Genomic DNA, 115,343 nt, shown 5'->3' with positions numbered 1-115,343 from the left:
GAGCTAAAGATTCCGAGACTCGTCTAGTAGATCCTACTGAAGAAAAAATGAGTGGGTTTGTTTTTAAAATCCACGCTAATATGGATCCTAAACACCGTGACCGTTTAGCATTTATAAAAATTGTATCGGGAACTTTTGAAAGAAATAAACCATATTACCACGTTCGTCAAAAGAAAAATTTAAAATTCTCCAGTCCGAATGCCTTTTTTGCTGAGAAAAAAGAAATCGTTGACATTTCTTATCCTGGTGATATTGTTGGTTTACATGATACCGGAAATTTCAAAATTGGTGATACTCTAACTGAAGGAGAAATAATGAGTTTCAAAGGAATTCCGAGTTTCTCTCCGGAACACTTTAGATATATTAACAATGCTGATCCTATGAAAGCCAAACAATTGGACAAAGGTATCGATCAGTTAATGGATGAAGGTGTAGCACAATTGTTTACTTTAGAAATGAATAACCGTAAAATTATCGGAACTGTTGGAGCACTTCAATATGAGGTTATTCAATATCGTTTAGAACATGAATACGGTGCAAAATGTACATATGAAAACTTTCCTGTTCATAAAGCTTGCTGGGTAAAACCTGATGACGCAAAAAATGAGCAATTCAAAGAATTTAGACGAATTAAACAAAAATTCCTAGCTCATGATAAATACGGTCAACTGGTTTTCTTAGCTGATTCTGACTTTACTATTCAAATGACACAAAGTAAATATCCAACTGTGAAGTTATTTTTTACTTCAGAATTTGATTAAATATTTTAATAAAAATGCCAGCTTAAAAGCTGGCATTTTTGTTTACAACATATCCGGTTATAAAAACAAACTGCAAAGAAATTGACTTTTAAATCATTCTCTTTGCAGTTTTTAAATTTTTATTATTGACTAAAACTAAAAATAATAAATTTTAATTTTTAACTAATTTGACAGTTTTTGACTGATTGTTTTCATTCGTTATCTTTAATAGATAAATTCCGTTTGGAATACCACCCAAATTTAATGTAGTCGTTCCTGAATTTACTTTTTGTGTCTGGATCATTTTTCCTAATATATCAAATAGTACAGCTGTTCCATTAGTATCACTATTGATAAAAAATGCACTGCTGGATGGATTAGGATAAACTTTTAAACTTGAAGCGAACTCTTGATTATGGTCACCAACACTAAGAGTTGTACAAGTACTTCCTGTTTGGATAATTGAACCGGTTATCCAGTTAGAAGTTCCTGCAGACAAATCAAAATCTGTTAATGCACCATCATTTCCATTTCCACTTGAATCTGTCAAGGTTGAAACTGCTGAATTATCTGCTCCTTCAACTCCTTGATTGAATTTATAATAATTTATTAATCCAGGTTGAGCTCCTGATAATTCGCAATTCATATTGTTTTGGATTTCAGCTTGCGTTAAAACTTTATTCCAAATACGAACTTCATCTATTGCACCATTAAATAGATTCCCGGCCGGGTCAAATGCTCCAATTCTTACAACACTTCCTGTAAAAGCAGGCACATTATTATTTTCACTTATAGCTACACCATTTTTATACAATATCATTGTGGTCGTGGCTAAATCATAAGTTACCGCAATATGATACCAAGTGTCTATATCTAATGGCTGAATGTCTTCTACTGCATCCCAATCTCCATTATGCCCTGAGGATAATACACCATTAGGAATATAAATCGCATGCTCACCATCTACGCTACCACCTGAAATAATATTATTTACATTTGAAAAATTATTTACCTTTATCCAGGCTTCTTTAGTATAAGTCGCAGGCATGTTATTAGGAAGTTCTACATACCCCCCCTGAAACTCTAAGGAAGTACCATTAAGATCAACAATATTTACCTCTACTTTAGTACGTAAGCTTTCACAAGATAAAGTTTGAGAAACATAATACGATCCAGTTGATAAAGGAGTTGTAACATCTAATGGACTGCCACCAACAGCGTCAGCGTACCATTTTATGTCATTTCCTGTTGCGACCAAATCAGAAACTTTTGTATTGATATTTAATTTTTGAGGCGACGTTACTGAGGCTTCAGGAGTTGCACATGCAATACCCACAGTACTTATAAGTTTAGGAATATTTAATGCGACAAGGACACCATCAATTCTAAAAGTATAGGTTACACCTGCTTTAATAAATGCAGTAGGCTTTAAGCTAAATTCTTGTTCAGTAAATTTATCCTGACTAGCAGGTAAACCTACAAAACTATTAGAATCTGCACTGAAAAATAGTCCAGGAACAAATGAGCCAGGATCTCCTGTTGCTAATTGCTGGGTAGTAGCGGTTTCATGAGCTACATCTGGACTAACTTCGAAAATAAATGGAGAATTTTGAATTGTAATGCCCTGCCAACTACTTCCGTTATTATCTGAAAATTGAATTTTCGAACTAAGGCCTACAGTCGCTCCACTATTTCCAGTAGAAGTCTCTTCTACAGCTATTCTAATTCTTAAAGCATCAAAGTTAGTAATTTCTACTGGTGTGTTAAGTGGCGCTTTCCAGGTAGCTGTAGTTTCGGTACCATTATTATTTCGCCAACGGTAAGCTGTAATTCTAGTACTTGCATTAGCAAAAAAGAAGTTAGCAAGCAGTAATGTAAAGAGTAAAGTTTTATTCATATTATAAATTTATAAATTGTTAAATTAATTATTTGTTTTTAAAATTTTTCATTTGTGTCCGTTCTTATAGTTTTAGGTTTTAAATAGGTTAGATAAAATAATATAAACAGGATAAGAAGCCAATTAAAAAATAAAGGATACTTCGTAAATAATGATAAAGTATTATTAGGCTGAACAGATCCAAAAATCAAAGTACTACTTGTATCTTTTTTTTCAGAAATAATCGAACCGCTACTATTTATGATGGCATTAATACCGCAATTATTAGCAACGGCTATATCTTTACGATTTTCTACAGCTTGTAATCGTGCATAATAAAAATGAAGATCTGAAATGTAATTATCTTTAAACCACCCATCATTACTGAAATTGAACAAAAAATTAGCACCATTTTTTACTTGTTCTAATCCGCAATTCTCAGAAACAACTTCATTGCAAATTAAATTCCCGGCTTTTCCAAATTTTGTTTGAACTGGCTTTTGATTTTTACCTTTTGATAAAACAAAACCTTCCTGACTTAAAAAAGGAACTAAATACTTTCCTAAAGGCTCTTCTATTCCTTTTAATAGAATCTGTTTGCTATAAATTCCATTTACTTTATTGTGTTTATCAATATAAAAAACCGAATTGTATAATGCCTTATCTGCATTATTTTCATTATTAATACCAATGACATGAGTAACATTGTGAGTATTGCTTATCCTTATAATTTCTTTTAATAAATCATCTTCAGCAGTATAAGTCCAAGGCAGTGCTGTCTCGGGCCAAATAATAAAATCAGGTTGAAGATCCGTTGCATCTTTACACAACTGAAAGTATTTATTAGCAAAAGTATTTCCGTTCTCACTATTCCATTTTGTTTCAGGATTCGTATTGTCTGAAACTATAGCAACTTTAAAAGATTTTCCAATAAATTTAGGTGAATATGTATAATAGCAAATACTTCCTATTACAAGCATTATGGCTAAAGTGGATAAACTGTATATGAGATAAATTTTCTTTTTTTGTATGTAAAATTCAGCTAAGCACAGGTTTATTAAGACAGTCAAAAAGCTTAATAATGCTAATCCTCCAATACTTGATAGTTGAACAAAATAAATATTAGTAACAAAAGGAAAACCAATTCTAAAATAATGTAGCGGAAAAGATTCCAATGCAAATGCTAAGCCAGATTCTAAAACTGTCCATACTGCAGCTATGCACAATTTATTTAAAAATAATGACCTACTTGATTTTATGTTTATTATATAAATGCTCTTAGTAATAAAGGAAACTAAGGCAAAATAAAGTCCTAAAAAAATACTACTAATAAGATAAATAAAAATTCCATACAGAAACCCGTTTCCTGTATAATGGTTAATTCCTTTAATCATCCAAAAGAACATACCTAATCCAATTCCAACTCCATATAAAAATCCCATAAAAACGGATTTGCTTTTAGAACTTTCATTAAGTAAAACAAATAAAGGAACAACACTAAAACATACCAGTAAAATAGAAAGATGAGTATTGGCAAAATTAAGAGCAAGCCCGGAAAGCAACAATACAATTGAAATTTTTAAGTTTTTTCCCATTTTTAATGATTTAAACGCAAAACGAACATTAACTTTAACACATATAAAGAAGTAAATATAATATTTTAACATTCGAAAACATTAGCACTGTTTTTTTAATCTATGAATCAGCAAATAGTTTTTGTAGTACTAAAAAGACAACATGAGATGGGTTGCCTTACTTAATTAAAACGCATTAAATTAATTATCAACAACTTAAAAAACAAACAAATAACAAATCTTAAATTTATTATTAAAAAATAATTAAATTAAAATTTGCAAAAAAGAACAGATATTTTTAAGTTGTAAAGTAAATTCTACAAAGATTTTTTCCTTCTGTAATCAGTCCTGACATTTTAGTAAAATAATCCTCTAAAATTAAATCATAAGTGCAACGCAATAATCTACATAGAAAAAATCTAATTTTTATGAAGCATAAAAAAAGCGCTAATGTATAATTAGCGCTTTTTTTGAATTTGAATTAAACCAACCTTAACAAGTTATTATATTCCAAAAATTAATACTTTTTTAGAAGGAGAGACTAATTTAGAGTAACAGATTTATAATGCGAAATTTAATCGATTAAAGTAAATTAAATCAGATGAATTGCATAATACTTAGTTACTTGTTATATATAAAAAAAGCCCCACTATAAAATGGGGCTTTCTTATCTTATGCTTGTCCTGCCGGACCAAAATTAAGCGGTATTGGTGCTTGTTCAGTCTCTTTGATTTCGCCATGAGCGGCTTCAAAACGATGAATATTTTCTCCAATTGCTTTTAATAATCTTTTAGCATGTTGTGGTGTCAGGACAATTCTTGACTTTACCTTGGCTTTAGGAATACCTGGCATAATACTCACAAAATCTAAAACAAACTCTGATGATGAGTGGTTGATAATCGCAAGATTAGAATAAATTCCCTCTGCAATAGTTTCGTCTAGCTCAATATTAATTTGCTCCTGTTGTTGTTTCGGATTACTCATAGTTTCCTAATTAATAGATATATTCTTCTTTATTAGCCATCATTTCATTGTAATCATCTTTCGATCCTACGATTGTATTATCGTATTCTCTCATACCAGTTCCCGCAGGAATTCTGTGTCCAACAATTACATTTTCTTTCAATCCTTCCAGATTATCTACTTTACCAGCTACTGCAGCTTCGTTAAGTACTTTTGTTGTTTCCTGGAATGAAGCAGCAGAGATGAATGATTTAGTTTGTAACGAAGCTCTTGTAATACCTTGTAGAACTGGCGTTGCAGTTGCAGTAATTACGTCTCTTGCTACTACTAAATTTTTATCATTACGTTTAAGTAATGAATTTTCATCACGTAAATCACGAGGCGAAATAATCTGACCTGGTTTCAATACCGCAGAATCTCCAGCGTCTTCAACTACTTTCATACCGTATAATTTATCATTTTGAACGATAAAATCTTTAGTGTGAATTAATTGATCTTCTAAGAACAATGTATCTCCCGGATCCTGAACTCTTACCTTACGCATCATTTGACGAATTACTACCTCAAAGTGCTTGTCATTAATTTTTACCCCTTGTAAACGGTATACCTCTTGAATTTCATTTACCAAGTACTGTTGAACAGCAGCCGGACCTTGAATTCTTAAAATATCATCTGGTGTAATTGCACCGTCAGACAATGGTACTCCTGCTCTTACGAAGTCATTTTCTTGTACTAAGATTTGGCTTGAAAGTTTAACTAAATACTTTTTAATCTCACCAAATTTAGATTCGATAACAATTTCACGGTTACCTCTTTTGATTTTTCCAAAAGAAACAACACCGTCAATTTCAGAAACAACCGCTGGGTTTGAAGGGTTACGAGCCTCAAGCAACTCAGTAATTCTTGGTAAACCTCCTGTAATATCTCCTGCTTTAGAAGAACGACGTGGAATTTTAACCAATACTTTACCTGCTTTAATTTTCTCTCCATTCTCAACCATAAGGTGGGCTCCTACTGGTAAGTTATACGAACGAATCAATTCACCTTCTTTACCGTAAACCAATAAAGTTGGAATTAATTTTTTATTTCTGGCTTCAGAAATTACTTTTTCCTGGAATCCTGTTTGCTCATCGATTTCAACCATGAACGATTGACCTTGCTCTAAATCCTCGTAAGCAATCTTACCAGTAAACTCAGAAACAATTACACCATTATATGGATCCCATTTACAAATAGTAGAACCTTTAGTAACTACTTCACCATCCTTAACAAAAATACTAGATCCGTAAGGAATGTTATGTGTATTTAAGACGATTCCAGTTTTCTCATCAACTAATTTTAATTCAGTTGAACGTGATACTACAATATCTACCGCATTACCTTCACTATCTTCACCTTTTACAGTTTTTAAATCTTCAATCTCAAGTCTACCGTTGAATCTTGTAACAATACTAGATTCTTCAGAAATACCTCCCGCAACCCCTCCAACGTGGAAAGTACGAAGTGTTAACTGTGTTCCTGGCTCTCCAATAGATTGAGCTGCAATAACTCCTACAGCTTCACCTCTTTGTGTCATTTTACCAGTAGCTAAGTTTCTACCGTAACATTTAGCACAAATACCTTTTAAAGCCTCACAAGTTAACGGAGATCTAACCTCTACTCTTTCAATCGGAGAAGCTTCGATAACTCTCATGATTGCTTCAGTAATTTGGTGACCTGACTGAACTAATACTTCATTAGTAAGAGGATTAATAACATCTTGCAAAGCAACACGTCCTAAAATTCTTTCTCCTAAAGATTCAACAATTTCCTCATTTTTCTTCAAAGCAGAAACTTCAACACCTCTAAGAGTACCACAATCTTCAATGTTTACAATAACATCTTGTGATACGTCATGAAGCCTTCTTGTTAAGTATCCGGCATCGGCAGTTTTCAGAGCCGTATCCGCAAGTCCTTTACGAGCACCGTGAGTAGAAATGAAGTACTCAAGAATCGAAAGACCTTCCTTAAAGTTAGAAAGAATCGGGTTTTCAATAATCTCTCCACCACCGGCAGTAGATTTTTTAGGCTTAGCCATCAAACCACGCATACCAGTTAACTGACGAATCTGTTCCTTAGAACCCCTCGCTCCAGAGTCAAGCATCATATATACAGAGTTGAAACCTTGCTGGTCTTCTCTAATATTTTTCATTGCTAATTCTGTTAACTGAGCATTTGCTGAAGTCCATACGTCAATAACTTGGTTGTAACGCTCGTTATTAGTAATAAGACCCATGTTATAATTCACAGAAATACCTTCAACTTGCTCTCTGGCATCTGCAATTAATTGTGTTTTTTGTTCTGGAATTCTAATATCACCTAAAGAGAACGATAAACCTCCTCTAAATGCAAATTTATAACCCATATCTTTCATATTATCCAAGAAAGCTGCCGTAGTAGGTACATTAGTCACACTTAAAATGTGTCCAATAATATCTCTAAGGTTTTTCTTAGTCAATACATCATTGATATATCCGGCTGCTTCAGGTACCACTTCGTTAAATAATACACGTCCAGCAGTTGTTTGAATAATTTTGTACACTAATTCTCCAGCCTCATTAAAATCTTTTGCTCTAATTTTCACACGAGCATTCAATTCTAATCTTCCTTCGTTTAATGCAATATTTACTTCTTCAGCAGAATAGAAAATTAAGTCTTGACCTAAAATTACATGTTCTGGTGTTGAGATACGTTCTTTGGTCATATAATACAGACCCAAGACCATATCCTGAGAAGGTACAGTAATTGGCGCACCATTTGCAGGGTTAAGAATATTGTGAGAAGCCAACATTAATAATTGTGCTTCTAAAATAGCCTCTGGTCCTAATGGTAAGTGAACCGCCATTTGATCCCCATCAAAATCGGCATTAAAAGCCGTACATACCAATGGGTGTAACTGGATCGCTTTTCCTTCAATTAATTTTGGTTGGAAAGCCTGAATACCAAGTCTGTGTAACGTAGGAGCACGGTTAAGTAATACTGGATGTCCTTTAATTACATTTTCAAGGATATCCCAAACTACAGGCTCTTTTTTGTCTATGATTTTCTTAGCAGATTTTACTGTTTTTACAATACCTCTTTCAATCAATTTACGGATAACGAAAGGTTTGTATAATTCAGATGCCATATCTTTTGGCAATCCACATTCGAATAATTTTAATTCTGGCCCAACAACAATTACCGAACGAGCAGAATAATCCACACGTTTTCCAAGCAAGTTTTGACGGAAACGTCCTTGCTTACCTTTTAAGGAATCAGATAATGATTTTAATGGTCTGTTAGATTCTGTTTTAACAGCAGAAGCTTTACGAGTGTTATCAAATAATGAATCTACAGATTCCTGTAACATACGTTTTTCGTTTCTTAAGATAACTTCTGGAGCTTTAATCTCCATTAATCTTTTCAAACGGTTGTTACGGATAATTACACGACGGTATAAATCATTTAAATCTGAAGTTGCAAAACGACCTCCATCAAGTGGCACAAGTGGACGTAATTCTGGTGGAATAACAGGAACCACCTTCATAATCATCCACTCAGGACGATTTTCGCGGTTTAAGTTAGACTCACGGAAAGACTCAACAACTTGTAATCTCTTTAAAGCTTCAGTTTTACGTTGTTTAGATGTTTCGTTATTAGCACTGTGTCTCAATTGGTAAGACAATTCATCTAAGTCGATACGTGCTAATAAATCCATAATACATTCTGCTCCCATTTTGGCAACAAATTTATTAGGATCCATGTCATCCAAATATTGATTTTCCTGTGGAAGAGTATCTAAAATATTCAAATATTCTTCTTCAGTTAAGAAATCTAATCTTTGTAAAGATTCTCCATCTGCATTTTTCGCAATACCAGCCTGAATTACTACATATCTTTCGTAGTAAATGATCATATCTAATTTCTTAGATGGAAGACCAAGGATATAACCAATTTTGTTTGGAAGAGAACGGAAGTACCAGATGTGAGCAATTGGCACAACAAGGTTGATGTGTCCTACTCTGTCACGACGTACTTTTTTCTCCGTAACTTCAACACCACAACGGTCGCAAATGATACCTTTGTAACGAATTCTTTTATATTTACCACAAGCACATTCAAAATCCTTAACAGGCCCGAAGATTCTTTCACAGAAAAGTCCGTCACGCTCTGGTTTGTGCGTTCTGTAGTTAATCGTTTCTGGTTTCAAAACCTCTCCTCTTGATTCTTTTAAAATAGACTCAGGTGAAGCTAATCCTATCGAGATTTTGTTAAATCTTTTTATAGGATTCTTATCTTTATTATTATTATTTCTATTATTCATCATAGTTTTTACTATTGATTTATCTGCAATTAAAAATTGATTTTAACTTATAACTTCCTCTTTAAAAAGAGTACAACCATCAAGTCACTACCACGGATTACTTCTCTAAACTTCAATGTTGAAGTGCTAATTACAAAACCTTATAGGTTTAAATAAAAAATCGGAACGGGTTACGGGTATAAATCCTAAAAACTTTTATTTTAATAAACAGCTTCAGTCTCAGCTTTCAGTGTTGAACTGAATACTGAGACTGTAACTGAAAACTTTATTTATTCTTCTAAACGAATGTCAAGTCCAAGACCTTTCAATTCATGCATTAATACATTGAATGATTCCGGTAATCCTGGTTCTGGCATAGATTCACCCTTTACGATAGCTTCGTAAGTTTTAGCTCTACCAATAACGTCATCCGACTTAACTGTTAAGATTTCACGTAGTGTACTTGATGCTCCATAAGCTTCAAGTGCCCAAACCTCCATCTCTCCAAAACGCTGACCTCCAAATTGAGCTTTACCTCCAAGTGGTTGTTGAGTAATCAACGAGTATGGTCCGATAGAACGTGCGTGCATCTTATCATCAACCATGTGTCCTAATTTAAGCATGTAAATTACACCCACAGTTGCAGCTTGATGGAAACGCTCTCCAGTACCACCATCATAAAGGTAAGTATGTCCAAAACGTGGCACTCCAGCTTCATCAGTTAATTCATTAATTTGATCTAAAGAAGCACCATCAAAAATTGGAGTAGCAAATTTTCTACCTAAATTTTGTCCAGCCCATCCAAGAACAGTTTCATAAATCTGACCAATGTTCATACGTGAAGGTACCCCAAGTGGATTCAATACGATATCAACCGGTGTTCCGTCTTCAAGGAAAGGCATATCTTCATGACGAACGATTCTTGCAACAATACCTTTGTTACCGTGACGTCCTGCCATTTTATCCCCTACTTTCAATTTACGTTTTTTAGCGATATAAATTTTCGCTAATTTCAAGATTCCAGATGGTAATTCATCTCCAACTGTAATAGTGAATTTTTCTCTTCTTAAAGATCCTTGTAAGTCATTCAGCTTAATTTTATAGTTATGAATTAAATCATTAACCATTTTATTAGTAGCATCATCAGCAACCCATTGACCTTTGCTTAAGTGAGCAAAATCTTCTACTGCGTAAAGCATTTTTTGAGTATATTTTTTACCTTTTGGTAAAACTTCTTCACCCAAATCATTCATTACACCCTGAGATGTTTTTCCGTTAACGATCAGGAATAATTTTTCAACCAATCTGTCTTTTAATTCAACAAATTTAGTTTCAAACTCCATTTCTAAAGCGCCTAAAGCATCTTTATCCTGAGTACGTTTACGTTTATCTTTTACGGCTCTTGCAAATAATTTTTTATCAAGAACTACCCCATGTAAAGATGGAGACGCTTTTAATGACGCATCTTTCACATCTCCTGCTTTATCCCCGAAGATTGCACGAAGCAATTTCTCTTCAGGAGTAGGATCTGATTCTCCTTTTGGTGTAATTTTTCCGATTAGAATGTCGCCAGGTTTAACCTCTGCTCCAATTCTGATCATACCGTTTTCATCTAAATCTTTAGTAGCTTCTTCAGAAACGTTAGGAATATCGTTTGTTAACTCTTCATTTCCTAACTTAGTATCTCTAACCTCTAATGAATAATCATCAACGTGGATAGAAGTAAAAATATCATCACGAACTACTTTTTCAGAAATTACAATCGCATCCTCAAAGTTGTATCCTTTCCATGGCATGAACGCAACTTTTAGGTTTCTACCTAAAGCTAATTCTCCATTTTGAGTCGCATATCCTTCTGATAATACTTGCCCAAGAATCACTCTGTCACCTTTTCTTACGATTGGTTTTAAGTTGATACTTGTTCCTTGATTGGTTTTTCTAAATTTAATTAAGTTGTATGTTTTTTCATCAGCATCAAAACTAACCATTCTTTCTTCTTCAGTACGGTCGTATTTGATAGTAATGATATTAGCATCAACATATTCTACAGTTCCATCTCCTTCAGCATTAATCAATACTCTGGAATCTGAAGCCACCTGACGCTCTAAACCTGTACCAACAATTGGTGCTTCCGGACGGATCAAAGGAACCGCCTGACGCATCATGTTAGATCCCATCAAGGCTCTATTCGCATCATCATGTTCCAGGAAAGGAATTAATGAAGCCGAAATCGAAGCAATCTGGTTAGGAGCAACGTCAGTATAATGTACTGCAGAAGGTTCAACAACCGGGAAGTCACCTTCCTCACGGGCAATTACATTACTAGCTGTAATTTTACCTGTTGCATCCATTTCAATGTTTGCCTGAGCAATCATTTTTCCTTCTTCTTCTTCAGCACTTAAATAGATAGGTGTACTTACCAAATCAACTACACCATCTGTAACTTTACGATAAGGAGTTTCGATGAAACCCATTCCGTTAACTTTTGCATAAACACCAAGAGATGAAATCAAACCAATGTTTGGTCCCTCTGGAGTTTCAATCGGACATAAACGACCATAGTGTGTATAGTGAACGTCACGAACCTCAAAACCAGCTCTCTCTCTCGAAAGTCCACCAGGTCCAAGTGCAGATAATCTTCTTTTGTGTGTAATCTCAGCTAATGGATTCGTTTGATCCATAAATTGAGACAACTGGTTAGTACCAAAGAAAGAGTTGATAACTGATGATAATGTTTTAGCATTAATCAAGTCAATTGGTGTAAACACCTCGTTATCTCTAACGTTCATTCTCTCACGGATAGTTCTAGCCATACGTGCTAAACCAACACCGAATTGTTGAGACAATTGTTCTCCAACTGTTCTAACACGACGGTTTGATAAGTGATCAATATCATCAATCTCTGCTTTAGAGTTGATTAATTCGATCAAATATTTTACAATGGTAATGATATCTTCTTTGGTAAGCACTTGCTTTTCCATTGGGATATCTAAACCAAGTTTTTTGTTCATTCTGTAACGACCAACTTCACCTAAGTTATAACGTTGATCAGAGAAGAACAATTTATCTATAATACCACGAGCAGTTTCCTCATCAGGCGGTTCAGCGTTACGCAGCTGACGGTAAATGTGCTCTACAGCTTCTTTTTCAGAGTTTGTTGGATCTTTTTGTAATGTATTGTGGATAATACCATAATCTGCCTGGTTATTATCTTCTTTATGTAACAAAATAGATTTAACGTTTGAATCAATGATTTCTTCAACATTATCTTTATCGATAATTGTATCTCTATCAAGGATGATTTCGTTACGTTCGATAGAAACTACTTCACCAGTATCTTCATCAACGAAATCCTCGTGCCAAGTGTTCAATACACGAGCAGCAAGTCTTCTTCCAATATATTTTTTGATACCAGTTTTAGAAACTTTAATTTCTTCAGCAAGGTCAAAAATTTCAAGGATATCCTTGTCTCTTTCAAATCCAATTGCACGGAATAAAGTGGTAACCGGTAATTTTTTCTTTCTATCGATATAAGCATACATTACGCTGTTAATATCTGTAGAAAATTCTATCCAGGAACCTTTAAAAGGAATTACTCTGGCAGAATAAAGTTTTGTTCCATTTGCGTGGAATGATTGTCCAAAGAAAACCCCAGGAGAACGGTGTAGTTGAGATACTACCACACGTTCAGCACCATTAATAACAAAAGTACCGCTTGGAGTCATATAAGGTATTGTTCCAAGATATACATCTTGTACAATAGTTTCAAAATCTTCGTGTTCTGGATCTGTACAGTATAGTTTTAACCTGGCTTTTAAAGGCACACTATAAGTAAGACCTCTCTCTATACATTCTTGAATTGTATAACGTGGAGGATCAACAAAATAATCTAGGAACTCCAATACAAAGTTATTTCTTGTATCTGTAATTGGAAAGTTTTCCATGAAGGTGTTGTACAACCCTTCGTTGCCTCTTTCGTCAGATTTAGTTTCTAATTGAAAAAAATCTTTAAAAGACTTAACCTGAACATCTAGAAAATCCGGATAGTCAGGAATATTTTTTGTAGAGGCAAAATTCAATCTTTCAGTCTGATTTGTTATCATCAATGGACAAAATTTTGATTAAAAAAAAGTAGTTTTTTGTGTAAAAACACATTGTCTAATTTATACCTTCTTTTTAAAATCAATACATCTTTAAAAATAACCGAGTAAAATTGGTCAATTTTTTTTCTTCGTATTGATCAAAAACTTTTTCGTATTTTAAACTATTTGATAATAAAACTTGTTATATTTTATTATACGAAAAATGGTTTAGGTCATGAGTTTAACTCAAGACCTAAACCTAGTTCTTAAAACTGAGTAAACTTATTTAAGTTCAACTACAGCTCCAGCTTCTTCTAATGATTTTTTAAGACCTTCAGCCTCTTCTTTAGAAACACCTTCTTTAACGTTACTTGGAGCACCGTCAACTACATCTTTAGCTTCTTTAAGACCTAAACCTGTAAGTTCTTTAACTAATTTTACAACTGCTAATTTAGAAGCACCAGCTTCTTTTAATACAACTGTAAATTCAGTTTGTGCTTCTTCAGCAGCACCTTCTCCACCACCAGCAGCAACTACAACAGCTGCAGCAGCAGGCTCGATACCATACTCGTCTTTTAATATTGTTGCTAATTCGTTAACTTCTTTAACTGTTAAGTTAACTAATTGTTCTGCGAATTGTTTCAAATCTGCCATTTTTTCTATCGTTTAAAATGATTTGTAAAATATAATTTATTTATTGTGCGCTATTTAAGCAGCAAGGAAATAAAATTCCCCGCATGTGTTATTATGCTTCAGTTTCAGCCTCTTCGCTTTTTGCGAATTGGTTTTGTAAAGCAGAAATAACTCTTTGTGCTGGTGATTGCAATAATCCAATAAGTTCTCCAAGAAGTTCTTCTTTAGATTTAATAGTTGCTAATGCATCTAATTGATCATCTCCAATATAAATTTCAGAATTAATGTAAGCTCCTTTTAATACAGGTTTAGCCGATTTTTTTCTGAAATCTTTAATTATTTTTCCAGGTGCATTTGCAACATCTGAAATAAATATAGCACTATTACCAGTCAATACTGAAGGTAAATCACCATAGTCATTAGCAGAAGCTTCCATTGCTTTTGCAAGCAAAGTGTTTTTTACAACCTCTAATTTAATACCTGCTTTATAACAAGCTCTTCTCAAGTTTGAAGTCGTTTCTGCGTTTAATCCAGAAATATCAGATACATAAATAATATTTGTACCAGCTAACTGTGCAGTTAAATCTTCAATCGCGATTGATTTTTCTTCTCTAGTCATACTAAAAATTATTAACTACCAATTATACTGCTTTAGGGTCCAATGCAATTGCAGGACTCATAGTGCTTGTAAGGTGAATACCTTTAATATAGGTACCTTTAGCAGCAGTTGGTTTAAGTTTGATTAATGTTTGAATAATTTCGTGTGCATTGTCATAAATTTGCTCAGCTCCAAAAGAAACTTTACCAATTCCTGCATGTACGATACCAGTTTTATCAACTTTAAAGTCAATTTTACCAGCTTTAACCTCTGCAACAGCTTTTGCAACATCCATAGTTACAGTACCCGTTTTAGGGTTTGGCATTAAACCTCTAGGTCCTAAAATACGACCTAATGGACCTAATTTACCCATAACAGCTGGCATAGTGATAATAACATCAACATCTGTCCAACCATCTTTAATTTTTTGTAAGTAATCGTCAAGACCTACATAATCAGCTCCAGCAGCTAAAGCTTCTGCTTCTTTATCTGGAGTAACTAATGCTAATACTTTAACGTCTTTACCTGTTCCGTGAGGTAATGTAACCACACCTCTAACCATTTGATTCGCTTTTCTTGGATCTACACCCAAACGAACTGCGATATCAACAGACTCATCAAATTTTGCAGAAGCTATAACTTTAATCAATGCAGCTGCATCTTTTAAAGAGTATAGTTTGTTCTTTTCAATTTTTGAAGCAGCCTCTTTTTGCTTTTTTGTTAATTTTGCCATTTCTTTCTCTTAATTAAAAAGGAGCATCTCCTGATACAGTTATACCCATAGATCTAGCAGTTCCAGCGATCATGCTCATTGCAGATTCGATTGTGAATGCATTTAAATCTACCATTTTATCTTCAGCAATAGCTTTGATAACGTCCCAAGTAACACTAGCTACTTTTTTACGATTTGGTTCACCTGATCCAGACTTTAGCTTTGCAGCTTCCAATAATTGGACAGCAGCTGGAGGAGTCTTAACAACAAAATCAAATGATTTGTCTTTATACACAGTAATTTGTACTGGGCATATTTTGCCAGGTTTATCTTGTGTTCTAGCATTGAATTGCTTACAGAACTCCATGATATTAACCCCAGCAGCTCCTAAAGCAGGTCCAACCGGTGGCGACGGATTCGCAGCACCTCCCTTAACTTGTAGTTTAACTACCTTACTAATTTCTTTAGCCATTTTTTAAAAAATTTAACACCCTAATCATTGGAAGCGATTACGGTGGTTATTATAGATGTAACAAAAATTATACTTTTTCAACTTGCATAAAACTTAACTCTAATGGTGTTTTTCTTCCGAAAATCTTAACCATTACTTCAAGTTTACGCTTTTCATCATTGATTTTCTCAACCGTACCGTTAAAACCATTAAAAGGACCATCGATCACTTTTATAGTCTCACCTAAACTGAAAGGAATAGCACGAGTATCTGTATTTACAGCTAACTCATCTACTTTACCTAACATACGATTTACCTCAGAAAGTCTCAAAGGAACAGGTTCTCCACCTTTGATCTCACCTAAAAATCCAATTACGCTAGTAATAGACTTAATAATATGAGGTATCTCCCCAATTAAATTGGCTTCGATCATAACATATCCAGGGAAGTAAACTTTATCCTTAGACATTTTCTTTCCTTCTTTTACAGTAACTACTTTTTCTGTAGGCACTAAAACTTGGGAAACATAATCACCCATACCTAATCTGGCAATCTCAGTTTCGATATAAGCTTTGACTTTATTTTCTTGTCCGCTTACAGCTCTAACTACGTACCATTTTTTCACATTATTATCTGCCATCACAAAAATATTATCCTTTTAACCAGTTAAAAAATCCAGCCAAAGCTTTTGCAAAAAATTCGTCTACTCCCCATGTTGCCAAGGCGAATAAAACCGAAAATACAGCCACAACAATTGTCAATTTTTGAACCTCAGCCCAAGCAGGCCAAGTAACATTTGACTTTAACTCCTCGAAAGCCTCTGATAAATAATTCGTAACTTTTGTCATTTGATATATTTTTTATTGCACGGGCGGAGGGATTCGAACCCCCATCAACGGTTTTGGAGACCGCTATTCTACCCTTGAACTACGCCCGTAATTAAAAGCCAGTGATTTCAGTTAAGAAAATCAACTGGCTTTTTATAATTTTATAGGATTATCCTACGATTTCAGTCACCTGACCTGCACCTACAGTTCTACCACCTTCACGGATAGCAAAACGTAAACCTACGCTCATTGCGATTGGGCTTAACAAAGCAACATTGATAGTCAAGTTATCTCCTGGCATTACCATCTCTACTCCTTCTGGTAAAGTAATAACTCCTGTTACGTCAGTTGTACGTACGTAGAACTGTGGACGGTAGTTATTATGGAATGGAGTATGACGTCCACCTTCTTCTTTTTTCAAGATATAAACCTCAGCTTTGAAAGTAGCGTGAGGTTTTACTGATCCTGGCTTAATGATAACCATTCCTCTTTTGATAGATTCTTTATCAACACCTCTTAACAATAAACCTACGTTATCTCCAGCTTCTCCTCTGTCAAGGATTTTACGGAACATCTCAACTCCTGTAATAGTAGAAGTTAATTTATCAGCTCCCATACCAATGATTTCAACAGCATCTCCTGTATTAGCAATACCAGTTTCGATACGACCTGTAGCAACAGTTCCACGACCAGTAATTGTAAACACATCCTCAACTGGCATCAAGAATGGTTTTGCAGTATCACGAACTGGCTCTTCGATCCAAGAATCTACAGCTTCCATCAATTCAATAATTTTAGGAACCCAAGCAGGATCATTATTCAATCCTCCTAAAGCAGAACCTTGAACAACAGGACCATTATCTCCATCATATTCGTAGAAAGATAATAAATCTCTAATTTCCATTTCAACAAGCTCTAATAACTCAGCGTCATCAACCATGTCAACTTTGTTCATGAAAACTACCATTCTAGGAATACCAACCTGGCGACCTAAAAGGATGTGCTCACGAGTTTGTGGCATTGGACCATCTGTAGCAGCAACTACCAAGATAGCTCCGTCCATTTGAGCAGCACCAGTAACCATGTTTTTTACGTAATCCGCGTGACCTGGACAGTCAACGTGAGCGTAATGACGATTAGCTGTTTCATACTCTACGTGTGATGTATTAATAGTAATACCTCTTTCTTTCTCCTCTGGAGCGTTATCGATTTGATCAAAAGATTTTGCTTGACAGTAACCAGCATCAGACAATACTTTTGTAATTGCTGCAGTTAATGTAGTTTTTCCGTGATCCACGTGTCCAATTGTACCTATGTTTAAGTGCGGTTTGGAACGATTAAAATTCTCCTTTGCCATTTTACTTAATTTTTAATCTTAGTTATATATTAATTTTCAATTTCCTACTTACTTGAGCCAACTACGGGAATTGAACCCGTGACCTCTTCCTTACCAAGGAAGCACTCTACCTCTGAGCTAAGTCGGCAGAGAGTTCTGATTTAGACTGCATTTATAGATTTAGATTTAAAACCTGAAATCTACGCCCTAAAACCTTAACTTCTTTTTTTTGTGGGGAGAGCAGGATTCGAACCTGCGAAGTTCACACAGCAGATTTACAGTCTGCCCTCGTTGGCCGCTTGAGTATCTCCCCTTTTTTTATCAATAATCGCATGAACAATTTCAAATCGTATTTGAAATATTTAGAGCCGGCGGAGGGACTCGAACCCACGACCTGCTGATTACAAATCAGCTGCTCTAGCCAACTGAGCTACGCTGGCAATATCAATAAAAAAGTCCGCTATTTCTAACGGACTGCAAATGTAGCTATTTTATCTTTGAATCAAAACATTTTTTAAAAAAAATTTTCAATTATATGTGTGCTCTTATTTTTTCTTTCCTTTTCACTAATACACGCTCTAAAGATTCTGCCGAAAGTTCGATAGCCTCTTCAAATGTTTTACATTGTTTTTTAACCAAAAAATCATCTCCAGGAACATTAATCTTTACCTCTACCGCCTTGTTTTCCTTATCACTTGTTCTTTCGACTTTTAAAAAAATGTCGGCCGAAACAACCCGGTCGTAATATTTTTCCAATTTATCCATTCTTTCCTGAATAAAATCTACCAATTTTCGGTCAACAGTAAAGTTAACTGCATGAACATCTACCTTCATAATACAAATTTTAGGGTTAAACATTTCAGAACTATTATTTATTTCTAGGATGCGCATTTGTATATACCTTTTTAAGCTCTGCTAAACTATTATGGGTATAAACTTGCGTAGAAGCCAAACTTGAATGTCCTAATAATTCTTTAACTGAATTTAAATCTGCTCCGTTATTTAATAAGTGAGTCGCAAAAGTATGCCTGAGCACATGCGGACTTTTTTTTACCTTTTCAGAGACGTTACTAAAGTAAGAATTTATTAATCGATACACAAAAGATTCGCTTAATTTTAACCCTTTTGCAGAAATAAAAAAATAATCTTCATCAACTATCTTTTCAACAGAAGCTCTTTCTTTCAGATATAAATTAAACTGATCGACAATAATTGGCAACACAGGAATAATGCGCTCTTTATTTCGCTTCCCTAACACTTTAACAACATTTGAAGACAAATCTACATTATACTTCATTAAATGTATTAGTTCCGCCCTACGCATTCCTGTTGTGTAAAATAAATCCACAATTAATTTATTTCTTACTTCTTCAAACCCTGAAGGATTCTCAAAATGATGCATTAAATCCGTCAACTCTTTTTCTGAAAATGGAATTTGCACAATTTTAGGTGTTTTGAGCGCCTTATGCTTCAACATTGGGCTCACATCAATTCGCTTTGTTTTTAGCAGAAATTTATAAAATGCTTTTAAAGAGGACATTTTTCTATTTACAGAAACATTGGAAACATCCTGATCAACAAGTGAAACAATCCAACTTCTGACCTGACTATAATTTGCCTGCTCAATATTTTCCTGTTCAAAATTATCCTTATTGAATATTTCAAAGAATAAAATGTCGTTCAAATAAGCATTAATTGTATGTGCTGAATATTTTTTTTCGAGCTGAAGATAATCACGAAATGCTTCTTTATTTGATTTCATAAGAATAAGTAATTTCTACTCTACACTATAGAGAATATTATTTATCTCAAAATTAAGCATAAAAAAACCGTTAGTATCAAAATTTGACAGCTAACGGTAATTATTTTTAACAAGCTATATACTAACTTTCTAAACCATCTTTCATGTTTTGAATGTAAGCTGCTTTTTGAATTTTGATTCTATTTTTAACAGAAGGCTTAATAAAAGCAGTACGCGCTCTTAGTTGACGAACAGTTCCTGTTTTATCAAATTTTCTTTTATAGCGCTTTAATGCTCTATCGATATTTTCTCCGTCTTTAATTGGTATAATTAACATAATATAGACACCCCCTTTCGTTAAGGGTGCAAAAGTATATATTTATTATGAATTATGAGTTATGAATAATGAATTATTTTTGAGGAAATAAAAAAAGAATATAGAAAAAAGAGCTAAGACCTTATCTTACAACTAGCTTTGATTGCAAACTTACTCTTATCACTGCCTGTTTATTTTTAAAAAAACCTTATTCATCCTATAAACCTATATCATAACCGAGAGTGCGTGAGGGATTGAAACGGAAATCCTTTTTATTTTTCTTTAAAATAAAAAGATTGGAGAGAAAAGCCCGACCATAAAAATAAAAGCCACTTAACGTTTGCTAAATGGCTTTTATTTTTATGGGCACGCCCAACTTATTATTTACTCTTTTAGTAAATTTCTTGAAATAACTAACTTTTGAATTTCGGTAGTTCCTTCACCTATTGTACACAACTTAGAATCTCTGTAAAATTTCTCTACAGGATAATCTTTTGTGTAGCCATAACCACCGTGAATTTGCACGGCTTCATTTGCTACTTTGACACATACTTCTGAAGCATACATTTTTGCCATTGCTCCTAAGGTTGTAACAGGTTTATGTTGTTGTTTTAAAAATGCAGCTTTGTGAAGCAATAGTTCTGAAGCCTCGATCTCAGTTGCCATATCTGCCAATTTGAACGAAATTCCCTGAAAACTACTGATTGGCTGCCCAAACTGATGTCTTTCTTTTGAATACTTAAGCGCAGCTTCATAAGCCCCTTTTGCTATTCCTAATGATAAAGCGCCAATTGAAATTCGACCTCCGTCTAATATTTTCATAGCCTGAACAAATCCCTGCCCTACTTCTCCTAATCTGTTTGCATCTGGAACACGGCAATTATCAAAAACTAATTCTGCTGTTTCACTGGCACGCATTCCTAGTTTATTTTCTTTTTTACCTGAACTAAATCCTTTCATTCCTTTTTCAAAAACAAAAGCTGTCATTCCTTTAGAATCTCCTTTTTCTCCGGTACGCACGATTACAACTGCAACGTCACCTGAAATAGCATGTGTAATAAAGTTTTTAGCCCCGTTTACAATCCAATCGTTACCATCTTTAACCGCTGTAGTATTCATTCCGCCGGCATCAGAACCTGTATTGTGCTCTGTTAAACCCCAAGCTCCAATATGTTCTGCTGTGGCTAATTTTGGCAACCATTTTTTCTTTTGTTCTTCATTCCCAAAAGTTAAAATATGATTGGTGCATAATGAATTATGAGCAGCAACTGATAAACCAATTGACGGATCTACTTTTGAAATTTCCTCGACAACGGTAATATATTCATGATACCCTAATCCTGAACCTCCATATTCTTCAGGAACCAAAACTCCCATAAATCCCATTTCTCCTAATTTCTTAAATAGGTCAATTGGAAAAATTTGAGCCTCATCCCATTCCATTATATTAGGTCTGATATTTTTTTCGGCAAAATCTTTTATTGATTGTGCAATCATTGATTGCGTTTCGTTATAATCAAAATTCATTGTTAGCTGCTTTTGTTTAGAACTCCAAATATAAACTAATTATTTTTGCTTTATCAACAGGAAAACCTTTAATTTTTGACAAATCCTCAATATTATTAATATTTCCGTTCATGCTTCTATAAGTTACAATTTGTTTTGCCAGTGTATATCTGAAATATGAAAACTGTGATAGCTCTTTTAAAGACGCATCATTTATAGCTATTTTTTTAAATGTTGAAGGTATTACAACTTTAAAATGGGCATTTAATTCATAAACAACTTCTGGTGAAAGTCCCCAAATATCATTCATTTGTTCCATTGAAACAAAACATCCTAAAATTTCTTTCTGCTTCAGAATCCTTATAGACAAAGCTTCTCCAATACCATAAATTTTAACTAAATCTTCCTGAGTTGCCTGATTGATATCTAAAATTACGATTTTTTCCTTTTTGGCAAATTCTTTTCTGACAAACTCTTTTCTTTCTGCCTTTACGTACGATTTATTATTAGTCCAATCCGGAAATTTGAAAAGTGGCGAAATTGCATTTAGCAAAGAATCTGAAATTTTTGTTATCTCCTGAAATTCTTTTGCAGAGCTCACATATTTATTTTTTTTACGAAAAGCAAATAAACGATCTATCTCCTGAAGAGACATTCCTAATTTATATCCTTTATAGTCAGTAATAAAATTTGGATTGAAAGTATACACTTTTGGCTTTTCATTGGATTTTGTAAATTTCATGGCATCTATTTCTGACTGCAACGACATCCATTGTTCTTTTTCCGGAAAAGTTTTTTCAGGTATGGTAAAATCGACAAAAAAATAGACGCCTTGTAATATTACTATTATTCCAAAAAGTAAAAAAATCCCTGTACGCTGTTGATGTGTAAACTTCAAATATTTTGTAAATCCTTTAAAATTCATTCTATATGTAATTTCAACTTTTAATAAAAGGCCAAAATTACAGCAAAAACATTAATTTATAAGATTAATATTATAAATATATCAATTTTAAAAATTGCATATTTCATTAATAAAGCACTATTAATTTAATGAATGTAAGGCACTGAGGAGTGATTACCCTTTGTTTTATCATAAATTTTAATATTTTGTAACTTAAAAAGAGATAATTGTTTTTATTTTTTACAAAAAACGATACATTTGGAGCTTAATAACAATAAACCAATATAATAATATGTCAATTTGGAAAAGAAAACCATTAGCACAGCTTTTAGCCGAAGCTGCTGATTCTGAAAAAGGGTTAAAAAGAACATTAACCGCCTGGTCATTAATCGCCTTAGGTATTGGCGCCATCATTGGTGCAGGATTATTTGTTAGAACTGCAACTGCTGCGGCACAAAATGCAGGTCCATCTGTCACCATTGCCTTTATTATAGCGGCTATAGGTTGTGCATTAGCCGGATTATGTTATGCAGAACTTTCATCTTCAATTCCAATTTCAGGTAGCGCTTATACATATACTTATGCTACAATGGGAGAATTTTTAGCTTGGATCATTGGTTGGGATTTAATACTTGAATATGCAGTAGGTGCAGCAACAGTAGGGATTGCATGGAGTGAATATCTCAACAATCTACTGGTCAATGTCCTGCATATGAGTCCAATTCCATTTGAATTTTCTCACTCTCCATTTCAAAAAATAGTTGATCCGGTAACACAACAAGTGACACATGGAATTATAAATCTTCCTGCACTTTTTATTGTTAGTGTTATTAGTTTATTATTGATTAAAGGTATACAGGAATCTGCTTTTGTAAATGGAATCATTGTAATTGTTAAGGTCGCTATTGTTATCTTAATAATTGTAATTGGCTGGAATTTTATAAATCCTGCAAACCATTCGCCTTATATTCCACCAGCATCTATTTTTACTGATGAACACGGAGTTGGACACAGTTATGGTGGTATTATGGGAATATTAGGAGCTGCAGGAACTGTTTTCTTTGCTTTTATTGGTTTTGACGCTGTAAGTACAGCTGCTCAGGAAACAAAAAACCCTAAAAAAGCAATGCCAATTGGTATCTTAGGATCATTAGCTGTGTGTACGCTTTTATACATTCTTTTTGCACACGTATTAACTGGTGTTGCAACTGTTGAAGATTTTAGAACAGGTGGTAAAGAAGCTTCTGTTGCTTTTGCTATCAATAAATATATGATTGGATACGAATGGTTAGGACAATTAGTAACCGTTGCCATTCTTGCAGGTTTCTCTTCTGTAATTTTAGTGATGCTATTAGGACAATCAAGAGTATTTTATGCAATGGGTAAAGATGGTTTATTACCTAAAGCTTTCAGTGATGTTCACCCTAAATACAAAACTCCATATAAAGCGAACCTTGCAATTTTAGTAATTGTTGGTGCATTTGCAGCTTTTATCCCTGGAGATATTGTAGGAGATATGACTAGTATTGGTACTTTGTTTGCCTTTGTACTTGTATGTATTTCGGTTATAATTCTACGAAAAAAAGAACCAAATATGGTTCGAGAATTCAAAACTCCATTCGTTCCATTTGTTCCAATTTTAGGAGTTGTTGTATGTTGTGCAATGATGTACGGTTTAGGATGGACAAACTGGTTGAGACTTTTTGTATGGATGGCTTTGGGTGTTATATTTTACTTTACTTACGGTAAGAAAAATAGTAAACTGAATAATCCGGAAAAATAGTTTTCTATAAAATTAAAAAAGGATCATAGAGTATAATTACTTTATGATCCTTTTTTTTTGTTTTAAAATTTGATTATAAATCAAAAACGGAGGTTCTCTTTGCACGGATTAAATCCTTTAAACGAATCCAAAATGCTAATGTTAAATAGACTCCAAATCCTAAACCTGCTGTTACAAATGAAATGTAAATAAAAAACAACCTTACACTCGTGACACGCATTCCTAACTTATCTGCAAGTCGTGATGAAACATGAAATCCATATTTCTCAAAGAAAAACTTAAGTTTTAAAATTGCTGACATATTTTAGATTTTAGATTTATCCTTTCATATTGGCTAAGGATTACAAAAGTACAAAATTATCTCATTGGCATATTTTTTAATTACTTTTAAGCAATTCCATTCCAAATGCGCACTTTAAACAAGACTTATGGTTGCAATATTCATTTTTAAGTTCTAGCAATGTTTGTGTATCAAATGCATTTTTAGAAGTAATTCCAAAAGACTTAAATTTATCAATAATTGCATTTTTTTCAGGCGTAACTTCATTCATAAATGCAATTAAATCTTCTGCAATAGATTCTCCCATAATATTAGAGTAAGCAAATTGCATAGGAATTATGGTATTTATAATAATTAAATCTAAAAAAGAATTTGATAGAGCTTTCTTTTTTTTTACACTCTCTTTGTCAAAAAGATAATGATTCTGCCAATATAAACTAGCAGAAACACCCAACAAATTATAGACATCATTAACTGATTTAATAACAATTATTCTTGAAAATAAATTTTGATGTTTCTGATATAAATTTGCCAATTGAGAAAGACGAATAGTTGGAAAATTATCTGGTCGGTGTTTAAAAAACTGCACGGAATCTACATGACATTTTTCTAATTGATGCTTATTAAAAAGGTAATAATACCTGATTTTCAAGTCTGTAAAATAGACATCTTCTTTCTCATCATCCAGTAAACCTGACGTACCCAAAAGTAATGCTTCAAGGTTTTCCACTTCAAAGCTTTCTTTTCGAATTACTGAAAAAGGAATAGATTTTGCAATTTGAAAAAAAGCATTATTATTAGTATTTAGCCCAAAATTTTTCGCTAATAATAAAAATAAAACCGCTTCCCAATCTTGATTTGTTTCTTCTAACAGATCATAAATAAATTTTGATTTGCGCTCTAAACGATCAAAAAATAATCTTTCCTGCCAATTTTTAAATATAAAACCATCAATTTTGCCAATGCTTTTCTCACAAAATATCCATGTTTTAGGTGTAACCAAAGAATTATAATTTGAGAGAATTTCTGAAGAAACATAATCTGCGAGAATCAATACGGGAATTTCTACATTATTTTTACCAAATATTTCAGTGTCATGTTCCCATACTACATGTAAAATAACGTTGTTGTATGCAACATCATTTTCATGACCATGAACATACCAATCCGAAGATTTTAAATGAATTTCAATATTTCCTGCCCATTTTTGATCTTCTATTATAATTTGTGCATTAAAAAAATCAGGTCCTGCAAGTTCAAGATAATCACCTGCTTTAATAATAGTGATCTGCTGGTTTCGGGCTGTTTGCAAATTTAAGGTGTCAAACTTTTTGAATCTCCAGAGATAGTGCAGAAAATCTTCTTTCATTTTGGCTTTTACATTAATTTATAAAAGCTAAAATTAAACAAAAATAATACTAATCTTACAAATAATTTAGTTTTTATCTCAGCATATATAATTTCGCACATGCCCTTGCATCAGATAATGCTTCATGATGGCTTAATTGAATTTTCATTTCCCGACAACAATCACTTAATTTTGTGGGTTTAAAGCCTTTTGCCTTATATATTTTAACGGTACATTCCCAACGATCTGCTATATTCAAATCTTCATATTTCAATCCATAAAGTTCCATGGATTTACTTAAAACATTGCGATCAAAACTTTCGTTATGGGCAACTATAATCCTATTTTTTAATCTTTTTTCTATTTCCGGATAAACCTGTAAAAAGGATTTTGCGTTCACAGTATCCCTTGGGTAAATGCCGTGAACACGAATCGTAAAGGGATTGTATTCATTTTTGGGCGGCTTAATTAAAGTAACAAACTCATCTACGATTATTCCGTTTTCGACAGTAACAATCCCAACAGAGCACGGATGATAACTTGTTGCAGTTTCAAAATCTATTGAAGTAAAATTCATTTTTTAAATATATTATACTATAAAAAAATCCATAAATCCAGTTGTTAAGCTAGATTTATGGATTATATAATTATTAATTGCTTTATTTTATTGATCCAATTATATCGTATTTCGTAATAATATGATGATTTCCATTTCCAAGATCTACTAAAACAGCATCATTTTCTTTTGTAAATAATTTAGATACTTCTTCAATTGGAGTTCCTAATTTTACGATTGGAAAAGGTTTGCCCATTACTTCCTTAATTGGTTTTTCGGCTACATTTTTATCTGCAACATAGCTTCTAAACAAATCTGTTTCATCAACAGAACCTACAAACCCGTTAATATCTACAACAGGAATTTGAGATATTTTATATTTACGCATACGTTCAATTGCGTGCGAAACTAGTTCTTCTGTACGAACAACAATCAATTCCTTATCAATATGATCTTTGATAACATCTTCGGCTTTTGTTACATTTTCTTCAAGGAAACCACGCTCACGCATCCAGTCATCATTGAACATTTTACCAACATAACGACTTCCAGAATCGTGAAAAAGTACTACCACAACATCTTCCGGTTTAAAATGTTCCTTAAGTTGCAGAAGTCCTTTGATACAAGCTCCTGCAGAGTTTCCAACAAAAATAGCTTCTTCAAGAGCAATTTTTCTGGTATAAACAGCGGCATCCTTATCTGTTACTTTTGTAAATCCGTCAATTAAAGAAAAGTCAACATTTTTAGGTAGAATATCTTCTCCAATTCCTTCTGTAATATAAGAGTAGATTTCATTTTCATCAAAAATACCAGTCTCATGATATTTTTTAAAAACAGAACCATAAGTATCAATTCCCCAAATTTTAATATTTGGATTTTGTTCTTTTAAGTATTTTCCAACTCCTGAAATAGTTCCTCCTGTTCCTACTCCAACTACAAAATGAGTAATTTTTCCGTCAGTTTGTCTCCAGATTTCCGGTCCTGTTTGCTCGTAATGTGCTAATGAATTAGACATATTATCGTACTGATTTACGTACCATGAATTTGGTGTTTCTTCTGCCAAACGTTTTGAAACCGAATAATACGAACGTGGATCTGTGGGTTCAACATCAGTTGGACAAACTACAACTTTAGCCCCAACTGCACGTAAAATATCCATTTTTTCTTTAGACTGTTTGTCTGATATTACACATATCAGTTTGTAACCTTTAATGATCGCTACAAGTGCTAGTCCCATTCCGGTATTTCCAGAAGTACCTTCAATAATAGTTCCTCCGGGTTTTAATCTCCCATCTGCCTCTGCATCTGCAATCATTTTTACCGCCATTCTGTCTTTCACAGAATTTCCCGGATTAAAAGTTTCGACTTTTGCTAATACCAACGCATCAATTTCAGCAACAATTTTGTTGAGTTTTACTAATGGTGTATTACCAATTGTTTCTAAAATGTTATTTGAAAAGTCCATCTTCTATTTAATTTAATATTTGGTGTTTAAGTAATAAAGTTCTTTTTTATTGGAAGAAATTCCAAACCAATCCAAATCGAATAACAAAGTCACGATAAGGATTGTTAGGCGCTGAATAATAATCACTTTTAGAGAAAAGAGCGTTTATATGTTCTGCTTTAAAATAAAATCTGGTCTGACGAATTCTGGCATTTACAAAAAGATCAAATAATGGATAGCCTCCAATTTTTTTGTCTTTTTGAACAAAAAATTCTCCAATAACAGGATTATAATCATTGCCGTAATATTTTGTAAAATAATTAAAAACAATTCCGGTTTGCATATATAATGCTTTCTTAAAAAAGTGACCTGAATAATAAAACGTATTTCTTGTCACAAAATCAGGTACATTTAAGATTAAATCTGATTGATCTACTTTTTGATATAATAATGTATTGTCTAAAGCAAAACGACCAAATTTAAATTCACGGCTCGCTTTTATTTCTAAGTAATTAATTGCATTTCCGTATTGTGCCGGATTTACAATTTGTGTATTAGCTGCAATTTGTGCCGGAGTAGAAACATCTGCAAAATACAAATGATCTTTTAAAACCGTATATTGAACTTCGGCATTTAGCCAAGGCGTAAGAACACTGGCACTTAATGAATTAATTTTCTCGTTTTTAAAACTATTTGACCAATTATATTGTACATAACTACTTTGATATAAGTTGTAATTATTATTTGGCAATTTATTAATGTTTCGATATCTAAAATCAAATTGAATTTTTTCATTCCAATCATATTTCAACTTAGCATCTAAATTTGACAATGACTGACTTGTTATTGATCTTGAGTATAAAAAACGTCCATTCCACTTGTTTTTTTGATATTCATATTGTCCGCCTACATTATTAATTTGCAGAAATAAATTATCCGGTATTACTGTTTTACCACTATCTTTTACTATAATTCTTCCGTACTCATAATTTGATCTGTAATCATCTACAAAAAAATTGAATTTTCCCAAAAGAGAATTCTCATACGCCACTCCTGCCTTATTATACAATCGTTCATAATGTGTGTGATCATTGATTCCCTGAGTAACATATGATTCTCCAAACCGCTGTACTGGTGTAGAAGTCCCAACCGTTGACAAAACGGTTGCCTGATTATATTCAAAAAATTTATTTTCGTAATTAAATTGATGTGTTACGTATAAATTATTACTTCCATCTGTTGGATTTATTCTAAAAGCATGGTCAAAAAACAAACGTCTTCCTTTTAAAAATGATTTAGCATCTGTTAAGTAAACTTGTAATCTCTGACGGTTTTTATAATCTTTATTATCACTTTCAAAATCCGAAGGCGTTGTTATTCCGCCATTTTCCTCATTCGAAATATCCTGATAGGTATAATGCGCATTTATAGCATATCTTCTGTTTGTTGTAGCGTAACTTGTTGTAAATCTAAAATTTCCCGCACTAACTAATTGATTGATATAATCTCCTTCTGAACGTAATCCTTTATAAGCAATAGAAAAGTTAAGATTTTTAGAAGTATTTAAGGTAATAAACGAATCTACGTTTTGCCCTTTATTAATAGTTGTGTTAAAAAATAATTCTGTTAAAGGAGTCGCTACCGAATAATAATTGATTTGATCAGCCTCCATATAATTAAAATGTTTACCACTAAAACCAATTTCCGGATAAGGAGAAAAATTTGTCAGACTGTATTGTAAAATATTGAAGGTTTGCCCGATGTTTGAAAAAGGCAAAAGTCCAAAATCATCTTTACGAAGGTGATTTTGTTTATAAGCACTTTTAAGTGTAAGCGAAGTATCGACATAAGTCGTATCATGTTCCAGCGTAATAATCTGGTATTGATCTATTGTTGCAATTTTTGCTTTTTGCTTTTTTAAAGTATCTGTTATGCTTGAATATTTTGTATTCATATCCAAATTATTTTTAGGAGTAGTTTTTTCCTGAGAAAACAATAAAGTTGGTACAACTAATAGATATAGAAAAAAGAATATTCTCATTTGATGGCTTTATATGTAATTATTTCGGTAAAATTTGTCAAGCAAAGGTAAAAGATAAAAACGTATAAAAAAACAAATCATTGTTATTGAGTTTTTTTTTCAAAACATCGTATATAAGCAAAAACCCCCAACCAGAAAAGTGATTGAGGGTTTTCAAAAAAATCAAAATATTTATTTTATTACCATCCTGTGTTTTGACCTAAACCTGGATTAGTATTCAATTCAATTTGTGGTATTGGCCATAAGAATTTATAGTCAGTACCTGGAATAGCAGCAACGGGAGTAGTAACAACGAAACTATTTCCTAATACAAACGCAGCAACAGCAGGAGTAGCACTAGCATATTTTGCAGGAATTCCGTCAATAGCAACAGATGCTATTGGATCTCCTTGCAATCTATGTATATCAGACCATCTACGACCTTCTTGTAAAAACTCAATTCTTCTTTCTTTAAGAATACCCGCAACTAAAGCAGCATCTGTAGCAAAAGAAGCAGCAGTATAAGCTTGAGTAGCTGGAATAGCCAAAGATCTGTTTCTTACAGAGTTTAACAAAGTCAAAGCAACTGTTGAATTTGATAAACGTGCCTGAGCTTCAGCCATATTTAATACTACTTCAGCATATCTAATAACTGGAGCAGGATCTGATTGGTTCGTAATATCAATATACTTATTAGTGTATTTAATACCCGCAGCAGTATAGATAAATTTACCATCTTCTCTACGTTTATCATCAGCTAACCATTTTGAATCTCTCCAAAGAATTGGACTAATACAAACTAAAGCTCTGTTTTTCAAAACACTAGGTAAAGAAGCGTTTACACCAGGATTAGATGTAGCAGAATGTATAATAGAGAAAATAGACTCCGAGTTGCTAGTTGCAGTAGTACCAAAAGGACCATAAGGGTCAGCCGTCAGAGAAAAAATTCCATTTAATTTCGTGCCTTCAGTAATTACATTTGCCCAATCTCTTTTTTGAAGATAAACTCTGGTTTTGAAAGCAATTGCTGCCCATTTAGAAGCTTTCCCAAGAGCTCTGGTTGAAACACTAGTTCCATTACCGGTCGTTATTAAAGTTTCTGCATCATTTAAATCTGCCAAAACTTTTGCATAAACTTCAGCAACAGTATTTCTTGGTTTTGCTGTTTCTGAGGCAATTTCAGCTGTTGTATTCACACCAACTTCTCTATAAGGTATACCTGGATGTGTACCGCCTGGAGTAAAATTATATGGTCTTGCAAAATAAGTAAGTATTTCAAAATGAGTTATTGCTCTTAAAAATTTAGCTTGTCCAATATAATCATTTGCCACAGCCTGAGAAATAACACCATTAGCTGCCGCAGTTGTTGTTCCTTCGATCATAAGATTACATCTGTTGATCAATCTGTAACCGTCAACCCAATAGTAAACGTTATTAGCAGTTGTTGGATCATAGGTTGCCTTGTACGTCAACTCATAAAAAGTAGCCATATTTACAACATCTTCTCCTCTGGCCTCTCCTTGTTCTACGAAAGCCGCTCCCCAAATATACCCTCTACCACCATTTGGACTAGTAGGTACAGCGTTATATTGACCAATTGCTGCCGCATTATAAACACCATTCATATATGATGCTATTAAAGTAGGGGTAGTAAAAGCATCAGGATCCAGAATATTGTTTACTGGTTTTAAATCCAATATTTTTTCTTCTGTACATGAGCTCATCCCGAGTACAACTACAGAAAGTAGAATTGTTTTTATTATATTTTTCATATATATTTATTATAAACTTACATTTAATCCAACTGATATCACTTTAGAACGTGGTGTACCATTAATATCTACTCCAGATGTTTCCATTTCAGGATTTATACCCTTATAGTCTGAAATTAACCAGATATTTTGAGCCTGAACAAAAAGCCTGAAAGTATCAACTCCTATTTTATCCATCAACATTTTAGGCAATGTGTAACCAATACTAATATTATCAAGTGAGATAAAATCACCTTTTTCTACAAAACGAGTACTTGCGCTTCCAGTTAGATTTGACGCAGTATTTGTACTTGCATATAATCTTGGTGTCCATCCGTCTCCAGGATTATCAACACTTTGCCATCTTCCTAAAATTTCTGTTCCGTTATTGTTGAAATTTGTGTTCATTAACTCTCTTCTTGTAGAGTTGAAAATTTTATTTCCTCCACTAAATCTAAACATAAAACCAAAATCAAGGTTTTTATATTTCATACTTGAAGTAAATGCACCATAATAAGTAGGCAATGTATTACCTAAAATAGTTTTATCAGCAGTTGCTAATGTTGCTGCTGCACCTACTGCAGCTGGATTATTAGGATCATAAACAGAGAAAGTTGCACCTGGTAAATTTCCTTGTACTAAACTACCATCAGCTTTGTAATAAACCGGATTACCATTTGCTTTGTTAACTCCATAATATCTAAATCCATATAAAGAGTTAATAGATTCTCCCTCTTTAATAATAATATTAGGAGCAATATTGGTATCTGTAGATGAACCTCCTACTATTGCTTGTCCTTGGTATAAAGCAGTAACTTTATTTTTAGTAAGCGTTAAGTTAGAAGAAACGTCCCATGTGAAATTTGCAGTATTAATTGCTTTAAAACTAACAGCAAATTCGTATCCTTGATTGTACATTTTACCAACGTTTTGGTTGATTGTATTATTAGGAATACCAATAGAAGGAGGAGTTGGCGCAGCTAACACTAAACCATCAATATCGTTTTTATAGTAATCAAATGCTAATGTTAAACGATTGTTTAAGAATCCAAAATCTGCACCAAAGTCAATTTTATTACTCGTTTCCCATTGTAATGAAGCGTTACCAAATTGGTAATAACCAATACCTGTTGAATTTCCGTAAGGCGAACCTACTGTAAGACCTTTTGAAGGATAAGCAGCTCCATTTAAAATATCTACGTTACCCACTTCAGAATAAGAACCTCTTAATTTAAAGTCAGAAATCGTGTTGCTGATTCCTTCCATGAAGCTTTCTTTAGAAACTGTCCAACCTGCAGAAATTCCCGGGAAATTATGGTATCTAACATCTGATTCGAATTGTGAAATTCCGTCACGTCTAATAGAACCGTTAATAAAATACTTCTCTTTATAGTTATATGTAAAACGACCTAAGTATGATATGATTCCTTTTTCAGAAACACCACCACCAGAATCTTTAGTATTATAAGTATTACTTACTAAATTCTCATCAAAGAAATCACTTAAAATATCAGTTCCTGTACCCCAGAAATTTTTTGATTTTGATTTTTGATATTCAGCAACCCCTGTTGCCCCAATGTTATGATCTTCAGCAAAAGTGTGCTTATAGTTCACAATATTTTGCCAGTTCCATCTTAAAAGATTTGTATTATCCTGGTACGCATATCCATTTGATCCACGTCCGTCACCATGAATTGGATTCCAATATTGAAAACCATCAGTTATAGCGTTATCACCACTCACTTGTAACTTATAACTCAAATCAGAAGTAATTTTTGCATTTGCAAATGCGCTTGCAATAATTCTCGTTGTAGTTGATTTATATTTATTGTGATCAAGAACATAAAGAATATTTGTGATATTATCTCCTGCAGGAGCTAAATTGTCCCATTGACCAACTGTCGCATTATTTGACGAAAGGTTATAACCTGTTGGATCAAGAGCATCATAAATAGGTGTATTTGGCAATTGTCTGATTGTATTAAAAATATTTCCTGACAAACCACTCGCACTACTATTCAATCCATTATACTCAGTTCTGTTCACGTTTAAATTTGTACCAATGCTTAACCATCTGTTAATATCTTGGTCAATATTAGCTCTAACAGAATATTTTTTCATACTATTCGCTAAATTGATACCATCTAAATCCATAACACCTAAAGATAGATAATACTTCGTTTTATCAGAACCTCCACTAAAATTAAGATTATGAGTCGTTTGTGGAGCATTTCTTAAAACAGCACTTTGCCAATCTGTATTAAATGTATTACCAACAGCCCATGGGGTTTGTCCTGCATTTGTTCTTTTCTCATTAGAAATAACTAAGAAATCAGGAGTCTCCAATACATCGTATTTTTTAGCTGCACTAGCAACACCAAATACACTTGAATAACTTACTTTTAAAGCACCTTTTTTTCCACTTTTAGTTGTAATCAAGATAACTCCATTTGCAGCTCTAGATCCATAAATAGCTGTTGCAGCACCATCTTTTAAAATATCAAAAGATTCAATATCTTCCGGGTTGATATCTGCCAAACCATTTGTTGATGATACACCACCTATATCTCCAGAGTAAATAGGAATACCATCTACAACAATTAAAGGCTCTGTACTTCCAGAAATAGATGCAATACCTCTAATTCTAATTTTTGGAGCAGCTCCAATAAGACCTGTATTAGTTAATACCTGCACACCTGTCGCTCTACCAGCTAAAACACCCTCAAAACTTGGAGTTACTAAGTTAGTGATATCTTTTCCAGCAATTTTAGAAATAGAACCGGTTACTTCTTTTCTCTTTTGTACACCGTAACCAACAACCACAACCTCATTCATTAATTGAGCCTCAGACTCCAATTCAACATTTACCGTGTTTGAAGTACCAACAGTAACTTGCTTGTTATTCATACCTACATATGAAAAAACTAACACATCTCCAGTTTTTGCTTTAACAGAATAACTTCCGTCAAAATCTGTTTGAGTATTTGCCTTTGATCCTTTCACAGCAACATTTACTCCTGGAATTACCCCTGTCTTATCAGAGACTTTTCCAGTAACAGTTCTCTCCTGAGCGAAAGAAAACTGCATAGACAACGCTATTAGTAGCGTACAAATCCATTGTAATTTTAATTTCATTTTAATTTATTTTGAATTAGTATGTCGCAAACATCTTAATTATTTCTTAAAACACCAAAATATTTTAACTTAATTTTAATCTAAATTATTAAACATCTATTAACATCAATCATAAAATTCACAAGTTTCAGCATTTTTAGTAGTTATATTCTTTAAAATTTATTAAAAACTCAATTTAACTATAATGATTTAGTTAACACAATTTTAACACAAGCAAGTCCTAATTCATTAACTTATTAAAAAAGTGCACAATCTTTTATTAAGATCGTTAAAATGGCTATGTTTTTTGATTTATTGATAATTCCTAAGTAATTCTCAACAATAAGCTTAATTATTTTACAATATTCTATAAAGAATAAAATACATTCAAAAAAATTGTCAGGTATATTCTTAAAAAACGTAAACAAATAGACCAAACTACCTTATTTCGCTGGTTATGTAGATTTCTATTTTTTCTACCATATCAGATAAATCTATTGCAATCAATCTTATTCTTTTTTATTATTTCTTAAGATCACAATATTATGAATAAAACTTATGATTTAATTTTACTTCCCAGAGCAATCAACTTTGTTTAAAATTAAAATTTTCTAAAAATTGTAGTCATAAAACAGAAAATTTCGTAATATTCGCCAAAAAACAAAATGCTCGCAAAAAATTTCTCAGGTTTTATTTTAGAAACAGGAACAGACGAAGCTGGTCGCGGTTGTCTCGCCGGACCTGTAACTGCTGCTGCAGTAATTTTACCCGCTGATTTTGAGCATCAATTTTTAAATGACAGTAAACAGCTTTCTGAAAAAACAAGAGAATTATTAAAACCCATTATTGAACAACATGCAGTTTGCTATTCAGTAACACATTTACATGCTGATGAAATTGATGAAATCAATATCCTGAATGCTTCGATGAAAGGAATGCACGAATGTATTTTAAAACTAAATCAGATTCCTGAATTTGTTATTGTAGATGGCAACAGAGCCCTGAACTCAAAATTAGGTTTGAAAAACAATTTTGGAAAACAATTTTCTACAACAGAAATAGAATTACTAAAATCTATACCTAATCAATGTATCATAAAAGGAGATGCAAAATTTTTAAGTATTGCTGCGGCTTCTGTTTTAGCCAAAACATATCGTGATGAATATATGCATAAAATCCATGAAGAATTCCCGATGTACAATTGGAAGCAGAATAAAGGTTATCCAACTAAAGAACATCGGGAAGCCATTAAAAAATACGGAACTACAAAATACCACCGAATGAGTTTTAGACTCTTACCGGAACAACTGGAATTAGAATTTTAAATTATGAGTGGATTTTGTTTTAAAACAGAAATCAATTCGTTTTCCCATTCGAATATATTTTCAGGAGAAGCTCTATCTGCTTTATCAAAATAAAAATGTTTTTCAATTTCTAATCCGCAATAAGTAAAAATTCCTGTATCTGAAGTTAAGGCTAAAGCTTTATCCATTCCCGTTGCTTCATATTCAGCATTTGATTTTCCGTGCGAATTTATAATGATTGTTTGTTTTCCTGTCAATAATCCTTTTTGAATTCCCTGATCATATCTGTAAGCGAATCCATAACTGAATACACGATCAATATAACCTTTCATAATCGCAGGCATTCCGGTCCACCAAATTGGGTAAATAAAAATAATACGATCCGCCCAAGTAATAAAATCTTGTTCCGTTTTAACATCTTTAGTAATTTGCCCTTTTCTTTGTCCGTGCATATCATCAAGAGATAAAACCGGATTAAAATTAATTTGATTTAAATCACGAATGACAATTTCTTGTCCTGATTTCTCAAGACTTTCAATAACAGTTTGTTTAAAGAAATGATTTAAACTCGTCGAATTTGGATGTGCGTATACAATTAAATTTTTCATGTTTTCTATTTTTAAAGATTAACATGACAAATGTAGAACGCAAGGTTTAGGTACAATTGTATGAAAACGAAATGAGAGTTTACATTGTTTTTGAACCACAAATATCGTTCTGGAATTTCAAAAATTTTGTTGGAGAAATATTCATATAATATTTAAAGTCATGTATTAACTGACTTTGATTATAATAACCACATTGATCTACTATAGAAATCCAATCTGTTTTGGTTGAAATAACAGCATTTTTCATCCTTTTTTGTATTTTAGAAAACTCTTAAACAAATTCTGCTTCAAACAAATGAGTCAGATGTTTTACAATTTTAGCTTTTACTTCATCTTCATCTACTTTTTCCACGCCTAATTCTACTTGTAACGAAGTAACGCCTTTCCCGCGTATTCCACACGGAATTATATTATCAAAATAACCCAAATCTACGTTAACATTAAGAGCAAATCCATGCATGGTAACCCAACGTGAAGCACGAACGCCAAGTGCGCAAATTTTACGTGCAAACGGAGTTCCTGCATCCAGCCAGACTCCTGTTTCTCCTTCACTCCTACCACATTTTAAACCGTATTCTTCTAGAGTCAGAATAATAGCTTCCTCCAGAAAACGCAAGTATTTGTGAATGTCTGTAAAGAAATTTTCCAGGTCCAAAATAGGATAACCTACAATTTGTCCCGGCCCGTGATAGGTGATATCGCCACCACGATTGATTTTATAAAAAGTTGCTCCTTTGGCTTCGAGCTGTTTTTCATTTAATAATAAATTTTCCAGATCACCACTTTTTCCTAATGTATAAACGTGCGGATGTTCTACAAACAATAAATAATTTGGTGTCTCTAAATCGAGTTCTTCTCTTCTGTTTTTGATTTTTAAGTCGACTATATCCTTAAAAATTTCTTCCTGATATTCCCAAGTGGATTTATAGTCTCTACTTCCTAAATCCTGAAGTTGAATTTTTTTATTCATTTTAATTATTTTTCAAACTCAACATCAAAGTTAAGTTTGTCAGGATTCTCCATATAATCCGTGAAAGGGTATTGAATTGTAATTGTTTTTCGATCTTCACTAAACAAAGCACCTGGATTAGATACTTTTTTGACTTTTTTAGGAAAATGATATTTTATAGTATAACTGGAAGAAGCAAAAATCATTTTAGACATATCTGCCGACGAATCTTTTGCTTTTGCTGCTAGTTTTTGTTTGTCGATTACTGATTTACGCGTAAATTTCTTTCCATCGTATGTAAAACTCAAATTACTATTATTGTTTCCTAAACCATTACCAAAAGGGGTTGCAGGACTGCCTGCTCCTTCTAATTTTTGTAACGCGCTTAAAGATTGCAGCACATCATGCAATTCATTTACATTTTTAAAATCAGTAGAAAATGCCATTAAAAACTCTTTTTTCTCTCCGTTCATTTTAGTATTTACGGCATAGTTTTCCAGTTTTTTAAGTTCTTTTTGAGTCTCTGTCGATAATTTTGCAATACTGTCTTTTTTCTCTTCAAATAATTGTTTGAAGGTAAAAGTAGAATCTATATTTTTTTTAGCGTCGGCTCCCATTTGATCACCAAGCTGATCGCCAGCCATTGCCATTAACGATGAACCATCAATATCAACAGAAAATTTTCCGTTTCCGTTATCATTTACATACATATTTTCGGTTACTGTACAACTTGTTAATGTTGCAAACAAAAAAGCAAAACTAAGTAATTTGTATAATTTCATATGACTAATTTTTATCAAAGATACGAAGACTATTTTTAATTGTTAATCGTTGATTTGGGAATTTGTTTATGCTGAAATTGCTCAGCGATTTAACAGATTTAAACGGATTAAACACAGTTTAATTCTGATTGAATGTTTGTCAAATTTAAAACTCTAACAAAGATCGTCACCTCAAATAAAAAATCAGCTTTCAATTTGTTTAAATCCTTCAAATCTGTGGCTGATAATTCACTCTAAAACAATCTCTAAATTCGTCATTTCAGGGTTTTGCATACAATCTGAAAGTAGGAATTCTGCGGTTACTGTTTTTTTATCCGGACTAAGAATCGCTTTTTCATTTGAAACTGATTTTATTTTCCCCGGAAAATGATACCGCAAAACATAGGATTGTGTTAGTTTTAATGCGCTATATTTAGCTCCTAACTTTTTAAATTCCTCTTTCTCTTTTTGAAGTTGGTTTTGATTTGTAATCGAAACTAAACGTTTAAAAATTTTTCCCTCAAAGGAATATTCTACTTTAAAATAATCATTTTCTGCTGTTAAAGCATAATTGTTTTTTAAATCACTTGCATAACGTTCTGTTTTATACAAATCAGCAATATCGGAAACTTTATTAAAATCTTGGGTAAATGTATTTCGGAATTCTTTTTCGAAAGAGCTTTTTTTAATATTTACTTTTACAGTAGAATAGCTTTTAAACAATTGCTGTTCCAGCGGTGTATATTTTAAAAATGTTTCATTATATTTTGTGATAAATTCCTGAAAAACATATGTTGTATCCTTAAAAGCTTCTTCTCTTGAATACTTTTCTCCGGACATTTGCATGTAACTATTTTCATCACGAAGCTGAACAATTTCAATGCTCCCACTTCCGTCTGAATTTATGTTTATGGTTTCCGTAATCTGGCAACTTGCAGAAACAATTAATAAAATTAATATTGATATGTATTTCATTCTTTGAAGGTTCTGAGCTTTTGAGTGGCTAAGATATAGCGTTTTGTTTTGCTTTCATCTTTTAGCAAATAACATTTTTTATTCTGTATTCCATTTTGACCAAGTAGAATCACACTCGTAATTCGACAAAGATTGGCAATTTTCTTTATGGAATTTCGATTACTTCCCTTAACATTTATTTTCATATGAATTCAGCGAATTTGATTTGAAGCGAAATCCTTTTTTGCTTTTTCTGCAAAAAAACTCAAGGGAATAGCGGAACAAAAGGGGATTAAAAACACAAAAATTGATGCTGCAAAAAATCTAAAAACTGCATTCAAAAGTGTACATTCTTTTCTTTATCTTTGCACACTTAAAAAAGAGCACAAAATGGCATTATCAGAACAAGAAATCATTAGAAGAGAAAAACTTCAAAACTTACGCAACTTAGGAATCAATCCTTATCCTGCTAATCTTTTTCCAGTAAATCATACTTCGAAGCAGATTAAAGAATCTTTTGAAGAAGGTAAGAAGGTGATTGTTGCCGGACGTTTAATGAGTGTGAGAGATCAGGGTAAAGCTTGTTTTGCTGAATTGCAGGATAGTGAAGGACGTTTGCAATTGTACGTGAATCGCGATGTTTTGTGTGTAGATGATGATAAAACTTTATACAATACGGTATTTAAAAAATTAACTGATTTAGGTGACTTTATTGGTATCGAAGGTGAATTGTTTACTACAAAAGTTGGTGCGCAATGTATTCGTGTTGACGGATTTACTTTTTTAAGCAAGACTTTACGTCCGCTGCCTTTACCTAAAGTTGATGAGGAAGGCAACATTCATGATGCTTTTAATGATCCTGAACTGCGTTACAGAATGCGTTATGTAGATTTAACAGTGAATCAAAATGTTAAAGAAACATTTATAAAACGTACCAAGTTATTCACCGCTATGCGTGGTTATTTTAATGATGCAGGTTATCTTGAAGTTGAAACTCCGGTTTTACAACCAATTCCGGGTGGCGCTGCGGCAAGACCTTTTACTACGCACCATAATTCGCTTGATATTCCGCTTTACATGCGTATTGCAAACGAATTGTACTTAAAAAGATTAATTGTTGGTGGTTTTGAAGGTGTTTATGAATTCTCGAAAAACTTTAGAAATGAAGGAATGGACAGAACACATAATCCTGAATTTACCGCTATGGAAATATATGTAGCCTACAAAGACTACAACTGGATGATGGAATTTGCCGAAGGTTTATTGGAGCATTGTGCCATTGCCGTAAACGGAACCAGCGAAGTTACCTTTGGTGAACACCAAATTAACTTTAAAGCGCCTTACGCCCGTGTAACAATGACGGATTCTATCAAACATTTTACAGGTTTTGATATTTCAGGCAAAAGTGAAGATGAATTGTTTGAAGCTGCGAGAGGAATGGGAATCGACGTTGATAAAACAATGGGGAAAGGAAAATTGATTGATGAGATTTTTGGCGCTAAATGCGAAGGAAATTATATTCAGCCCACTTTTATTACTGATTATCCTAAAGAAATGTCGCCTTTATGTAAAGAACACCGCGATAATCCTGAACTTACTGAGCGTTTTGAATTAATGGTTTGTGGTAAAGAAATCGCAAATGCATATTCTGAATTAAACGATCCAATTGATCAGCGTGAGCGTTTTGAAGATCAAATGCGTTTATCTGAAAAAGGTGATGATGAAGCAAACGGAATTATTGACGAAGACTTTTTAAGAGCACTTGAATACGGAATGCCTCCAACATCCGGAATGGGAATTGGTATGGACCGCTTGATTATGTATTTAACAAACAACGCATCGATTCAGGAAGTTTTATTGTTCCCGCAAATGCGTCCGGAGAAAAAACAAGCTCAGATTGAACTTTCTGATGAAGAGAAATTTATCGTTGATTTATTGAAAGGAAATGAAAATAAAATGGATCTTCAGCAATTAAAAATTACTGCAAATTTAAGTGGTAAAAAATGGGATGCTTCTATGAAAAACTTATCTAAACACGGTTTAACTAAAGTGGCTGTTGAAGGTGATTTTAAAATGGTTGAGTTGTTGGGATAGATTCCTTTAAAATTTCAATTTTAGAAAATCCAATTCAATAATTGATTCAATAGTATTTAAACCCGACAGATTTTTTTCAATCTGTCGGGTTTTTATTTAAATTTAATGAATTAGAAAACCTTATGTCAAAAATTAAAAATTACCTTCTCAATACGATATTTATTTTAGCCACAATACTGGGAATTTATCTATTGATCGATTCTTTTATAAATCCTGAATTAGAATTTCCTGAAACCGTTTTAATTAAAAATAGATTTATATATGCCAATACTATTCTTTTCTTTGGAGGTCTAGGCTACATCTATTATCTTATTAAAGAAAAGAAAGTTGACACAAATAGGAACACATTTGAAACCAATATTTCTATGTTTTTTGCTTGCTTAATATTTGTTTTAAATTGTTTGTTTCTTATTTTATATCCTGAAGAATTTAAAAGAGGCAATAATGTAATCAAAATGATTATTGGTTATATTGGATTATTATTTTTTGGATCAGGTTTAATTATGGCAATCTATAAATTGATTAAAAATTTATCTATTCGAAATCAGTCGTAAACGTAATTTTTTAAAACGAATACTTCTCTAATTTCTTGCCCTGAAGATCCAAAACCTTTGTAGTTTCTTTCGAAACATCACCTTTCCAAACTTCCTGAACTGATGGATTTGATGGATACTTTCCGTTTTTCATTTTTACAAGATGAAATTTTCCTCCGGTTTCAAATATAAGATCATAAAATTTATCTGATGATGTAGTTGTCACAAAAATCGGGAAATCAGTTACAGTAAATTTGTTGATTAAACTACCGTCATTGTTTAAAATATATCCTGTACAGCCACCGCTTCCGCAGAAATAGGGATTTGAGAAACCTATGAAATACTCGTCTTTTTTATCATTATTCAAATCAAAAGCTTCGTAGTAAAAAAATCTGTCTTCTTTTGTCATTGCCGGAAGATCTTTCTTTAACAAAATATTCAATTGTTTCCGAATCAATTCAACTGCTTTATCATCTTTTCCAGGAGCGTCACTTACATCGGCAGTTCCTGCAGCTGTTTTTGATAAAGTATCTTCAGCAATTGTTTTAATGATACTTTTTGATTCGTTTTTATCTTTATTTTGGCATGAAATCATTCCTAAAATCATAAATGCCATTACTATTTTATTTCTCATACTTCCTGTTTTTTAATTCTTGTGATTACGTTTCTAAACCCGACAGGTTTTAAAACCTGTCGGGTTTGCCAATCTAATGCAATTTATTTTTTAAACCAGCAAAGCTGCTTTGTTTTCAATATCATTATTAGTCAGTAAATCTTTTATATTACTAAAAGTCACCAAAGCAATTTGCGTTAAGGCTTCATTGGTAAAAAACGCCTGATGTGCCGTAACCAAAACATTCGGAAAACTCATTAAACGCTGAATCGCATCATCCTGAATAATATCTGCAGATAAATCTCTGAAGAATAACTTTTCCTCTTGTTCGTAAACATCAATTCCCAGATAGCCAATTTTGCCTTCTTTCAAACCTTCAATTACACAAGCAGTTTCTATTAATCCGCCACGACTGGTATTAATAATCATAACGCTGTCTTTCATTTCATCGATAGATTTTTTATTGATTATATGTTTCGTTTGATCGTTTAAAGGGCAATGAAGCGAAATAATATCACTGGCTTTAAAGATTTCTTCCAAATAAACAAATGCAACGCCGTCTTTTTCCATTTCAGAATTTGTCACAATATCATAAGCCAAAACTTTACAGCCAAATCCTAATGCTATTTTGGCAAAAGCCTTCCCAATATTTCCCGTTCCTATAATTCCAATTGTTTTCCCGAATAAATCGAAACCTAATAGTCCGTTCAAAGAGAAGTTTTGTTCACGAACTCTGTTATAGGCTTTATGTGTTTTTCTGTTTAAGGTCAAAATCATTGCCATGGCATGTTCTGCAACTGCTTGCGGAGAATATGCAGGAACTCGGCACACTTTTAAATTGTATTTTTTCGCAGCTTCCAGATCGACATTATTAAATCCCGCGCAACGCAAAGCAATGATTTTTACGCCCTTTTCTGCCAATTGCCTGATTACCGCTTCATTTACAATATCATTTACAAAAACGCAGACAATTGTAGCATTTTCGATTAGAATAACTGTCTGAGGATTTAATTGGGTTTCAAAAAAATCCAACTCAAAACCAAACTCGCTATTATACTTATTAAAAAATGTTTTGTCGTAAGGTTGCGTCGAAAAAAAAGCAATTTTATTATTTGATTGGATATCTAAACTCATATTCTTTTTGTTTTACTTCATGTTGTACTAAATTAAGCAATTATTTTTGAAGTAAATTTCTTATCATACAAAAAGAGCTTATAATCGAACTTTTTTTATGATTAAGAAATGCAATAGTCAATTTTATATTTCGTTAAAAAAATTATAATTATGATTATCAGATTAAACCTAATTAATTTGAGAAAGTCTAAACGATATAACAATTAAAAAACTTACATCATGAAAAAATTATTTATCGCAGCTTTGTTATTCGTTGGATTAGCAAGTTTTGCACAAGACGCAGATCAAAAACCTGCACGTGAACCAAGAGAAAAACTAACTCCGGAACAGCGTAATGAAAAACATTTGCAAAAACTGACTACTGACTTAAATTTAGATGCGAACCAACAAGTACAGGTAAAACAATTTTTAGCTGAAAAAAGTGCTAAGGCGGAAAAGTTTAAGGCAGAAAGAAAAGATCGAAAAGACAGCAATGTAAAACCAACTGCTGCTGAAAGAGAAGCTTTTAAAAATCAAATGATTGCTGAAAAAGAGGCAAATGATACTAAAATGAAAGGAATTTTAAATGCCGATCAATACAAAAAATGGACTACTATTCAAGAAGAGAATAAAGACAAGGCCAGAGAGAAAATGAGAGAATACAAAAAAGAAAATAACTAAATATGGTATATAGAAAAGAGGCGAATAAGCCTCTTTTTTGTTTCGGATTCTATTAAGTTTTCATTAATAATTTCTGTTAATTAAAAGATAAATCTGACAATGTAATTAAACTTAGCAGAGTTATTGAAGTCTAATCGATATAAACCTTTAAAAAAAACGAATTATGAAAAAATTATTTATCGCAGCTTTATTATTCGTTGGAGTAGTAAGTTTTGCACAAGACATCAATCAGAAATCAACACGTGATCAAAGAGAAAAATTAACTCCGGAACAACGTAATGAAAAGCATTTACAAAAGTTAACATCTGAATTGAGTTTAGATAAAAAGCAACAAGAACAAGTAAAACAGCTTTTAGCAGAGAGAAGCACGAAAGCCGAAAAATTTAAAGAGGCTAAAAAAGATTCTAAAGTAAAACCTACTGCCGCAGAAAAAGAAGCTTTCAAAAAACAAATGGAAACGGAAAAAGCGGCAAATGATGCTAAAATGAAAGCAATTTTAAATGCTGACCAATACACAAAATGGACTGCACTTAAAAAAGATCATGAAAAAGATCGTCACGGTAAAAGCGATCACAAAGGCAAAAGAGATATGAAATCTCCACAAGAACGTGATCAGGCACATTTACAAAAATTAACAACTGATCTAAACTTAAACGCTGATCAGCAAAAAAAAGTAAGTGAACTTTTATCTGACAGAAGTACAAAAATGGCCATGCTTAAAAAAAGCAGAGGAGATAAAAAACCTACCGATGCTGAAAAAGAAGCCATAAAAAAACAAATGGAAGAAGATCACAAAGCTAATGATGCAAAAATGAAATCTATTTTAACTGCCGAACAATACACAAAATGGACAGCGATTCAAAAAGAACATAAAGACAAAATGAAAGATCACCGAAAAGATAAAATGTAATTGAGATCAAAAAAAAGAGGCTTTTAACAAGCCTCTTTTTGATTCTATATATTTCCTATTTCGGATTAAGAATTAAATCAATTCGTTTGATACAATCTTCATAATGGTATTTTGTTTCTGTATTTACAGGTCTTGCTTTCGCTGCTGAAAGTGTATTTTTTAAAGCCGTTAATTCGCCACGAACCAAAGCTCTCACATCAGATTGTGCTACATTATAATAAATAGTTGATCTGTCTGTAGGTTTAATTTCTTCCGTCATTAAAGCGCCCATTCTGTCCAGATAACCACGTTGCAAATTTCTTCGGTATATTGTTACATTTGCCGGCGTTGCAGCCTCTTTCCAGATTCCTTTTCGAGTATCTCCTAATAAATCCAAAGCTTTGTAAGTATCTGCACCAAGAATTTCATTATCCATTAATCGTCCAATTCGACCAATACTTAATAAATTATTTAAATGGCGAACCTGTAAATTTCTGAACCTTTCTGAATAACCTGCAAAATCAGTATTTTTTAATGTATTGACATTCACAATCCAGGTTGGCGAAGCAAAAGCATTTGCCTGAAGCCAGTTCATTGCTTCTGTTTGTTTTGCTTTTGGGACTACTTCATAAACATTTCCTGCCTGATTTGGTCTTTTCATATTTTCATAGACGCCACCAACATTGGTTACAACATGACCCACATATCTGCTCCAAACATCGAGCATCTCCTTGTACAATTCGTCTAAATCAGTATAATCATTGGTAACATTGCTCGTCCATTCATTTAAATGAGCAGCAACATATTCCAGATTTTTCATTCCGTAACTACTCGCCTTCATAGAATTATTCCCAATATCTTCCGTTTGGGTTGTAGGATCAAAAGCACTGCTTTGTTTCCCAAATTTATAAAGCGGATTTCCTGCTTTCTCCAGAATCCATTTGTCTAAAGTTGCCGTTTCATCCTGAGGAGATTTTGCATTCGGGATCACTCTGTAACCCCAGTTTACCGCATATTGATCATAAGCCCCCATTTTTCGAATAAAACGAATATTTTTATCTCCCGGCTGGGCAATATAATTATAACGGGCATAATCCATGATACTTGCCGAAATTCCGTTTTGCTGCGTGAAATCACCATTTCTGTAACTTTCAACATCATAAGCGCAACTTGCCCCCATATTGTGCGGAAATCCTAGCGCATGTCCTACTTCGTAGGCAATTACCATACGCATCATTTCGCCCATTTCTTCATCGCCGGTTTGCAATGTTCTCGCTAACGGATTTGCTGCTCCGGTTTCTAACATATAACGGTTCCTGTACGAACGCAAATGGTTGTGATACCAGATAACATCACTTTCGATAATTTCGCCCGTTCTGGGATCAGAAACGCTTGGTCCAACTGCATTTCGGGTTGTACTTGCAACATAACGAATTACCGAATAACGAATATCTTCCGGACTAAAATCAGGATCTTCCTCTTTTGTTGGCGCATCTTTTGCAATAATAGCATTTTTAAAACCTGCCGCTTCAAAAGGTTTTTGCCATTCTTCAATTCCTTGCTTAATGTATTTTCGCAACTTTTCCGGTGTTGCAGGATCTAAATAATAAACAATTGGTTTTATTGGTTCAACTAATTCTCCTCTGTTGTACGCTTCAGGATCTTTGGGTTCTAATCTCCAGCGGCGAATATAGGTTTTAAGGTCAGATTTTAATTCGTTGCTTCCGTAATCGTATTGACTAACTGTGAACCAACCTACTCTTGAATCTGCTAATCTTGGTTTCATAGGGATTTCCGGCAATAAAACCATTGATTGATTCATCTGGATGCTTATCGACTCTGTATCTTCCAGCATGGATGGTTTTGATGCATTGTAAGTCATATCCTGAATGACTTCGATATTCATGGGGAAACTTTTAATGGTATTAATAAAGCTTCTTGAATCATCAAGTCCTTTTACTTTATACGTTTCTCGCATTTGTGCAGATATTCCGCTGATTGCTTTGACATCTGTATTATAAAATTTAGTAACATCAATCACTGTATTTGCTGAATCCTTGCTAAAAGCCACAATATCAAAAGCAAATAATGTAGGATCATAATTATTGGATTTTACAGATATACTAATAGGCAAACTATCATTTGCAACCGCATTATATGATTTTGATTTGATGAGAATTTTATCCTGAAAACGCTGCCAAACTATTAATTGTTCGTTAGTTTCAGATCCGGCATTTACATATCCTCCACCTAAATTTGAAGGAAGTTTAGCTAATCTGCTTACTAAAAGCATATCCTTGTTCAGGTATTTATTCGGGATTTCGAAATAATATTTTTTATCGACTTTGTGAACCTTAAAAAGTCCATCATCAGAAACGGCGTCTTTAGTAATTACTTTACTATATTCTTTAATGGCAGATTCGGATTTTTTTTCAGGCGGTGGAACTACAGTTTCCTCTTTTTTAGAATTTTTCTTATTCGATTGGGCAAATTGGGTAGTAGAAAACAGCATAAAAAATGCCATTGTAGTAAAAATGAAAAACTTCTTCATTTATTGTAGGTTTAATGGTTATTCAATAAACAAAAATAATTTTTATTCTAAATATATGCAGAGAATCAGCCTTATTAACTTTTCATTAACTACTCTATTTTACTTTTCCAATAATGAAAAAGGTCCGGCTTTAATAAAGAAGCCGGACCCTAAATTGAAAAATATATTTTATTTTCTAAGATTAAAATGTTTTTGAAACCTTATCAATTGCTTTAATCGTAAAATCTAAATCTTCATAAGATAATGCATCCGTAATAAACCAGGTTTCATAAGCAGATGGTGCAATATAAATACCTTCGTTTAATAAACCATGAAAGAATTTCTTAAACGTTTCATTGTCTCCTTTTGCAGCAGTTTGAAAATCAACAACCGGATTCGCATCAAAATGTACCGAAATCATAGAACCCACTCTATTGATTGTAAAAGCAACATTATTTGCTTTTAAAACAGCATCAATTCCAGCTTCTAAATAAGCCGTTTTTTCTTCTAAACGAGTAAAAATAGCGCGATCATTATCAAGAGATTGCAACATTGCTAATCCTGCCGCCATTGCTAACGGGTTTCCTGATAATGTTCCTGCCTGATAAACCGGACCAAGCGGCGCCAGATGATTCATGATTTCTTCGCGTGCAGCAAAAGCACCAACCGGTAAACCTCCGCCAATTACTTTACCGAAAGTTACAATATCAGCATTGATATTATACAATTCCTGAACGCCACCGCGAGCTAAACGGAAACCTGTCATTACCTCATCAAAAATCAGTAAAATTCCGTTTGCAGTACATAAATCTCTTAAACCTTGCAAGAAACCTTCCTGAGGCGGAATACATCCCATATTTCCGGCAACCGGTTCAATAATAATAGCTGCAATTTCGTTTTTATTAGCTTCGATTAAAGTTTTTACATTCTCTAAATCATTGTATTTTGCCAGTAAAGTATCTTTTGCAGTTCCTTCTGTAACGCCTGGACTATTTGGAGATCCAAAAGTTACTGCCCCACTTCCTGCCTGAATCAAAAATGAATCCGAATGACCGTGGTAACAACCTGCAAATTTTATTATTTTATCTCTTTTTGTAAATCCGCGAGCCAGACGAATCGCACTCATACACGCTTCTGTACCTGAATTTACAAATCTTATTTTATCAATATTCGGAACCATTGAAACCGCTAAAGCTGCAATTTGAGTTTCCAGTTCTGTTGGCATTCCAAATGAAGTTCCCAATTTTGCTTTTTCAATCACCGCATCAACAACAGGCTGATACGCATGACCTAAAACCATTGGCCCCCAGGAATTAATATAATCTATAAGCTTATTTCCATCTTCATCATATAAATAAGCACCTTGGGCACTTTTTACAAAAATAGGAGTTCCCCCAACCGCTTTAAAGGCTCTTACTGGTGAATTTACGCCTCCCGGAATTACTTTTTCTGCTTCAGCAAAAAGCTGACTACTTCTTTTATAGATCATTTTTTGATTTTAGATTTTAGTCCCGATAGCTATCGGGACAGATTAATTTTAAAACTGAAAAACTGCCTCTGAGACTGAAAACTAAAAAAACTTATTTCACTTTCAATCGCTGCCCGATAGAAATTGCATTGTCTGAAAGATTATTTTTTCGTTTTAAGTCATCAACTAATACGTTGAATTTTTTTGAAATCGAATATAACGTATCGCCTTGTTGTACTTCGTATAAATTAGGATCGTTTGAATTAGCATTTGAATTTGAAGAACTTTTTGACGGAGTTGATTTCTCAAAAGGCTTGTAATTTCTTCCCGTCACCTGGCAATCATATTGATGCAGATTGTAACGCTCGATATAACTAATTAATTTATCCGGATAATTAGGATCTGTGGCATAACCCGCAGCTCTTAAACCTTTTGCCCAGGATTTATAATCGTCTTTTTCGTAAGTAAACAAAGTTGCGTATCTCTTTTTTCCAACCAAAAACAAAGCGTGATCCCTGTAAGATTCTGCCGCTAAAGGATATTTTCTAAAACATTCCTGAGCCGAATCATCGTCATGGCGAACACTTTCTCCAAGCCAGTCGTTATGACATTTAATGCCGAAATGATTGTTTGCTTCAATCGCTAAATCACCTCTTCCCGCGCCTGATTCTAAAATTCCCTGTGCCAGAATAATACTCGCCGGAATACCATATTTAGTCATATTTCCCATTGCAATATCTTTAAATTGCAATACATAATTATTGATTAAATCGCTGGTTACAACAGTTTTTGAAGTTGATTGAATAACCTCTGTATTTACATTTGTAGAAGGATAACTTTTAACAGTCGGTTTTACAGGAGTTTGCTTTTTGGTCGCTGCCACTCTTGGTTTCTGAACCGCTGCTGCTTTTCTGGTCGTCGCAATTGCTGGTTTACTGGAAGAACAACCTACTATAGTTGCCAATATTAAGAATGCTATTATTTTTTTAACCATTGCTTTTGAGTATTGGTAATTTTTTCTGCATCAATTTTATATTCATCCCTTCAATACCCTGCAATCCGCCGGTATGAAGTAGTAATATCTTTGAATGTTGAGGAAAATAGTTTTTATGTATTAGATCTATAACGCCAAAAACCATCTTTCCTGTATAAATTGGATCTAAGGGTATTTTATTATCTTCAAAAAAAGCATTGATAAATTCAATTAATTCTAAATTTATCTTTCCGTAACCTCCAAAATGATAGTCAGAAATTAAATTCCAGTTATCTTTTTTTGCAAAAATACGAATTTCATCGGTTAAAAAGTCACCTTTTAACGCCGGAAACCCTAAAATTTTCTGATGTGGCAAGGCACTGTTGATTAATCCTGAAATTGTTCCGCCCGTTCCAACCGCGCAACAAACGTAATTAAACACAGTATCTTCATCAGTCAAAATCTCTTCACATCCTTTTACCGCAAGTTCATTTGTTCCGCCTTCAGGCACTAAATAAAAGTCGCCAAACTTATCCTTTAATTTCTCTATAAAAGCAATTTCACTTTTATTCCGATATTCCTCTCTCGTCACAAATTCAAACTGCATTCCGTTTTCCTGAGCGAATTTTAATGTTGGATTTTCATTTATTTTATCAAAAAGTTCATCGCCCCTAATAATGCCAATCGTTTTAAAACCCTGCTCTTTCCCTGCATGCGCCACCGCGGCAATATGATTGGAAAAAGCACCGCCAAAAGTTAACAGAGTTTCTTTATTTTCGGCTTTTGCCTGAAGTAAATTGTATTTTAATTTCCTCAATTTATTCCCTGAAATAAAGGGATGATTTAAGTCCTCTCTTTTTATTGTCAATGAAATGTCATTGGGAAAGCTGATATGAATTTCCTGATTCAAAATCTGTTTTATTTTAAAATTATGTAATTCAAAAAGCCAAATAAACGGCGGTTTTTCAAATAATGTAAATTGGTTTCATTGGCATAAGCTTCTCTTTCAAAACTTATATTCTGGTATGCCAAATCTTTGTTTTTGTATTGAATTAACCTGATTATATATTCTGAAAAATAGAAAAAATAAAACGGAAAAATCAATAATTCTACTTGTTGCCGCAAATGAATTTTTTCATGATTGATAAAAATAGGATTCCCTTTATCTCCATCATATTTTAAAATCACAAATGGAAACACGGTCATTCCGCGATATCCTTTCGGAATTAAATATTTAGCAACAATCAGAAACATTAGCTGTAAAATTTATAAATTTGTAGATAAAAATTGTTCGATTTCATTAAAATCACAATCAATTTAATTCATTTTGATTTTAAGAAAACTGGAACATCAACCCAATGCAGATTTATGAAAGAGCAAAGTAATGAAAATAAATTAATCGAAGGCGAAGATTTTTACTATACGCCCGAAGGTTATAAATGCTTTACTGAAAAACACCATTTAAAACGAGGTTATTGCTGCAAAAGCGGCTGCCGCCATTGCCCGTACGGGTTTGATAAAAAAACAGGACGAATAAACAAACCGTTATAACATTACGCAATTATTTTAACACATAGGAACATAGCCAATAGGAATGTAAAAAGGCGTTTCACTTTATCAAAATACACATAGCTATGTGAAAGAAACTAGTTCTTTTTTGCAATCTTTTAAAGCATAAAAAATCTATGTTTCTATGTGTTTAATTTTTTTACAAATTACCCGACAGATCAAAAAACAATACAAAATGAAGGTTTTTATAAATAAAAATATACCTGAAGCCGGCATTTTATTGCTTCAGGAAAAAGGCATTGATCTTACCATAAACCCCACGGAAAATGTATTATCAAGAAATGAGTTTATACAAATTTGTCAGCAAAATGATGCTCTCCTGAACGTTGGAGCCAATAATCTGGATGAAGATTTTTTTGAGCAATGTCCTAATATAAAAGGCATTGCTTTATTTTCTGTAGGATTTGATTCTGTAAATATTCCATCGGCTAACAGCAGGAAAATACCTGTTGGAAATACGCCCGATGTTCTAAACAGAGCAACATCAGATCTTGCTTTTTTATTGATGCAAAGCGTTGCCAGAAAGTCATTTTTTAATCATAAAAAAATTATAGACGGAAAATGGGAATCTTTTAATGCATTAGAAAATTTAGGACAGGAACTTTACGGCAAAACACTGGGGATATTTGGTTTAGGAAGAATTGGTTTTGAAATGGCAAAAAAATGCAAAGCTGCCTTTGGAATGAATATTATTTACCACAATCGCTCTCATAATGTAAGTGCCGAAAAAGAACTTGATGCTCAGTTTGTCAATTTTGAAACATTACTTGCGCAAAGTGATGTTTTGAGTATTCATGCTAATTTCAGTGAAGAAAATAAAGAACTTTTCAATAAATATACTTTTGCAAAAATGAAAAGCAATGCGATTTTCATTAATACAGCAAGAGGAAAATTCCATAATGAAGCTGATTTGTTTTATGCCTTAACAAATGATATTATTTGGGGCGCGGGACTTGACGTTACAAATCCGGAACCAATGAAACAAGATAATCCGTTAATATCATTGCCAAATTGTTGTATTTTGCCACATATTGGTTCAGCAACTTACGAAGCCAGAAACGGAATGGCAGTTTGTGCCGCACAAAATATAATAGCACTTTCTGAAAATAAAAAAATGCCGTTTTGTGTTAATGATGAGGTTTATATTTAAAATCAAATTCCAAATTCCAATCTAAAATCTGAATTCTAAAATCTAAAATAATTATATGGATATCCGTTCAAGAAAATTTAAGATTACGATCCACAAATCGTATCACAGGTCGGATATTCGTTATCCTTAGTTTTATCAGAGAATGTGTCAAATTAGTGAATGTGCTAATTAGATAATTATTTTGAAACGATTTATATATCGCTCCTCAGGAGTTTTTATGAAATGACGCGTATTGTTTTCTATAAATATTACTCCTTTCCAAGGCTAAAAAAACTCCGTTAGGAGTGGCATATTTATAGAATAAAACATTCTCATGGCTTTGAGCTCCAGTGGAGCGATCTAATTAAACATAATAATTTCAGATGTTGAATTTTACGTTCTACAAAAATCAACAATCTAAAATTTGAGCTCCAGCGGAGTGACATAATAAAAAAACAAAAAATTAATCTGTTGTTAATCTAACTAAAATACCTTAGCGTCTTAGAATTTTAGCAACTTAGCATCTCTAAAAAAATGACTTTCAAAGAACAAATACAAGAAGGAATTCCCTCGATATTACCTCCAAAAAAAGACTATGATTTAGCCATTAACCACGCGCCAAAACGAAAAGATATTCTTTCGGCAGAAGAAAAAAAACTGGCTCTAAAAAATGCTTTGCGTTATTTTGAAGCCAAACATCACGCCGAATTAATCAAAGAATTTACCGAAGAATTAGAAACTTACGGCCGTATTTACATGTATCGCCTGCGTCCTGATTACCGAATGTACGCACGACCAATCGACGAATATCCCGGGAAATCAATACAGGCAAAAGCGATTATGCATATGATCCAGAACAATCTGGATTATGCTGTGGCGCAACATCCGCATGAGTTGATTACGTATGGCGGAAACGGCGCTGTTTTCCAGAACTGGGCACAGTATTTATTGACCATGCAATATTTGTCTGAAATGACAAATGAGCAAACGTTGACGATGTATTCAGGACATCCGATGGGATTATTCCCCTCGCATGCTGAAGCACCAAGAGTTGTGGTTACCAACGGAATGGTAATCCCGAATTACTCCAAACCGGATGATTGGGAAAAAATGAATGCGCTTGGGGTTTCTCAATACGGGCAAATGACGGCGGGAAGTTATATGTATATTGGTCCACAGGGAATTGTACACGGAACAACAATCACCGTTTTGAATGGTTTCAGAAAAATAAAACTAAATCCTGAGGGAAATCTTTTTGTGACTTCAGGACTTGGCGGAATGTCCGGTGCACAGCCAAAAGCCGGAAATATTGCGGGTTGTATTACGGTCTGCGCCGAAGTAAACCCTAAAATTACTAAAATTCGTCACGAACAAGGCTGGATAAATGAAATCGTAACCTCAACAGAAGAATTGGTTAAGAGAGTCAATTCGGCGAAAGCTAATAAAGAAGTCGTTTCGATTGCTTATTTAGGAAATGTGGTGGATGTTTGGGAATGTTTCGATAAAGAAAATATCAATATTGATTTAGGTTCAGATCAGACTTCGCTTCATAATCCGTGGGCCGGAGGATATTATCCGGTTGGAATTTCGTTTGAAGAAGCCAATGAAATGATGGCGAATAATCCTGATGTATTCAAGGAAAAAGTACAGGAATCGTTGCGCAGACAAGCCAGAGCAATTAACAAACATACTGAAAAAGGAACGTACTTTTTTGATTACGGCAATGCTTTTTTGCTTGAAGCTTCTCGTGCCGGAGCAGATGTAATGGCAGAAAATAATATCGATTTTAAATATCCGAGTTACGTTCAGGATATTATGGGACCAATGTGTTTTGATTACGGTTTTGGACCTTTTAGATGGGTTTGTACCTCTGGTAAACCGGAAGATTTGCAAAAAACAGATACTATTGCAAGTCAGGTTCTAGAAGAGTTAGCAAAAACTTCTCCAAATGAAATTCAGCAGCAAATGCAGGATAATATCAAATGGATAAAAGGTGCGCAGGAAAACAAACTGGTAGTGGGTTCTCAGGCAAGAATTCTTTATGCCGATGCTGAAGGAAGAATTAAAATTGCCGAAGCTTTTAATCAGGCGATTGCCAAAGGCGAAATTGGAACTGTTGTTTTAGGGCGCGATCATCATGATGTTTCAGGAACCGATTCTCCTTACAGAGAAACTTCTAATATCTACGACGGTTCTCGTTTTACGGCTGATATGGCGATCCAAAACGTAATTGGAGACAGCTTTAGAGGTGCAACCTGGGTTTCAATTCATAACGGCGGCGGAGTGGGCTGGGGAGAGGTTATAAATGGTGGCTTTGGTATGGTTCTTGATGGTTCTGAAGAGGCTTCAAAACGTTTAGCATCAATGCTTTTTTGGGATGTGAACAACGGAATTTCAAGACGAAGCTGGGCCAGAAATGACGAAGCAATTTTTGCGATAAAAAGAGCAATGGAAGTTCAGCCTTTATTAAAAGTTACTTTACCTAATATCGTAGATGAAAATCTATTTTAGGGAAAGTTTCGTATTTATTTAAAAAACATAAATCCTTAAATATATGAAAACATTCAAATTAGTACCCGTTTTTTTGCTTTTAATATTAGCCTCCTGCAGCACTGTTAGTGTTTATTCTGATTACGATAAAAACGTAGACTTTGCCCCTTATAAAACCTATGCTTTTTTTAAGCCGGGAATAGATAAGGTCGAAATTTCTGATTTGGATAAAAGAAGAATCCTGCATGCAATAGAGGAAGAAATGCAAGCCAAAGGTTTTACAAAAAGCGACAATCCTGATTTATTAGTAAATATTTTTACAAAATCAAGAGAACAGGTTAATGTAAACCAATTTAGCGCCGGCTGGGGATATGGTTGGGGTTGGGGATGGAATCCTTACATGATGTATGGCGGAAACCAAACTACTGTATCAACATCTACCGAAGGAACTTTATTCATTGATTTAATCGATGCTAAAAAGAAAGAAATGATCTGGCAAGGTGAAGGAGTTGGAACTTTAACTAAAAACATCGATAAAAAAGATGCGAAAGTAAAAGAAATTGTATCAAAAGTTTTAGCGCAATATCCGCCGGTTAAAAAGTAATTTTTAGTCGCAGTTTTCAGTGACAGTTTTCAGTTTTTTACAAAAACTAATAAATGCTGAATATTTCGTGAAATAATTAATATATTTGCGATTCAAATTTCTGAAATGAAAAACTTAAATATCATTATTATCTCTATTAATATTATTGCAATTCAGCAATAATGGCGAGGTATTATATAAATAAGTAAACAATATACAATTTATTAAACCTCCCAAATCGGGAGGTTTTTTTATGTAATGAAATTTTAAAATAGCCAAGAATTACACAAATTAGCACGAATTAATATTTTAGCGTCAAGCAAATAAAAATTAGAGAAAATTTGTGTAATTCGTGGCAAAAAAAATGTAACATCGAATATTGCCAGGCATTTTTTTTCGCCAGATTCACACAGATTAAAAAATCTTTTGAATTATTTTAATCTGTGGCAAAAACAAAAAACAAAACAAAATGAATTTATTTAACGAAGTACTTGCTGCTCAAAAGCAACTTGAAAATGTAGTTGCCGCTACTCCCCTCACGCAAAATTTAAATCTTTCGGACGAGTTTCAATCGACTATTTTATTGAAACGGGAAGATTTACAAATTGTGCGGTCGTATAAAATCAGAGGCGCTTACAACAAGATTTCTTCGTTGAACGAAAAAGAAAAAGCAATTGGAATCGTGTGCGCCAGTGCCGGAAATCATGCGCAAGGTGTCGCCTATTCTTGTCACCTTTTGCAGATAAAAGGCAAAATTTATATGCCAAAAACCACTCCGAAACAAAAAGTAAAACAAGTTCAGTTATTTGGGAAATCATTTGTTGAGATTGTACTTATCGGAGATACTTTTGATGATGCTTATGCTTCGGCAACGGCCGATGCAATTAAAAATCACAAAATCTTTATTCATCCTTTTGATGATGAAAAAGTAATTGCGGGTCAGGGAACTGTAGGACTTGAAATTCTGGAAAGCTATAAAAAACCTATAGATTACGTTTTTGTACCAATTGGCGGTGGCGGATTAGCTTCGGGATTGTCCGAGGTTTTTAAACATTTGAGTCCCAATACAAAGATTATTGGCGTTGAGCCAAAAGGCGCTCCTTCGATGAAAACCTCTATTACAGAAAATAAAAATACGGCTTTAACTACAATCGATAAATTTGTTGATGGCGCTGCCGTAAAACAAGTTGGTGATAAAACTTTTGAAATCTGCCGTCAAAATTTAGATGATATAATTTTGGTTCCCGAAGGAAAAGTCTGCACTACAATTTTGCGTTTGTACAATGAAGAAGCAATGGTGGTGGAACCTGCCGGAGCTTTGACAATTGCTGCTTTAGATTTTTATAAGGAAGAAATAAAAGGAAAAACAGTGGTTTGCGTTGTCAGCGGAAGCAATAATGACATAGAAAGAACCGCCGAAATAAAGGAACGTTCTTTACTTTATGAAGGTTTGATGCATTATTTTATGATTCAGTTTCCACAGCGTCCGGGTGCTTTAAAGGAATTTGTAAATAATATATTAGGCCCGGATGACGATATCACTTATTTTCAGTTTGCGAAAAAAAACAGCCGTGAAGTAGGTTCTGTAGTCGTTGGTCTGGAATTGAAAAAGAAAAAAGACATTAAGGCAATTAAATTGAACATGACCAAATATGGTTTTGAGTTTCACTACTTAAATGATAATCAGGATTTGTTCACGCAATTAATAGGATAAAACCAAAAAGGCTGCCTGAATTGAAATCAGACAGCCTTTTAAAATCAAAAATAAAATTACTAATTAAATTTCCGACTTTTTAATTATTGCTTCAGCACTTTTTTTGAATAAGATGCTTTACTATCATTAACTTTTACAACATACATTCCTTTTGGTAATTTAGAAATTTCTATTTCTGCTTCATTTCCGTTTACAAAATCAACGCTCCTTTTTAAAACGCTTTGACCTGTAACAGAATACACTTCAACCTGACCGGAACCTGAATTTGGCGTGTTGATTTTTAAATAATCATTCGTTGAATTGATATAAAGAGAAAAATCAGAGTCAGCATTTACTTCTTCTGTCGCAACTTTCTTAGCTGCCGAAGCTTCAACCTGAACCAATTGCCATTGTTGATTTAAACCGCCTGTATACGACCAAACCTGAAGATTTGCGCCGTTTGCTGTCGAAACATTTTCAACATCTAATGATTTTCCGCTGTTTACATTGATGATTTTGTAGTAACCTCCACCAAGACTTGTAACTGTCCACTTAAATTCATTTGATGTTGACGCTGTTCTTTGCTGCACTTTTATTCCATCGGCAGTACTATTATTCTCCGTTGCTAAGTACATTCCTGTCGATTTTACAATAATGTAATAATTGCCACTTCCGTCAGCAACAAACTTCCAGCGTTGGTTATTTCCTCCGCCATTGGTAATATCATACTGTTGGATTCTGCCTCCGCTTACAGTAGCATTATCTGCAACATCTAATCCTTTATTACTGTTTCTTGAAATGATATTATAATATCCGGGTAAACCCGTTACCGGAGGTGATCCTGCGCCCCATGTAAATGTTACGGCAGAAGATGCCGGAACTGCATAATTAAACGCTGATGATCCTGAAACCACTTTGATTGTATTTGCCCCTCCGGAATTGTAAATTACAAGTGCAATCGATCCGTCAGGGTTTTTAAATCCTGCCGAAACAATACTTCCGTTTGTACTTGATGATGAAACTCTTAAAGCACCAGGTTTTACAAATTTTGAGATTTGCCCAATAATATAATAGGCAACATTTTTAGTATAACTTGTACTATTGTTTACCGTAATTGCGCCTAAACAAGTATTGCATCCGCCAGGAGTTCGTGGTCCAAGGCTTGAATTATTTGCTGCGTTCCATTCTAAAACTGTTTTTGCCCAGTTGTTAGTACTGCCAATAACAACGTTTTGCATATGCCAGCCAAAATCTCCGCCAAAGCTTCCGCCCGATCCTGTGTATTGTTCTGTAAAATAAACATTTTTGTTTGTTGCATTTCGAACGGTTGACATGGCCGAAATATTTCCTAAATACAAATGAAACGCTGCACCATCAACATAACTGCTATTGTTTAACACATCAATTGGGTACGCTGTATTATCACAATTATGATCAAAAGCTATGATTTTTATATTTCCGTAACCTGCCGATGCCATTTGTGGACCAAGTTGCTGATTAATAAAATTCTTTTGTTCTGTCGAATTCATTAACATACTTGGTTCGTTATTTGGATTTTCAGGTTCGTTTTGAGGTGTGATTCCCCAGATCGAAATTCCCTGCGCCTGCATTGCTGCAAAATATTTTACAAAATACCTGGCATAAGCCGCATAATATTGTGTTTGTAAACTTCCGCCAACCCACGAGTTATTGGTTTTCATCCATCTTGGCGCTGACCACGGAGTTGCAAGTATTTTTATATTCGGATTAATAAGCAAAATCTTTTTAATGATCGGAATTAAATACGTCAAATCAGGTCCGTTCAAGCTAAAGTTATTCATATTTACATCTCCCGAAGTTTCGTTATAACTGTATGAAGAACTGCTCAAATCAGAAGCTGCAATACTAATACGAACTACATTTGCGTTTAAACCTGTAACAGGATTATACAAATCATTTAGTAATTGGTTTTGCTGTGTGGCAGCCATTCCGCTAATTACTTCGCAACTTCCTTCGGTTAGTGTATAACCAAATCCGTCCATAGTTTGATACGTTGTTCCTGCATTAACTGTAATAGTGGAGGCATTAGTTCCTGAATTTGCCGCAAAGCTTACAGTAGATTGTTGCTGCAGTAATTTCGTTTGATCTCCGCTCGTAATCCACGGACTAACCGTTTGAGCATTCATCATAATAGTAGATGAAATTAAAATAACAACAAACATCATTATTTTTAAATTCATTAAATAAGGTAGTTTTTGGGTAGTGTTTTTCATTTTTACTGAGTTTTTAATAATTAAATTTTTCTTATTTTTTAAGATTAATATTATTAATTCACATCAATATTATAGTAAATTTAATTAAATTCATATTTTTTTAACTTTACAAATACACATCATTTTAAAATTTTACCTTTACAAAAACTTATCTGATTATTTTTTAACTAGTTGATTTACACAATTTTAAAATTAAAAAACCAATAAAAATCTTACACCATTTTTGTAGTAATTTTAAAAACATCTTTATTGGGACTTTACTAGTAATATCGCATTTTAAAAACTTAAGCAGAAAAGAATGAATAAACAGGAAATGATAAATATCAGTAAATAAAAGGCTTGTTAAATTGTACTTTTGTAATTGATTTAAAACAGGAAAAACATGGCTCTTCAGGATATTTCTAATCTGGACGATATTAAACTTTTAGTAAATACATTTTACGATAAAGTGCAAAAAGATGATTTAATTGGTCCCATATTCAATGAAAGAATAGTAGGAAGATGGCCTGAACATTTAGAAAAAATGTATCGCTTTTGGCAAACTATCTTGTTAGAAGTCCATACTTATTCCGGAACTCCTTTTCCTCCACACAAACATTTACCTACTAATCAATCTCATTTTGATCGCTGGATGGAAATTTTCACTGCAACTGTTGATGGATTATTTGTTGGAAAATTAGCCGAAGAAGCTAAAGTTCGTGCAGCAAATATGGCGTATATGTTTAATTATAAAATTGAGTATTTCAGAAATCCTGAAAATCATTAAAAGTTGCCAGAAACCGAGATAGCGAAGAAAAAACTTTAGGAATGATATAACTGTCCATTTTTAAATTTGTTCTTTCCATCTTCCCAAACTCCATATTCATTGGTTGATTTAAATTCTTCGGGATTTGCTCCTTTTAGAATGGCATTTTGAAAATAAACATTTTTTGCATCTTTAGAATATTCATCTGAAAGAATTGTGAAGCTGGAATAATCTGCGCCAACGATTGTTTGACAATTGTAGTAAATGTTGTTTTTATCTTTTGAGAAATCACGGTCTAATACTTCAAAACTTTCCGCATCAACTTCAGGATATACAACTCCTTTGCTAATCAAAACATTATCGACAATTATTTTCCAATAATCAATTGCTTTGCTTGTTTTAATGAAGTCGAAAGTATGGATTTCAAATTCGGATGATGTAAAAGCAGAAACAACCGAATTACCAATCTGAACGTATGTTTCATTTACAGGATGAATTTCGCCTTCGATCATTTTGTGTTTTTGAATTACTTCATCAACCTCACACGCTTCGGTTCCTTCGCCTCTGTAACTAATAATAGCGTAAATAAAATGAGCATCGATTGCAATTGTGTCATTTAAAGGTTTGAAAGTTTCCGGATCTCCCTGAATTTTTTTATTCTTATAATAAACAAATTTAGCATCTTTAAACCAATTGTTGCGTCTGTAATCCTGAATTGACGGATCTAACAATTGATATGTTTTTGGATCTGCATCAGTGATTATTTCCAGTAAATCAAAATTTTTACCATTCAAATGGTAGACGTGATTTTTGTCTTTAATAATTTGTAAATCATCTATTTCAAAAGTATTATAATCAACAGATTGCTTTTTTCCTTTCCAGAAAATATTATGTTTATCTTTTCCAAAACTTTCATTTATAGGCTGAAAACTTTCCACATCTGCATCAGATTCAAAATAACCCAACTCAAACCAGTTTCCCATTGGTGAATATACAATACCATTTTTTCTATAATGATGAAAATAAGAATTGGATAGTTTTAGATTTACGGGATCTCCTATTTTAAAGAAAAAATGTCTGATCCCTAAAAAAATCAAAATAATTATTGCAGAAACGATTAAAAAAGTTGTCATGATTATCTATAGAATTCAAATGATAGTATTTGTAAAACTAACTTATTTTATTGTATTGCGGGAAACATATCTTTAGAAAAAATCAGAAAGGAAAAAACACCTATTTGAGTTTTGATATAGAAGCGATTAATTAAAGATTGTGTAATAAAACGATCTTATTATTAAAAATCTATACTAAAAAAAATTATTTTAGTACTCTAAATTCGTAATTTTACATTCTTAATCTACAACGTTTTCGAAATGAATGCAAGTATTGAAACAAATCCGTTATTAGAGCGATTGCCTAAACATTTAAAGCAATTTATTAAACCTCAGGATTATAGCGATTACACTCCTATAAATCAAGCGGTTTGGCGTTATGTAATGCGTAAAAATGTAGATTATTTATCGAAAGTAGCTCATAGTTCGTATTTAGACGGTTTGCGCAAAACAGGCATCGAAATAGATGCTATACCAAGTATGTATGGCATGAATAGAATCCTGACCGAAATTGGCTGGGCTGCAGTTGCGGTTGACGGGTTTATTCCGCCAAATGCATTTATGGAATTTCAGGCATATAATGTTTTGGTTATTGCTTCAGATATTCGTCAATTAGAACATATTGAATATACTCCTGCACCGGATATTATTCATGAAGGCGCCGGACACGCTCCTATTATTGCAAATCCAGAATATGCTGAATATTTACGCCGATTTGGCGAAATTGGATGCAAAGCGATTTCGTCACATAAAGATTATCAAATGTATGAAGCGATTCGTTTACTTTCTATTTTGAAAGAAGCCGAAGATACGCCACAGGAAAAAATAGACGAAGCCGAAAAAGCCGTTGCCGATTTACAAAATAATATGGGTGAATTGTCTGAAATGGCTCAAATTCGAAATCTGCATTGGTGGACGGTTGAATATGGCTTGATTGGAACTGTTGAAAACCCAAAAATATATGGCGCAGGATTACTTTCATCTATTGGAGAAAGTGCCTGGTGCATGACAGATAACGTGAAGAAAATCCCGTATGACATATCAGCTGCAAATCAAAATTTTGATATTACACAGCTACAACCGCAACTTTATGTAACGCCCAATTTCTCGTATTTAAGTTTGATATTAGAAGAATTTGCCAATAAAATGGCTTTACGTACTGGCGGACTTTCGGGCATCCAGAAACTGATTCATTCGAATGCTTTAGGAACAATTGAATTGAGTACAGGTTTACAAATTTCAGGCGTTTTTACTAATGTTATTGAAGAGGAAGGAAAACCTCTTTACATTCAGACTACAGGAAAAACAGCTTTATCCTACCGTGAAAAAGAATTGGTTGGTCACGGTACTTTAACGCATCCGGAAGGATTCGGAAGTCCGATTGGGAAACTGAAAGGATTTAATTTAGCCATAGAAGACATGAGTCCAAAGGATTTGCAGGCTTATAGTATTGTTGAAAATGAAACGGTTAAACTGGAATTTGAAGGCAATATTATTGTTGAAGGCGAAATTATTACGGGTTCCAGAAACTTACACGGAGAGATTATCCTGATTAGTTTTAGAAATTGTACCGTAAGTCATGGCGAAACGATTTTGTTTCAGCCTGAATGGGGAAATTATGATATGGCGATTGGTAAAAAAGTGGTTTCTGCTTTTTCCGGTCCAGCCGATGTAAATAGTTTTGATTTGATTAATTCAGTTCCTACAACTACTACGATAAAATCAAAACACACTGATGAACGCGACGATTTAGAAGTTCTTTATCAAACGGTTCGATTGATTCGGGAAAATAAAGATTCTAAAGCTGAGCTGAAAGCTGTTTTCAAAAAACTAAAAGAAAATCATCCTAATGATTGGTTACTTTCGGTTGAAATTACTGAACTTTTGAAGGATTCAAACGAAGAACAGCTTTTACAGGAAGTATTGGTTTATCTGGATCAATTGAAAGTTAACCGTGCTGAGGTGGCGCATTTAATTGCCGGTGGTCTCGATTTGATTTTTAATAGCTCGTTGCCGCTAAGCCGCTAAGAAATATATTTTTCTTTTGCCCACGGATTTTACTGGTCTAAACTGATTTACACTGAGTTATTTCTCGCAGATTTGGCAGATTTTAAGCTGGTAAGATCCGCAATCTTGTCATTTCGAGGAACGAGAAATCGCAATAGAAATTCCGCAATTGAGATCGCCAATCTTTGTCGATTCACTAGTGCGATTTCTCGTTCCTCGAAATGACAAAAATTCAAAAAACCTTTTAACCTTTGCCTCCATGAACCTTTGCGCCTCTCGTCTACAACTTCAAATCCTCATTAAAATCCTTATCAGATTCTATTGTTTTTCCTTCGTATTGTAATTTCCAACCCATTGAATTTGTCAAAATTAAGATTTTAGACAATTCACTAATTAATCTGTTTTGGGCATTGGTTTTTAGAGTAGATTTTTCAATTTTCTTAGCAAGATTTGCTTTTACTGATTTGTTTATTTTGTTGTAATCGTCTCCTGTAAACGGATTCAGTTTGCTTTGTTCTACATCATAAAACTGAATATCAGGATTAATTGTAATTTCTTCTTTTGGGATATTTAAAATAGTGATGGTTTTATTTTTTTCATCGATATCGTATTTCATTTTGTGCAAATCGTAAGCTACGGTAACATTTGCATTTACGACAACAAGGGCTTTCTTTTCGAAAGAAACCATGTCCATTAAATATTTCTGCTGATTTTTATAGGTAATGACTTCTGAAAAATGTCCTTCGGTGACCACCAATTTCCCCACATTTAAGATTTGCTGCTGAATTAAATTGGTGTTATAATCGATTGTAGAATCGTCTTCTTTTTTGAACTCACAATATTTGAAAGCCAAAACGATCACAAGTACAATTGCAGCTAAAACTATTATTCTCTTTACTAAATTTTGCATTCTATTATTTTATTAGACCAATTTACAAAATGAGAATTAAAGTCTGCCACGAATTGCACTAATTTTCACTAATTCAAAGTTTGCATATATCAGATCAATTTCACGAATTTAAATTTAAAAAAATCAATTTTAAAATTCGTGCTAATTCGTGAAATTCGTGGCAAAAAATCTTAGTAAAAATCTAAAATGGATAACCAATTGCAATATTTAAAATCAGGTTATCTTTTCTCCATGGTCCGCTTCCGAAATCAATATCTTTAAGTACCCATCTTTCGCCTTGTGGCAAATACGGCTTTCTTAAAGGGAACGCCAAGTCCGTTCTTAAAACCAGGAAAGACAAATCAAAACGTAATCCTGCTCCGGCTCCTACTGCAATATCTTTCATGAAATCTTTAGTAATTTGTCCGCCGGGTTTATTGGGATCTGCGTTTAAAAGCCAAACATTTCCTGCATCAACAAATAATGCACCACGAACAATACTGAAGAGTTTTGCCCTATATTCTGTACTAAATTCCAGTTTTAAATCTCCTGATTGATCCGGTAAATAGTTGTTAGTTGTTTGTGTATTCAAATAACTTCCGGGCCCGAGTGATCTTGCTCTAAAGGCACGAATACTATTGGTTCCTCCCACAACAAATTGTTTTGATGTTGGCAATGCACCTGAATTTCCATACGGAAGTCCGGCACCCACAATAATTCTGCTCGCCCATTCACTCTCCTTACTCAATTTTAAATAATGCCTGAAATCGGCTTTCAACTTTACAAACTGACTAAACGGAACATCAAATATTTTAATCGTATCGTTCTTTTTTACATTTGCACCTGTAATCAAACCTGTTACGTTTCCTGCTAAATCTAATTCACCATTAAAATAGAAGGTATTCTTTTTACGCTTTTGCATTGTATTGGTATACGTAAACGAATATGTTGGACCAAAAATCAATTGCTTTTCAATTACTTTACCCAAAGAAGCATCTTCCAGAATATCCTGACGATATTCTGCGGTAACATTATTCGGACTCACATAGGTAACATCAAACACATTTAATTGATGCTCTTTACGAATGTTTTCTTTCCATAAGTATCCAAAAGATCCTTTAAAAGAATTCAACGCATATAATTGTGTTCTGTTTTGAAATTCATATCGCAATGTTGCTTTAGTTCTGGGAATAAATTCGCTTGAACCTGCAACTTTAAAAAATGGTATAATAAATCTTGGCCATGTCAAACTGGTTTCGGTTCCCAGTTTATAAATATTCTTGCCGTTATTTGCTCCTGAAAGCTGAAAATCGGCACCACCAAAAACAGAAACGGTAAGCAATTCAGCACCACGAAATAAGTTTCGGTTGTTCCAGTTTACATTTACTTCTGTACCTGTATAACTCGCCGAATTCGTTTTCCCCAAAACCTCAACCCTGATAAATTTCTTGGGCAAAAGCGTTAAATAATAATACGAATCCAAGCTATTCGGAATACTGTCTGAAAGTTTAAATTCATTTTTCACAAAGCTAAAAGTTCCCAGATTTACAAAACGGTTCAAAGTCAGATTGTGATCTTTACGGCTGTATAAATCGCCTTTTTTGAAATAGATTGTTCTGTCAAAAACTCTTGGTTTAAAAGTATTTGCGGTATCTATTATCGTAAAATCCTTGTACTGTAAAATATCCTTTTCGGTATATTTAACGCTGTCTTTTGAAACGGTAAAATTTGGATATACAATAATTTTATTGATTTTATAGGATGTAAGCGCTTTTGGCGGTGTATCAGGTTTTATTACCAGTCTTATTTTTACTTCATGATCGCCTTTACTGCTATCCACCTGTGCTAAAATATTGTCCGGATTAAAGTAAAAATAACCGCGTTCTTTAAGTCTGGCGTCTATTCTTTCTCTTTCTGCTTTTATAATATCCAAGTCATACGGTTTGCCTACTTTCAATAAGCTTCTTCGGCTTGACCGTGCAATTATTTTTGACATTTTTAAAGAATCATCCGGAAAAGTAACACTTGTAATAATATATTGTTTTTTAGGAATCACTGTATATTCTGCCGTAACCCTTTTATTTCTAACGGTTGAATCTGCACTTACACGGGTTTTAAAATAACCACGGTTTTCTGTGAAATTTCTTAAAACCGAAGCGTTATAATCTAAATCGACTTTACTGAAAAGAACCGGTTCTTCACCTACTTTAGTGCGCAACCAATATCGAATCCCTTTTTGCTTTTTGGGTTCTCCTGCCAGATTATAAATCCATAATTTAGGACGCAATCCTAATATTTGTTTGTTGGGTTTAGGACGCAATAATCCTTCGAGTTCTTTCTCCAGTTCTTTTCTGTCTTTCTTTTTAATAATAGAATCTTTTATGGTCACAGAACCGCCTGTGTACAATAAATCTCCTTCTGGCAAATATTTTGTATTGCTGCATCCAAAAACAAAAAACAAGGACAGCATCGCAAAATATTGGATATATCTGGTTTCGATATTGCTATGTTTTTTGCTCATTTCCTTCAATTTGATTTTCATCTTTTTCTTTGTCTTCTTTCTCTTTCTGTTTTCTTTTTTCCTTGCGTAGTTTTTCTTCTTTAATCATTTCCTTTTCTGCTGCACTACGATGAAAAAGCTCTCTGAATTTATTGTAACTCATTGTGATAATAAAGGCAACTCCTGTTTCAACAACCTGCCCTTCTACCGCAACCTGATATTCATTTTTTCGATACGCGCGAACCATATAACGTCCGTCCTTTGTAAGTTGATAATCCAGCGCAACGTCTCCGGCAATATTGGTGCTTTCTTCATTGGCGCGTTCCTGACCTTCGACTGCAAAACTGCTTCCTACGGTTACTTTTAATCTGTCGTCTAAAAGTTTTTTAGAAACGCCAACATTCAAATCAGTTCTGTTTTCTCTGGTACCCGTTGTATAATCATCTGTAGATTCAAGATCAAATTCTAACTGAACGCCCGTAATTAATTCTCCGGCAAGATCATTTAATTGTTGCGAAAGTATTTTACTCACACTTTGTCTTGCTAAAGATTCTGCACTTGTTCCGCCGCTTTCACTTGCAAATGGGTTTTCACCAATAAATCTATTCAATAATAAAAGGGCAAAAACCTGTTTGTTTAATTCTGCAGGTTCTTGTCGCAATTGTTGCAGTTTTGTTTGTGTAAGCGAAACCACATCTGTCGAAACATCATAATTCCCGTCAGGAAGTATAATGTCAAAAGTTATTTCAGGTTTCAACAATTCCCCGTTCATTTTTAATAACGTCTGGAACGGAATTTTCTGTTTATACGTATTTCTAACGGTTGGGTTATCTGTTGGCAATTGGTTTCCTAATAAATCAATTGGTGCCGTTTCTACTTTATAAATCGCCGTAATATTTAAATTTGCCATTGTAGGTTCTCCATTCCAAATGATAGAACTTCCCTTTTGAATGTCAAATTTACGTCGGATCATGTTGAAATTCATTTCATATGCCCCATCAGAAAACTCGTATTTACCCGTTAAAGTCGTTTTTCCGGAAGGATCAATTCCTCCTGTAAGCTGTGCTTCACCTTTTAGATTTAAATAATCTCCATTTCCTTTATCGATTACCAGCGTTAATTCTGCTTCTTTATCAATAGAAATTTCAACGCTCACATCCATTCCAACAAGTTGCGACTGATTCAGTTTGTTCTCCATTGCAATGGTTTGTTTCAGATACATATTATCTTCATCAACAAACTCTACAATACCTTCACGATCAGCAATTGACGGATCTGATTGTGGTAAAACAACTGAAAATTTAGTGTCTTTGTTTATTTTGATATTTCCGCCAATAACAGGATTTTCAAGCGTTCCTTTTATGTTTAGTTTAGTGTCTAAAATTAAATCGCCATAAAACAAATCATTATCTGCTTCTTTAGAATGTATGGCTCTAAAATCATCTGCAACAACGGTTAAACCAAAATCAAACTTGGTATAATCTGCTGATTTTATTGTTCCGTCGATGGTTAACTCATTATCATTTTCATCATGAAAAGTAAATTTATTAAATGTAATCAGGTCATTTTGAAGCGTGATTTTTTCATTCTGAGTTTTAAAGAATGAGTTTAATTTTGCTACTCTGAAACCTGCATCCTTAAAATTCAATTCCCCATTTACTTTTGGTGCACTTGCATTTCCTGTAATTTTAAAATTTCCGTCTAAAGCTCCAGTTCCATCGGTAATATTTCCCATGGTAAAACCCTGAATACTTTTCATATTCAGATTGTTTAAATCTAAATTGAAATCAAGATTTCCATCGTCCATTCTATAATTACCGGTCAGTTTCATATCATTTCCTTCGCCGGTAAGTGTAACATTTGCAGCTAACAAATTATTGGTTTTATTATCAACTTTTATCGCAATATCTCCAACAGGTTCACCTCTAAAAGCAAACTGATCTATTTTTAAATCAGATGTAAAAGTGGGTTTCGTCATTACATTTTCAACAACTGCATTTCCATTAATTAAACCTTGCATCAAAAGTTTATCTTTTTTAACAATGTTCATAATGGTTTCGATTTTGAAGTTTACAAAATCTACTTGTAACGGCGCATTATCCTGCTCGCCTTGTGACTGAATTTTTAATTCGTTACCGGAATTTGCTAAATAAAATTTATTGATGTAAAGTCTTTTTCCTCCAAATTCAACTGAATTTTCAGAATCAATTGTCCATTTATCATAATTCAGGATAAAGTTTTCCGCATCAATTTTAAAGATGTTTTTAGAATCTTCCGTTTTAAATTCCCCGGCAATAAAATATTGTTGTTTGTCTTTGGTATCTTTTACTTCAAGGGCATAAGTCAAAATATTATTTTCGACTTTTCCTGACAAACTTGTAAACGGTATTTTTAAAGATCCGCTTTCAATTGTTGCCACAGAAACCATATATTCTAATGCATTTTCTTTAGCTTCGATATTTATTTTTCCGTCGGCAATGGTGTTTTCGGCATAAACAATTCTTGGGATTGTACCTTTTATCTCTAATGAATCTGTTACATTATTGTATTTTCCGGTAATATTTATAGGTTCTAAACCTGTCAATTTAGGAACCAGTTTAAAAAGTATCGGATCATTATCAATTTTTACGGTAAAGGCTAATCTTTGTTCGTCTGCTTCACCATTTACTTTTGGATTTTTTAAATCAATATATTTTGATAATGATTTTTTTATTGCCGATGTTAAGGTTGTCAGTTTGTATTTTCCGTCAACTTCGGCTTTTAAAAACTGAGAAGAGATTTTGATATTATTTCGGCTATTATCGGCGAAAGCAATTATACGAACCGAATCTAAAACAATTGGCTCTGCTTCCTGTAAAACCTGAATATTTGATAGAAACACTTTTCCGTTTAAAAAATCAGGATTACTATTGGCAATATCTGCATCGATATTTCCGCGTAATTTCATTGGACCTGCATGAAGGTTCAATTTTTCTAAATCGGCAATATCAAGGTTTAATTTTAATTTTATCGATGGATATTTGTCTTTTGTATCACCGCTTGCCACAAGATCAAAATGCAAATTAGGATCTTTCATTCCTGATTTTACAGCAAATGATCCGTTTGCAATATTTCCTTTTAAGGCTAAATCTCTATAAGTGTATTTATTGAAAACTGCTTTCTGAACTAATCCGTCAACTTGTGCCTGAGCCGTTTTTGGATCTAAACCATTTCCTTTAACTTTCGCTTTAAGCGTAATTTTTCCAATGGAATCATTTCTGATTAATTTTCCTAAATCAAAATCCAGCAAATAAACTGTTGCATCGTATTTCTCTTTTTTCTTAACGCGCTGATCAAATAAACCATCAACTTTCGCATTTCCAAAACTACTGTTTAATGCCAGATTCGTTTTGAAATTCTGAACTGAACCTTTAAATTTTCCCTGCAAATTTAATTGCGAAGGAAGTTGAATGTTTTTGGGAATTGTTCCTGCGGGAATAAACGAATATATATCTTTTGACGTACTTGACAGTTTCTTGATATCAACATCATAATAGGCTTTTTTAGCATCCGGCAAACCTTTTATTTTTCCCGAAAGAGAAACTCTGGTCGTTCCTATTCCGCTCATTTCGAATTGCGGAATATCAAGGTCTTTTATTTTTCCGCTTAAGCGTGTATTCAAATACAAAATTGCATTTGGATTACTTTTAAACGGATTTGTGTTTTGTAAATCAGGCGCAAATAATAAGATGTCCTTAAAGCCAATTTTGGATTGATTTAGGTTCGCATCTAACGAAAGATTGCCTAAATCTTTAGAAATCGTCTTAATAGAAGCATACGCAACTTTGACTTTATTTTGAAGTAAAGTTTGCGGTGTTTTTAAATATAAATCGTTTAAATAAGCATTTTTAGGTCCGTAAAAAAAGTTCGTTTTTAAGGACTGAATCTGTAACCCGCTTTTATCGTTTGCCGTTAATGCTTTTATATTTCCTGAAATAGTATCGTTTCCGTAATATAACTTCTCTGCTTGTAATTTGAAATTACTTAAATCAAGATGACTGTAATCAATTCCTTTTACTACAGGTTTTGAGTCCATATTATCAAATTTAAAAGCGATATCCTGCATGTCAACATCGTTCAGTTTTACTTTCCAGCCTGCCTGTTTAATTGCTGTTGAATCTAAATCAGGAGTTTTAATTTGTTTGTCTTTTGATCCTAATCGTAGATTTCCTTTTAGATTTTTTAGTTCGAAAGTATCGAAATCCAAAAGCTGATTGTTCAAATCAATTTTGTTAACGGATAAATCCAGATTGCCTAATTTTATTCCTGAATCTAATTTGGAATCTTTATTGTCATAAGCGATATCAATTTTAGACAAACTGATTTTACCCAATTTTAAATTGAAGTCTTTTCGTTTTGAAATAGTGTCGACTGTTTCTACTGAAACTTCGGCAATTTTTTGTACAACATCCTGATCTAATACTAGTTTTAATCCGTCTAATTTAATATTCGGAATATCAAATTTCATTTTATCCAGGTCAAATTCCTTGAATTTTGTGTCAAAATGTGTCAGATTTACTTTGATGTCATTCTTCGCAAAATCATCCTTGAAATTGAATTTAACATTGTCAAGATTCACATCTACCACAGATATTTTGAAAGGTTTACTATCCGGATCTTCTACTTTTTGTTCTTTTGATTCAAAAGCTTTTATGATATAATCGAAATTGAAAACGCCGTCTTTATTTCTGGAAATATTTGCCGTTACATTTTCAAGTGAAACGGAATTGATTTCTAATTCGCTGCTTATCAATTTAAAAAGATCAACATCAACTTCTAAACGTTTACCTGCTAATAAAGTATCTTTTTTTTGATCTTCAAAATAGAAACCTTCAAGAACTACATCTTTAGGAAATTTAATAGAAATATGGTCTAAGGAAACTTTGGTTTTTATCTTGTTATGAAGATAGGTTATCGCCTTATCCTTTGCGTAATTTTGAATAGATGGAACCTGAATTAAAACTATTATAAGCAATAAAAGTGCAATAATAGAACCCACGCACCAAAGCAGTATACGTAGTGTTTTTTTAAGAAAATGAATTTGTTTTTTATTCATACGTCAATAAAACACGTTTAAATTAAAGTTGCGTTAGTATAAAGATATATTTATACAGCCTACAAAATTGAGAATTTTAAAGAGTAACAATTTACATAATTACGTGCAATTATTCTAAAATTTCACGAACAAATAATTATTTTCTTACTTTTTACTAGGTAGAAAGACTCGAAAGATGCTAAGTTTTTTATTTAAAGTGATTTGGATCAAAACGTAATATGCGACCAGCTTTTTTCGATAATGCTTATTTTTTCCTGAAGTTTAGCCAGGAATTTTTTATGCTGTTGTGATTCCGGATTGAAGCTTCGATGACGCAGGCTTTTTTGAATATCAGAAATTTCAATCATAGTTTTAATACTATTTTCAGTCATATAATTCTCGCTGAATTTATGCCAGATATAATCGATCGCAACCTGATTGGGATGCAACATATCCTCAGTATAAAAACGATAATCACGAAGTTCGTCCATCATGATTTCGTAGGAAGGAAAATATTCTAATTTTAAACTGTTGATTTTAGATACTAGATTACTGTGTAGCGAAGCAAATAAATGCGATTTACTGACTTGATTTTCTGCAAAACCATCTTTGATATGTCTAACAGGGGAAACTGTGAATAGGAAGTTGATATCAGGATTTAAAACATGAATTAAAGCAATTGTATTTTGAATGCTTTGCTCAATTTCATTTACTGACAACAACTCTTTCGTGAATTGCTTTTGAGGTACTTTATGGCAATTGGCTACAACTTCATTGCTTTCTATGTTTCTATAAATCCATGAAGTTCCATAAGTTATAACGATATTCGTAGCTTCTTTTAATTGTTTGCCGGTTTCTGAAATTGCTTTGTTTAGCGTTTCCAGCAATTCCTCTCGGTCTGAATTACTTAAATCAGAATGTACTTCGTAACTGTGCCAGCGTTCGTTATAAAAAAAAACATCTTTCTCTGTATACAATACCTGTTTAACTATTCTACTAATTATTTTCTCGATCGAAACTGGATTAAAAATTATGCCAAACGGATTTGTCGTGTTTTGAAACTTAAAGTAATCAAATTTCTTCGCCATATTTTCTGCAAAACAAGAACCTATAGAAATTATCTTTGAGTTATAATCTATTGGATTATTGGTTTTAGAAATTGGGATTTGGGTTCTGAATTGCATGGTTTTGATTTAAACACGAATTTCACGAATTTTCACCAATAAAAAAACCAAATACAGAAGTATTTGGTTTTTCAGGTAAAACTATTTTAAATCCCAAAATCCGCTTTTTTGCTGATTTAGATTTATTTTTATTGTAAAAAAAAAAAACTAATTAATAAGCAATTTCAAGTTTTTCAGAATCTTTAGCATCTCCTACGAAAGCTTCAGTAAGGAAATTACTACTATTGTATTTATTTGTAGTTGTTACAGTTGCAGTTTGAGTAAGTTTTCCATTAGAATCATAAGTTGTAGTAATGTTTGTTACTGTATTATTTACTGATGAAAAATCAAAATTATCATCTAAATCCAATAAAAGTTTTATTCCTGTTATGTTAGTAAAAGGACTTTTCTTATCATCAAATGTACTTGTGATTTTTTCTGATCCTGCATCGCTGTATAATGTCGAAACAAGATTTCCGTTAGAAAACGTATAAATAGTTTTAGAGTCATAAGGAATTTCTACCTTGTTTACTATTTCGGATACTTTTACAGTAACAGTACCATCTGCATTATAAACTAAAGTCAATTTTTCCTGAGAAGAAGTACTAAAAGCGTTAGCCGTAATTTTAGACATTAATTTTCCGTTTTCATAAGCATAAGTATCAGTAGATTGTAAAACTCCTGACTTATATGATTCAACTTTAGTTATAACATCACCTGTATAAGTATAAACAGTTCTCGAAGCATCTGTAGTAGCGATGTCTTTTAACTTGTTTCCGTCGTAAGTTAAAGTATAAACAAGACTTCCTGATTTTCCGTTTTCAACAGTCGTTTCAGTTATTTTTTGAGGTAAAAGTGTTGCAGAACCCTCATCTGTTGAAGAATCATCACTAGAACAAGAAGAGATCAGTACCATCGATAAGGCACTGAAAAGGAATAAAATTTTTTTCATTTTTTTATAGGTTAAATTTGTTTGCTGCAAACGTAATATAACCCAAAACCAAATCCTTACGGGATTCCACATTCAAACTTAAAAAATAAACAGACAACATTTAAAGAATTAGTAATGCACTAATAAACAGAAACATATAAAAATAATTGTCTTCGTAAAAATTTAGCTAAAAGTAAAATACAGTATAAATACCCAGCTGTTTTCTTAAGTATTGTATCGCGCCGGTTTCACAAAATATTTTTCATAAAAAATTAAAGCATTCATGACTTTAAAAAAATACTCCGGTAATTTCAATTGTGAAAAAAATTACAGTTTTAATAACAAAAAGCAACTTTAGAAAGCCAAACTATTCACTACTTTTGCATCTCTAAATTCAAACTCACCTATGAAATTATTATATTCTTATATAATTAAACACAAAATGCTTTTGCTTTTTGCGTTGATTATGGCCTCTATAAACATTTGTTTCAGCTTATCAGACTCTATTATTACCGGTAAATTAATGCAGGATTGCGGTGTTGGACTCCACAAATATGCAGGAAATGAAATTGGTTTCATTAAATCATTATCTTTCTGGCTTGGACTTTCTCTTGGTGCTGCCATGATTTCAAGAATTACCAAAAACTTTCAGGACTATTTTACCAATGTCGTGATTCAGCGTACAGGAGCGCAAATGTATACTGACGGAATTAAAAAATCACTTGATTTGCCTTATGCAGAATTCGAAGATCAGCGAAGCGGTGAAACTTTAAGTAAATTGACAAAAGTTCGTTCTGATTCAGAAAAATTAATTACGCTTTCGATCTCTTTGATTTTTCAGACTATTATTGGATTCATATTTGTAATTGTATATGTTGCCAGAATCGATTATCGAATTTCGCTTATCTTTTTGGTTACGGCCCCAATTATTGCTTTAATCAGTTCGTATTTAGGTAAAAAGATTAAAGTTGTTTCCCGAAAAATCGTGAATCAAACAAACGCTCTTGCCGGTTCTACAACCGAAAGTTTAAGAAACATTGAACTTGTAAAAAGTTTGGGACTTACCTATCAGGAAGAAAAACGTCTGAATTTAAATACTTTTAAAATCCTGCAATTAGAATTAGAAAAAATTCGCTTTATCAGAAGCTTGAGTTTTATCCAAGGTACAACAGTTCACTTTTTAAGAACCTGTGTTGTATTTACTTTATATTATTTCTTATTTGGACAAAAAATTATTGTTGGAGATTTATTGACGATGGTATTTTTTACATTCTTTATTTTTGGACCTCTTCAGGAATTAGGAAATTTTATTATTGCTCTGAATGAAACCAAAGTTTCAATGGAAAATTTCAAAACTTTATTGAGTGCTCCAAAAGAATTTCGCCCAAAAACTCCTAAGCATGTTGGTGCAATTCGATCTTTGCTTTTTTCGAATGTGAGTTTTAAGCATAAAACTGCCAAATTCAAAGCGGTTGAAAACATCAATTTCGAAATTAAACAAGGCGAAACCGTTGCTTTTGTTGGCCCATCCGGTTCCGGAAAAACAACATTGGTAAAATTATTGGTTGGATTATACACTCCCGCAGAAGGGCAGGTTTTTTATAATGACATAGATTCTACCGAAATTGATTTACTTGATTTAAGAAAACAATTAGGATTTGTTACGCAAGATGCTCAGTTATTCTCCGGAACAATTCGTGAAAATTTATTGTTTGTTAGACCTAATGCAACGGATGAAGATTTATATGATGCTCTTAAAAAAGCGAGCTGTGAAAAATTACTGCAACGTGCCGAAGATGGTTTAAATACGACAATTGGTGAAGGCGGAATTAAAGTTTCAGGTGGTGAAAAACAACGTTTGTCTATTGCCCGCGCAATTTTAAGAAATCCAAATTTATTGATATTTGATGAAGCAACTTCTGCTTTAGATTCTATTACCGAAGAAGAAATCAATGCCACAATCAGAAATATATCCGATCAAAACAGAATCACGGTTTTAATCGCCCATAGATTATCAACTGTTTTACACGCCGATAAAATCTTTGTACTGGAACAAGGTAAAATTATTGAATCTGGTAAACATGAGGATTTGATTGTTGAGAAAGGTTTGTATTATGCTATGTGGCGTCAGCAAATTGGTGAAAGAAAATAGCTTCAAGTTCCTAAGATGCTAAGGTTCTAAGCTGCTAAGTTTTTTTAGCTTTCCTGAGATTAAGCGTACTATTTGTCATTTCGACGAAGGAGAAATCCTCGCGAGAAACTCGACAAAGATTTATTTTCGTTACTGAGTTACTTACGGAGATTTCTCCTTCGTCGAAATGACATAAAATGAGGAAATACAATAGTATAAATAGAAAACCCGATAGTTTAAAAAAACTATCGGGTTTATTTTTTAACGTATAAAAACTTAGAACCTTAGCAACTTAGATTCTTAGATTCTTAGCAAACTTACTTCACAAAATCAACTGCGTGAACTAAAGCCTCAGCAATTCCAGCAGTATTTTTACCTTTTCCGGATGCGAAGAAAGGCTGTCCTCCTCCATTTCCTTCAATATATTTTCCTAACTCTTTAATAACAGCATTTGCATTTAAGCTTTTACCTGCCACCAATTCTTTAGAGATATAACAGTGAATATTTGGCAAACCATCTTCTACAGAAGCTAAGAATACGAATGAATCAGCTTTTGAACTTCCTAAAGCAGAAGCTAAATCTTTAGTCGAAGCCATGCTTAAATCTACTTGTTTTGCAAGGAAATTTACTCCGTTTATTTCTTGGAAATCTTTTTCTAATTCTGTTTTTAAAGCGTTTACTTTTTCTTTTAATAATTGCTCTACTTGCTTTTTAAGCTTAGCATTATCATCCTGTAAAGAAGCTACTGATTTTAAAATATCCTGTGGATTTTTTAATGTCTCTTTTATTTCAGCTAAAGTATTCTCCTGATTTTGATAGAAGTCTTTTACTGCATCACCCGTAATGGCTTCAATACGACGAATTCCAGCCGCTACCGCACCTTCAGAAATGATTTTGAAATGCCAGATTTCTGCCGTGTTTTTGACGTGAATTCCACCGCAAAGTTCTTTACTTTCACCAAATTCAATCATACGAACATTATCTCCGTATTTCTCTCCAAATAGAGCCATTGCACCTTTATCTAATGCTTCTTTAATTGGAATATTTCTGTGTTCTGTCAATTGCAATTGTGCTTCAATTTGTGCATTTACACTTGCTTCAACCTGACGTAATTCATCCTCTGAAACTTTAGAAAAATGAGAAAAGTCAAAACGCAAATAATTCGGATTTACCAATGAACCTTTTTGCTCAACGTGAGTTCCAAGAAGGTTTCTCAAAGCCAAATGCATTAAATGCGTAGCCGAATGATTTTTAGAAGTTGAGGTTCTTAAATCGTTATTTACTTTTGCTGTAAAAGCAGCTTCAATATTTTCTGGCAATTGTTTTGCAAAATGCAAAATCAAATTGTTTTCTTTTTTAGTATCGATGATTTCAATCGTTTCATTTGCAGAAACCAAAGTTCCTTTATCACCAACTTGTCCTCCACCTTCCGGATAAAACGGTGTATTATCCAAAACGATCTGGTATAAAATTCCGTCTTTTTTAGAATCTACTTTACGAATTCTGGTGATTTTCACTTCGTTTTCTACTTTGTCATAACCCACAAATGTCTCAACATTTCCTGAAATCAAAACAGTCCAGTCTTCTGTTGAAACTTCTGATGCTGCACGTGAACGATTTTTTTGGATTTGCATTTCTTCATCAAAACCTTGTTCGTCTACTTGTAAACCTTTTTCTTTTGCAATTAAGATTGTTAAATCAATTGGGAATCCAAAAGTATCGTATAATTTAAAAGCTGTTTCTCCTGATATGATTTTTTTACTCTCATGAGAAATAACATTCCCCTCTGGAGAATAAAAAGTAGTAGTTAAAGCAAGTACTTCTTTTTCAAAAATTTCTAAACCTTGGTCAAGAGTTCTTAAGAAAGAAGCTTCTTCTTCACGAATTACATTGGTAACAAATTGTTGCTGTGATTTAATCTCAGGGAAAAATTCACCCATTTGGTTTGCCAGAACTTCTACTAATTTATTGATAAAAGGTTCTTTTGTACCCAAAAACGTAAATCCGTAACGAATTGCACGACGCAAAATTCTACGAATTACATAACCCGCTCCGGTGTTAGATGGTAATTGCCCGTCGGCAATTGCAAACGCAACTGCACGAATGTGATCTACAACTACACGAATTGCAATATTGGTTTTATTTTGTTCTTCTGAAATGTTTTTTATCTCATTAGAAGTATATTTTAAACCTGTAATTTGTTCTACTTTTTCGATAAGTGGTGTAAAAACATCGGTATCATAATTAGATGTTTTTCCTTGTAAAGCCATACACAAACGCTCAAATCCCATTCCGGTATCTACGTGTTGCGCAGGAAGTTTTTCAAGAGATCCATCTGCTTTACGGTTGAATTCCATGAATACATTATTCCAGATTTCAACTACTTGTGCGTGATCGTTATTTACTAAGCTTTTTCCTGAAACTTGTGCTTTTTCTTCTTCTGAACGTAAATCAACGTGAATTTCAGAACAAGGTCCGCATGGTCCCTGATCTCCCATTTCCCAGAAATTATCTTTTTTATTTCCAAGAATAATTCGGTCTTCATCGATTAATGTTTTCCAGATATCCCAAGCTTCCTGATCAAACGGTACATTATCTTCTTTGCTTCCTTCAAAAACAGAAACATACAGATTTTCTTTTGGTATTTTATACACTTCTGTCAATAAGGTCCAAGCCCAATTGATTGCTTCTTTTTTAAAATAATCGCCAAAAGACCAGTTACCTAACATTTCAAACATAGTATGATGATAGGTATCAAACCCAACATCTTCAAGATCATTATGTTTTCCTGAAACACGAAGACATTTTTGCGTATCGGCTATTCTTTTACTTTTTGGAGTTCCGTTTCCTAAAAAATATTCTTTAAACTGGGCCATTCCCGAGTTATTGAACATAAGAGTTGGATCGTCCTTAAGAACGATTGGAGCAGATGGAACGATTAAGTGTCCGTTGCTTTTAAAAAAGTCTAGAAATTGTTTACGTACGTCTTGTGATTTCATGTTTATTAATGAGATAATTTGAAAATGTGTCAATTAGATAATTCATCAATCTGAAAATGTGAACATTAGAAAAATTCAATTAAAACTTAAAATTTAAAACAATAAATTTCGTTTTTAAAGCATTATCTAATTATCAAATTGACACATTATCTAATTGTTTTTTATTCTTGAAAAAAGCGGTCAACAACTGAAACATTTATTAAATTTGTTCGACAAACTATTTTACAAGCTGCAAAAATAGGGTATTTTAAAATATGGCGAAAGTAAAATATTATTACGACTCAGAAAATCTGGCTTATACGAAAATAAAAACCAGAAAAAGAATCAAAATCGGTTATGCATTACTGTTTTTGCTGGCTTCGGCGTTATTTGGCTTTTTAGTTTTTGTACTTTTAATAAACACTCCGTATTTCGAAACTCCAAAAGATCGTTTACAAGCGCGTGAAATCGAAAATTTGAAATTGCAATATTCGATTTTGAACAAAAAGATGGATGAAATTGATGATGTAACAGACGCTTTAGAAAACCGGGACAACAATATTTACAGGGTTTACTTTAATAAAACCGAAATTCCTGATTCTATCAGAAAAGCCGGTTTTAGAGATCCCAAACGTTATAAGGATTTAGAAGGCTATAATAACTCGCAATTGGTTTTAAATACCACAAAACGAATAGACCGGTTATCAAAACAATTAGCGATTCAATCTCAATCATTAGATGAAATTTTGAAATTAGCGAGTCTAAAAGGCAACTTATTACTAGCGATTCCGGCAATTCAGCCTGTTAGAAATGAAAATTTAAAACGAATGGCTTCGGGTTTTGGATACAGAACGGATCCTTTCACGAAAGTGAGAAAAATGCATAACGGAATGGATTTCACCGCAAATACAGGTTCTCCGGTTTATGCCACGGGCGATGGCGTTGTAGAAAGAGCAGACGCAGCGGCTTCAGGATTTGGAAATCATGTGGTGATCAGGCACGGTTTTGGATACGAAAGTTTGTATGCGCATTTAAGCAAATACAATTGCAGAGCGGGTCAGCATGTAAAACGAGGCGATGTTATTGGTTATGTGGGAAGTACCGGAAGATCCGAAGGACCGCATTGCCATTACGAAGTTCATAAAGACGGAAAAGTCGTCAACCCGTTGAATTTTTATTACGGAAATATCTCGGCGGAGGAATATGTAGCAATTTCACAAATGGCGAACCAGGAAAACCAGTCATTAGATTAATCCTCCAAAAAGTTGTATTTTTGGAATAAAAACAGAAAATTACAAATCATGCATATCGAGCTTTCAAAAGATAAAAGGTATTATAGCATTGGCGAAGTTGCCAAAGCTTTTAATGTCAATGCATCGTTGATTCGGTTTTGGGATAGTGAATTTGATATCTTAAAACCAAAAAAGAATGCCAAAGGCAACAGAATGTTTACGCCCGAAGATATCACCAACCTGCAATTGATTTATCATTTAGTTAAAGAAAGAGGTTTTACACTTGATGGCGCAAGAACACATTTGAAAGAAGGACAAAAGAAAACATTAGATAAATTCGAAATAATACGTAAATTAGAGACCATAAAAGCGCAACTAAACGAAATTAAAAACGAATTATAATATATTTATTACATAATTTAGAACAAACTTAAATCAAAACAGATATGAAAAAATGGTTAATCCCCGTAGGAATTATTATAGCACTTATCGCTATTATTGCTTTTTGGTCAATTGGAATTAAAAATACCGGATTGCAAAAAAATCAGGCAGTTAATAAAGAATGGGGAAATGTTAGTACAACTTACCAAAGAAGAAATGACCTTATCGGGAATCTTGTAAACACAGTAAAAGGTGCTGCAGATTTCGAAAAATCAACTTTAACAGCAGTTATCGAAGCAAGAGCAAAAGCTACATCTGTAACTATTGACCCTAGCAATGTAACTCCTGAGCAATTAGCGCAGTTTAATCAGGCTCAAAGTGGTGTATCATCTTCTTTATCAAGATTATTAGTTTCTGTAGAACAATATCCAACGTTAAAAGCAAATGAAAATTTCCTGAAATTACAAGACGAGTTGGCAAGTACAGAAAATCAAATTTTAACTGCAAGAACCCGTTTCAACGAAGCTGTTCAGGACTATAATGGTTATATATTGGCTATTCCTAACAATTGGTTTCTAAGCTACAAGGAAAAGCCATACTTTGAAGCCGTTGCAGGTGCTGATAAACCAGTTGAAGTAAAATTCTAAAAAATAATTTTTTGGTTGACGATTTCTGATTTAATCCGAAATCCGAAATCTGAACTCTAAAATAATTTCAATGTCAAAAGTAGAAGATTTTTTGTCCAAAGAAGAAGAACAAGATATTGTTGAAGCTATTCGCGTAGCCGAAAAAAATACTTCTGGCGAAATTAGAGTACATATAGAACAAACAACTTCTAAAGTTCCTTTTGACAGGGCTTTAGAAGTTTTTTATGATTTAAAAATGAATGAAACCCGACTTCAGAATGGGGTTTTATTTTACTTTGCAGTAGCTGATAAAACATTTGCTATTTGTGGAGATAAAGGCATTAATGATGTTGTAGCAAATGATTTTTGGGATTGCACGAAAGACATTATGGTAAATCACTTTAAATCAGGAAATTTTAAACAAGGTATTGTTGATGGCATTCTAAATGCCGGCGAACAATTAAAAAAATACTTTCCCGGTTTTGAAGGCGATACCAACGAATTATCAAACGAAATATCAAAAGGTTAAATGATGAAAAATTCCAAAAATAAAATCTCAAATTCTACAAGATTTTTTCAGTTTACTTTTTTGCTATTAGCATTTTTTACTTGTAATTCTATTCTTGCACAGTTTACAATTCCTGAAAAACCAAGTTTTCAAACTTCTGTTTATGATTATGCAAATGTTTTAAGCGCATCTGAAAAAGCACAGCTCGAAGAAAAATTAATTCGATACTCTGACTCTACTACAACTCAAATCGTAGTGATTACGATAGAAAGTTTAAAAGGCGAAGATGTTTCTCAATTAGCTACTAAATGGGGACAAACCTGGGGAATTGGCGGAACAAAACAAGATGATAATGGTGTTATTATTTTATTGGCTAAAGCCGAAAAGAAAATTGCCATTAATCCCGGATACGGAGTTGAAGATCGTTTGACTGCCGGAATAGGCGGAACAATAATTCGAAATATTATTATTCCTGAATTCAAAGCAGGAAGTTTTTACAACGGACTTGACAAAGGAACAGACGCTATAATTGATGTTTTTAAAGGAAAGTTTAAAGGTGAGCGTAAACAAACCAAAGGAAAAGATTTTCCTATAATCCCAATTATTATTATTGTAGTAATTGTATTAATTTTACTGTCACGAAACAAAGGCGGCGGAGGAAATTCAGGCAATAATAATGGCGGAGGTCCAAGTCTTCTCGATGTTATTCTTTTAAGCAGTCTTGGAAGAAGCGGCGGAAGCGGATTTGGCGGCGGATCATCCGGCGGTGGCGGAGGCTTCGGTGGAGGTTTTGGCGGAGGCGGATTCTCTGGTGGAGGTTCAAGCGGAGGCTGGTAAAACAGTTTTTGTTTCAGGTTTTCTTTGTTTCAGGTTTTAGGTTTTAAACTAAAAATCAGTTTTTAGTTTAAAATTCATAATTAATAATTTACAATTCATAATTAAAAATAGATGTTATCACATAAAGCAAAATACGCCCTTAAGGCCTTACTTTATTTAGCAGAACAAGACGAAAATCACATTTCTAGAACTATAGAAATTGCTGAGGGAGCTAATATTCCTAAAAAGTTTTTAGAGCAAATTTTATTAGATCTAAAACGTGGACGTTTTGTGAGCAGTAAGCAAGGAAAATTTGGCGGATATTATTTGATACGCTCAAAAAACGATATTACCCTGGCAGAAATTCACCGTTTATTTGATGGTGCAATTGCGCTTTTACCATGTGCTTCGTTAAACTTTTATGAACCATGCTCAGATTGCAAAACTGAGGAAGAATGCAGCTTAAGACACGGACTAATGATCATTCGTGACGAGACTCTTAAAGCAATGCAAGGCATTACAATAGCCTCACTTGTAAAGAAATAAAAAAATATTTCCTAATTCCTAGTAAATCTATAGAATTTACATATATTTGCAAAAAAACCAACAACCATTTACAAAATTTCAACCCTATGAAAGTAAATTACAATCGATCAGATGTATCGAAAAATCTTTTGCAAAAAAAACAAAATAGTCAGTTTTCTACTTTAAAAAACAATTCTTCTATGATGTGTATGTGCTGGTAAAAAAAATTTAATTTAAATTCTACTAATCACATATACTTACTATAAAAATGAAAAATTCTATAAAAAATATATTTACAATTCTATCCATCTTAACTTTTTCAATATCATTTGCACAAAATATCGAAGGTGTCGTTAAAACAAGTGAAAACACTCCGTTAGAAGCCGTTAATGTTGTTGTAAAAGGAACAACAAATAATACTACAACAGATTCTGAAGGAAAATTTATCATCGATACAAAAGGAAAACTTCCTTTGACACTTATAATTCAATACGTAGGATACAAAACTACCGAAATCGAACTTACAGATCTCCCAACAGCTTCGATACCAGTTACGCTTAAGGAAGAAAACGAACTTATAGAAGTTGTCGTTTCTTCACGACGAAGAATAGAAAAAGTACAGGATGTGCCCATTGCTATCTCTGTAATTACAGGTAAACAAGCGGAGCAAACAGGAGCTTTTAACGTGAACAGAATCAAAGAACTTGTTCCATCTGTTCAATTGTATTCATCAAACCCAAGAAATACCGGAATCAATATTCGTAGTCTTGGTTCTCCTTTTGGGTTGACAAATGACGGAATTGATCCCGGAGTTGGTTTCTATGTTGATGGTGTTTATTATGCTCGTCCTGCTGCCACTACTTTAGATTTTATCGATGTAGAACAAATCGAGGTTTTACGTGGACCTCAAGGATCTTTATTTGGTAAAAACACAACTTCTGGAGCTTTTAACATTACAACTCGTAAACCAAGTTTTACTTCAGGAGCTGATTTTGAAGTGAGTTACGGAAATTATAATTTTCTACAAGCTAAAGCTTCGGTTACAGGTGCTTTAGGTAAAAAAGTAGCGGGACGTTTGTCTTTTTCAGGTACACAACGCGACGGTTTAATTGATAATGTGGTAACCGGAAGACCTACAAATACACTAAACAATCAGGGAATCAGAGGTCAGTTACTTTGGACTCCAACAACAAATACAAATATTATTTTAGCCGGAGATATTACAACACAACGTCCTGATGGATATGCTCAGGTTGTTGCAGGTGTTGCTCCTACTCAAAGAGCAGCTTATCGCCAGTTTGATGCTATTATTAAAGATTTCAATTATCAATTGCCAAGTCAAAATGCTTTTGATCGCAAAATTGATCATGATACGCCTTGGCGTTCCGGACAAGATATGGGAGGTTTATCTCTTAATATTGATACAAAAATTGGATCAGGAACTCTTACTTCAACTACTGCATGGCGTTTTTGGAACTGGGATCCATCAAATGACAGGGATTTTACAGGATTACAAGTTTTGGCTTTATCTCAAAATCCAACCAGACAAACTCAATTTACACAAGAGGTTCGTTACGCAGGTCAACTTACAGAAAAAATTAGTGGTGTTGTAGGTGTGTTCTTCATTGATCAGACCTCACAAACAGATGGAACGGAGGAATCTGGAAATGCACAATGGAGATTTGCACAAAGTACTACAAGTGCATTATGGAAAACTCCGGGACTTTTTGAAGGATATGGAATTAAAACCGATGCTAATATCAGAGCTTCAAGTGCAGCAGTATTTGGTCAGATTGATTGGGCTATTACAGATCGCCTTCACGTTTTACCAGGTTTAAGATATAATTTTGACAAAAAAGACGCGCACTATGCCCGTACAACATACGGAGGTTTACAAACTACAGATCCTGCATTACTTGCCTTGAAAAAATTAGTATATTCTGATCAGGCATTTGACTCCAGTACTGATAATACTGATTTTTCAGGAAACATAACATTGACTTTCAAAGCTTCAGACAAAATCAATACTTATGCTACTTATGCTAAAAGTTACAAGCCAGTTGGTGTAAACGTAGCCGGACTTCCTACAGATGCAAAAGGTCTTCCATTACTGGATCTTGCTGTAATTAAGCCCGAAAAAGTTAATCATTATGAAATAGGTTTTAAAACTTCTCCTTTTAGAAATTCAGTATTTAATCTTGCGTTCTTTAATACAGATATAAAAGATTTCCAAACTAACGTTCAGGCTGCTGAATTAGGTGTAAACCGTGGATATCTTGCTAATGCAGATAAAGTACGTGTGAGAGGTGCTGAACTTGATGCAAGTTTTGTAATTAGCCAACATTTAACAATTAATGGTGCCGCAACTTATACAGATGGTAAATATGTGAAATTTACAAATGCACCGCTTCCGTTAGAAGAAACAGGAGCTCCAGTAGCTTTTAAAGATGTTTCAGGAACTGAATTACCTGGTGCTTCAAAATGGGCAGGATCATTGGGAGGTGAGCTTTCTGATAAGGCAAAATTCTTTGGAAATTCAGGAAAAGTTTTCCTTGGTTTAGATTCTTATGCAAGATCTGAATTCTCTTCAAGCCCCTCAGCTTCAAAATACTTAGTCGTTGATGGCTATGCTATTTTTAACGCTCGTTTCGGTTTCCGTGCATCACAAGGTTTATCAGTTCACTTTTGGGGACGTAACCTTTTAAACAAAGATTATTACGAACAATTATTACCGGCAGGTGGAAACACAGGACAATATGCAGGAGTAATTGGTGATCAAAGAACGTATGGTATTACTTTAAAGTATTCGCTATAACACAATTAGTTAGTTTTAATACATGAAACGAGATAGGTTTTTAAATCTATCTCGTTTTTTTTATGTCGTAAATGTTTGCATTCGCCCATCCGAAATATTAAATAAAAATTTAAACACCATGACTTTGGCTAAAGCCATTTTTAGTATTTTATTTTCTAATCTCCAGCTGAAGCTGGAGGCAATTGAAATCTTTGGAAGCAAAAAAACATATTACCCAGTCTCCGTTCAGCAAAAAATATGCTATTTTGTTTATCTGGAATTTAAAATTAAAAATCTGTGCAAAATCTGTCTAATCCGTAAAATCTGCGGGCATAAAAAAAGACGCACTACTGTGCGTCTTTACGATAAAAACCTTTGTTCCTTTGAGTCTTCTAAACTTTGAGCCTTTCTTAATCTCTTTGTCTTTTCTTTCCTCCTTTTTCAGCTCCTGCAAAGTTTCCTATTTTATAACTTACAGAAAACATTACGTAACGCTTCAAAACAGTATTTTCTTCATCACGGATCGATGTTGCCGAAATAGTTCTTGTAGCGCTTAAATTCTGATTTAAAACATCGTAGACTTTGATTTTAGCGTAGACTTTTTTATCAAAAAATCCATAAGACAAACTCGTATTCCACAAGTAGAAATCTTTTTTGAAGTTGCTTGAAATACTAGAATTATAAGTATATCCAAAATCATTCCCGAAAATTAAATTAGCAGGCCAGTAACTTGTTGTTTGCAAATTGATTCTGTGTACAACATTAGAAGTCGCATCTCGTGAGGAATTCTCATAATCAGTTTGATTGTATGATAAACTGTACGTTGGAGAAATTACTAAAAGTTCTCCATATTCGTAAGTCAGATTTACTTTTGGCGTAATAGCTGTAGATTTTGCATTGTATAAGACAGCATTTGTAAAGCCTTTATCAAAAGAATAACTACCGTTTAAACCAAAACCATAGCGTAAAACATGCGCGTCTCTTTTAATAGATTGATTCCAGTTTCCGCCAATTGAAGTGGTGTATGTTCCCGAAATATTAACGTATGTTGTCGTTCTTTTTCCGCTTTCATCATAGATTGAAGTTGATACCACATCATTATTATAATAATCCCCTTTTACATACAAACTATAACCCGAACGGGTACGAAAATCATAATTTCTAAAACTAAAATTTGCACTGTTTTTTTCGATAGGATTCAAATCAGGATTTCCGGTAATCGTATTTAACGGATTTGTCAAATTTAAAACCGGCATTAATTGAACTGCAGATGGAAGCGCATTTGAATAATCATATTTGAAAGTTAGATTCTTAGAACGGCTAAACTTATATCGTATCTGAAAATCTCCATAAGGCAACGCATATTTTTTATTTAAATCTGTAGCATTATTGAGGTACAAAGAGTGATTATCAAACTCCACAAGCGCTGTCCTGGAATTTAAATTGACCGTAAATTTGCTCTTTTGCCACGTAATACCGACTTTAGGACTAAACGAATTTTGTATTGAAGTTGTATAATTTGTCAAAGACTGATTCAAATCTGAATAGGATTGTGAGGCCGCATCAAAATCATATGTTCTCATATCTTTCATTTCCTTATTCCAGTCAAAATCAGATCCAAATCTAATTCTTAAAGAATCAGTTACCGGTTCTGTATATTCCAATTCAAGAGAATAAGTATCTGTGGTATTATTATTTATACTTTTCTGATTTCTGTCATCATTAGGTTTCGCATCCTGATAAAAAATAGTCTGAGAAAGATTTAACGCCTCAGCATCTGTTTTGACATTGTTATTATCAAATACAACACTAAAATTACGCGCCTTTTTCTTAAACGCTTTATTGAAGTTAATCGTGTTTCCAAAACTTGTATTGGTACTTTCAGAATATGATTTAGCGTTGCTTTCATTTAAAGCATCTCCATTTTCATCTTCAGAAAAACTGGACGATGTTGAATTACTATTCGAGCGCGACTGATTTACTTTTGGCACAATTACCAATCTTGTGGTGGGATCAATTTTATATTCTAATTCAAAATTCACATTGTTTCCGGTGTTTTCATTTCTGGTTTTAGAATCAGATGAAGTTGAAATATTTCCGGTTGGTAAAAAACTTATTTGGTCAGATTTGCTATCATTATTATTAATCGAATTCGAAAAATTATAACTTCCCATTGCCATCAGCTTTTCTGACCAGTCATCAGAATAATTAAGTCCAATTAAGTTTGACTGTGTAATTCCTTTACCGCTACTTCCTGAACTGCCACTACTACCTTTGCTGTTTCGTCCTCCGCCCATATTATCAAATACCTCGTCCTGAGCAAATCCGGTGGAATTAATATTATTTGACGACGCCAGCACACTTATTTTTTGTTTATTATTGAAAAAATTCATGATCAAACTGCTTTCATACCGATCATCAGAACCGTATCCGCCCAGAATTTTACCAAAGTAACCTTTGTTTTTCTTTTCGTCGATTGTGATATTTATGCTCGAAAAATCCGAAGTTGATTCTTGTTTTGACAATTCTTCTTTCTTCGTTTTAAAATCTGAAACCTGAATTTTTTTTATAATTTCGGCAGGCAGATTCTTCAACGCGATTGCACCATCTTTGTCAAAAAACGTTTTTCCGTTGACTAAAACCTGATTGACTTCCCTCCCATTTACGGTAATTTTACCATCAGTTCCTACATCAAATCCCGGTAATTGCTTTAGTAAATTTTCTACATTCGAATCTGGCCGTACTTTATATGATGCCGCATTGAATTCCAGCGTATCTTTTTTAATGGTTATTGGTGCAGCTTCACTTTTAATAACCACATTATCTAAAGCGTTTGCAGCCTGTAATAGATATAATTTACCAAAGTCTTTACTTTCAAGAAGTCCTTTTTCTTCTTCAAAATAAGGCTGATATCCCATATAATTTACCTTTAAAAAAATAGGCTTATCATATTTTTTAGTTCTAATGCTAAAAGATCCGTTTTTGTCCGTTGTAGCATATTCAATAACTGTAGAATCTTTGACCGTTGTAAAATAAACTGTTGCCAGTTCCAGCGGTAATTGTGTATTGATATCAATAACGGTTCCTTTTATAACAATGTCATTCTGGGCATTTGCCGAATAACAAAAAAGGGAAAAAAGCAGAAAATAATAAATTTTGGTCATAAAATGGCTGGTTAGAAACAGTAAGACTCAAAAAGAGCCAAAAGGTTTAATTGTAATTTCAACATTTATTCAAATAGTATGCCACTTAGTTTGAAACATGTTCTTTCAATTACAAACAAAGCATAAAAAAAGTCCCCATTTCTGAAGACTTTTAGTTTTATTTTTCTCTGATATAAATATCAATTGGCACTCCTGAAAAATCCCAGTTTTCTCTAATCTTATTTTCAAGATATCTCTTATATGGTTCTTTAACATACTGCGGCATATTAGCAAAAAACACAAACTGAGGCGTTAATGTTGGTAACTGCATACAATATTTAATTTTTACATATTTACCTTTTGTTGCCGGTGGCGGATATGCTTCAATCACCTTCAACATAAATTCATTGAATTTAGAAGTTGGGATTCTTTGTTTTCTGTTTTCAAAAACCTGAACCGTAGCTTCTAATGCTTTCAATAAACGTTGTTTTGTTAAAGCCGAAACGAACAAAATTGGCACATCTGTAAAAGGCATCAATTCTTCTCTAATTTTAGCTTCATAATCACGTGTAGACATCGTATCTTTTTCTACTAAATCCCACTTGTTCACTAAGATTACAACACCTTTACGGTTTTTTTCAGCCAGCCAGAAGATACTCTGATCCTGACCTTCAAATCCACGAGTTGCATCAATAATCAATATACATATATCTGCATGCTCAATTGCACGAACTGAACGCATTACAGAGTAAAACTCTAAATCTTCCTTCACTTTTGCCTTACGACGGATTCCCGCAGTATCAACAAGGTTAAATTCAAAACCAAAACGGTCAAATTTCGTATCAATTGCATCACGTGTTGTTCCCGCAATATCTGTAACCATGAAACGTTCTTTACCAATTAAGGCATTGATAAAACTTGATTTTCCAGCATTAGGACGTCCTACAACAGCAAAACGAGGTAAAACAACTTCTTCCTGAACTGGTTCCGGTTTCACTGGAAATGAATCGATTAAAGCATCTAATAAATCTCCTGTTCCACTTCCTGAAATACTCGCAAATGTGTAATATTCTCCTAAACCTAAATTATAAAATTCGATTGCATCTTTTTCACGCATTGCGTTATCAACCTTATTCACCGCCAATAAAACCGGTTTAGTCACTTTACGCAATAAACGCGCAACAACATCATCCATAGGTGTAATACCTTCCTCAACATCAACTACAAAAATAATAACATCAGCTTCGTCGATAGCTAATTCTACTTGTTTTCTAATTTCTCCTTCAAATACGTCATCAGATCCGCGAACGTATCCACCGGTATCAATTACAGAAAACTCTTTTCCGTTCCACTCGCTTTTACCGTAGTTTCTATCTCTGGTAACTCCAGAAACCGAATCTACAATAGCTTCTCTTCTTTGTATCAGCCTATTAAAAAGGGTTGATTTCCCTACATTAGGTCTTCCTACTATCGCAACAATGTTATTCATTTTTTTGAATTTTAGACTTTAGATTTCAGATTTCAGATTTTTAGTGAACTAAAAACCTAACCTCTTGTAATCCAAAACACTTAATTTTAAATTTTTGCAAAGGTAGTTAAAAAAGTGACTAAGTCGCTAAGTTTCTAAGTACCTAAGATTTTTATTATTTTTCCGGTTATTTCAGATATTTTTTTAGGAGCTGTTTCCTGCTATCCGCTTCAATCTTTTTTTCCGCTAAAGCTTCACAAAAGGATTTCCACTTCTATCAGGGCTAGGATTCAAGGTTTTAAGTATTATTTTTTAAAAATTACTTACACTTCTCGTAAATATATTGTGGTCTTGCACCCATTCTATACGAACTCAAATCACCTTTATTTGATAATTTCAAAGTAAATTCTTCCTTGTCTACTGAATTAAAAAACTTAATTTCCCTGATTTTGATTTTTCCTGAAATAATATGCACAGGACCAATTATATAATTGGTAAACGAAAAAGGCTTGTCTCCAAAATCAATATAGGTCAATTCTTTTTTATCAAAATCAACATATGAATTGTTGTCTGCGTCACAAAACCTCTTGGTATTTGATAAAAATTCTTCGACTTGTTCTTCTGTATTTATTGCTATAAATTCTTTTTCCTGATTAATGTATAAAACATCATCAACAGCATCCTGAGTAATTCCTACCAGATATTTGTTATTCTTATAGATACTAAAATACAAAGTCAAAACCGTTTTTTTGTCTGTTGACATTACATCGGCTCTGTAATTGCACATTTTTTCCAACTTCCTAAACGGCTTTTTATCTTCATTTGAAAGATCCGTGTAAGTATCTTCAAAATCATCAAGATTGAATTTATTTTGGTATTTCACATAATAAAAACCCGTCTTTTCAAATTCGCCATCGCCCAGATATTTAGGAAATTTTCCAAATTCTATATTATCATAGATTTTAAAATCAAACCATTCGATCCAGTCGTCAATTTTATTTGGGAAACTTAATATGGGATAATATCCATCTTTTACAAAAATTGCAATGCCGTTCTCTTTACTAATAAACGCATTAAGATCTGAAACTTTATGTGCATTGAATTTTTTTATAAATTCTTTCAAAAACAGTTTTGCCTCCTGATCAGAACATGCGGTTGTATCAATAATTACTGAATCTTTTTTCGCCATCAGTTCTGTCTTTTTCACCACAGATTTAGACTTAGATTCCGCGTCTGGATAAAAAAGACGTGAAATACTAATAACCGCTATCATTGCACAAAATATTGGAATGGCATGCTTTGTTGAAACCTGCATAAAATATATCTAGACGTTATGGAAAATTATTGGTTATAACCAAATCGTTTCAACATGTTTGCGTTGCTTCTCCAGTTTTTATTCACTTTGACAACTAGCTCAATGTGGATTTGTTTTCCGAAGAATTTCTCTAAATCAGCACGAGAATCTACGCCCACTTTTTTCAAAGCTGCACCTTTATGCCCAATAATGATTCCTTTTTGAGTTTCGCGTTCCACCATAATAATTGAACGGATTCTGATAATATTTTCGTCTTCAAAAAATTCCTCTGTAACGATTTCAACTGCATACGGAATCTCTTTGCTGTAGTTCAACAAGATTTTTTCACGAATAGTTTCGTTAACGAAAAAACGTTCCGGTTTGTCTGTTAATTGATCTTTTGGATAATAGGCTGGAGATTCCGGTAATAATTCAATGATTCTGCCGAAAACTTCCGGTACATTAAAATTCTGTAAAGCCGAGATTGGGAAAATTTCAGCATTTGGCACTTTTGCTGTCCAAAATGCTACTTGCTCCTCTAATTGCTCCTGATTTGAATTGTCGATTTTATTCAATAATAGTAAAACCGGAATTTTAGCGTGGATAATTTTATTAAAGAAAGCTTCATCTTTTAAGTCCTGTTCTCCTATTTCGACCATATAAACTAAGATATCAGCATCTTCAAAAGCCGATTTTACAAAGTTCATCATCGATTCCTGCATTTCATAAGCGGGTTTGATAATTCCGGGAGTATCCGATAATATAAGTTGAAAATCTTCGCCATTTACGATCCCCAGAATACGGTGACGAGTTGTTTGTGCTTTTGATGTAATAATTGATAATCTTTCTCCAACAAAGGCGTTCATCAATGTTGATTTTCCAACGTTTGGATTCCCGATGATGTTTACAAAACCTGCTTTATGTGACATTTGTGTATTATTTAATGTGCAAAGGTAGTCATATCAACTCAATACAGAAAATAAAACATTTTTTAAAGTTTTCGTTGGATTTCTAGAAAATCGGCGTATCTTTGCACCCGAAACATCGCGGGATAGAGCAGTAGGCAGCTCGTCGGGCTCATAACCCGAAGGTCACAGGTTCGAGTCCTGTTCCCGCTACTAAGACAAAAAGCTTCAGAGAAATCTGGAGCTTTTTTGTTTATATTTACTTTATAAAATAATCAGTATCATTTATATACTTTGATCGAGATTACTAGCGCGAAGTTAGGAGACATTAATAGCTTTTCAAAAGAACTCTGGAGAGCAAAAAATTAATAAACCAATACTTTGATTTCTTTTTAAATACTTTAAAAATCAAAAAAATGGGATATTGGCGTACTTTACATTTATTTGACGACAAGAAATTTTACAATGAGGTGGTTCCAGAACTTAAAGGAGAAACTGGTGATTTGACTCCATCGTGTCTGGAATTTTTAAAACATTACTCTATTGGAGGTATTTCTCATTTATCTAATGAAAAACTAAATAGTCTTGTTGAACAGAATATTCAAACAATTATTTCAATTTCGAACTCACTTGACGAAACTTTCAAAATTCACCATGAATTTCATAAAATTACTAATTATGATAATCAGAATCTTTTTCTAAACAGTTTAGAAGGTTATTATGAGTTCTGTAAATTTCTAGAATACTATTTATTTAAGACTTGTGCTGACTTCAATCCGCATTTAGGACTGGGTAAAGGTGGCGTATCCCGAAATTTTAATATCCATAGAAAAACACTTTCTTATAATATTATTGAAGAACTTGATGATTGGAATGATTTTTTATCTCAAGATAGAATGGGTATTACAAATTGGATAACAAATGAAGATATTCAACTTCTTTTTCTTGATAAAGAAAATTTACATTTTGAAGACAATGAACTGGCAAAAGCTTTTCTGAAATTGCTTGATGTTGCACATAAAAACAAACTTGGTTTTATTATGGGAGTAGATATGAGAGAAAGCGAATTGGAATTACTATCGAAAAACAAATTACTAGTTAACGATTTATATTCGCACAAACCGTAAATAAGTTATAATTAAAAACACACAAAGAATATAAGATTTTGCTTTTGTGATCTTTACGATATCTGAACGAAAATTATTACTACTGATAATAATTATTCTTTTTAAATCATCTATAAAATGGTTCGAAAATTGCTCTGTTAGGGCAACTAAAACAAAAAGCTTCAGAGAAATCTCGAGCTTTTTTGGTTATTATAATTGTACTCGATACACACTGCAGGTGCAGTCAGGAAAAATTTTGCACGGCGTCTCCTAATAACTCTTTAAAGAAATAAATAATAAAAGTGATTTTTAATCACAATCTCTTCTACTTTTGCCAAATGTTAGAAATTCTTTACCAGGACGAATATATTATCGCAATTAATAAACCCAGCGGATTGTTGGTTCATAAATCATTTTATGCGCGCGATGCAAAAGTGTATGCTATTCAGGAATTGAGAAATCAAATAGGGCAACACGTTTATCCCGTTCATCGGTTAGACCGCAAAACATCCGGCGTCTTGTTATTTGCATTGGATAAAGAAGTTTTGAAAATTATGAATGATCGTTTTGCTACACGCGAAGTCGAGAAAAAATATTTAGCAATTTTACGTGGCTGGTCACCCGAAGAACTAACCATTAATTATGATTTAACCAATGATGATGACATTACACAAAATGCAATAACATACTTTCATAGTTTGCAAAATGCCGAAGTCGAGTTAGAATTTAACAATAAACCAACGTCACGATATTGTTTAGTAGAAGCGATTCCTGAAACGGGACGTATGCATCAATTACGAAAACATTTCAAGCATATTTTTCATCCCATTTTAGGAAGTCGTCCGCATGGTTGTAACAAACAAAATAAATTATGGCTGGAGAATTATGAACTGAAAGGAATGATGCTTCATGCACATCAGTTAATTTTTGATCATCCAATAAAAAATGAACAACTAATCCTGAATGCAAAGATCAATGAAGAGTTTAGCAGAATAGGAACTATTCTTAATCTGGATTTGAGTAAGTATCAATAGAATAATAATTTACTACGGCTTTTTGTTTAGCCCTTTTATGGATTCTATTTATCAAGGAGCTTGATAATCGGTGTATTTTTAAAATTAAAAAACTTGATAACACAAGACATATCTATCTATTGTTTTTTATTTTATTACAACTCCTTTAGTGAAATTTTCACCTCCCCCATTGTAAAACTCAAGTTCTTCTTTTGAATTAATAATAAAATATTCTCCAAAATGACTTTTATCCTTATAATCATATCTAGTTGTACGGCCTATTTTTTTACTGGTCATTTGCTCACTTTTGCCTTTCGAATCACCAAGAAACGTCATTAAATAAACTTTATTTTTATTAAGATAGATAACATAATTCATTGATGTATATGCTTCTTCATGCCACTTACCTACAATTTTACCTTTTATTGTAGAAAGAACTTCTAATGAGTTTTCTTCTTCGGCAGTTGAACCAAGAACTTTTATTTCTAGTTCAGGATCAAAATGGCTTGTTGCCCATGAAATAGTTTCTCCATTTTTCATTCCGGGAAGTAAATAAAAAATATAAAATCTTCGTTGTTCAGGTTTAGATTTATAAAATTTGTCTGCTAGAGTTGCAATTTGGCCTACGCTGATTTTTCTACTCAGTTCTACAACGATTTGATTCTTTTCAAGAACGTCATCACTTTTATCTTCTATTACCTTATAAGTTAAGTCAGGAGGAAGTGATTCCATATGATAATTCTCAGCTGTATTAGCAGTTTTTATTATGTCCTTATTATTTTTAACACAAGAAACAAACAAAATTATTGCTATAACTAATAGTTTACTCTTTTTCATTTTTATTTTTTTTAGAATGTTTTTTATAATTATAATTTTCCAAAAACAAATAACGATAATCCTTTCAAATATTAAATACGGAAAACCATAAGAATATTATTATAAAGACAAATAACTTCCAAAAAATATTCAATAATAAAAATAGAAAAAAACCTACTTTATCTTTTTTCCTATCCAAAAACAACCATTTATTAATCAAATAAATACATCTTGATTAACCCAATTTATTCAGTATCGATAGTTTCAAAATTTAATAATTTCAAAAATAAGTCCTGAAAATTTTTTTGTGATTTTATTTGTGTGTTTAAAAATTATTTGCATTTTTGCACCCGCATTAGAAAAATGGCCCGTTCGTCTATCGGTTAGGACGCATGGTTTTCATCCATGTAAGAGCGGTTCGATTCCGCTACGGGCTACTAAAAAAGCTTCAGAGAAATCTGGAGCTTTTTTTTTATGGAAAAATAATCTTCAAAAGAGCCATACAACGCTTTTTATATATTTTACAATTTCGATTGACTTAAAAAATCATATAAAAAAGAAAGATATTTCTACGGTTTTTCCTCTGTAATAGTCTGAACACAAATGATACAATTAGTATTTTTTTTGAAAAATTTATCTATAAAACAACTATAATTCAATATGTTACAAATAAAAAACCGTATAAAATTAACTTCTACACATTAACGAATAATTAAATCACATGTTTTTCTTGATAACTGCGTTTATCTTAGTAAATGTTTTTATAAATTTGCGATCTCATATTAAAAGGCATTGTTTTGAATTCAAAATTGTGACTTTCATATAAATATCACATAAATTGATTTAAAGTCTTTACTCAAAAATTATATTATAACAATAATTAAATCCAATGTTTAAGAAAAACAAAACCCAAATTCTATTTTTCATTCTTTTAAATTTATTTTTTTCGATCAATTCATTTTCCCAAAAAAATCTTTATGCAGGAATTGAAATTGGACGCAGAGCAATAAAAACTTCAATTCTGGAGATCAATAATATCAAAAAGGCTGATTATAAAATTCTTTATTTCTCAAATGAAAGAATTAGTCTTGCTGACCATATTGCAGCTTCCGGCGAAGTTCCTCAAGATGATGTTAACAAAACAAGTAACATTATTGTGGATCAACTGAAGAAAATCAGAGAGGAATTTAAAGTTCCTGAAGCCAATATTTTTATAGTTGCTGCTCCTGTTTTCTCTTCTGCGCGTAATGTTGATGCTTTAAAAAATAAAATTACTACGCTTACTAATAAAAGTGTTGATGTAATTAACGTTGATGAAGAAGCTAAAATGCTAGTAAAAGGTGCAATTCCTCCTGTTGATTATTCTAACGCTCTTTTACTTGATATAGGCGCTCAAACCTCAAAAGGCGGATATATTGACGAACTTGAAGACAATAAATTAGAATTTATACCTATTGAACTTGATTTTGGAACTATGACAGTTACTGATGCAGTCAAAAAAACCGTTGTAAATCAAAGTCAGGTAAATGATATGTCTACTTACCAGGAAAAATCTTTTGATTTTAATATCGTGCTTCGCAAGAAGATAAAACAAATGCTTGACGCGAATCCGCTTATCTTAAAAAAGGAAAAAATATATTTATCCGGAGGAGCAGTTTGGGGATTTTCGACTTTATACTTTAATGAAAATGTTAAAGATCATTATATTTCTTTCACCTTAGAGGATGTTATCAATTACGATGCAGTACTAAAAAACAACTTCACAAAGTATAGCAACCTTGGTAAAACCGACAAAGAAGTAGCGAGAGTTTTAAGTACTTATGACCAAAAATACCTTATTTCGGCAAATAACATTCTGCTTAACTTATTAGAAAGTGTTCCTAATATAGAAACAAAGAAAATTTACTTTGTTAAGGACGGACAAGTAACATGGCTTATGTCGCACATTGCAGATCGTTCTAAAAAAGTAAATACTAATTTTTAAGTATTTGCTTCAACATAAAACAAAAAAAGCTTCAGAGAAATCTGGAGCTTTTTTGGTTATAAGAAAGCCTGGAATTAGTGTGATTAGGCATTAAATATTGGTAACTAATAGAAATCGCAATAGTGATCATTTTGTTGCGTACCTACGGCACGCCAACGTGTTTTCTAACCTATATTAACTACCAATATTTAGTGCCTAACGGCACATTTTGACTCTTAGTTTACATTAATTATAATTATCAAAAAATAGCTTAATTTAATGCGACTGATCGCTTGTGCCTCGTGAATGTAAATGGCAAAAAACGAAAAACTACTTGATAACGCTGAGAGATTCTGTATTGAGAATTTGATTGATTTCGCCCAAAAGTTCCAACTCGTTTATAGGAAACATTTCCAATACCATTTCTAAAATAAGAGAAACATTTATAGGATTTTTGTTTGTACTTGACCTTATATGTGCTTCATTATCCAGCGAAAAAATACACATTTTAAGCAAATTGCTAATTACACAGCCCAGTTCATAATAATTTACTGCCATAATTTGTCCCTTATAATCATCTGATTTATCATTATCCAATTTTAAAGTATTGAAATAAGGAGCGATTAATTTTCTAATATTCTCTAACTTTTTAGTTTCATTTATTTCCATAAGAATTTATCTTTTGTTTTTTGATTTATCTTCTTGGTTATCATAAAAGATAACCAACTTAGGCAAATATATAACAAAATTTGAATTATCATAAAAGATAATTTATTTTGGAACAAACACTACAACAAAAAGTCGGAAAACGAATTCAGGAAATTAGAGCTGAGAAAAATATTTCTCAACAGGATTTAGCTTCGAAATGCAATTTTGAAAAAAGTAATATGTCAAGATTGGAAAATGGTAATGCAAATGCGACACTTTCAACTTTAGAAAAAGTATGTAATGCATTGCAAGTAGATTATCTAGAATTGTTTAAGTTTTAAAAAGAATGAAAAAACTAAAAAGCCAATTACGTGGCTTTTATACCGCATAATTGGCTTTTTGATTTGAATAAAATATAATTTTATTTCACAATCTTTATTGTCTTAGCGACTTTTTCGTCTCCGTTTATTTTCAGAAAGTAAATTCCTTTTGATAAATTTTTACCTGATAAATCTAATTGTTCAGTAGTATATCCTTCGCTATAGTTTTTTATTTTTAACCAAATTAGAAACTAAAACTCCTTTTACATCGTATAAATCAACACTTAAAGTAGCTGATTCTTTTAATTGTAAACTTAAAGTTGGAGAATCATTTACAGGATTTGGACTAATATTGATTTCATTTGATGTTTTGGCAAAATCAATTGTTGATAATGCCAGTGCTGTATTATTTATTCTGGTTAAAATAAAACCGCCTTTATTTCCAGCCATCACAATTTTATTATCCGGCTGAACAAGCATCGTTTCAAAGTACTCGTGTCCTGATCCAAAATTAATTAAAAGATAACCTTTGTTACCAAACGAAGTATTTAAAACTCCACTCAAACTATAGGATTCTATGCCAAAATTATAATCGCTTGTTAACCCTACGCCATAACCTACAAGTAAATTATTGCTGTGATCGATTGCAATATCAGTCGCAAAACTGGCGATATTAGTACCAAAATCTTTTAAAATTTTACCTTTTACTCCAAATGAATTATCGGCAACACCATTTGCACTATATTTTGATATAAAAGCAGAATATTTAACTCCGTCATAGGAGGAACCGCCAATATAAATATCATTATTTTTTGAGATTACACATTTGTTCAATTGCGCAATTTGTCTAAAATCTTCTTCAATAAGTCCGGTTCCGTTTGGTCCAAAACTCTTAACAATTTCCCCATTTGTATTATATCTTGCTACGACACAATCAAGTCCAAAATTATTTCTTCCTACGGCTATAACATCTTCATTGCCTATAAATTTCATATCCAGTATTTCTCCTCTTGCAATATTAGGAGTAAATATAAATCCGTTAACGCCATAGGTTTGATCTAAACTTCCGTTTGTATTAAATCTGGCTAAGCCAAAAGTAGGAGATCCGGCATCACCTAAAGACTCAAATGCACCGCCAACAACCATTTTACCATCTGCCTGAATTAATAATGCGTTCACAAACTGCGAATATTCTACCGTTTCCACTTTTATTCCATCAGTATCAAAAGAGGTATCTAAGCTTCCGTTTTCATTATATCTCACAATCATGACATCGTAACCTCTGTTTTGCGATACAGTATAACAACTGCCCGCAACTACAATTTTACCATCTGGCTGCAAAGTCACACTTTGTGCATGAGAGCGGGTTTCAACCAAAGTTGTTGCATATCCGCCTGTACCAAAAGTGGTGTCTAAAGATCCGTTTGGTAAATATCTGGCAACTAAAAAAGCAGAACCGTCAGCATAAGAATTGCTACTACCCACTACTATAATCTTTCCGTCTGATTGTAAAACCGAATCATAAGCCAGATTGTTTCCCGGAACTCCGCCGCCAAATGTTGTTACTTTACCGCCAGTCCCGAATGTAGTATCCAATGTTCCTGCTTGGGAAAATGCTGTATTTGAAAATAATAATGCAAGCACGAATGTGCCAAAAATGAGTAAAGTTCTTTTCATTCAATAGTTTTTTAAGGTTTGATTTTAGGTAAAAATTGCAAATATTGACTCTTTGCGATGGCTAATTTAGTCCTATTATACTTATTATCCTAATTGATTTTGAAGCAAAAACGTTATAGATTTAGCATTCAATTTTAACCTTTTTTCCACAAAAAAATGCGCAATGATCTAAAGATCAAATACGCATTTAAAAAAAAACAATTAGCTCTTTGCAGAGCTAACCAATAATTATTTCAGAAAATAATCGGCATCGATTAATTTGTTTCCTGTATCATCATAAACGGCGTAATTAAAACCGTCCTGAACACAATATGAACCGTATTCTCCGGCTTTGTTCAAGGCAATAAATCCTACCTGAATATCTTTTAGATCTTTGTTTCTGCTTTTGGTAAGTTTCACAATTCTGGCAACGGCTTCTTCACAGGCTTTTTGAGGAGATTTTCCTTGTCGCATTAATTCAACAACTAGATGACAACCGGAAATCCTGATTACTTCTTCGCCGTGACCAGTTGCGGTTGCGGCTCCAATTTCATTATCGACATATAAACCGGCACCTATAATGGGCGAATCTCCTACTCGTCCGTGCATTTTAAACGCCATTCCGCTTGTGGTACAAGCCCCCGAAAGATTTCCGTTTGCGTCAAGGGCAATCATTCCAATTGTATCATGGTTTTCGATATTGGCAATTGGTTTGTATTTACTGTCTTTCAGCCATTCTTTCCATTCCTTTTCAGATTCCTCAAGCAATAAATTTTCCTTTTTAAAACCTTGTGATAAGGCAAATTGCAAAGCTCCATCGCCAACCAACATTACATGAGGTGTTTTTTCCATTACGGCTCTCGCAACTGATATGGGGTGTTTTATATATTCTAAACAGGCAACAGAACCTATATTGGCATTTTCATCCATAATACAAGCGTCTAACGTTACACGACCATCTCTATCCGGACGTCCGCCGTAACCCACGCTTCTTTCTTTAGGATCACCTTCGGGAATTTTAACTCCGGCTTCAACAGCGTCAAGAGCGGTTCCTTTATTTTTCAGGACTTCCCATGCGGCTTCGTTTGCCTGAATTCCAAATCGCCATGTTGAAAGAACTATTGGCTTTTTTACTTTTTTAGAATCGAATACTTTTTCTTCTTCTGAATTTGAATCATTTGAATTAAAGGATTGCAACGCCACAGCTACTGATGCTATTGCTGCCGTTTTTATAAAATTCCTGCGATTTGAATTTGTCATATTAAATATTTTTAAACCATAAAAGTTATTTTTAAACCATATAAGTTATATAAGATCATTTAAGCTGGCTGTTTATTATTACTTAAAAATTAAAACCAAGTTATAAAAAATTCTTTACATGAACTTATATAACTATATGGTGAAAAAATCTAAGCTGTATATAACAAACTTGTTGCTCCTAATAAAGCGGCAATTTCATTATCTGTAGAAATTGAAATACCTACATTGCTTCCTGATTCTTTTATTTTTTTGCTAAATGCCGGTAAAAAGAATTCGCTTGCGTTCGCAATTTTCCCTCCTATTATAAAACTATCCGCAGAAAATTTTTCTAACCACGGCATTACAATTTCGGCTAAATCTTCTCCCATTTCCTGGAATGCTTTTATTGCCAATTGATCTTCGGCTTTAGCCAAATTAAAAAGCTCCAGACAATTGTTTAATTTTTTTCCGCTTAAAGCGAAATATTTAGCTAAAAGCCCGCGCGCCGAAACATAATCTTCGGCAATTCCGTTTTTAAAAGGAATATTATAAATTTCTCCGTCTGTTGGGACTAATTCTCCTGATGAAATCGAAATTCCTTTGTCTATAAAACAAGCACCAAGTCCTGTGCCAAGTGTGATTGCCATTACTTTTTTAGAAAGATTACCGGAGTTTTTAAAAACTTCGCCTTTACCAAAACAAACCGCATCGTTTTCAAAAAGAATCGGGAAATCACTGGAAAGATTAAGTGTTCCCTGAAATAAATAGCGAACATTCAATCCATAAAAATGCTCGTATTTTGATTGGTCTTTTATCCAGCAAATTCCGTTTTCATAATCAAACGGTCCGGGCATACACGCTGCTAATCCTACTATATTTTTTGCTTTTGAATTTTCTATCGAAATACGAATTGCTTTTTCCCAAATTGTCATTACTTCTTCAACGGGCAAATTAGAATCAAATGATTCTTTATGCAACGAGAAATCAATCACTTTCATCTCTACAATATCTATAATCGCTGCGGTGATATGTGTTCCCCCAATATCCAATCCAACGGCATATTCTTTATTCATTCTAATTTTATTTTGGATTTGAAACCATTAACAGACTAAGTTTTTTTCACCATTAAAAAATTAAGTATTGTGCTTAATTTTTCTTAATCTCTTAATGGTAAAAATATTTTCTCTGAATGATAAATCTATTTTAGTTTTTTAAATGTTTTTGTCTTTTAAAATTTGAGGATAATGGATGCTGATATGAACGATCATTTCTCCAAAAAGTGTATTTGCCCACGCAAACCATTTTCTGGTAAATTTAGTTACATCATCTTTATGAAATGATTCGTGCATAAATCCTGTATCAGCATTTGTTTTGATCAAATTGCGAATACACGCTTTTATCTCTTTTTCGTCAACACTTGTAATCGCTCTTAAAACTATACTCATGGGCCAGATTGTATCGGTTCCCGTATGTGGTCCGCCGACTCCTTCACCGGCTTTTCCTTTGTAGAAAAATGGATTATTTTCTGAAAGCACCACTTTTCTGGTATTCAAATACAATTGATTATCCGGTTCAATGGCTCCTAAATAAGGCAATGACAATAACGAAGGAACATTAGCATCGTCCATCATATGAAAACTTCCATAACCGTTTACTTCAAAAGCAATAATTTTTCCGAATTTTGGATGTTCGATGATTCCGTTTTCTTCTAATCCTTTTTGAACCTGCCCTTGTAATTCTTTGGCTTTAGCTACTAAATTATCGTCTTTTAATGCAGGCAAAGAGAAAATTTCCTGAAGATATCCCAGTACTTCAATGGCAAACATATTACTCGGAATCAAATAGCCAAATAAGGTACTATCATCACTTGGTCTAAATGTCGAAACGATTAATCCGCAAGGTTTTACAGGATAACCATAACCTCCTAACGGTACGCCATCTGTAGCCCAAGCCGTAACTCGCTGGAAATTATATGGTCCTTTATCTGTCCAGCGTTGTTGTTCTTTGAAGGTCTGTAGAATTAAAAGCATGGCTTCTTTCCACTTGCTGTCAAACATGCTGATGTCTCCGGTTTCTTTCCAATAACCGTGTGCCAATCGTATTGGATAACACAAACTGTCAATTTCCCATTTGCGCTCGTGAATTCCCGGCTGCATTTTGGTCATATCGTTTTTCCACTCGCTTACTTGTGTGAAATCTTTGTAAAAAGCATTTGCGTAAGGATCTAATAAAATACATTTTGCCTGGCGATTGATTACTCCTTTTACCAGTTCTGCAAGTTTTTTATCTTCTTTTACAAACGGAATATATGGCCAGATCTGCGCTGTACTATCACGCAACCACATCGCATCAATATCTCCTGTAATTACATACGTATCCGGTTTTCCGTCGATGATTTCAAAATCTACCGTTGTGTCTAATGTGTTTGGGAAACAGTTTTCAAACAACCACGCCAATTCCGGATTTGCAATTTGTTTCTTGATTCTAACAATTGCTGCTTCAACGGCTTTACTTGTAAATTTTCTTTCGGCTAATGGTGGTCTTTTGGAAATAAAATCTTTTAAGGCAAAATTAAAAGTATCTGACTGCATGCTAAAAACATCGGTTTGAAGTGCTAATAATCCTGCTGAAAAAATTCCTGTGTTTTTTATAAATTTTCTACGTGACTGCATAGTATTATTTTGAAGTTGAATAAGAATATGGATACGAACTTGCCGTAGTTCCTCGTTGTACATTAGGTTTGCTGCTCATTTCAAAATTGAATTCTCCGCCTTTTAATACATCAAAATGGTTGATATAATTTTTAGTATGAGTAGCATTATTCCATTTTAAATCCTGAACATATTTCTTGTCTTCAGAATTATTTGGAGCATTGATCACTAATTTTTTTCCGTTTTCTAATTCCAGAGTTAGTTTCTTAAATAATGGTGCGCCAAGAACATATTCATCTGTTCCCGGGCAAACCGGATAAAATCCCATTGCCGAGAAAACATACCAGGCAGATGTTTGTCCGTTATCCTCGTCTCCGCAATATCCATCAGGCGTTGGTTTGTACAAACGGTTCATCACTTCTCTGGACCAATATTGGGTTTTCCAGGGTTCGCCTGCATAATTATACAAATAAATCATGTGCTGAATGGGCTGGTTTCCGTGTGCATATTGTCCCATATTCATGATTTGCATTTCGCGGATTTCATGAATTACTGATCCGTAATAACTATCATCAAAAACTGGCGGAGTGGTAAAAACAGCATCTAATTTAGCCGTGAATTTTTTCTCGCCGCCCATTAAATCAATTAAGCCATGAACGTCATGAAAAACACTCCAGCTGTAATGCCAGGCGTTTCCTTCGGTAAAAGCATCTCCCCATTTAAACGGATTGAAATTTTTCGGGAAACTTCCGTCTTTGTTTCTACCGCTCATTAAACCAATTTCAGGATTATAAAGATTTTTATAATTCATCATTCGTTTTTCGTATAAACTGATTTCTTTTTTAGGGCGGTTTAAGGCTTTCGCCAATTTCCAGATCGTGAAATCATCATAAGCATATTCTAATGTTCTTGCTGCATTTTCATTGATTTTCACATCATAAGGAACATATCCTAAAGTATTGTAATATTCTACTCCTTTTCGTCCTACGGCTTCAAGTGGACCTTCATTATTGGCTCCGTGCAATAACGCTTCGTACAATTTATTGATATCATAACCTCGTAAACCTTTGATATAGGCATCAGCGACTACAGATGCAGAATTATTTCCCACCATGACATTCCTGAATCCGGGACTTGACCATTCCGGCAGGAAACCGCCTTCTTTATAATCGTTGATTAATCCTTCCTGCATTTCTTTATTTATCGAAGGATAAACTAAATTTAACAAAGGATATAAAGCTCTAAAAGTATCCCAAAATCCTGTTCCTGCAAACATATAACCCGGCAATACTTTACCATTGTACGGACTGTAATGCACAATTTCGCCTTTTGCGTTTACTTCATATTGTTTTTGAGGGAAACAAGCGGTTCGGTATAAGCAGGAATAGAATGTTTTTAATTGTTCCTCTGTTCCGCCTTCGGCAGTTAATTTTCCTAACACTTTATTCCATTCTTTTTTTGATTCGGCTATGGTTTCATTAAATGAAGCTTTTCCTAATTCAGATGCTAAATTTAATTCGGCTTGTTCTGCGCTAATAAAGGAAGAGGAAACTTTTACGTTTACGATTTCTCCTTTTTTGGTTTTAAAACCAACAACTGCGCCTACATGATTGTCTTTTAATTCGAGTTTGTCTTTTTCAAGAACTTTGTCGTGCCATGTATAATTGGTTGCAAATGGTTTATCGAATTGCAATACAAAATAGTTTCTGAAATTTTCCGGAACTCCGCCACTATTGCGGGTTGTGTAACCAATAATTTTATTTTCTGAAGGAATAATTTTGATATACGAACCTTTATCAAAAGCATCAATTACTATAGAAGATTGCTCGTTTTCAGGAAAAGTAATCTGGAAATGCGCTGCTCTTTCGGTTGCTGTAATTTCTGTCGTTACATCATAATCAGCAAGATATACGCTGTAATAATACGGTTTAGAAACCTCTGCTTTATGGCTGAACCAACTTCCTCTTTCTTCTTCAATAAAACTTAATTTACCTGTTACCGGCATAATCGAAAACTGTCCGTAATCGTTCATCCACGGCGAAGGCTGATGCGTTTGCTTGAATCCTCTAATTTTTTCGGCAGTGTAAATATAAGCCCATCCATCTCCCATTTTACCGGTTTGAGGCGTCCAGAAATTCATTCCCCAAGGTCGGCAAATTGCCGGATAGGTATTTCCGTTAGAAAGACTATGCAAAGATTGTGTCCCCATTAATGGATTCACATATTCTACAGGATCTAAAGTTTTAACTTGTGCATTTACAAAAACGCAACATTGCATTATCCCTAAAAAAATTAAACTCTTTATTTTCATCTTGTGTGAATTGTATTTTGTAAAATGTGATCTGTATTTTATAACTAAAAACTGCGACCGAAAACTGAAAACTCCCTAAATCGGTCTGTCTTCTTTTTTTACTCCAAAAGTTGTCGACGGTTTACTTCCCATAAACAATTTTAATTCTCCTCCTTTTACAATCATATCATGTGTGATGAAGGATTTTGTATAAGGTTTTCCGTTATACTCTGCTTTTTGGATATAAATATTTGTTTTGCTATTATCAACTGCATTCAATGTAAATGAAACTCCTTCTTTATGATGAATTGTCGCTGTATTGACTAGCGGACTTCCTAAAACATAAATTCCGTTTGCCGGATTAACCGAATAAAATCCCATTGACGAGAAAACATACCAAGCCGACATTTGTCCTAAATCCTCATTTCCGCATAATCCGTCCGGTTTTGTCGAGTAGAATTTATCATCTATTTCACGGATTAATTTTGCGGTTTTCCAAGGTTGTCCTGCATAAGCATAAAGATACGGAATATGATGATTTGGTTCATTTCCTTGTGCATATTGCCCAATTAAACCACTAATATCCGGCGAAACTTCTTCCCCTTCGACTTTATCTGTGATTAAGAATAGTGAATCTAATTTGGCTAAAAATTTATCTTCGCTTCCAAATAATTCAATTAAACCATAAGGATCCTGAGGAACTAACCAAGTGTATTGCCACGCATTTCCCTCAACATAATCATCTTTACGATGCGCTGATGAAAGCGGATTAAATGGTGTTCTCCAATTTCCGTCAGTTAATTTTCCTCTCATGAAAGTGGTTTCCTTATCAAAATACAATTTGTACAAATTAGCTCTTTTGGTGAAATAATTATAATCATCTGTCTTCCCTAAAGATTTTGCCATTTGTGCCACACAATAATCGTCGATCGCATATTCTAATGCGTTACCAACAGATTCCAGCATTTTATCAGCAGGAATATATTCGAGTTTTTGAACATAATCCATTCCGTCGCGGGTTTGCATCGCTGTTTTTTTAATGGCTTCGTATGCTAATGCTGTATCATAATCTCTATAACCTTTCATGTAAGCATCTACAATTACGGCGATGGAGTGATTTCCGTTCATTGTATTGGTTTCGTTCCCCATTAAATGCCAAACCGGTAATCGCCCTTGTTGCTCGTAGATTGCTAAAAATGATTTAACAATATCATTGATTTTATCCGATTGTGTAATCGTGTATAAAGGATGTAAAGCGCGGTAGGTATCCCAAAGTGAAAAAGTGGTGTAGTTAGTAAAATTGGTTTTTTCGTATACTTTTTTATCGGTTCCTCTGTAATCTCCGTTTGCATCATTAAAAATTGATGGCGCAAACATGGTGTGATACATGGCAGTATAAAAAACTTTCATGGTTTTATCATCTGCTTTTATCTGAATTTTGTTCAGTTCTTTGTTCCATTTTGAAGTGGCATTTTTTACAACTCCCTCAAAATCCCAATTCGGAATCTCGGCTTTGATATTCGCAGCAGCATTTTCATAACTCACCGGAGAAATTCCCACTTTTACTAAAACTTGTTTGTTTTTTAAAGTTTTGAAATCCAAAACTGCTTTCATTTTTAATCCTTCGCCTTCATTCTCACTTACCGAAGTTTTATCGTCATAAATTGCGATATTTGAAATTGGCTCTGAAAATTCTATCGTAAAAAAGATGCGCTGATCAGCAGCCCAACCCGCAGAATATCGATACCCTGCAAGTGTAGTTTCGTTGATTTTTTTAATGAAGGTTTTTACGGGTTTGTCCCATCCTATTCCGTCAGCAAGATCTAATAAAACGTGATTATCTGTTGTAGTATTAAACGTGTATTTATGAAAACCGACTCTTTCGCTTGACGTTAGTTCTGCTTTAATTTTATATTTATCCAGTAAAACGCTGTAATATCCCGGTTTGCTTACTTCATTTTTATGTGAGAAGTAGGATCCGTAACCTGTTGTCATGTCTTCTTTTGTTCCTTTTGTAAGAGGTACTTTTCCTGATACAGGCAATAAAAGAATATCATTTAAGTCGCCAATTCCTGTTCCGCTTAAATGCGTGTGTGTGAATCCCAGAATTGTATTACTCGCATAGTTGTATCCGCTGCACCAATCCCAGCCTTCAAAAACATTTACGGGTCCTAGTTGTACTGCTCCAAAAGGTACATTTGCACCAACAAATACGTGTCCGTGTCCCGCAGATCCTATAAAAGGGTTTACGTATTGGGTGTAATCTAAATTGGTTTGTTTTGCTTTCTTTTCCTGTGAAATGGCAGGCAAATTAATTAGCATAATTATGACGAAAACAAGGTGCTTGTATTTTGTAATCATTGTTATTTATTTTTTATTTTACTTGTGTGATGGCACACGGATGACACGGGTTGAGCGGGTTTATGCGGATTTTTTTTAGTCTTTGAATATAAAAAATTAACCGCAAAGTTCGCAAGGATTTACGCAAAGGCCACAGAGTAGAGGCACTGCTGTGCGTCTCTACGAAACCTTTGTTTCTTTGTTCCTTTGAACCTTTGTACCTAAAAAAAACCTTAATACCTTTTCAAAACCTCATATAGAGAATAAACTTTCACTTCCGGTTTTAGAATTTTCCCTTCAAATGTTATTATTTTTTCTTCTCCGGCTTTTAGATCGAAATAATTGTCGCTCCACTTTCCGGTATATCCTTTTATGGAAACGTTTACATATTTAGCGAATTTTGACGCTTTCAAAATCAGTTTGTTTCCTTTTATTTCCCAAGTGATTTTTGGATCTTCTAATTTTAAATTAATCGGACGTGTTAAATCAATTTCAGGTTTAATATCATCGCGATACGCTTCTTTCATGGCGTACCACGCAGCTTTTGGCTGTCGGTCATAATAATCCGTTACGCTCCAGCTTGCTACGGGCCAGCAATCATTTAATTGCCAGACTAATGTTCCCATATTATAAGGCGCTTTTGAACGGTGAATTCCTATAATATTTTTAAGGGAATAATATTGTAAACATTGTGTGAGATACGTGTAATCCTCTACATTCATTTTCTTTATTTTGGTCGAATCAATGAAATATCGGTTAAGATACGAATCTAATTTCAGGAATCCTTTTCCGGCTTTTTGATGTGCCTGCAAAATATCCGAATATAAATAGCGGTCTTCCGGCAATGTAAATTTTTCGATTGAGGAATAGGTTGGCATTGCCTGCATTCCGTACTCACTCACAAAACGTCCTGTTTTTTCCTGAACCTTTTCTACATCTTCTAATCCCCACCAGGTCCCCCAATAATGGCTGTCTCCTTCGGTAATACTTTTTTCTCGCGACCAATGAAATAATGGTGATGAACTTACATATGGTCTTTTGGTATCTACTTCTTTTACCCATTTAGGAATTGAATCCTGAAACAAACGAACATAATCTTTCCATAATCTTGTAGAATCCTGCTTGGACATTTTCATGCTTTTTTGCCATCCCCAATCTTTAAAGGCTTCATCAATTTCATTATTTCCGCACCATAAAACAATGCTTTTATGATGGCGTAAACGTTTTACCTGATACTGAACTTCTTTTTTTACATTGTCAAAAAAAGCATCATCGCCCGGAACCATTGTTCCAGCAAACATAAAATCCTGCCAGATATAGATTCCGTTTTTATCGCATAAGTCATAAAAATAATCGTCTTCATAAATTCCTCCGCCCCAAACGCGAAGCATATTCATGTTGGCATCTTTTGCCATTCCAATTACTTTTTCATATTCTTTTTTTGTCACTCTGGATAAAAATGCATCTGACGGAATATAATTCGCGCCCTTCATATACACCGGTTTTCCATCTATTTTAAAATAGAATGTTTTACCCAGCTTATCAGGTTCTTGTACAAGTTCAATTTTGCGATCTAATACATACGGTTTCTCAGGCGTTTTTGTATCATACGCTTCTAATCGTGGTGTTTTCCAGATTCCGCAAGTGGTGAATTTTGGTCCCCAATCCCATCCAAAGTGATATTGCGCTTTACGTACATAAGCACGGGGATTGTCCGGAATTACAAACGGAAAATCTTTTTTGGCAAGGGAATCGACTACATTTTGTGCCGATTTAAAAACGATAACCAAATCATTGTTTCCTGATTTAATTAGTTTTTTAACATCAACCCGCCATTGACGAAACATATTATCGGCTTTTAAAACCAGTTGATTGTTGAGGTAAACGGTTGCATAAGTATCCAATCCGTCAAAAACTAATTCGGCATTTTTTTTATTTAACGTTGCCGGACTTACTTTAAAAGTGGTTTTATATTCCCAGTCTTTCTTTTCGATCCAAACCAGTTTTTTTTCATTATCTCTGTAAAATGGATCGGGTATTAATTTGTTATTCAGCAAATCTGTATGGATTTCTCCCGGAACTGTTGCCGGATACCATTTTGCAGTTTTGGTTTCCCGATATTCCCAGCCTTTTTGTATATCAATATTTTGAGCTTTTGCTACAAATGAAAAACTGGCAAGACAAACGCTCAAAAGCCAATAAATGTTTTTTGTATACTTCATTGAATAATAAATTATTATATTTTGTAAGCCGTTGCGTGTAATTATTTTCAACACATAGAAACATAGATCTTTAGCTAAAAAAGGCGTTTCACTTATTTATAATACACAAAGCTAGCTCTGTGAAGAAATATATTTTTTTTTGCGTTCTTTTTAAAGTTTAAAAATCTATGTTTCTATGTGTTTAATTGAACTTTTATTAGTTACACCCAACGGGTATATTTTTTATCGTTGGCAGGTTGAGAAGGAAATTGATTTTTATCTCTATTCCTTCTCTTTAGGTTTTTATTACAGCATAAAAGTAACTAACAAAATATCCGAAAATCATTTCCCTTTTTACAGCTGCCAAGCTTTAATTAATTATTAATTGTTGATTATAAATTGTTAATTCTTCTTTTAGACTTGAAAAATTAAAAGCAATCAATCATTTTATGTTCTTTCGGAAAAAAAATCCATTTTTTTCAGCAAAAGCAATTTATCTTTTGCGAAAAAAAGGGGTTTAAAACAGCTGAACATTTTTTTGATGAACTTCTAATTTAATGAAAATCAAAAATAGAAAATAAGCCGGGTGACAGGTATCGCACCCGACTTATTTAAAACTAACCTAACCAAATTAATTATTGTTTATCCCACCAAATTCTGGTTGTCATTAAATCCAACCCCTGACGTGATATTGCTTCTTTATAATTAGCAGCATTTGTTATTAACTCTGACTGATCATAAATTAATCTTCTTGGTACAGTTCCTTTTGTTTCTCCCGTAGGATCATTTACTGGAACGATCGCCGGATATCCGGTTCTTCTGTATTCTGAAAATGCTTCAAAACCGTTGAACAGTAATACAACCCATTTTTGAGTAATAATCTGCTCTATTTTTTCAGCTTCGGTTCCGGCAACTTTAAACGGATGAGCCGCAATATAAGCGTTGTACTCAGCAGTTGAAACGGCAGGGACTTTATCTCCAAAAATAGTCAGGATGTCCATTGCTGCTTTTACTCCGCCTTCATAATGTGTCTGAGCTGTTCCGCCTACGTTCCATCCTTTTACTGCTGCTTCTGCCAATATAAATTTTACCTCAGCATAAGACATGATTAAAGTTGGTGCATCTAAGCGTAATACTGTTGAGGTATTAGGATCTGAGAATAATTTTTTGTCTCCACCCGCAAATTCTTTCGCATCGTTTGCTAAACCTTGCTGGCTTGCCGGAGAATTATCTCCCGTTGCTTCTAATTTTGCATAGATTCTTAAACGTGGATCATTATTATTTTTCAGGAAATCAATGTATGTTTTACTGAATTTTACATTTCCATCTCCTCCATTCAAGTCATTTCTAACCCATGAAGACGTGATTGGGTTTGTTTTAACTCCCGCCGGACCTGCATCATGTTTTAAAACAAGGCTATCATCATTTGATGTAAAAACACCTTTGGAAACTGCTTTTTCAACATATTGCTGTGCTTTTGCAGGGTTTACCTTTGACAAACGCATTGCCACTCTTAACATTAATGAGTTGGCTAGTTTTTTCCATTTAGCAACATCACTTTGGTAATATAAATCAGCGTTGCCTACAAATGCTTTGTTTGCATCAAGAGCATCACCGGCTTCGTCTAATTCTTTTAAAAGGTCGTTGTAAATCGCCTCTTGTGTGTCATATTTTGGAGCAAAAACATTTCCATTATATCCTTTTCCTGCTTCAAAATAAGGAATTTCACCATAAGTATCTGTCAGTTTTTGAAACATGAATACTTTCATAATTCTAAGAGACTGAATCATATTTGAATTTTCAGGCGTATCTTTTACAACAGACAGTAATTGAAAAATCTGATTCAATCCTTTACCGTATGATTCTCCAAAAAGTGAACCTGAATATTCAGATGAATAGGTGTATTTTGAACCCGGACCTCCTAATGACGAGAATTGTTGCACGATTTGGGCCGCGTAATAATTATTTCCTCTTGTATTAGAAAAATCTTGTCCATCAACATAAATCTCCGCAAGTGTATACATTGATTTTACAGCCGGATCTGTCAAAGCATTTGGATTCGTATTCATTTCCTCGAATCCTTTATCGCATGAAGTTAATGTCATTGCACCAACAATTGCGATACAGAATATTTTTATAAATTTATTTTTCATCTTTCAATTATTAAAATTTGACATTAAGAGTTACACCATAATTTCTTGTCAAAGGCATTGAAGCTCTTTCAAGACCTTGTGCATTACTATTTGAATAGTTTGACTCTGGGTCAATGTTGGGCACTTTGTCATAAATTGTCCATAAATTATGAGCAGAAAATGCTAAACTAATTGCCTGAAACGGAGTTTTTGACAAATATGTTTTTGGAAAATTATAGCTAAAAGAAATTGCTCTTAATTTTACAAAATCAGCATCGTATACAAAATTTGATGTCACATCACTGTAACTTCTCCAGTAATCGTATGCAGAAACTGTTGTGTTTACAGGATTTCCGTTACTATCTTTTCCGCTTACGGCAACTCCTCCTTCACGACCCGGAAGTGTTTGCTCAGATAATCCGTAACGTGTTCCTAACTGGTTTGTAGCCGAATAGATTTCTCCTCCAAATTTAGCATCCACAAAAATTGAAAGTGTGAAATTTTTATAAGAGAAATCATTTGAAAGTCCCATTGAAGTGGGTGCAACACCTTGTCCTGCAATAATTAAATCACCTCTCATGAATTTCCCGTTTGTATCTAATACTACATTTCCTTGTGCATCTCTTAAATAATCATAGGCTTTGATTACTCCAAAAGGCTGTCCTTTTTCTAAAACCACAGAAGCTCTCGCATCTCTGTTTCCTTCTAATGATTTTGTTGTGATTTTATCCGAAAGATTAAGCACTTCACTATTATTATAAGCAAAATTATATCCTACATTCCAAGAGAAATTTGGCGTTTTGATTGCTTTTACATTTACTGCAAATTCAACCCCTTTGTTCATGATTTCACCTACATTGATTTTTGTAGTTCTGTAACCAGAAGCCTGAGAAATATCAGCATCCGTAATATCATTTGTTGTTTTCTTTTGATAGAAAGTCAAATCTGTACTTACTCTGTTATTGAAGAATGTGTTTTCGAAACCAAATTCAATTGTACTTACATTATATGGTTTTAAAGTTCTGTTAGGAACTGTTTCTCCATTAACACCTAAAATTGGCTGTCCCTGAGCATCAGTTTGTCCGTCTGGCGCAGTATAAGTCAATGCTAAAGCGTAAGCATCCGGCAAAGCGCCTCCTACATTACCCCAACCTGCTCTTAACTTACCGTAAGACATCCATTCAGGTAAACTAATTACTTCTGAGTAAATAAAACTTGTACTTACAGATGGGTAAAAAGTGCTGTTGCTTGATGGATCTAAAGTAGAGAACCAATCCTCACGTCCTGTTAAACTAACATATAAGAAATCTTTGTAACCTAAATCAGCAGAATAAAAAAGAGAGTTTACTTCACTTTCTGAAAACAATTTCTCTGTTTTGTCCGGTTGTGTATTTCCATAGAAATATTTGAACGGAACAATAAAATTATTTCCTTTCATTTTTATACCGCTGTATCTGTTGTGTTGACGGTTAGCTCCAACGAAAGCATCTAAAGAAAGGTCTTTTGCAATATCACCTTTGTATCCTAAATATCCCGAAGCATTATATTCTGAACGGCTTTCTACTCTGTTTTCATAAGATCCTCCAGGATTGTAGTTGATTCCTGTAGGCTCAATTTCAGTATACTCATAATTAAGATCATCAATACCAATAACCCCTTTTGCGTAAATTTTATCTGTAATGTT

86 protein-coding genes and 6 tRNA genes (2 of these 92 only partly in view) are annotated in these 115,343 nt (G+C 33.4%); 28 read left to right on the top strand and 64 right to left on the bottom strand.

The window, feature by feature from the left end; all coding sequences use genetic code 11:
- Positions 1 to 761, top strand: partial view of a peptide chain release factor 3 gene (locus ACHRVX_RS12805; protein ID WP_213302128.1) — the 3' end only. It extends 829 nt beyond the left edge of the window; 761 of the gene's 1,590 nt are visible here — the last part of the coding sequence; the start codon falls outside the window, past its left edge; its stop codon occupies positions 759 to 761.
- A 151-nt stretch (positions 762 to 912) separates the two neighbouring features.
- On the opposite strand, the gene ACHRVX_RS12800 is transcribed toward ACHRVX_RS12805, so the two are convergent.
- From ACHRVX_RS12800 to ACHRVX_RS12700, 21 genes are all read right to left on the bottom strand, one after another.
- Positions 913 to 2,637, bottom strand: a complete 1,725-nt coding sequence (locus tag ACHRVX_RS12800; protein ID WP_395332734.1) for a LamG-like jellyroll fold domain-containing protein — start codon at positions 2,635 to 2,637, stop codon at positions 913 to 915.
- Between the two features lie 38 nt (positions 2,638 to 2,675).
- Positions 2,676 to 4,283, bottom strand: coding sequence for an apolipoprotein N-acyltransferase (gene lnt / locus ACHRVX_RS12795; RefSeq protein ID WP_395332732.1), 1,608 nt, complete (start codon positions 4,281 to 4,283; stop codon positions 2,676 to 2,678).
- 579 nt (positions 4,284 to 4,862) lie between these two features.
- Positions 4,863 to 5,174 carry a DUF3467 domain-containing protein gene (locus ACHRVX_RS12790; RefSeq protein ID WP_072959407.1) on the bottom strand — a complete coding sequence of 104 codons (312 nt, stop codon included), beginning with the start codon at positions 5,172 to 5,174 and terminating at the stop codon, positions 4,863 to 4,865.
- Between the two features lie 10 nt (positions 5,175 to 5,184).
- Positions 5,185 to 9,498, bottom strand: coding sequence for a DNA-directed RNA polymerase subunit beta' (gene rpoC / locus ACHRVX_RS12785; protein ID WP_395332730.1), 4,314 nt, complete (start codon positions 9,496 to 9,498; stop codon positions 5,185 to 5,187).
- Positions 9,499 to 9,764: 266 nt separating this feature from the next.
- Positions 9,765 to 13,577, bottom strand: coding sequence for a DNA-directed RNA polymerase subunit beta (gene rpoB, locus ACHRVX_RS12780; protein ID WP_213302140.1), 3,813 nt, complete (start codon positions 13,575 to 13,577; stop codon positions 9,765 to 9,767).
- A gap of 261 nt (positions 13,578 to 13,838) precedes the next feature.
- Positions 13,839 to 14,210, bottom strand: a complete 372-nt coding sequence (gene rplL / locus ACHRVX_RS12775; RefSeq protein WP_007807437.1) for a 50S ribosomal protein L7/L12 — start codon at positions 14,208 to 14,210, stop codon at positions 13,839 to 13,841.
- A 91-nt stretch (positions 14,211 to 14,301) separates the two neighbouring features.
- Complete coding sequence (gene rplJ / locus ACHRVX_RS12770) at positions 14,302 to 14,808, bottom strand: 50S ribosomal protein L10 (RefSeq protein ID WP_140509145.1); 507 nt, start codon at positions 14,806 to 14,808, stop codon at positions 14,302 to 14,304.
- Positions 14,809 to 14,830: 22 nt separating this feature from the next.
- A complete protein-coding gene (gene rplA / locus ACHRVX_RS12765) occupies positions 14,831 to 15,520 on the bottom strand; it encodes a 50S ribosomal protein L1 (RefSeq protein ID WP_072944426.1) in 690 nt (229 codons plus the stop codon).
- A gap of 13 nt (positions 15,521 to 15,533) precedes the next feature.
- Positions 15,534 to 15,971: a 50S ribosomal protein L11 gene (rplK, locus tag ACHRVX_RS12760; RefSeq protein ID WP_007807442.1), complete on the bottom strand. Its 438-nt coding sequence runs from the start codon at positions 15,969 to 15,971 to the stop codon at positions 15,534 to 15,536.
- Between the two features lie 67 nt (positions 15,972 to 16,038).
- The gene (gene nusG, locus ACHRVX_RS12755; protein WP_394774457.1) at positions 16,039 to 16,590 is read right to left on the bottom strand and encodes a transcription termination/antitermination protein NusG; all 552 of its coding nucleotides are present in this window, start codon (positions 16,588 to 16,590) and stop codon (positions 16,039 to 16,041) included.
- 10 nt (positions 16,591 to 16,600) lie between these two features.
- A complete protein-coding gene (gene secE / locus ACHRVX_RS12750; RefSeq protein WP_041517377.1) occupies positions 16,601 to 16,798 on the bottom strand; it encodes a preprotein translocase subunit SecE in 198 nt (65 codons plus the stop codon).
- An 18-nt stretch (positions 16,799 to 16,816) separates the two neighbouring features.
- A tRNA-Trp gene (locus tag ACHRVX_RS12745) sits at positions 16,817 to 16,887 on the bottom strand.
- A gap of 59 nt (positions 16,888 to 16,946) precedes the next feature.
- The gene (gene tuf, locus ACHRVX_RS12740) at positions 16,947 to 18,134 is read right to left on the bottom strand and encodes an elongation factor Tu (RefSeq protein WP_089481524.1); all 1,188 of its coding nucleotides are present in this window, start codon (positions 18,132 to 18,134) and stop codon (positions 16,947 to 16,949) included.
- Positions 18,135 to 18,189: 55 nt separating this feature from the next.
- Positions 18,190 to 18,261: transfer RNA gene (locus ACHRVX_RS12735), tRNA-Thr, on the bottom strand.
- An 84-nt stretch (positions 18,262 to 18,345) separates the two neighbouring features.
- Positions 18,346 to 18,426, bottom strand: a tRNA-Tyr gene (locus tag ACHRVX_RS12730).
- Positions 18,427 to 18,479: 53 nt separating this feature from the next.
- Positions 18,480 to 18,553 (bottom strand) — tRNA-Thr (locus ACHRVX_RS12725).
- 91 nt (positions 18,554 to 18,644) lie between these two features.
- The gene (hpf, locus tag ACHRVX_RS12720; protein WP_395332725.1) at positions 18,645 to 18,947 is read right to left on the bottom strand and encodes a ribosome hibernation-promoting factor, HPF/YfiA family; all 303 of its coding nucleotides are present in this window, start codon (positions 18,945 to 18,947) and stop codon (positions 18,645 to 18,647) included.
- Between the two features lie 34 nt (positions 18,948 to 18,981).
- Positions 18,982 to 19,875 carry a tyrosine-type recombinase/integrase gene (locus ACHRVX_RS12715; RefSeq protein ID WP_395332723.1) on the bottom strand — a complete coding sequence of 298 codons (894 nt, stop codon included), beginning with the start codon at positions 19,873 to 19,875 and terminating at the stop codon, positions 18,982 to 18,984.
- 121 nt (positions 19,876 to 19,996) lie between these two features.
- The gene (rpsU, locus tag ACHRVX_RS12710) at positions 19,997 to 20,191 is read right to left on the bottom strand and encodes a 30S ribosomal protein S21 (protein WP_072959426.1); all 195 of its coding nucleotides are present in this window, start codon (positions 20,189 to 20,191) and stop codon (positions 19,997 to 19,999) included.
- 363 nt (positions 20,192 to 20,554) lie between these two features.
- The gene (locus ACHRVX_RS12705) at positions 20,555 to 21,697 is read right to left on the bottom strand and encodes an acyl-CoA dehydrogenase family protein (protein ID WP_395332721.1); all 1,143 of its coding nucleotides are present in this window, start codon (positions 21,695 to 21,697) and stop codon (positions 20,555 to 20,557) included.
- 16 nt (positions 21,698 to 21,713) lie between these two features.
- Positions 21,714 to 22,601, bottom strand: coding sequence for a ComEA family DNA-binding protein (locus ACHRVX_RS12700; protein ID WP_395332719.1), 888 nt, complete (start codon positions 22,599 to 22,601; stop codon positions 21,714 to 21,716).
- Between the two features lie 271 nt (positions 22,602 to 22,872).
- Between ACHRVX_RS12700 and ACHRVX_RS12695 the strand changes: the two genes are divergently transcribed.
- Positions 22,873 to 24,363 (top strand): amino acid permease, encoded by a 1,491-nt coding sequence (locus ACHRVX_RS12695; RefSeq protein WP_213302158.1) that lies wholly within the window; start codon positions 22,873 to 22,875, stop codon positions 24,361 to 24,363.
- Positions 24,364 to 24,436: 73 nt separating this feature from the next.
- On the opposite strand, the gene ACHRVX_RS12690 is transcribed toward ACHRVX_RS12695, so the two are convergent.
- From ACHRVX_RS12690 to ACHRVX_RS12660, 7 genes are all read right to left on the bottom strand, one after another.
- Positions 24,437 to 24,664 carry a PspC family transcriptional regulator gene (locus ACHRVX_RS12690; RefSeq protein WP_007810860.1) on the bottom strand — a complete coding sequence of 76 codons (228 nt, stop codon included), beginning with the start codon at positions 24,662 to 24,664 and terminating at the stop codon, positions 24,437 to 24,439.
- 76 nt (positions 24,665 to 24,740) lie between these two features.
- Positions 24,741 to 26,012, bottom strand: a complete 1,272-nt coding sequence (locus ACHRVX_RS12685; protein WP_395332717.1) for a DUF2851 family protein — start codon at positions 26,010 to 26,012, stop codon at positions 24,741 to 24,743.
- A 73-nt stretch (positions 26,013 to 26,085) separates the two neighbouring features.
- Entirely contained in the window at positions 26,086 to 26,568 is a 483-nt protein-coding gene (locus ACHRVX_RS12680) for a 3'-5' exonuclease (RefSeq protein WP_395332715.1), read from the bottom strand.
- Positions 26,569 to 26,650: 82 nt separating this feature from the next.
- Entirely contained in the window at positions 26,651 to 28,012 is a 1,362-nt protein-coding gene (locus tag ACHRVX_RS12675; RefSeq protein ID WP_395332713.1) for a pyridoxal-phosphate dependent enzyme, read from the bottom strand.
- A 46-nt stretch (positions 28,013 to 28,058) separates the two neighbouring features.
- Entirely contained in the window at positions 28,059 to 30,032 is a 1,974-nt protein-coding gene (locus ACHRVX_RS12670; protein ID WP_395332711.1) for a putative porin, read from the bottom strand.
- Between the two features lie 179 nt (positions 30,033 to 30,211).
- Positions 30,212 to 31,783, bottom strand: coding sequence for a RagB/SusD family nutrient uptake outer membrane protein (locus ACHRVX_RS12665; protein ID WP_395332709.1), 1,572 nt, complete (start codon positions 31,781 to 31,783; stop codon positions 30,212 to 30,214).
- Positions 31,784 to 31,792: 9 nt separating this feature from the next.
- Complete coding sequence (locus ACHRVX_RS12660; RefSeq protein ID WP_395332707.1) at positions 31,793 to 34,897, bottom strand: SusC/RagA family TonB-linked outer membrane protein; 3,105 nt, start codon at positions 34,895 to 34,897, stop codon at positions 31,793 to 31,795.
- A gap of 644 nt (positions 34,898 to 35,541) precedes the next feature.
- Between ACHRVX_RS12660 and ACHRVX_RS12655 the strand changes: the two genes are divergently transcribed.
- The gene (locus ACHRVX_RS12655) at positions 35,542 to 36,201 is read left to right on the top strand and encodes a ribonuclease HII (protein ID WP_395332705.1); all 660 of its coding nucleotides are present in this window, start codon (positions 35,542 to 35,544) and stop codon (positions 36,199 to 36,201) included.
- Here ACHRVX_RS12655 and ACHRVX_RS12650 read toward each other — a convergent pair.
- The 5 genes from ACHRVX_RS12650 to ACHRVX_RS12630 all read right to left on the bottom strand — a co-directional run bounded on the left by ACHRVX_RS12650 (position 36,198) and on the right by ACHRVX_RS12630 (position 39,473).
- Positions 36,198 to 36,788: an NAD(P)H-dependent oxidoreductase gene (locus ACHRVX_RS12650; protein WP_395332703.1), complete on the bottom strand. Its 591-nt coding sequence runs from the start codon at positions 36,786 to 36,788 to the stop codon at positions 36,198 to 36,200. The two genes, ACHRVX_RS12655 and ACHRVX_RS12650, sit on opposite strands and share 4 nt — an antisense overlap.
- 79 nt (positions 36,789 to 36,867) lie before the next feature.
- Positions 36,868 to 37,035 carry an AraC family transcriptional regulator gene (locus tag ACHRVX_RS12645; RefSeq protein ID WP_395332701.1) on the bottom strand — a complete coding sequence of 56 codons (168 nt, stop codon included), beginning with the start codon at positions 37,033 to 37,035 and terminating at the stop codon, positions 36,868 to 36,870.
- Positions 37,036 to 37,059: 24 nt separating this feature from the next.
- Positions 37,060 to 37,758, bottom strand: coding sequence for a lipoyl(octanoyl) transferase LipB (lipB, locus tag ACHRVX_RS12640; protein ID WP_395332700.1), 699 nt, complete (start codon positions 37,756 to 37,758; stop codon positions 37,060 to 37,062).
- A 5-nt stretch (positions 37,759 to 37,763) separates the two neighbouring features.
- Positions 37,764 to 38,519: a hypothetical protein gene (locus tag ACHRVX_RS12635; RefSeq protein WP_395332698.1), complete on the bottom strand. Its 756-nt coding sequence runs from the start codon at positions 38,517 to 38,519 to the stop codon at positions 37,764 to 37,766.
- Positions 38,520 to 38,747: 228 nt separating this feature from the next.
- Complete coding sequence (locus ACHRVX_RS12630) at positions 38,748 to 39,473, bottom strand: hypothetical protein (protein WP_395332696.1); 726 nt, start codon at positions 39,471 to 39,473, stop codon at positions 38,748 to 38,750.
- Between the two features lie 369 nt (positions 39,474 to 39,842).
- Here ACHRVX_RS12630 and lysS point away from each other — a divergent pair, with 369 nt between their 5' ends.
- Entirely contained in the window at positions 39,843 to 41,546 is a 1,704-nt protein-coding gene (lysS, locus tag ACHRVX_RS12625) for a lysine--tRNA ligase (RefSeq protein WP_395332694.1), read from the top strand.
- 122 nt (positions 41,547 to 41,668) lie between these two features.
- Positions 41,669 to 42,100 carry a hypothetical protein gene (locus tag ACHRVX_RS12620; protein WP_395332692.1) on the top strand — a complete coding sequence of 144 codons (432 nt, stop codon included), beginning with the start codon at positions 41,669 to 41,671 and terminating at the stop codon, positions 42,098 to 42,100.
- Between the two features lie 10 nt (positions 42,101 to 42,110).
- On the opposite strand, the gene ACHRVX_RS12615 is transcribed toward ACHRVX_RS12620, so the two are convergent.
- Positions 42,111 to 42,713, bottom strand: a complete 603-nt coding sequence (locus ACHRVX_RS12615) for a hypothetical protein (protein WP_395332690.1) — start codon at positions 42,711 to 42,713, stop codon at positions 42,111 to 42,113.
- A gap of 90 nt (positions 42,714 to 42,803) precedes the next feature.
- Positions 42,804 to 43,826, bottom strand: a complete 1,023-nt coding sequence (locus ACHRVX_RS12610; protein WP_395332688.1) for a 2-hydroxyacid dehydrogenase — start codon at positions 43,824 to 43,826, stop codon at positions 42,804 to 42,806.
- Between the two features lie 219 nt (positions 43,827 to 44,045).
- Here ACHRVX_RS12610 and ACHRVX_RS12605 point away from each other — a divergent pair, with 219 nt between their 5' ends.
- Together ACHRVX_RS12605 and ACHRVX_RS12600 are read left to right on the top strand one after the other, a co-directional pair.
- Positions 44,046 to 44,486, top strand: coding sequence for a hypothetical protein (locus ACHRVX_RS12605; protein ID WP_395332686.1), 441 nt, complete (start codon positions 44,046 to 44,048; stop codon positions 44,484 to 44,486).
- A gap of 163 nt (positions 44,487 to 44,649) precedes the next feature.
- Positions 44,650 to 45,396, top strand: coding sequence for a hypothetical protein (locus ACHRVX_RS12600; protein ID WP_395332684.1), 747 nt, complete (start codon positions 44,650 to 44,652; stop codon positions 45,394 to 45,396).
- 55 nt (positions 45,397 to 45,451) lie between these two features.
- Here the strand turns inward: ACHRVX_RS12600 and ACHRVX_RS12595 are convergent, their stop codons facing one another.
- From ACHRVX_RS12595 to ACHRVX_RS12575, 5 genes are all read right to left on the bottom strand, one after another.
- A complete protein-coding gene (locus tag ACHRVX_RS12595) occupies positions 45,452 to 47,926 on the bottom strand; it encodes a zinc-dependent metalloprotease (RefSeq protein ID WP_395332682.1) in 2,475 nt (824 codons plus the stop codon).
- A 181-nt stretch (positions 47,927 to 48,107) separates the two neighbouring features.
- Positions 48,108 to 49,394: a glutamate-1-semialdehyde 2,1-aminomutase gene (gene hemL / locus ACHRVX_RS12590; RefSeq protein ID WP_395332680.1), complete on the bottom strand. Its 1,287-nt coding sequence runs from the start codon at positions 49,392 to 49,394 to the stop codon at positions 48,108 to 48,110.
- Between the two features lie 91 nt (positions 49,395 to 49,485).
- Positions 49,486 to 50,367 carry a glucosaminidase domain-containing protein gene (locus ACHRVX_RS12585; protein ID WP_395332678.1) on the bottom strand — a complete coding sequence of 294 codons (882 nt, stop codon included), beginning with the start codon at positions 50,365 to 50,367 and terminating at the stop codon, positions 49,486 to 49,488.
- Entirely contained in the window at positions 50,360 to 51,256 is an 897-nt protein-coding gene (locus ACHRVX_RS12580; RefSeq protein ID WP_395332676.1) for a 1-aminocyclopropane-1-carboxylate deaminase/D-cysteine desulfhydrase, read from the bottom strand. The genes ACHRVX_RS12585 and ACHRVX_RS12580 overlap by 8 nt, the downstream gene beginning before the upstream one ends.
- An 8-nt stretch (positions 51,257 to 51,264) precedes the next feature.
- A complete protein-coding gene (locus tag ACHRVX_RS12575) occupies positions 51,265 to 51,600 on the bottom strand; it encodes a hypothetical protein (RefSeq protein ID WP_395332674.1) in 336 nt (111 codons plus the stop codon).
- Between the two features lie 114 nt (positions 51,601 to 51,714).
- Between ACHRVX_RS12575 and ACHRVX_RS12570 the strand changes: the two genes are divergently transcribed.
- The 5 genes from ACHRVX_RS12570 (at position 51,715) to ilvA (ending at position 57,831) form a co-directional block, all read left to right on the top strand.
- Positions 51,715 to 51,897, top strand: a complete 183-nt coding sequence (locus ACHRVX_RS12570) for a DUF5522 domain-containing protein (RefSeq protein ID WP_059115986.1) — start codon at positions 51,715 to 51,717, stop codon at positions 51,895 to 51,897.
- 193 nt (positions 51,898 to 52,090) lie between these two features.
- Positions 52,091 to 53,065, top strand: a complete 975-nt coding sequence (locus tag ACHRVX_RS12565; protein WP_395332671.1) for a 2-hydroxyacid dehydrogenase — start codon at positions 52,091 to 52,093, stop codon at positions 53,063 to 53,065.
- A 513-nt stretch (positions 53,066 to 53,578) separates the two neighbouring features.
- Entirely contained in the window at positions 53,579 to 55,555 is a 1,977-nt protein-coding gene (locus tag ACHRVX_RS12560; protein WP_395332669.1) for a urocanate hydratase, read from the top strand.
- A 43-nt stretch (positions 55,556 to 55,598) separates the two neighbouring features.
- The gene (locus ACHRVX_RS12555; RefSeq protein WP_395332667.1) at positions 55,599 to 56,138 is read left to right on the top strand and encodes a DUF4136 domain-containing protein; all 540 of its coding nucleotides are present in this window, start codon (positions 55,599 to 55,601) and stop codon (positions 56,136 to 56,138) included.
- 448 nt (positions 56,139 to 56,586) lie between these two features.
- On the top strand, positions 56,587 to 57,831 hold the full coding sequence (ilvA, locus tag ACHRVX_RS12550) for a threonine ammonia-lyase IlvA (protein WP_395332665.1): 1,245 nt from the start codon (positions 56,587 to 56,589) through the stop codon (positions 57,829 to 57,831).
- Between the two features lie 83 nt (positions 57,832 to 57,914).
- On the opposite strand, the gene ACHRVX_RS12545 is transcribed toward ilvA, so the two are convergent.
- Positions 57,915 to 60,062, bottom strand: coding sequence for an RICIN domain-containing protein (locus ACHRVX_RS12545; RefSeq protein ID WP_395332663.1), 2,148 nt, complete (start codon positions 60,060 to 60,062; stop codon positions 57,915 to 57,917).
- 382 nt (positions 60,063 to 60,444) lie between these two features.
- On the opposite strand from ACHRVX_RS12545, the gene ACHRVX_RS12540 reads away from it, so the two are divergent.
- Positions 60,445 to 60,828: a group III truncated hemoglobin gene (locus ACHRVX_RS12540; protein ID WP_395332661.1), complete on the top strand. Its 384-nt coding sequence runs from the start codon at positions 60,445 to 60,447 to the stop codon at positions 60,826 to 60,828.
- Between the two features lie 35 nt (positions 60,829 to 60,863).
- On the opposite strand, the gene ACHRVX_RS12535 is transcribed toward ACHRVX_RS12540, so the two are convergent.
- Positions 60,864 to 61,940, bottom strand: a complete 1,077-nt coding sequence (locus ACHRVX_RS12535) for a DKNYY domain-containing protein (protein WP_395332659.1) — start codon at positions 61,938 to 61,940, stop codon at positions 60,864 to 60,866.
- A 240-nt stretch (positions 61,941 to 62,180) separates the two neighbouring features.
- On the opposite strand from ACHRVX_RS12535, the gene ACHRVX_RS12530 reads away from it, so the two are divergent.
- Positions 62,181 to 63,947 (top strand): aromatic amino acid hydroxylase, encoded by a 1,767-nt coding sequence (locus tag ACHRVX_RS12530; protein ID WP_395332657.1) that lies wholly within the window; start codon positions 62,181 to 62,183, stop codon positions 63,945 to 63,947.
- Positions 63,948 to 64,206: 259 nt separating this feature from the next.
- Here the strand turns inward: ACHRVX_RS12530 and ACHRVX_RS12525 are convergent, their stop codons facing one another.
- The 5 genes from ACHRVX_RS12525 to ACHRVX_RS12505 all read right to left on the bottom strand — a co-directional run bounded on the left by ACHRVX_RS12525 (position 64,207) and on the right by ACHRVX_RS12505 (position 74,504).
- Entirely contained in the window at positions 64,207 to 64,836 is a 630-nt protein-coding gene (locus tag ACHRVX_RS12525) for a DUF4230 domain-containing protein (protein WP_213302353.1), read from the bottom strand.
- Positions 64,837 to 65,017: 181 nt separating this feature from the next.
- A complete protein-coding gene (locus ACHRVX_RS12520) occupies positions 65,018 to 67,336 on the bottom strand; it encodes a BamA/TamA family outer membrane protein (protein ID WP_395332655.1) in 2,319 nt (772 codons plus the stop codon).
- Positions 67,320 to 72,410, bottom strand: coding sequence for a translocation/assembly module TamB domain-containing protein (locus ACHRVX_RS12515; protein WP_395332652.1), 5,091 nt, complete (start codon positions 72,408 to 72,410; stop codon positions 67,320 to 67,322). Before ACHRVX_RS12515 ends, ACHRVX_RS12520 begins: the two co-directional genes overlap by 17 nt.
- 206 nt (positions 72,411 to 72,616) lie before the next feature.
- Positions 72,617 to 73,573, bottom strand: coding sequence for a GSCFA domain-containing protein (locus ACHRVX_RS12510; RefSeq protein WP_395332650.1), 957 nt, complete (start codon positions 73,571 to 73,573; stop codon positions 72,617 to 72,619).
- Positions 73,574 to 73,724: 151 nt separating this feature from the next.
- Positions 73,725 to 74,504, bottom strand: a complete 780-nt coding sequence (locus tag ACHRVX_RS12505; RefSeq protein WP_395332648.1) for a hypothetical protein — start codon at positions 74,502 to 74,504, stop codon at positions 73,725 to 73,727.
- Positions 74,505 to 74,889: 385 nt separating this feature from the next.
- On the opposite strand from ACHRVX_RS12505, the gene ACHRVX_RS12500 reads away from it, so the two are divergent.
- On the top strand, positions 74,890 to 76,635 hold the full coding sequence (locus tag ACHRVX_RS12500) for an ABC transporter ATP-binding protein (RefSeq protein WP_395332646.1): 1,746 nt from the start codon (positions 74,890 to 74,892) through the stop codon (positions 76,633 to 76,635).
- A 296-nt stretch (positions 76,636 to 76,931) separates the two neighbouring features.
- Here the strand turns inward: ACHRVX_RS12500 and alaS are convergent, their stop codons facing one another.
- A complete protein-coding gene (alaS, locus tag ACHRVX_RS12495; protein WP_395332644.1) occupies positions 76,932 to 79,613 on the bottom strand; it encodes an alanine--tRNA ligase in 2,682 nt (893 codons plus the stop codon).
- 254 nt (positions 79,614 to 79,867) lie between these two features.
- Between alaS and ACHRVX_RS12490 the strand changes: the two genes are divergently transcribed.
- The 7 genes from ACHRVX_RS12490 (at position 79,868) to ACHRVX_RS12460 (ending at position 86,495) form a co-directional block, all read left to right on the top strand.
- The gene (locus tag ACHRVX_RS12490) at positions 79,868 to 80,845 is read left to right on the top strand and encodes a M23 family metallopeptidase (RefSeq protein WP_395332642.1); all 978 of its coding nucleotides are present in this window, start codon (positions 79,868 to 79,870) and stop codon (positions 80,843 to 80,845) included.
- Positions 80,846 to 80,893: 48 nt separating this feature from the next.
- Positions 80,894 to 81,226 (top strand): MerR family transcriptional regulator, encoded by a 333-nt coding sequence (locus ACHRVX_RS12485; RefSeq protein WP_395332640.1) that lies wholly within the window; start codon positions 80,894 to 80,896, stop codon positions 81,224 to 81,226.
- Positions 81,227 to 81,270: 44 nt separating this feature from the next.
- Positions 81,271 to 81,852 carry a LemA family protein gene (locus ACHRVX_RS12480; RefSeq protein ID WP_395332638.1) on the top strand — a complete coding sequence of 194 codons (582 nt, stop codon included), beginning with the start codon at positions 81,271 to 81,273 and terminating at the stop codon, positions 81,850 to 81,852.
- Between the two features lie 70 nt (positions 81,853 to 81,922).
- A complete protein-coding gene (locus tag ACHRVX_RS12475; RefSeq protein ID WP_395332636.1) occupies positions 81,923 to 82,360 on the top strand; it encodes a TPM domain-containing protein in 438 nt (145 codons plus the stop codon).
- Positions 82,361 to 82,363: 3 nt separating this feature from the next.
- Positions 82,364 to 83,176 (top strand): TPM domain-containing protein, encoded by an 813-nt coding sequence (locus ACHRVX_RS12470; protein WP_395332634.1) that lies wholly within the window; start codon positions 82,364 to 82,366, stop codon positions 83,174 to 83,176.
- Between the two features lie 111 nt (positions 83,177 to 83,287).
- Positions 83,288 to 83,701 (top strand): RrF2 family transcriptional regulator, encoded by a 414-nt coding sequence (locus ACHRVX_RS12465; RefSeq protein ID WP_395332632.1) that lies wholly within the window; start codon positions 83,288 to 83,290, stop codon positions 83,699 to 83,701.
- A gap of 247 nt (positions 83,702 to 83,948) precedes the next feature.
- Positions 83,949 to 86,495, top strand: coding sequence for a TonB-dependent receptor (locus ACHRVX_RS12460; protein ID WP_395332630.1), 2,547 nt, complete (start codon positions 83,949 to 83,951; stop codon positions 86,493 to 86,495).
- 389 nt (positions 86,496 to 86,884) lie between these two features.
- Here the strand turns inward: ACHRVX_RS12460 and ACHRVX_RS12455 are convergent, their stop codons facing one another.
- The 4 genes from ACHRVX_RS12455 to era form a co-directional block, all read right to left on the bottom strand.
- On the bottom strand, positions 86,885 to 89,638 hold the full coding sequence (locus ACHRVX_RS12455; protein WP_395332628.1) for an outer membrane beta-barrel protein: 2,754 nt from the start codon (positions 89,636 to 89,638) through the stop codon (positions 86,885 to 86,887).
- A 157-nt stretch (positions 89,639 to 89,795) separates the two neighbouring features.
- The gene (gene der, locus ACHRVX_RS12450) at positions 89,796 to 91,106 is read right to left on the bottom strand and encodes a ribosome biogenesis GTPase Der (RefSeq protein WP_271334947.1); all 1,311 of its coding nucleotides are present in this window, start codon (positions 91,104 to 91,106) and stop codon (positions 89,796 to 89,798) included.
- A 298-nt stretch (positions 91,107 to 91,404) separates the two neighbouring features.
- The gene (locus tag ACHRVX_RS12445; RefSeq protein ID WP_395332626.1) at positions 91,405 to 92,274 is read right to left on the bottom strand and encodes a hypothetical protein; all 870 of its coding nucleotides are present in this window, start codon (positions 92,272 to 92,274) and stop codon (positions 91,405 to 91,407) included.
- A 152-nt stretch (positions 92,275 to 92,426) separates the two neighbouring features.
- Positions 92,427 to 93,308: a GTPase Era gene (gene era, locus ACHRVX_RS12440; protein WP_395332624.1), complete on the bottom strand. Its 882-nt coding sequence runs from the start codon at positions 93,306 to 93,308 to the stop codon at positions 92,427 to 92,429.
- Between the two features lie 116 nt (positions 93,309 to 93,424).
- Here era and ACHRVX_RS12435 point away from each other — a divergent pair.
- The 3 genes from ACHRVX_RS12435 to ACHRVX_RS12425 all read left to right on the top strand — a co-directional run bounded on the left by ACHRVX_RS12435 (position 93,425) and on the right by ACHRVX_RS12425 (position 95,424).
- Positions 93,425 to 93,497 (top strand) — tRNA-Met (locus ACHRVX_RS12435).
- Between the two features lie 203 nt (positions 93,498 to 93,700).
- Positions 93,701 to 94,411, top strand: a complete 711-nt coding sequence (locus tag ACHRVX_RS12430; RefSeq protein ID WP_395332622.1) for a hypothetical protein — start codon at positions 93,701 to 93,703, stop codon at positions 94,409 to 94,411.
- Between the two features lie 317 nt (positions 94,412 to 94,728).
- Complete coding sequence (locus ACHRVX_RS12425) at positions 94,729 to 95,424, top strand: pseudouridine synthase (RefSeq protein WP_395332620.1); 696 nt, start codon at positions 94,729 to 94,731, stop codon at positions 95,422 to 95,424.
- 126 nt (positions 95,425 to 95,550) lie between these two features.
- Here the strand turns inward: ACHRVX_RS12425 and ACHRVX_RS12420 are convergent, their stop codons facing one another.
- Positions 95,551 to 96,240 (bottom strand): hypothetical protein, encoded by a 690-nt coding sequence (locus ACHRVX_RS12420; RefSeq protein WP_395332618.1) that lies wholly within the window; start codon positions 96,238 to 96,240, stop codon positions 95,551 to 95,553.
- Positions 96,241 to 96,584: 344 nt separating this feature from the next.
- Here ACHRVX_RS12420 and ACHRVX_RS12415 point away from each other — a divergent pair.
- Both ACHRVX_RS12415 and ACHRVX_RS12410 read left to right on the top strand, forming a co-directional pair.
- Positions 96,585 to 96,656: transfer RNA gene (locus ACHRVX_RS12415), tRNA-Glu, on the top strand.
- A gap of 452 nt (positions 96,657 to 97,108) precedes the next feature.
- Positions 97,109 to 98,203: an exopolyphosphatase gene (locus ACHRVX_RS12410; protein ID WP_395332616.1), complete on the top strand. Its 1,095-nt coding sequence runs from the start codon at positions 97,109 to 97,111 to the stop codon at positions 98,201 to 98,203.
- 309 nt (positions 98,204 to 98,512) lie between these two features.
- Here the strand turns inward: ACHRVX_RS12410 and ACHRVX_RS12405 are convergent, their stop codons facing one another.
- A complete protein-coding gene (locus tag ACHRVX_RS12405; protein ID WP_395332614.1) occupies positions 98,513 to 98,851 on the bottom strand; it encodes a hypothetical protein in 339 nt (112 codons plus the stop codon).
- Positions 98,852 to 98,958: 107 nt separating this feature from the next.
- Between ACHRVX_RS12405 and ACHRVX_RS12400 the strand changes: the two genes are divergently transcribed.
- On the top strand, positions 98,959 to 99,171 hold the full coding sequence (locus ACHRVX_RS12400) for a helix-turn-helix domain-containing protein (RefSeq protein WP_395332612.1): 213 nt from the start codon (positions 98,959 to 98,961) through the stop codon (positions 99,169 to 99,171).
- An 80-nt stretch (positions 99,172 to 99,251) separates the two neighbouring features.
- On the opposite strand, the gene ACHRVX_RS12395 is transcribed toward ACHRVX_RS12400, so the two are convergent.
- The 10 genes from ACHRVX_RS12395 to ACHRVX_RS12350 all read right to left on the bottom strand — a co-directional run.
- Entirely contained in the window at positions 99,252 to 99,383 is a 132-nt protein-coding gene (locus ACHRVX_RS12395) for a T9SS type A sorting domain-containing protein (RefSeq protein ID WP_395332900.1), read from the bottom strand.
- On the bottom strand, positions 99,370 to 100,827 hold the full coding sequence (locus ACHRVX_RS12390; RefSeq protein ID WP_395332610.1) for a hypothetical protein: 1,458 nt from the start codon (positions 100,825 to 100,827) through the stop codon (positions 99,370 to 99,372). The genes ACHRVX_RS12395 and ACHRVX_RS12390 overlap by 14 nt, the downstream gene beginning before the upstream one ends.
- Positions 100,828 to 101,055: 228 nt before the next feature.
- Positions 101,056 to 102,066, bottom strand: coding sequence for an isoaspartyl peptidase/L-asparaginase family protein (locus tag ACHRVX_RS12385; protein WP_395332608.1), 1,011 nt, complete (start codon positions 102,064 to 102,066; stop codon positions 101,056 to 101,058).
- A gap of 149 nt (positions 102,067 to 102,215) precedes the next feature.
- On the bottom strand, positions 102,216 to 103,118 hold the full coding sequence (locus ACHRVX_RS12380; protein ID WP_395332606.1) for an ROK family protein: 903 nt from the start codon (positions 103,116 to 103,118) through the stop codon (positions 102,216 to 102,218).
- A gap of 138 nt (positions 103,119 to 103,256) precedes the next feature.
- On the bottom strand, positions 103,257 to 104,717 hold the full coding sequence (locus ACHRVX_RS12375; protein WP_395332604.1) for a glycoside hydrolase family 125 protein: 1,461 nt from the start codon (positions 104,715 to 104,717) through the stop codon (positions 103,257 to 103,259).
- Positions 104,718 to 104,721: 4 nt separating this feature from the next.
- Positions 104,722 to 107,007: a GH92 family glycosyl hydrolase gene (locus ACHRVX_RS12370; RefSeq protein WP_395332602.1), complete on the bottom strand. Its 2,286-nt coding sequence runs from the start codon at positions 107,005 to 107,007 to the stop codon at positions 104,722 to 104,724.
- Positions 107,008 to 107,082: 75 nt separating this feature from the next.
- Positions 107,083 to 109,347, bottom strand: coding sequence for a GH92 family glycosyl hydrolase (locus ACHRVX_RS12365; protein WP_395332600.1), 2,265 nt, complete (start codon positions 109,345 to 109,347; stop codon positions 107,083 to 107,085).
- A 212-nt stretch (positions 109,348 to 109,559) separates the two neighbouring features.
- Entirely contained in the window at positions 109,560 to 111,548 is a 1,989-nt protein-coding gene (locus ACHRVX_RS12360) for a glycosyl hydrolase 2 galactose-binding domain-containing protein (RefSeq protein ID WP_395332598.1), read from the bottom strand.
- A gap of 614 nt (positions 111,549 to 112,162) precedes the next feature.
- On the bottom strand, positions 112,163 to 113,680 hold the full coding sequence (locus tag ACHRVX_RS12355; protein ID WP_395332596.1) for a SusD/RagB family nutrient-binding outer membrane lipoprotein: 1,518 nt from the start codon (positions 113,678 to 113,680) through the stop codon (positions 112,163 to 112,165).
- A gap of 10 nt (positions 113,681 to 113,690) precedes the next feature.
- Positions 113,691 to 115,343, bottom strand: the 3' portion of a protein-coding gene (locus ACHRVX_RS12350) for a SusC/RagA family TonB-linked outer membrane protein (RefSeq protein WP_395332594.1). Its footprint extends 1,437 nt past the window's final position; only the last 1,653 of its 3,090 coding nucleotides appear in the window; its start codon lies beyond the right edge, outside the window — the gene reads right to left on this strand; the stop codon is at positions 113,691 to 113,693.

It is taken from the genome of Flavobacterium sp. FlaQc-47 (genome assembly GCF_044006475.1).
Taxonomy (GTDB): Bacteria; Bacteroidota; Bacteroidia; order Flavobacteriales; family Flavobacteriaceae; genus Flavobacterium.
This window is presented reverse-complemented; position numbering and strand designations above follow the sequence as displayed.

What these genes read in the sequence shown, in the direction of transcription:
- rpsU (WP_072959426.1), bottom strand. Translation starts at nt 20,191, where the DNA reads ATGTTAATTATACCAATTAAAGACGGAGAAAATATCGATAGAGCATTA.
- ACHRVX_RS12665 (WP_395332709.1), bottom strand. Translation starts at nt 31,783, where the DNA reads ATGAAAAATATAATAAAAACAATTCTACTTTCTGTAGTTGTACTCGGG.
- ACHRVX_RS12690 (WP_007810860.1), bottom strand. Translation starts at nt 24,664, where the DNA reads ATGTCAGCAATTTTAAAACTTAAGTTTTTCTTTGAGAAATATGGATTT.
- ACHRVX_RS12570 (WP_059115986.1), top strand. Translation starts at nt 51,715, where the DNA reads ATGAAAGAGCAAAGTAATGAAAATAAATTAATCGAAGGCGAAGATTTT.
- ACHRVX_RS12535 (WP_395332659.1), bottom strand. Translation starts at nt 61,940, where the DNA reads ATGACAACTTTTTTAATCGTTTCTGCAATAATTATTTTGATTTTTTTA.
- ACHRVX_RS12465 (WP_395332632.1), top strand. Translation starts at nt 83,288, where the DNA reads ATGTTATCACATAAAGCAAAATACGCCCTTAAGGCCTTACTTTATTTA.
- ACHRVX_RS12660 (WP_395332707.1), bottom strand. Translation starts at nt 34,897, where the DNA reads ATGAAATTAAAATTACAATGGATTTGTACGCTACTAATAGCGTTGTCT.
- ACHRVX_RS12705 (WP_395332721.1), bottom strand. Translation starts at nt 21,697, where the DNA reads ATGAATTTTGATTATAACGAAACGCAATCAATGATTGCACAATCAATA.
- ACHRVX_RS12500 (WP_395332646.1), top strand. Translation starts at nt 74,890, where the DNA reads ATGAAATTATTATATTCTTATATAATTAAACACAAAATGCTTTTGCTT.
- ACHRVX_RS12600 (WP_395332684.1), top strand. Translation starts at nt 44,650, where the DNA reads ATGAAAAAATTATTTATCGCAGCTTTATTATTCGTTGGAGTAGTAAGT.
- ACHRVX_RS12360 (WP_395332598.1), bottom strand. Translation starts at nt 111,548, where the DNA reads ATGAAGTATACAAAAAACATTTATTGGCTTTTGAGCGTTTGTCTTGCC.
- lipB (WP_395332700.1), bottom strand. Translation starts at nt 37,758, where the DNA reads ATGAATAAAAAAATTCAACTTCAGGATTTAGGAAGTAGAGACTATAAA.
- ACHRVX_RS12800 (WP_395332734.1), bottom strand. Translation starts at nt 2,637, where the DNA reads ATGAATAAAACTTTACTCTTTACATTACTGCTTGCTAACTTCTTTTTT.
- rpoB (WP_213302140.1), bottom strand. Translation starts at nt 13,577, where the DNA reads ATGATAACAAATCAGACTGAAAGATTGAATTTTGCCTCTACAAAAAAT.
- ACHRVX_RS12510 (WP_395332650.1), bottom strand. Translation starts at nt 73,573, where the DNA reads ATGCAATTCAGAACCCAAATCCCAATTTCTAAAACCAATAATCCAATA.
- ACHRVX_RS12680 (WP_395332715.1), bottom strand. Translation starts at nt 26,568, where the DNA reads ATGAATTTTACTTCAATAGATTTTGAAACTGCAACAAGTTATCATCCG.
- ACHRVX_RS12790 (WP_072959407.1), bottom strand. Translation starts at nt 5,174, where the DNA reads ATGAGTAATCCGAAACAACAACAGGAGCAAATTAATATTGAGCTAGAC.
- ACHRVX_RS12620 (WP_395332692.1), top strand. Translation starts at nt 41,669, where the DNA reads ATGTCAAAAATTAAAAATTACCTTCTCAATACGATATTTATTTTAGCC.
- ACHRVX_RS12530 (WP_395332657.1), top strand. Translation starts at nt 62,181, where the DNA reads ATGAATGCAAGTATTGAAACAAATCCGTTATTAGAGCGATTGCCTAAA.
- hpf (WP_395332725.1), bottom strand. Translation starts at nt 18,947, where the DNA reads ATGAAGGTAGATGTTCATGCAGTTAACTTTACTGTTGACCGAAAATTG.
- ACHRVX_RS12355 (WP_395332596.1), bottom strand. Translation starts at nt 113,680, where the DNA reads ATGAAAAATAAATTTATAAAAATATTCTGTATCGCAATTGTTGGTGCA.
- ACHRVX_RS12475 (WP_395332636.1), top strand. Translation starts at nt 81,923, where the DNA reads ATGTCAAAAGTAGAAGATTTTTTGTCCAAAGAAGAAGAACAAGATATT.
- ACHRVX_RS12520 (WP_395332655.1), bottom strand. Translation starts at nt 67,336, where the DNA reads ATGAGCAAAAAACATAGCAATATCGAAACCAGATATATCCAATATTTT.
- ACHRVX_RS12585 (WP_395332678.1), bottom strand. Translation starts at nt 50,367, where the DNA reads ATGGTTAAAAAAATAATAGCATTCTTAATATTGGCAACTATAGTAGGT.
- rpoC (WP_395332730.1), bottom strand. Translation starts at nt 9,498, where the DNA reads ATGATGAATAATAGAAATAATAATAATAAAGATAAGAATCCTATAAAA.
- ACHRVX_RS12610 (WP_395332688.1), bottom strand. Translation starts at nt 43,826, where the DNA reads ATGAGTTTAGATATCCAATCAAATAATAAAATTGCTTTTTTTTCGACG.
- lysS (WP_395332694.1), top strand. Translation starts at nt 39,843, where the DNA reads ATGGCATTATCAGAACAAGAAATCATTAGAAGAGAAAAACTTCAAAAC.
- nusG (WP_394774457.1), bottom strand. Translation starts at nt 16,590, where the DNA reads ATGGCAGATAATAATGTGAAAAAATGGTACGTAGTTAGAGCTGTAAGC.
- lnt (WP_395332732.1), bottom strand. Translation starts at nt 4,283, where the DNA reads ATGTTAAAATATTATATTTACTTCTTTATATGTGTTAAAGTTAATGTT.
- ACHRVX_RS12545 (WP_395332663.1), bottom strand. Translation starts at nt 60,062, where the DNA reads ATGAAAAACACTACCCAAAAACTACCTTATTTAATGAATTTAAAAATA.
- ACHRVX_RS12405 (WP_395332614.1), bottom strand. Translation starts at nt 98,851, where the DNA reads ATGGAAATAAATGAAACTAAAAAGTTAGAGAATATTAGAAAATTAATC.
- tuf (WP_089481524.1), bottom strand. Translation starts at nt 18,134, where the DNA reads ATGGCAAAGGAGAATTTTAATCGTTCCAAACCGCACTTAAACATAGGT.
- ACHRVX_RS12505 (WP_395332648.1), bottom strand. Translation starts at nt 74,504, where the DNA reads ATGAAAAAAATTTTATTCCTTTTCAGTGCCTTATCGATGGTACTGATC.
- ACHRVX_RS12430 (WP_395332622.1), top strand. Translation starts at nt 93,701, where the DNA reads ATGGGATATTGGCGTACTTTACATTTATTTGACGACAAGAAATTTTAC.
- era (WP_395332624.1), bottom strand. Translation starts at nt 93,308, where the DNA reads ATGTCACATAAAGCAGGTTTTGTAAACATCATCGGGAATCCAAACGTT.
- ilvA (WP_395332665.1), top strand. Translation starts at nt 56,587, where the DNA reads ATGAATTTATTTAACGAAGTACTTGCTGCTCAAAAGCAACTTGAAAAT.
- ACHRVX_RS12470 (WP_395332634.1), top strand. Translation starts at nt 82,364, where the DNA reads ATGAAAAATTCCAAAAATAAAATCTCAAATTCTACAAGATTTTTTCAG.
- ACHRVX_RS12555 (WP_395332667.1), top strand. Translation starts at nt 55,599, where the DNA reads ATGAAAACATTCAAATTAGTACCCGTTTTTTTGCTTTTAATATTAGCC.
- ACHRVX_RS12515 (WP_395332652.1), bottom strand. Translation starts at nt 72,410, where the DNA reads ATGAATAAAAAACAAATTCATTTTCTTAAAAAAACACTACGTATACTG.
- ACHRVX_RS12605 (WP_395332686.1), top strand. Translation starts at nt 44,046, where the DNA reads ATGAAAAAATTATTTATCGCAGCTTTGTTATTCGTTGGATTAGCAAGT.
- ACHRVX_RS12655 (WP_395332705.1), top strand. Translation starts at nt 35,542, where the DNA reads ATGCTCGCAAAAAATTTCTCAGGTTTTATTTTAGAAACAGGAACAGAC.
- ACHRVX_RS12630 (WP_395332696.1), bottom strand. Translation starts at nt 39,473, where the DNA reads ATGAAATACATATCAATATTAATTTTATTAATTGTTTCTGCAAGTTGC.
- ACHRVX_RS12420 (WP_395332618.1), bottom strand. Translation starts at nt 96,240, where the DNA reads ATGAAAAAGAGTAAACTATTAGTTATAGCAATAATTTTGTTTGTTTCT.
- der (WP_271334947.1), bottom strand. Translation starts at nt 91,106, where the DNA reads ATGAATAACATTGTTGCGATAGTAGGAAGACCTAATGTAGGGAAATCA.
- ACHRVX_RS12410 (WP_395332616.1), top strand. Translation starts at nt 97,109, where the DNA reads ATGTTTAAGAAAAACAAAACCCAAATTCTATTTTTCATTCTTTTAAAT.
- ACHRVX_RS12445 (WP_395332626.1), bottom strand. Translation starts at nt 92,274, where the DNA reads ATGGCGAAAAAAGATTCAGTAATTATTGATACAACCGCATGTTCTGAT.
- ACHRVX_RS12385 (WP_395332608.1), bottom strand. Translation starts at nt 102,066, where the DNA reads ATGACAAATTCAAATCGCAGGAATTTTATAAAAACGGCAGCAATAGCA.
- ACHRVX_RS12675 (WP_395332713.1), bottom strand. Translation starts at nt 28,012, where the DNA reads ATGGACTTTTCAAATAACATTTTAGAAACAATTGGTAATACACCATTA.
- ACHRVX_RS12695 (WP_213302158.1), top strand. Translation starts at nt 22,873, where the DNA reads ATGTCAATTTGGAAAAGAAAACCATTAGCACAGCTTTTAGCCGAAGCT.
- ACHRVX_RS12365 (WP_395332600.1), bottom strand. Translation starts at nt 109,347, where the DNA reads ATGATTACAAAATACAAGCACCTTGTTTTCGTCATAATTATGCTAATT.
- ACHRVX_RS12650 (WP_395332703.1), bottom strand. Translation starts at nt 36,788, where the DNA reads ATGAAAAATTTAATTGTATACGCACATCCAAATTCGACGAGTTTAAAT.
- ACHRVX_RS12380 (WP_395332606.1), bottom strand. Translation starts at nt 103,118, where the DNA reads ATGAATAAAGAATATGCCGTTGGATTGGATATTGGGGGAACACATATC.
- ACHRVX_RS12375 (WP_395332604.1), bottom strand. Translation starts at nt 104,717, where the DNA reads ATGCAGTCACGTAGAAAATTTATAAAAAACACAGGAATTTTTTCAGCA.
- ACHRVX_RS12455 (WP_395332628.1), bottom strand. Translation starts at nt 89,638, where the DNA reads ATGACCAAAATTTATTATTTTCTGCTTTTTTCCCTTTTTTGTTATTCG.
- rplK (WP_007807442.1), bottom strand. Translation starts at nt 15,971, where the DNA reads ATGGCTAAAGAAATTAGTAAGGTAGTTAAACTACAAGTTAAGGGAGGT.
- ACHRVX_RS12645 (WP_395332701.1), bottom strand. Translation starts at nt 37,035, where the DNA reads ATGAAAAATGCTGTTATTTCAACCAAAACAGATTGGATTTCTATAGTA.
- ACHRVX_RS12460 (WP_395332630.1), top strand. Translation starts at nt 83,949, where the DNA reads ATGAAAAATTCTATAAAAAATATATTTACAATTCTATCCATCTTAACT.
- ACHRVX_RS12615 (WP_395332690.1), bottom strand. Translation starts at nt 42,713, where the DNA reads ATGAGAAATAAAATAGTAATGGCATTTATGATTTTAGGAATGATTTCA.
- ACHRVX_RS12635 (WP_395332698.1), bottom strand. Translation starts at nt 38,519, where the DNA reads ATGAAATTATACAAATTACTTAGTTTTGCTTTTTTGTTTGCAACATTA.
- alaS (WP_395332644.1), bottom strand. Translation starts at nt 79,613, where the DNA reads ATGAAATCACAAGACGTACGTAAACAATTTCTAGACTTTTTTAAAAGC.
- rplA (WP_072944426.1), bottom strand. Translation starts at nt 15,520, where the DNA reads ATGGCAAAATTAACAAAAAAGCAAAAAGAGGCTGCTTCAAAAATTGAA.
- secE (WP_041517377.1), bottom strand. Translation starts at nt 16,798, where the DNA reads ATGACAAAAGTTACGAATTATTTATCAGAGGCTTTCGAGGAGTTAAAG.
- ACHRVX_RS12490 (WP_395332642.1), top strand. Translation starts at nt 79,868, where the DNA reads ATGGCGAAAGTAAAATATTATTACGACTCAGAAAATCTGGCTTATACG.
- ACHRVX_RS12390 (WP_395332610.1), bottom strand. Translation starts at nt 100,827, where the DNA reads ATGAAAAGAACTTTACTCATTTTTGGCACATTCGTGCTTGCATTATTA.
- ACHRVX_RS12540 (WP_395332661.1), top strand. Translation starts at nt 60,445, where the DNA reads ATGGCTCTTCAGGATATTTCTAATCTGGACGATATTAAACTTTTAGTA.
- ACHRVX_RS12715 (WP_395332723.1), bottom strand. Translation starts at nt 19,875, where the DNA reads ATGAAATCAAATAAAGAAGCATTTCGTGATTATCTTCAGCTCGAAAAA.
- ACHRVX_RS12485 (WP_395332640.1), top strand. Translation starts at nt 80,894, where the DNA reads ATGCATATCGAGCTTTCAAAAGATAAAAGGTATTATAGCATTGGCGAA.
- ACHRVX_RS12670 (WP_395332711.1), bottom strand. Translation starts at nt 30,032, where the DNA reads ATGAGAATATTCTTTTTTCTATATCTATTAGTTGTACCAACTTTATTG.
- ACHRVX_RS12370 (WP_395332602.1), bottom strand. Translation starts at nt 107,007, where the DNA reads ATGAAAATAAAGAGTTTAATTTTTTTAGGGATAATGCAATGTTGCGTT.
- rplJ (WP_140509145.1), bottom strand. Translation starts at nt 14,808, where the DNA reads ATGACTAGAGAAGAAAAATCAATCGCGATTGAAGATTTAACTGCACAG.
- ACHRVX_RS12560 (WP_395332669.1), top strand. Translation starts at nt 53,579, where the DNA reads ATGACTTTCAAAGAACAAATACAAGAAGGAATTCCCTCGATATTACCT.
- ACHRVX_RS12525 (WP_213302353.1), bottom strand. Translation starts at nt 64,836, where the DNA reads ATGCAAAATTTAGTAAAGAGAATAATAGTTTTAGCTGCAATTGTACTT.
- ACHRVX_RS12700 (WP_395332719.1), bottom strand. Translation starts at nt 22,601, where the DNA reads ATGAATTTTAAAGGATTTACAAAATATTTGAAGTTTACACATCAACAG.
- ACHRVX_RS12425 (WP_395332620.1), top strand. Translation starts at nt 94,729, where the DNA reads ATGTTAGAAATTCTTTACCAGGACGAATATATTATCGCAATTAATAAA.
- ACHRVX_RS12595 (WP_395332682.1), bottom strand. Translation starts at nt 47,926, where the DNA reads ATGAAGAAGTTTTTCATTTTTACTACAATGGCATTTTTTATGCTGTTT.
- hemL (WP_395332680.1), bottom strand. Translation starts at nt 49,394, where the DNA reads ATGATCTATAAAAGAAGTAGTCAGCTTTTTGCTGAAGCAGAAAAAGTA.
- ACHRVX_RS12575 (WP_395332674.1), bottom strand. Translation starts at nt 51,600, where the DNA reads ATGTTTCTGATTGTTGCTAAATATTTAATTCCGAAAGGATATCGCGGA.
- ACHRVX_RS12480 (WP_395332638.1), top strand. Translation starts at nt 81,271, where the DNA reads ATGAAAAAATGGTTAATCCCCGTAGGAATTATTATAGCACTTATCGCT.
- rplL (WP_007807437.1), bottom strand. Translation starts at nt 14,210, where the DNA reads ATGGCAGATTTGAAACAATTCGCAGAACAATTAGTTAACTTAACAGTT.
- ACHRVX_RS12565 (WP_395332671.1), top strand. Translation starts at nt 52,091, where the DNA reads ATGAAGGTTTTTATAAATAAAAATATACCTGAAGCCGGCATTTTATTG.
- ACHRVX_RS12685 (WP_395332717.1), bottom strand. Translation starts at nt 26,012, where the DNA reads ATGAAAGAAGATTTTCTGCACTATCTCTGGAGATTCAAAAAGTTTGAC.